This is a genomic window from Helicobacter himalayensis, assembly GCF_001602095.1.
GTDB classification, from domain to species: Bacteria; Campylobacterota; Campylobacteria; order Campylobacterales; family Helicobacteraceae; genus Helicobacter_F; species Helicobacter_F himalayensis.
Genome location: NZ_CP014991.1, coordinates 1,150,179 through 1,265,521 on the forward strand (window position 1 = coordinate 1,150,179; position 115,343 = coordinate 1,265,521).

106 protein-coding genes, 3 tRNA genes and 2 pseudogenes (2 of these 111 cut by a window edge) are annotated in these 115,343 nt (G+C 39.1%); 35 read left to right on the forward strand and 76 right to left on the reverse strand.

Translation table 11 applies throughout. The features are described from left to right. The 5 genes from A3217_RS05600 to secG all read right to left on the reverse strand — a co-directional run. Positions 1 to 741 carry the 5' portion of a sigma-54-dependent transcriptional regulator gene (locus tag A3217_RS05600; RefSeq protein ID WP_066388788.1) on the reverse strand. It extends 666 nt beyond the left edge of the window, so only the first 741 of its 1,407 coding nucleotides appear in the window; its start codon is at positions 739 to 741; its stop codon lies off the left edge, out of view. A gap of 200 nt (positions 742 to 941) precedes the next feature. Next, positions 942 to 1,472: a translation initiation factor IF-3 gene (gene infC, locus A3217_RS05605; protein ID WP_066388789.1), complete on the reverse strand. Its 531-nt coding sequence runs from the start codon at positions 1,470 to 1,472 to the stop codon at positions 942 to 944. Further along, positions 1,469 to 3,301, reverse strand: coding sequence for a threonine--tRNA ligase (gene thrS, locus A3217_RS05610; protein WP_066388791.1), 1,833 nt, complete (start codon positions 3,299 to 3,301; stop codon positions 1,469 to 1,471). The genes infC and thrS overlap by 4 nt, the downstream gene beginning before the upstream one ends. Before the next feature lie 6 nt (positions 3,302 to 3,307). Further along, positions 3,308 to 3,874, reverse strand: a complete 567-nt coding sequence (gene frr / locus A3217_RS05615; protein ID WP_066388793.1) for a ribosome recycling factor — start codon at positions 3,872 to 3,874, stop codon at positions 3,308 to 3,310. An 18-nt stretch (positions 3,875 to 3,892) separates the two neighbouring features. Then, on the reverse strand, positions 3,893 to 4,279 hold the full coding sequence (gene secG, locus A3217_RS05620) for a preprotein translocase subunit SecG (protein ID WP_066388795.1): 387 nt from the start codon (positions 4,277 to 4,279) through the stop codon (positions 3,893 to 3,895). A gap of 196 nt (positions 4,280 to 4,475) precedes the next feature. Between secG and A3217_RS05625 the strand changes: the two genes are divergently transcribed. Continuing rightward, positions 4,476 to 5,033, forward strand: a complete 558-nt coding sequence (locus A3217_RS05625; protein WP_066388796.1) for a hypothetical protein — start codon at positions 4,476 to 4,478, stop codon at positions 5,031 to 5,033. Here the strand turns inward: A3217_RS05625 and A3217_RS09370 are convergent. The 5 genes from A3217_RS09370 to pgsA all read right to left on the reverse strand — a co-directional run bounded on the left by A3217_RS09370 (position 5,002) and on the right by pgsA (position 8,310). Continuing rightward, complete coding sequence (locus tag A3217_RS09370) at positions 5,002 to 5,568, reverse strand: tRNA 2-selenouridine(34) synthase MnmH (protein ID WP_066388797.1); 567 nt, start codon at positions 5,566 to 5,568, stop codon at positions 5,002 to 5,004. The genes A3217_RS05625 and A3217_RS09370 overlap by 32 nt on opposite strands. 66 nt (positions 5,569 to 5,634) lie before the next feature. Beyond that, positions 5,635 to 6,006, reverse strand: coding sequence for a rhodanese-like domain-containing protein (locus tag A3217_RS09375; RefSeq protein ID WP_066388799.1), 372 nt, complete (start codon positions 6,004 to 6,006; stop codon positions 5,635 to 5,637). 27 nt (positions 6,007 to 6,033) lie between these two features. Beyond that, positions 6,034 to 6,543 (reverse strand): acyl-CoA thioesterase, encoded by a 510-nt coding sequence (locus tag A3217_RS05640; protein ID WP_066388800.1) that lies wholly within the window; start codon positions 6,541 to 6,543, stop codon positions 6,034 to 6,036. A 50-nt stretch (positions 6,544 to 6,593) separates the two neighbouring features. Further along, positions 6,594 to 7,763: an RIP metalloprotease RseP gene (gene rseP / locus A3217_RS05645; protein WP_066388801.1), complete on the reverse strand. Its 1,170-nt coding sequence runs from the start codon at positions 7,761 to 7,763 to the stop codon at positions 6,594 to 6,596. Position 7,764: 1 nt separating this feature from the next. Next, a complete protein-coding gene (gene pgsA, locus A3217_RS05650; RefSeq protein ID WP_066388803.1) occupies positions 7,765 to 8,310 on the reverse strand; it encodes a CDP-diacylglycerol--glycerol-3-phosphate 3-phosphatidyltransferase in 546 nt (181 codons plus the stop codon). 166 nt (positions 8,311 to 8,476) lie between these two features. Here pgsA and A3217_RS05655 point away from each other — a divergent pair. Continuing rightward, positions 8,477 to 8,561 (forward strand) — tRNA-Leu (locus A3217_RS05655). Positions 8,562 to 8,828: 267 nt separating this feature from the next. Here the strand turns inward: A3217_RS05655 and A3217_RS05660 are convergent. Next, positions 8,829 to 10,586 (reverse strand): GmrSD restriction endonuclease domain-containing protein, encoded by a 1,758-nt coding sequence (locus A3217_RS05660; RefSeq protein WP_066388804.1) that lies wholly within the window; start codon positions 10,584 to 10,586, stop codon positions 8,829 to 8,831. A 126-nt stretch (positions 10,587 to 10,712) separates the two neighbouring features. Between A3217_RS05660 and A3217_RS05665 the strand changes: the two genes are divergently transcribed. From A3217_RS05665 to A3217_RS05675, 3 genes are all read left to right on the forward strand, one after another. After that, positions 10,713 to 11,771 (forward strand): alpha/beta hydrolase, encoded by a 1,059-nt coding sequence (locus A3217_RS05665; RefSeq protein WP_066388805.1) that lies wholly within the window; start codon positions 10,713 to 10,715, stop codon positions 11,769 to 11,771. A gap of 147 nt (positions 11,772 to 11,918) precedes the next feature. Beyond that, positions 11,919 to 15,689, forward strand: coding sequence for a type ISP restriction/modification enzyme (locus tag A3217_RS09380; RefSeq protein ID WP_231860294.1), 3,771 nt, complete (start codon positions 11,919 to 11,921; stop codon positions 15,687 to 15,689). 3 nt (positions 15,690 to 15,692) lie between these two features. Continuing rightward, positions 15,693 to 15,986, forward strand: a complete 294-nt coding sequence (locus tag A3217_RS05675; protein ID WP_066388807.1) for a type ISP restriction/modification enzyme — start codon at positions 15,693 to 15,695, stop codon at positions 15,984 to 15,986. Between the two features lie 13 nt (positions 15,987 to 15,999). On the opposite strand, the gene smpB is transcribed toward A3217_RS05675, so the two are convergent. Continuing rightward, on the reverse strand, positions 16,000 to 16,482 hold the full coding sequence (smpB, locus tag A3217_RS05680) for an SsrA-binding protein SmpB (protein ID WP_066389751.1): 483 nt from the start codon (positions 16,480 to 16,482) through the stop codon (positions 16,000 to 16,002). Between the two features lie 51 nt (positions 16,483 to 16,533). Next, positions 16,534 to 18,765 (reverse strand): phosphoribosylformylglycinamidine synthase subunit PurL, encoded by a 2,232-nt coding sequence (gene purL / locus A3217_RS05685; RefSeq protein WP_066388809.1) that lies wholly within the window; start codon positions 18,763 to 18,765, stop codon positions 16,534 to 16,536. A gap of 148 nt (positions 18,766 to 18,913) precedes the next feature. On the opposite strand from purL, the pseudogene A3217_RS09620 reads away from it, so the two are divergent. Both A3217_RS09620 and A3217_RS09390 read left to right on the forward strand, forming a co-directional pair. After that, positions 18,914 to 19,188: pseudogene (locus tag A3217_RS09620) on the forward strand (hypothetical protein). Between the two features lie 153 nt (positions 19,189 to 19,341). Then, the gene (locus tag A3217_RS09390) at positions 19,342 to 19,620 is read left to right on the forward strand and encodes a hypothetical protein (RefSeq protein ID WP_231860208.1); all 279 of its coding nucleotides are present in this window, start codon (positions 19,342 to 19,344) and stop codon (positions 19,618 to 19,620) included. 1,026 nt (positions 19,621 to 20,646) lie between these two features. On the opposite strand, the gene A3217_RS05705 is transcribed toward A3217_RS09390, so the two are convergent. Further along, on the reverse strand, positions 20,647 to 20,895 hold the full coding sequence (locus tag A3217_RS05705) for a hypothetical protein (RefSeq protein WP_066388811.1): 249 nt from the start codon (positions 20,893 to 20,895) through the stop codon (positions 20,647 to 20,649). A 47-nt stretch (positions 20,896 to 20,942) separates the two neighbouring features. On the opposite strand from A3217_RS05705, the gene A3217_RS09035 reads away from it, so the two are divergent. Further along, a complete protein-coding gene (locus tag A3217_RS09035) occupies positions 20,943 to 21,131 on the forward strand; it encodes a hypothetical protein (protein WP_231860209.1) in 189 nt (62 codons plus the stop codon). Between the two features lie 584 nt (positions 21,132 to 21,715). On the opposite strand, the gene A3217_RS05715 is transcribed toward A3217_RS09035, so the two are convergent. The 7 genes from A3217_RS05715 to A3217_RS05745 all read right to left on the reverse strand — a co-directional run bounded on the left by A3217_RS05715 (position 21,716) and on the right by A3217_RS05745 (position 29,411). Continuing rightward, positions 21,716 to 21,803: transfer RNA gene (locus tag A3217_RS05715), tRNA-Ser, on the reverse strand. A gap of 62 nt (positions 21,804 to 21,865) precedes the next feature. Further along, complete coding sequence (locus A3217_RS05720) at positions 21,866 to 23,452, reverse strand: phospholipase D family protein (RefSeq protein WP_066388814.1); 1,587 nt, start codon at positions 23,450 to 23,452, stop codon at positions 21,866 to 21,868. 30 nt (positions 23,453 to 23,482) lie between these two features. Continuing rightward, entirely contained in the window at positions 23,483 to 24,793 is a 1,311-nt protein-coding gene (locus A3217_RS05725) for a glycosyltransferase family 2 protein (protein WP_066388815.1), read from the reverse strand. Beyond that, a complete protein-coding gene (locus A3217_RS05730) occupies positions 24,780 to 25,700 on the reverse strand; it encodes a glycosyltransferase family 2 protein (RefSeq protein WP_066388816.1) in 921 nt (306 codons plus the stop codon). Before A3217_RS05730 ends, A3217_RS05725 begins: the two co-directional genes overlap by 14 nt. A 1-nt stretch (position 25,701) precedes the next feature. Continuing rightward, the gene (locus A3217_RS05735; RefSeq protein ID WP_066388817.1) at positions 25,702 to 27,342 is read right to left on the reverse strand and encodes a glycosyltransferase family 2 protein; all 1,641 of its coding nucleotides are present in this window, start codon (positions 27,340 to 27,342) and stop codon (positions 25,702 to 25,704) included. A gap of 139 nt (positions 27,343 to 27,481) precedes the next feature. Next, complete coding sequence (gene wecB / locus A3217_RS05740; protein ID WP_066388820.1) at positions 27,482 to 28,480, reverse strand: non-hydrolyzing UDP-N-acetylglucosamine 2-epimerase; 999 nt, start codon at positions 28,478 to 28,480, stop codon at positions 27,482 to 27,484. A gap of 79 nt (positions 28,481 to 28,559) precedes the next feature. Then, on the reverse strand, positions 28,560 to 29,411 hold the full coding sequence (locus tag A3217_RS05745) for an alpha-1,2-fucosyltransferase (RefSeq protein WP_066388822.1): 852 nt from the start codon (positions 29,409 to 29,411) through the stop codon (positions 28,560 to 28,562). Between the two features lie 127 nt (positions 29,412 to 29,538). Between A3217_RS05745 and A3217_RS05750 the strand changes: the two genes are divergently transcribed. Together A3217_RS05750 and proB are read left to right on the forward strand one after the other, a co-directional pair. After that, complete coding sequence (locus A3217_RS05750; RefSeq protein WP_066388824.1) at positions 29,539 to 30,642, forward strand: GDP-L-fucose synthase family protein; 1,104 nt, start codon at positions 29,539 to 29,541, stop codon at positions 30,640 to 30,642. Continuing rightward, positions 30,639 to 31,415, forward strand: coding sequence for a glutamate 5-kinase (gene proB / locus A3217_RS05755; RefSeq protein ID WP_066388826.1), 777 nt, complete (start codon positions 30,639 to 30,641; stop codon positions 31,413 to 31,415). Before A3217_RS05750 ends, proB begins: the two co-directional genes overlap by 4 nt. A gap of 21 nt (positions 31,416 to 31,436) precedes the next feature. On the opposite strand, the gene A3217_RS05760 is transcribed toward proB, so the two are convergent. From A3217_RS05760 to A3217_RS05845, 18 genes are all read right to left on the reverse strand, one after another. Next, a complete protein-coding gene (locus A3217_RS05760; RefSeq protein ID WP_066388831.1) occupies positions 31,437 to 32,423 on the reverse strand; it encodes a PI-PLC domain-containing protein in 987 nt (328 codons plus the stop codon). Then, a complete protein-coding gene (locus tag A3217_RS05765; protein WP_066388832.1) occupies positions 32,420 to 33,421 on the reverse strand; it encodes a sulfatase-like hydrolase/transferase in 1,002 nt (333 codons plus the stop codon). The genes A3217_RS05760 and A3217_RS05765 overlap by 4 nt, the downstream gene beginning before the upstream one ends. After that, positions 33,378 to 34,352 carry a hypothetical protein gene (locus A3217_RS05770; protein ID WP_066388833.1) on the reverse strand — a complete coding sequence of 325 codons (975 nt, stop codon included), beginning with the start codon at positions 34,350 to 34,352 and terminating at the stop codon, positions 33,378 to 33,380. The genes A3217_RS05765 and A3217_RS05770 overlap by 44 nt, the downstream gene beginning before the upstream one ends. Positions 34,353 to 34,428: 76 nt before the next feature. Beyond that, positions 34,429 to 35,613 carry a succinyl-diaminopimelate desuccinylase gene (dapE, locus tag A3217_RS05775; protein WP_066388834.1) on the reverse strand — a complete coding sequence of 395 codons (1,185 nt, stop codon included), beginning with the start codon at positions 35,611 to 35,613 and terminating at the stop codon, positions 34,429 to 34,431. Beyond that, the gene (locus A3217_RS09395; protein ID WP_231860210.1) at positions 35,613 to 35,897 is read right to left on the reverse strand and encodes a hypothetical protein; all 285 of its coding nucleotides are present in this window, start codon (positions 35,895 to 35,897) and stop codon (positions 35,613 to 35,615) included. The genes dapE and A3217_RS09395 overlap by 1 nt, the downstream gene beginning before the upstream one ends. Before the next feature lie 132 nt (positions 35,898 to 36,029). After that, positions 36,030 to 38,156 carry a heavy metal translocating P-type ATPase gene (locus tag A3217_RS05785; protein ID WP_066388835.1) on the reverse strand — a complete coding sequence of 709 codons (2,127 nt, stop codon included), beginning with the start codon at positions 38,154 to 38,156 and terminating at the stop codon, positions 36,030 to 36,032. A gap of 29 nt (positions 38,157 to 38,185) precedes the next feature. Further along, a complete protein-coding gene (locus tag A3217_RS09400; RefSeq protein ID WP_231860211.1) occupies positions 38,186 to 38,581 on the reverse strand; it encodes a YtxH domain-containing protein in 396 nt (131 codons plus the stop codon). A gap of 19 nt (positions 38,582 to 38,600) precedes the next feature. Continuing rightward, entirely contained in the window at positions 38,601 to 38,930 is a 330-nt protein-coding gene (locus A3217_RS05795; RefSeq protein WP_066388837.1) for a magnetosome protein MamC family protein, read from the reverse strand. 9 nt (positions 38,931 to 38,939) lie between these two features. Beyond that, complete coding sequence (locus A3217_RS05800) at positions 38,940 to 39,284, reverse strand: hypothetical protein (protein ID WP_066388839.1); 345 nt, start codon at positions 39,282 to 39,284, stop codon at positions 38,940 to 38,942. A 10-nt stretch (positions 39,285 to 39,294) separates the two neighbouring features. Further along, positions 39,295 to 40,080 (reverse strand): hypothetical protein, encoded by a 786-nt coding sequence (locus A3217_RS05805; RefSeq protein WP_066388841.1) that lies wholly within the window; start codon positions 40,078 to 40,080, stop codon positions 39,295 to 39,297. 2 nt (positions 40,081 to 40,082) lie between these two features. Then, positions 40,083 to 40,478, reverse strand: coding sequence for a hypothetical protein (locus A3217_RS05810; RefSeq protein WP_066388843.1), 396 nt, complete (start codon positions 40,476 to 40,478; stop codon positions 40,083 to 40,085). Between the two features lie 115 nt (positions 40,479 to 40,593). Then, a complete protein-coding gene (locus A3217_RS05815; RefSeq protein WP_066388845.1) occupies positions 40,594 to 41,667 on the reverse strand; it encodes a tetratricopeptide repeat protein in 1,074 nt (357 codons plus the stop codon). 71 nt (positions 41,668 to 41,738) lie between these two features. Further along, positions 41,739 to 42,587 carry a hypothetical protein gene (locus A3217_RS05820; RefSeq protein WP_066388849.1) on the reverse strand — a complete coding sequence of 283 codons (849 nt, stop codon included), beginning with the start codon at positions 42,585 to 42,587 and terminating at the stop codon, positions 41,739 to 41,741. A 28-nt stretch (positions 42,588 to 42,615) separates the two neighbouring features. Then, positions 42,616 to 43,782, reverse strand: a complete 1,167-nt coding sequence (locus A3217_RS05825) for an N-acetylmuramoyl-L-alanine amidase (protein WP_231860212.1) — start codon at positions 43,780 to 43,782, stop codon at positions 42,616 to 42,618. A gap of 20 nt (positions 43,783 to 43,802) precedes the next feature. Further along, on the reverse strand, positions 43,803 to 44,894 hold the full coding sequence (locus tag A3217_RS05830) for a nitronate monooxygenase (protein WP_197456922.1): 1,092 nt from the start codon (positions 44,892 to 44,894) through the stop codon (positions 43,803 to 43,805). Between the two features lie 55 nt (positions 44,895 to 44,949). Continuing rightward, the gene (tyrS, locus tag A3217_RS05835; protein ID WP_066388852.1) at positions 44,950 to 46,191 is read right to left on the reverse strand and encodes a tyrosine--tRNA ligase; all 1,242 of its coding nucleotides are present in this window, start codon (positions 46,189 to 46,191) and stop codon (positions 44,950 to 44,952) included. An 11-nt stretch (positions 46,192 to 46,202) separates the two neighbouring features. Further along, positions 46,203 to 48,371 carry a RelA/SpoT family protein gene (locus tag A3217_RS05840; protein WP_066388853.1) on the reverse strand — a complete coding sequence of 723 codons (2,169 nt, stop codon included), beginning with the start codon at positions 48,369 to 48,371 and terminating at the stop codon, positions 46,203 to 46,205. Between the two features lie 45 nt (positions 48,372 to 48,416). Beyond that, positions 48,417 to 48,638: a DNA-directed RNA polymerase subunit omega gene (locus A3217_RS05845; protein ID WP_066388854.1), complete on the reverse strand. Its 222-nt coding sequence runs from the start codon at positions 48,636 to 48,638 to the stop codon at positions 48,417 to 48,419. A gap of 209 nt (positions 48,639 to 48,847) precedes the next feature. Between A3217_RS05845 and A3217_RS05850 the strand changes: the two genes are divergently transcribed. Next, positions 48,848 to 50,296 (forward strand): YdgA family protein, encoded by a 1,449-nt coding sequence (locus A3217_RS05850; RefSeq protein ID WP_066388855.1) that lies wholly within the window; start codon positions 48,848 to 48,850, stop codon positions 50,294 to 50,296. A gap of 246 nt (positions 50,297 to 50,542) precedes the next feature. Here A3217_RS05850 and cheP read toward each other — a convergent pair whose 3' ends face one another. The 4 genes from cheP to A3217_RS05870 all read right to left on the reverse strand — a co-directional run bounded on the left by cheP (position 50,543) and on the right by A3217_RS05870 (position 54,812). Further along, positions 50,543 to 51,397: a cheVAW transcriptional regulator CheP gene (gene cheP, locus A3217_RS05855; RefSeq protein WP_066388856.1), complete on the reverse strand. Its 855-nt coding sequence runs from the start codon at positions 51,395 to 51,397 to the stop codon at positions 50,543 to 50,545. 93 nt (positions 51,398 to 51,490) lie between these two features. Further along, positions 51,491 to 52,702 (reverse strand): ABC transporter permease, encoded by a 1,212-nt coding sequence (locus A3217_RS05860; RefSeq protein WP_066388857.1) that lies wholly within the window; start codon positions 52,700 to 52,702, stop codon positions 51,491 to 51,493. Beyond that, a complete protein-coding gene (locus A3217_RS05865) occupies positions 52,699 to 53,826 on the reverse strand; it encodes an ABC transporter permease (protein WP_066388858.1) in 1,128 nt (375 codons plus the stop codon). The genes A3217_RS05860 and A3217_RS05865 overlap by 4 nt, the downstream gene beginning before the upstream one ends. Further along, positions 53,826 to 54,812 (reverse strand): HlyD family secretion protein, encoded by a 987-nt coding sequence (locus A3217_RS05870; protein ID WP_066388859.1) that lies wholly within the window; start codon positions 54,810 to 54,812, stop codon positions 53,826 to 53,828. Before A3217_RS05870 ends, A3217_RS05865 begins: the two co-directional genes overlap by 1 nt. Positions 54,813 to 55,254: 442 nt before the next feature. Here A3217_RS05870 and A3217_RS05875 point away from each other — a divergent pair, with 442 nt between their 5' ends. The 9 genes from A3217_RS05875 to A3217_RS09205 all read left to right on the forward strand — a co-directional run bounded on the left by A3217_RS05875 (position 55,255) and on the right by A3217_RS09205 (position 66,301). After that, the gene (locus A3217_RS05875) at positions 55,255 to 55,677 is read left to right on the forward strand and encodes a DMT family transporter (protein ID WP_066388863.1); all 423 of its coding nucleotides are present in this window, start codon (positions 55,255 to 55,257) and stop codon (positions 55,675 to 55,677) included. Further along, positions 55,674 to 55,988, forward strand: coding sequence for a DMT family transporter (locus tag A3217_RS05880; protein ID WP_066388865.1), 315 nt, complete (start codon positions 55,674 to 55,676; stop codon positions 55,986 to 55,988). The genes A3217_RS05875 and A3217_RS05880 overlap by 4 nt, the downstream gene beginning before the upstream one ends. A 147-nt stretch (positions 55,989 to 56,135) precedes the next feature. Beyond that, a complete protein-coding gene (locus A3217_RS05885) occupies positions 56,136 to 58,106 on the forward strand; it encodes a DUF1561 family protein (protein ID WP_066388866.1) in 1,971 nt (656 codons plus the stop codon). 69 nt (positions 58,107 to 58,175) lie between these two features. Beyond that, a complete protein-coding gene (locus A3217_RS05890) occupies positions 58,176 to 59,102 on the forward strand; it encodes a DNA-methyltransferase (protein WP_066388868.1) in 927 nt (308 codons plus the stop codon). Further along, the gene (gene dcm / locus A3217_RS05895) at positions 59,102 to 60,055 is read left to right on the forward strand and encodes a DNA (cytosine-5-)-methyltransferase (protein ID WP_066388870.1); all 954 of its coding nucleotides are present in this window, start codon (positions 59,102 to 59,104) and stop codon (positions 60,053 to 60,055) included. The genes A3217_RS05890 and dcm overlap by 1 nt, the downstream gene beginning before the upstream one ends. Continuing rightward, entirely contained in the window at positions 60,052 to 60,534 is a 483-nt protein-coding gene (locus A3217_RS09405) for a hypothetical protein (protein WP_231860213.1), read from the forward strand. The genes dcm and A3217_RS09405 overlap by 4 nt, the downstream gene beginning before the upstream one ends. Further along, positions 60,497 to 61,189 (forward strand): phospholipase D-like domain-containing protein, encoded by a 693-nt coding sequence (locus A3217_RS09410; RefSeq protein WP_231860214.1) that lies wholly within the window; start codon positions 60,497 to 60,499, stop codon positions 61,187 to 61,189. Before A3217_RS09405 ends, A3217_RS09410 begins: the two co-directional genes overlap by 38 nt. A 40-nt stretch (positions 61,190 to 61,229) precedes the next feature. Continuing rightward, positions 61,230 to 62,243: a DNA adenine methylase gene (locus tag A3217_RS05905; RefSeq protein WP_066388872.1), complete on the forward strand. Its 1,014-nt coding sequence runs from the start codon at positions 61,230 to 61,232 to the stop codon at positions 62,241 to 62,243. A 383-nt stretch (positions 62,244 to 62,626) separates the two neighbouring features. Beyond that, the gene (locus A3217_RS09205; protein WP_066388874.1) at positions 62,627 to 66,301 is read left to right on the forward strand and encodes a type IIG restriction enzyme/methyltransferase; all 3,675 of its coding nucleotides are present in this window, start codon (positions 62,627 to 62,629) and stop codon (positions 66,299 to 66,301) included. 10 nt (positions 66,302 to 66,311) lie between these two features. Here the strand turns inward: A3217_RS09205 and A3217_RS05915 are convergent, their stop codons facing one another. Together A3217_RS05915 and A3217_RS05920 are read right to left on the reverse strand one after the other, a co-directional pair. Next, positions 66,312 to 66,863 (reverse strand): ImmA/IrrE family metallo-endopeptidase, encoded by a 552-nt coding sequence (locus A3217_RS05915; RefSeq protein WP_066388875.1) that lies wholly within the window; start codon positions 66,861 to 66,863, stop codon positions 66,312 to 66,314. Continuing rightward, entirely contained in the window at positions 66,860 to 67,204 is a 345-nt protein-coding gene (locus A3217_RS05920; RefSeq protein WP_066388876.1) for a hypothetical protein, read from the reverse strand. Before A3217_RS05920 ends, A3217_RS05915 begins: the two co-directional genes overlap by 4 nt. Before the next feature lie 299 nt (positions 67,205 to 67,503). On the opposite strand from A3217_RS05920, the gene A3217_RS09045 reads away from it, so the two are divergent. Continuing rightward, positions 67,504 to 67,671, forward strand: a complete 168-nt coding sequence (locus A3217_RS09045; RefSeq protein WP_156471867.1) for a hypothetical protein — start codon at positions 67,504 to 67,506, stop codon at positions 67,669 to 67,671. Positions 67,672 to 67,958: 287 nt separating this feature from the next. Here A3217_RS09045 and A3217_RS09685 read toward each other — a convergent pair whose 3' ends face one another. The 9 genes and pseudogenes from A3217_RS09685 to A3217_RS05965 form a co-directional block, all read right to left on the reverse strand. Beyond that, entirely contained in the window at positions 67,959 to 68,171 is a 213-nt protein-coding gene (locus tag A3217_RS09685; RefSeq protein WP_417935359.1) for an HNH endonuclease family protein, read from the reverse strand. A 43-nt stretch (positions 68,172 to 68,214) separates the two neighbouring features. Further along, a complete protein-coding gene (locus A3217_RS05935; protein ID WP_066388881.1) occupies positions 68,215 to 69,456 on the reverse strand; it encodes a hypothetical protein in 1,242 nt (413 codons plus the stop codon). Continuing rightward, positions 69,453 to 70,238 carry a DNA-methyltransferase gene (locus A3217_RS05940; protein WP_066388885.1) on the reverse strand — a complete coding sequence of 262 codons (786 nt, stop codon included), beginning with the start codon at positions 70,236 to 70,238 and terminating at the stop codon, positions 69,453 to 69,455. The genes A3217_RS05935 and A3217_RS05940 overlap by 4 nt, the downstream gene beginning before the upstream one ends. Then, on the reverse strand, positions 70,238 to 71,035 hold the full coding sequence (locus tag A3217_RS05945) for a DNA-methyltransferase (RefSeq protein ID WP_066389757.1): 798 nt from the start codon (positions 71,033 to 71,035) through the stop codon (positions 70,238 to 70,240). Before A3217_RS05945 ends, A3217_RS05940 begins: the two co-directional genes overlap by 1 nt. 217 nt (positions 71,036 to 71,252) lie before the next feature. Continuing rightward, positions 71,253 to 72,266 carry a DNA adenine methylase gene (locus A3217_RS05950; RefSeq protein WP_066388886.1) on the reverse strand — a complete coding sequence of 338 codons (1,014 nt, stop codon included), beginning with the start codon at positions 72,264 to 72,266 and terminating at the stop codon, positions 71,253 to 71,255. A gap of 6 nt (positions 72,267 to 72,272) precedes the next feature. Further along, on the reverse strand, positions 72,273 to 72,944 hold the full coding sequence (locus tag A3217_RS05955) for a restriction endonuclease (RefSeq protein WP_066388888.1): 672 nt from the start codon (positions 72,942 to 72,944) through the stop codon (positions 72,273 to 72,275). 100 nt (positions 72,945 to 73,044) lie between these two features. Further along, positions 73,045 to 73,349, reverse strand: a pseudogene (locus tag A3217_RS09690) (DUF262 domain-containing protein). Between the two features lie 94 nt (positions 73,350 to 73,443). Next, positions 73,444 to 74,583: a vWA domain-containing protein gene (locus A3217_RS05960; RefSeq protein WP_066388890.1), complete on the reverse strand. Its 1,140-nt coding sequence runs from the start codon at positions 74,581 to 74,583 to the stop codon at positions 73,444 to 73,446. 105 nt (positions 74,584 to 74,688) lie between these two features. After that, positions 74,689 to 75,093, reverse strand: a complete 405-nt coding sequence (locus tag A3217_RS05965; protein WP_066388891.1) for a YbgC/FadM family acyl-CoA thioesterase — start codon at positions 75,091 to 75,093, stop codon at positions 74,689 to 74,691. An 83-nt stretch (positions 75,094 to 75,176) separates the two neighbouring features. Between A3217_RS05965 and A3217_RS05970 the strand changes: the two genes are divergently transcribed. After that, positions 75,177 to 76,337 (forward strand): aminotransferase class V-fold PLP-dependent enzyme, encoded by a 1,161-nt coding sequence (locus A3217_RS05970; protein ID WP_066388892.1) that lies wholly within the window; start codon positions 75,177 to 75,179, stop codon positions 76,335 to 76,337. Positions 76,338 to 77,240: 903 nt separating this feature from the next. On the opposite strand, the gene ppsA is transcribed toward A3217_RS05970, so the two are convergent. Both ppsA and A3217_RS05980 read right to left on the reverse strand, forming a co-directional pair. Then, complete coding sequence (gene ppsA / locus A3217_RS05975) at positions 77,241 to 79,667, reverse strand: pyruvate, water dikinase (RefSeq protein WP_066388893.1); 2,427 nt, start codon at positions 79,665 to 79,667, stop codon at positions 77,241 to 77,243. Positions 79,668 to 79,882: 215 nt separating this feature from the next. Beyond that, the gene (locus tag A3217_RS05980; RefSeq protein ID WP_066388895.1) at positions 79,883 to 81,148 is read right to left on the reverse strand and encodes an Opr family porin; all 1,266 of its coding nucleotides are present in this window, start codon (positions 81,146 to 81,148) and stop codon (positions 79,883 to 79,885) included. Positions 81,149 to 81,312: 164 nt separating this feature from the next. On the opposite strand from A3217_RS05980, the gene A3217_RS05985 reads away from it, so the two are divergent. After that, positions 81,313 to 81,777 carry a tRNA (cytidine(34)-2'-O)-methyltransferase gene (locus A3217_RS05985; RefSeq protein ID WP_066388897.1) on the forward strand — a complete coding sequence of 155 codons (465 nt, stop codon included), beginning with the start codon at positions 81,313 to 81,315 and terminating at the stop codon, positions 81,775 to 81,777. A gap of 11 nt (positions 81,778 to 81,788) precedes the next feature. Here the strand turns inward: A3217_RS05985 and A3217_RS05990 are convergent, their stop codons facing one another. From A3217_RS05990 to A3217_RS06060, 15 genes are all read right to left on the reverse strand, one after another. After that, positions 81,789 to 84,140, reverse strand: a complete 2,352-nt coding sequence (locus A3217_RS05990; protein WP_066388901.1) for a DUF7494 domain-containing protein — start codon at positions 84,138 to 84,140, stop codon at positions 81,789 to 81,791. A 30-nt stretch (positions 84,141 to 84,170) separates the two neighbouring features. After that, on the reverse strand, positions 84,171 to 85,658 hold the full coding sequence (locus tag A3217_RS05995) for an NADH-quinone oxidoreductase subunit N (protein ID WP_066388902.1): 1,488 nt from the start codon (positions 85,656 to 85,658) through the stop codon (positions 84,171 to 84,173). Continuing rightward, entirely contained in the window at positions 85,659 to 87,158 is a 1,500-nt protein-coding gene (locus tag A3217_RS06000) for an NADH-quinone oxidoreductase subunit M (protein ID WP_066388903.1), read from the reverse strand. Continuing rightward, on the reverse strand, positions 87,158 to 89,041 hold the full coding sequence (gene nuoL / locus A3217_RS06005) for an NADH-quinone oxidoreductase subunit L (RefSeq protein ID WP_066389759.1): 1,884 nt from the start codon (positions 89,039 to 89,041) through the stop codon (positions 87,158 to 87,160). Before nuoL ends, A3217_RS06000 begins: the two co-directional genes overlap by 1 nt. A gap of 74 nt (positions 89,042 to 89,115) precedes the next feature. Further along, complete coding sequence (gene nuoK / locus A3217_RS06010; protein WP_066388905.1) at positions 89,116 to 89,421, reverse strand: NADH-quinone oxidoreductase subunit NuoK; 306 nt, start codon at positions 89,419 to 89,421, stop codon at positions 89,116 to 89,118. A gap of 3 nt (positions 89,422 to 89,424) precedes the next feature. Beyond that, entirely contained in the window at positions 89,425 to 89,988 is a 564-nt protein-coding gene (locus A3217_RS06015; RefSeq protein ID WP_066388907.1) for an NADH-quinone oxidoreductase subunit J, read from the reverse strand. Then, positions 89,981 to 90,631: an NADH-quinone oxidoreductase subunit NuoI gene (gene nuoI / locus A3217_RS06020; RefSeq protein WP_066388909.1), complete on the reverse strand. Its 651-nt coding sequence runs from the start codon at positions 90,629 to 90,631 to the stop codon at positions 89,981 to 89,983. The genes A3217_RS06015 and nuoI overlap by 8 nt, the downstream gene beginning before the upstream one ends. An 8-nt stretch (positions 90,632 to 90,639) precedes the next feature. Continuing rightward, a complete protein-coding gene (nuoH, locus tag A3217_RS06025; protein ID WP_066388910.1) occupies positions 90,640 to 91,626 on the reverse strand; it encodes an NADH-quinone oxidoreductase subunit NuoH in 987 nt (328 codons plus the stop codon). Then, positions 91,623 to 94,028, reverse strand: a complete 2,406-nt coding sequence (locus A3217_RS06030; protein ID WP_066388911.1) for an NADH-quinone oxidoreductase subunit G — start codon at positions 94,026 to 94,028, stop codon at positions 91,623 to 91,625. Before A3217_RS06030 ends, nuoH begins: the two co-directional genes overlap by 4 nt. Before the next feature lie 8 nt (positions 94,029 to 94,036). Further along, positions 94,037 to 94,834, reverse strand: a complete 798-nt coding sequence (locus A3217_RS06035; RefSeq protein WP_066388912.1) for a hypothetical protein — start codon at positions 94,832 to 94,834, stop codon at positions 94,037 to 94,039. Next, the gene (locus A3217_RS06040; protein WP_066388913.1) at positions 94,831 to 95,103 is read right to left on the reverse strand and encodes an NADH-ubiquinone oxidoreductase subunit E family protein; all 273 of its coding nucleotides are present in this window, start codon (positions 95,101 to 95,103) and stop codon (positions 94,831 to 94,833) included. Before A3217_RS06040 ends, A3217_RS06035 begins: the two co-directional genes overlap by 4 nt. A 10-nt stretch (positions 95,104 to 95,113) precedes the next feature. After that, on the reverse strand, positions 95,114 to 96,343 hold the full coding sequence (nuoD, locus tag A3217_RS06045) for an NADH dehydrogenase (quinone) subunit D (RefSeq protein ID WP_066388914.1): 1,230 nt from the start codon (positions 96,341 to 96,343) through the stop codon (positions 95,114 to 95,116). Positions 96,344 to 96,345: 2 nt separating this feature from the next. Then, positions 96,346 to 97,152 (reverse strand): NADH-quinone oxidoreductase subunit C, encoded by an 807-nt coding sequence (locus tag A3217_RS06050; RefSeq protein ID WP_066388915.1) that lies wholly within the window; start codon positions 97,150 to 97,152, stop codon positions 96,346 to 96,348. A 27-nt stretch (positions 97,153 to 97,179) separates the two neighbouring features. Continuing rightward, entirely contained in the window at positions 97,180 to 97,686 is a 507-nt protein-coding gene (locus A3217_RS06055) for a NuoB/complex I 20 kDa subunit family protein (RefSeq protein ID WP_066388917.1), read from the reverse strand. Beyond that, positions 97,668 to 98,072, reverse strand: a complete 405-nt coding sequence (locus A3217_RS06060) for an NAD(P)H-quinone oxidoreductase subunit 3 (protein ID WP_066388918.1) — start codon at positions 98,070 to 98,072, stop codon at positions 97,668 to 97,670. Before A3217_RS06060 ends, A3217_RS06055 begins: the two co-directional genes overlap by 19 nt. A gap of 434 nt (positions 98,073 to 98,506) precedes the next feature. On the opposite strand from A3217_RS06060, the gene A3217_RS06065 reads away from it, so the two are divergent. The 9 genes from A3217_RS06065 (at position 98,507) to A3217_RS06105 (ending at position 109,633) form a co-directional block, all read left to right on the forward strand. Then, positions 98,507 to 100,663, forward strand: coding sequence for a TonB-dependent receptor domain-containing protein (locus tag A3217_RS06065; protein ID WP_066388919.1), 2,157 nt, complete (start codon positions 98,507 to 98,509; stop codon positions 100,661 to 100,663). Positions 100,664 to 100,849: 186 nt separating this feature from the next. After that, positions 100,850 to 102,946 carry an RNA degradosome polyphosphate kinase gene (locus A3217_RS06070; RefSeq protein ID WP_066388921.1) on the forward strand — a complete coding sequence of 699 codons (2,097 nt, stop codon included), beginning with the start codon at positions 100,850 to 100,852 and terminating at the stop codon, positions 102,944 to 102,946. A gap of 110 nt (positions 102,947 to 103,056) precedes the next feature. Next, on the forward strand, positions 103,057 to 104,166 hold the full coding sequence (gmd, locus tag A3217_RS06075; RefSeq protein ID WP_066388923.1) for a GDP-mannose 4,6-dehydratase: 1,110 nt from the start codon (positions 103,057 to 103,059) through the stop codon (positions 104,164 to 104,166). A 309-nt stretch (positions 104,167 to 104,475) separates the two neighbouring features. Continuing rightward, positions 104,476 to 106,161, forward strand: a complete 1,686-nt coding sequence (locus tag A3217_RS06080) for a hypothetical protein (protein ID WP_066388925.1) — start codon at positions 104,476 to 104,478, stop codon at positions 106,159 to 106,161. Positions 106,162 to 106,293: 132 nt separating this feature from the next. Next, positions 106,294 to 107,727 carry a D-glycero-beta-D-manno-heptose-7-phosphate kinase gene (gene rfaE1 / locus A3217_RS06085; RefSeq protein ID WP_066388926.1) on the forward strand — a complete coding sequence of 478 codons (1,434 nt, stop codon included), beginning with the start codon at positions 106,294 to 106,296 and terminating at the stop codon, positions 107,725 to 107,727. After that, positions 107,724 to 108,293 carry a D-sedoheptulose 7-phosphate isomerase gene (gmhA, locus tag A3217_RS06090; protein WP_066388927.1) on the forward strand — a complete coding sequence of 190 codons (570 nt, stop codon included), beginning with the start codon at positions 107,724 to 107,726 and terminating at the stop codon, positions 108,291 to 108,293. The genes rfaE1 and gmhA overlap by 4 nt, the downstream gene beginning before the upstream one ends. Beyond that, the gene (locus tag A3217_RS06095) at positions 108,294 to 108,776 is read left to right on the forward strand and encodes a hypothetical protein (RefSeq protein ID WP_066388928.1); all 483 of its coding nucleotides are present in this window, start codon (positions 108,294 to 108,296) and stop codon (positions 108,774 to 108,776) included. 94 nt (positions 108,777 to 108,870) lie between these two features. Beyond that, positions 108,871 to 109,272, forward strand: coding sequence for a class I SAM-dependent methyltransferase (locus A3217_RS06100; protein WP_066388929.1), 402 nt, complete (start codon positions 108,871 to 108,873; stop codon positions 109,270 to 109,272). Beyond that, a complete protein-coding gene (locus A3217_RS06105; RefSeq protein ID WP_066388932.1) occupies positions 109,232 to 109,633 on the forward strand; it encodes an FkbM family methyltransferase in 402 nt (133 codons plus the stop codon). The genes A3217_RS06100 and A3217_RS06105 overlap by 41 nt, the downstream gene beginning before the upstream one ends. A gap of 20 nt (positions 109,634 to 109,653) precedes the next feature. Here the strand turns inward: A3217_RS06105 and recR are convergent, their stop codons facing one another. Next, a complete protein-coding gene (recR, locus tag A3217_RS06110; protein ID WP_066388934.1) occupies positions 109,654 to 110,250 on the reverse strand; it encodes a recombination mediator RecR in 597 nt (198 codons plus the stop codon). A gap of 230 nt (positions 110,251 to 110,480) precedes the next feature. Here recR and A3217_RS06115 point away from each other — a divergent pair. Then, positions 110,481 to 110,556 (forward strand) — tRNA-Ala (locus A3217_RS06115). Between the two features lie 235 nt (positions 110,557 to 110,791). On the opposite strand, the gene A3217_RS06120 is transcribed toward A3217_RS06115, so the two are convergent. The 4 genes from A3217_RS06120 to A3217_RS06135 are packed head-to-tail and all read right to left on the reverse strand — an operon-like array spanning position 110,792 to position 114,016. Then, on the reverse strand, positions 110,792 to 111,736 hold the full coding sequence (locus tag A3217_RS06120) for a thiamine pyrophosphate-dependent enzyme (protein WP_066388935.1): 945 nt from the start codon (positions 111,734 to 111,736) through the stop codon (positions 110,792 to 110,794). Between the two features lie 42 nt (positions 111,737 to 111,778). After that, on the reverse strand, positions 111,779 to 112,996 hold the full coding sequence (locus tag A3217_RS06125) for a 2-oxoacid:ferredoxin oxidoreductase subunit alpha (protein ID WP_066388936.1): 1,218 nt from the start codon (positions 112,994 to 112,996) through the stop codon (positions 111,779 to 111,781). 9 nt (positions 112,997 to 113,005) lie between these two features. Continuing rightward, positions 113,006 to 113,413: a 4Fe-4S dicluster-binding protein gene (locus A3217_RS06130; protein ID WP_066388937.1), complete on the reverse strand. Its 408-nt coding sequence runs from the start codon at positions 113,411 to 113,413 to the stop codon at positions 113,006 to 113,008. A gap of 42 nt (positions 113,414 to 113,455) precedes the next feature. Then, positions 113,456 to 114,016, reverse strand: coding sequence for a pyruvate flavodoxin oxidoreductase subunit gamma (locus tag A3217_RS06135; RefSeq protein ID WP_066388938.1), 561 nt, complete (start codon positions 114,014 to 114,016; stop codon positions 113,456 to 113,458). Positions 114,017 to 114,227: 211 nt separating this feature from the next. Between A3217_RS06135 and A3217_RS06140 the strand changes: the two genes are divergently transcribed. Both A3217_RS06140 and A3217_RS06145 read left to right on the forward strand, forming a co-directional pair. Beyond that, positions 114,228 to 114,941, forward strand: coding sequence for a hypothetical protein (locus A3217_RS06140; protein ID WP_066388940.1), 714 nt, complete (start codon positions 114,228 to 114,230; stop codon positions 114,939 to 114,941). 27 nt (positions 114,942 to 114,968) lie between these two features. Further along, positions 114,969 to 115,343 carry the 5' portion of a CCA tRNA nucleotidyltransferase gene (locus A3217_RS06145; protein WP_066388941.1) on the forward strand. 978 nt of this gene lie beyond the right edge of the window, so 375 of the gene's 1,353 nt are visible here — the first part of the coding sequence; its start codon is at positions 114,969 to 114,971; the stop codon falls past the right edge of the window.

A 115,343-nucleotide genomic window follows, 5' to 3' on the forward strand; every position in this document is an offset into this window, starting at 1 on the left:
TGAAGCTGTGGCGTCTGTAAATGCGCCTTTTTCGTAGCCAAAAAGTTCAGATTCTAGCAAATGTTCGGGGATTGCCGCCATATTTAACGCAATAAAAGGCTTTTGAGCGCGCGGAGAATGCTGGTGAATAAAGTTTGCAAAGACATCTTTACCCACCCCACTTTGTCCCATCAAAAACACGCTCGCATCAGTTGGCGCAACTTTTTTTGCGATTTTTAACACCTCTTGCAAGGCTGGGGAAGTGGGCGCACTTTTGCCTTTAGATTCTGCAGAATCTAGCTGGGTGGCGACATTTACAGAGTTGAAATCATTTGGTTGATTTGCTTGCTTTTTAACAGAATCTGCACGCGAGGTTTGAATCTTTGCGCGGACATTCTGCTCTTTTTGTATGCGCTCAAGCGTGCTTACAAGCTCTTCAAAATCAAAGCCCTTAATCAAAAAATCCTTCACGCCTAAGCGTATCGCGCCGATGGCATTTTGCACGGAAGCATTCCCGGTGATAACGATTGTTTTATACTCGTAGCGCATTTGGTTTTGTAACTCGCGCAAAAACTCTAAACCGTCCATTTTAGGCATATTAATATCAGTAATAATCACATCAAAAGGTTGAGAATCTTGCAGGGCTTTGAGCGCCTCGATGGCATTTTTAAAGCCGATGGCTTCATATTGTGGATAGCTTTTAAAGCCTAACTCAAGGGCTTTGCGGTAGTTTATATCATCTTCGACATAGCAGATTCTCATAGTATCTTATTCCTTTTTGGATTATATCATCTCGCGGAAAAATCCCGCTTCGCCTCCGCTCCCTGCTTCTTTTTTTATCACTCACAAGAGCAGAGTTCTTGCGAGCTTTGCTTTAGCTTTAGCTTTATTGCACTTCGCGCGCACTCGGTATTTTTTAGTTGCTTAGAATCTTGGAATTCTCTAATATTAAAAATTTCAATCTACTTTGTCGTGGCTTTTTTAGGCACATAAAGCACGTTTAAATAGCGCCCCTCTAACTTTGGCTCTTTTTCAGCTACGGCGACTTCTTCAAGCATTGGCGCAACTTTACGCAGTGTATCCATACCCGCATCAGGGATACTAAGCTCGCGCTGTTTCAAAAACACCTTGAAACGCACATGCTTGCCATTTTTCAAAAATTCAATCGCGTGCTTGACTTTATAATTAATATCATTTTGCGCAATTTGGGTGGAAAGTTTGATTTCTTTAATCTCGATTTGCTTTTGCTTTTTCTTTGCTTCTTTTTGGCGCTTTTCTTGGTGATAGCGGAATTTGCCATAGTCCATAATCTTACATACCGGCGGCTTGGCATTTGGCGAGATAAGCACCAAGTCCAAATCCTTTTGCACAGCTAGTTCAAGCGCTTCTCTTGAGCTTATCACGCCAAAAACTTCACCATTATCACCCACGCAACGCACTTCTTTAAGGTTTATCTCCTCATTTAACAACACTTCGTCTTTATTTTCTTTCAAAAGCTGACCTCACTTAATTTGATTTGTAACATTTGTATAAACTCCTCCTCACTTAGGCTGTATTGCTCGCGCTTTGTCCTATCGCGCACCGCGAGAATCTTGCTTGTAACTTCTTGCTCGCCGATGACAATAATGAGCGGAATATGCTGTTTTTCTGCAGTGCGGATTCTCTTTGAAAGCGTTTCGTTTTTGTCTAAAATTTCCACATAAGCGCCACTTTGCGCGCTAATGCGCTGGCGCAAGCTCTTTGCATATGCGCTCTGAGCCTCACCGATAGGGATAAGGCATATCTGCGTAGGCGCGATGAAAAGCGGAAACTCGCCAGCAAAATGCTCTGTCAAAATTGCAATAAAACGCTCAAAACTCCCCAAAATCGCGCGATGTATCATAATGGGCGTTTGAGGCTGATTATGTTCATCTGTGTAGCTTAATTCAAAACGTTCAGGCAGATTCATATCAATTTGTATCGTGCCACACTGCCATTTGCGCTTGAGCGCATCTGTTATTTTTATATCAATCTTTGGTCCATAAAATGCGCCACCGCCTTCATCGACTTTGTAGGCGATATTGTTTTCCTTTAGCGCGCTTTTGAGCGCATTTGTCGCACTTTCCCAAATTTCATCACTCCCAATTGATTTCTGTGGGCGGGTGGAAAGCTCCATTTCATAGCTGAAATTAAACGCCTCCATAATGCTTTTTGTAAAATCAATGATTTGGTTAATCTCGTTTTTGATCTGCTCTGGCGTGCAAAAAATATGCGCATCATCTTGGGTAAATTCCCTCACGCGCAAAAGCCCGTGCAACACACCACTTTTTTCGTGTCGATGCACCACGCCATATTCATAAAAGCGCAAAGGCAACTCGCGGTAGCTTCGTGGCGAGCTTTGATAGACCTTGATATGCCCAACACAATTCATAGGTTTAATGCCATATTCCACTTCATCAATGGTTGTAAAATACATATTTTCCTTATAGTTTGCGTAATGCCCACTTTTTTTCCACACTTCACTTTTGAGAATCTCAGGTCCGCGCACGGGCTCATACTCGCGCTTAATAAGGGCTTTGGTAAGTAAAGATTCTATATTTCTACGTAGCCTCGCACCCTTTGGCAGCCATAAAGGTAGCCCTGCGCCGATTTCCTCATCAAAGCTAAAAAGCCCCATACTCACAGCCAATTTCCTATGATCACGCTTTTTAGCTTCTTGTATTTGGATAAGATAATCATTAAGCGATTGCTTATCGGCAAAGGCGATGCCATAGATTCTCTGCAACATTTGAGCTTTTTCGTCCCCACCAAGATACGCCCCAGCGATTTTGGTAAGCTTAAAATGCTCTAAAAAGCGCGTATTTGGCAAATGTGGTCCTCGGCATAAATCTTCAAAATCACCTTGCGTATAAAAGCTAAAGGTATCGCCTTCAATTCTGCTCATCACCGCGAGTTTAAGCGCGTCATTTGCAAACTTTTGCTCGGCGTTTTTTCGCGTGGTAGAGTATTTGGCTATCTCATAGCCACACTTTGCAATTTCTTTCATTTTAGATTCTATCTTTGGAAAGTCATCTTCACTAATTTTCTCACTCGTTTGAAAATCATAATAAAAGCCTTCTTCTACCACCGGTCCAACAAAAAATTGCGCGTCTTTGTAAAGTGCTTTGATTGCTTGAGCGAGCAAATGCGCGCAAGAATGGCGGAGGATAAAAAGCGCGGATTCTGAATTATCAAAATAAATCGGCTCACTATTTGACGCGTTTTCTAAGCTATTTTCCTGCAAAGTCTGTAAATCATAAATCTTGCCATCAATCTTTTTCCCAATAAGTTCATTTTTACTCATAGATTCTTAAACCTTTAAAATCTCATCTTCTTTTGCCTTGAGTGCGTCATCGATCTTTTTCACGAAATCATCTGTGTGCTTTTGAACATTCTCATGCGCCTTTTTGCAAGCATCCTCTGTGATGGTCTTTGCTTTTTCAAGTTTTTTTAGCGCGTTATTAGAATCTTGCCTAATATTTCGCACCGCTACGCGCCCTTTTTCTGCCATAGCTTTGGCTTCTTTGGCGATTTCTACGCGTTGCTCTTTTGTCATTGGTGGGAAGTTTAGACGGATAGATTCTCCATCGTTATTTGGTGTCGCGCCGATATTTGCTTCCTGCAAAGCGCGCTCAATTGCCTTTAATAAACCCTTATCCCACGGCGTTATGACAAGCGTTGAAGCATCTTGCACGACAATAGAGCTCATTTGTGAAAGCGGTGTTGGCGTCTCGTAATAATCCGCTTTAATAGAATCCACGCGCGCGGTGGATACACGCCCGCTACGCAACGCGCTAAAGTCTTTTTTTAGCGCATTAAGCGACTTTTCCATACTCTCTTGTGTGCGTTTAAGAATCTGCGAAATTTCATCACTCATACAACTTCCTTTGAAAAATTATTGTGGCTGCGCTTGCGTGCTAGCGCTATTTAGGGCGTCATCTGCGGGTGTATTTTCAGCTGGCACTAAAGGAGAATCCGGCATTGCAAAAGGGTTTTCAGCCGGTGTTACTTGTAAGCCGTTTTGTGCGCCACTTTGAATAGAATCCGTAAGACTTGTTTGTTTGTTGTAAAGGTAGCCAAGCGCAATGGTATTTACCAAAAAAAGCAAGCCTAAAAATATAGTGGCTTTTGCCAAAAATCCCGCAGGACCTTTCGCGCCAAACATACTTTCATTACTTCCACTATACGCACCAAGTCCGAGGCTTGAGCTTTTTTGCAAAAGCACCATAATGGTGATTAAAAACACTAAAACAATCTGAACTATAAGCAAAATAAACGCCATAAATTTCTCCGCTAAAAAAATTAAGAAGCGCGATTATAGCAAAAGAAATGTTAAATCCAGCCAAAAAATTTAAGAGAAACTTTACGCCTTAAATCCTTAAAACTTGCGCCTTTAAAGATTTAAGAATTAATTTCATAATTGCTTCACAAACATTTGCCACAATACGCTTTTGATTTCAAAAAGCAAGGAATCTGCGATGAAAAAATTCAAATTCGACAAGCAACTTTGGATGAAAATCCATCTCTACTTAAGCATATTTTTCTTTCCTGTGGCGCTTATCTATGTGCTTACAGGTGCTCTGTATATCTTGGAAATACGCGAGAATGCCGATGCTACAACGCACACCATCACGCTAGATTCTCTCCCTCAAAAAGGGCAAGAGCGGGAATTCATCCTCAATCTCTTGGAGACGCATAGTCTCAAAACCCCAAGTAACACGCAAGTGCGTATGATGAAAGGCACACCAACAATGGGAAATATCAAATACAGCGTAAGCATCACCAAAGATAAAGATGGCACAAATATCCTACGCACGACAGATAGGGGCTTGTATGGAATCTTGCTTTTGATGCACAAGGCGAAGGGCAAATTTTATTTTGATATTATCGCGGTGGCTTTTGCAATTAGTATGATTATTTTTTATCTCTCCGGGCTTATTATGACTTCATTTTGCAAAAAATATCAAAAAAGTGCGCTTTGGACTTTTGTAGCTGGACTTGGGATTACTGCGCTGGCGGTATATTTGAGCATTTAACCATAACTTCTTTTATTTGCTTCAATGCAAAATCTAAATCACTAGAATCCACCTCATACGCGTGAGATTCTATGCGATAGACTTTGTCATAATAGCGCGTGATGAGAATCTCTGCCACGCATTCTAAATCCCCTCTTTCATATGCACTCTTTGCTTGAAGCCAAAAATCCTTCCGCATAAAAGGTGCGATTTTCTGCATTGCTTGATTGAAAAACACAGAATCTATGGCACTATAAACTTTCGCAATGCGCTTGATACGTAGCTCAAGTGGCGCGCTTACAAGGATTTTCACGCCATTTTGATAGGCATTATACAGCGCATTTGGTAGCACGAGCGCGCCTAGCTTTTTACTCTCCCCTTCAACCAACACCTGCATATTTTTTAGCTCTTTTAATCGTGTAAAAAGGAGATTTTCAAACATTCCCACACTTGGTTGCATGCCTAAAATCCCCCCAAAGCTTGAGCCTAAATGTTTAGCAAAAGATTCTATATCAAGGGAATTTTTAAAGCGCGCAATAAGCTCACTTTTCCACAACCCGTGGGACCGATAAGCGTAAAAAATGACATTTTAGGGGGCTTTGCTAGAGTGCTTAAAACCTCGTTACGATAGGCTTTGTATCCGTTTTTCAAACGCAATGTACGAAAGCCAATATTTTGTAAAATGCTCTGCAATGAAAGGCTGCGCATACCGCCACGCGCGCAGTGGATTCCGATGATTTTTGCGGGGGGTTATCTGTAGAGATTCTAGCTGCGGCAAGAATCTAGCGATATTTTCACAAATAAGGCTCGCACCTAACATTTTTGCGCTAAAGGGATTTTGCTTATACAACGTGCCAATTCTATGACGTTGCACATCATTCAAAACCGCGAGATTGAGCGCATTTGGGATATGAGAAAGCGCATACTCGCTAGGGGAGCGCACATCGATGATAATATCAGATTCTGCTAAAAACTCCTGCGCGCTAACTAGCATACAAAATCTACAACTCTTAGTAAAACTTTAGCGCAAATCCTGCTGTGTTGCATTATTTTGTATAGTTTGGAAATTCCGCACATTTTCCTTTCGCGTGCCTTTGCGTTGCAATGCGGCTTCATAGCGGCGGATTTCCATAGGCGTTTTTGGCGTAAATGGCGGAATTGGCTTTTTCTCGCCGGTTTTTGTATCAATGGCTACCATCGTAAAATAGCAAGTATTGCAATGCGTAACAAAGCGATTCTTAATATCCTCGCTAATGACTTTTATCCCAACCTCGCAACTTGTCTTGCCGACATAATTCACGCTCGCAAGAAAAATCATAAGCGAACCGATAGGGATAGGGTGTTTAAAGATAAGATTATCCACACTCAAAGTCACCACGCCGTGCCCACAATAGCGCGTGGCGCAAGTGTAGGCGACTTGGTCAAGCAATTTCATCAATTCTCCCCCATGCACCACACCGCTAAAATTCGCCAAATTCGGACTTGCAAGAATACTCATCGTGAGCGATCTTGTGTCAAATACATCTTCCATAACTCACCTCTTTTGCTATTAAAATAAGTATCAATTATGCACTTGATAGGTTAATAAAGAAGCCTTGTCATATCATTAAAAAGCCCCAAAAGCATAATCGCAACAATAAACGCCAACCCCAACAAGCTAAGAAGTCGCAAAATGCGCTCGTTTGGCTCTTTGCGCGTTAGCATTTCATACAACACAAAAAGAATCTGTCCGCCATCAAGGAGGGGGATTGGCAAAAGATTAATAAGCCCAAGATTGATTGAAAGAAGTGCGCAAAAGCCAAAAAACACCACCAAATCGCTTTGAGCGATATGGCTAAGTGTGCCTGTCATACCCACCACGCCACTCACTTCACGCACGCTCACCACGCCACTTGCAAGCTTTGCAATACTTTGGGCTATGAAATGCGTAGATTCTAAAGTCTTGCGCCATGCGATTTGCAAGGATTGCAAAAGTGAGAAATCAAGCACTTCTGCTTTTTGCGTGGCGTAGATTCCGATGAATGCTTGCGTTTGTGGTTCTTTAAACATGTTTTGCCCTTGCCTGAAAAATGGTGTGATAAAAAGTTCTATTGTTTGAGAATCTACATTGCTAGATTCTATATTTTCAGAATCTCGTTGAATGAGGAATTTTAACGCACTTAAAGAGCTATGCTTTTGCAATGCGTTGCTAATATCCTGCCATAAAAAAATATTTTCATTTTCAATTTTTATAATCCTATCGCCGGTTAAGATTCCGGCTTTTTGTGCTGGTGAATCTTCTTGCAAACCCCCAACCACAGGTGCTAAACCAACTGCACCATTAAAGCAGATTCCAAAATAGAGCAAAAATCCAAGCAAAAGATTAAAAACAGGACCGCCAAGCAGCACCAAAAGTCGCACAATAGGCGATTTGCTTTCATAAGAATCTAAACTTTGTGTGTGTGGGGATTTTGAAATATGTTTGGCTTCTGAAGTGGATTCCAAAGCGCGCGGAGTTTCTAAGGTTTGCGAAAATTGCGAAGTTCGAGAATCCGCGCTATATTCCAAACCCTTTAGCTTCACATAGCCACCAAGCGGAATGAGTGAGAGCGCATACTGCGTGCCTTTGTGGGTGAAGGTGCAAAGCTTTTTACCAAAACCAATGCTAAACACCTCAACGCCAATCCCACACAAACGCGCGATGAGAAAATGCCCCAACTCGTGGAATAGCACAAGAAAGCAAAGCGCGATGAGCGCGAGAGCTAGCCCCAAGCTAGTCCTTTAGCGTTTTGTAGTATTTTATCGTGTATTCAACGCCAGAATACAACGTTAAAAATGTCGCAAACCACAGCAAAACCTCGCCACCGGGGAAAAAATCCGCTAATAAAAAGGCAATTGCAGCAATTTGCGCACCGGTTTTGTATTTGCCAGCTTGCGAGGCGGCGACGCTTTTCCCACTGCTCGCCACCACCACGCGCAAACCTGTGATAAAAAATTCCCTGCTTAAAATCAAAAATACCGCCCACGCATTTGCTCTCTCTAGCACAAGCAATGCAATAAAGGCTGAGAGAATAAGCATTTTGTCCGCTAATGGGTCAAAAACCTCACCAAAAAGGGACTTGAAGTTGTATTCTCGCGCGATATAGCCATCAAAAAAATCTGTCAAACTCGCAATACAAAAAATAAGACAGGCAAAATAATTCACCCACGAAAAATCCATATATACAGGGAAAATCAGCTCATAATGCAACACAAAAAAAAGTAGCAAAATCGCTAACATAATACGAGAAATGCTTAGAATATTAGGCACATAGCGCAAACAAAATCCTTAAGAATGAAATTAGACAAAATGTTTGGATTATAGCTCAAAATTGTATCTTTTGTGCAACTAATTTTTGGAGCAAGATAAATGGAAATTAAGGCAATTTTAACCTTAAATTTGTATAATTGTGCCTTTTTATGACGTTGATTTATAAAGTAGTTATGCGGAAGTGGCGAAACTGGCAGACGCACTAGACTTAGGATCTAGCGCCGCAAGGCATGGAGGTTCAAGTCCTCTCTTCCGCACCACTTTCTACACTAGATTTAGTATCCTCTTGCAAAATCCTTAAGCTTCACTTTTATTTGAAAATCTCAACCTTTCATCTTGCAACATCTCTAAAATTAGCTTTTGCCCACCGCTTCATTGTTGTAAAACCTCGCATTGCTTTCTAAACAATGCTATTCTTATAAAAAAGTCTAGCTAAGAATAATCTCAAGGATTCTTTTTTTAAGGAAGTGGTGGAAAGAGAGGATAGAGGCTTTTCTTAGAAAAGCCTCAAAACTAAAGAATTTTTCTTATAAAAATTCTTTGAAAAACTCTTCTTTAGCCCATTGTGTGAATTTCTCATTTTCTTGTTTTATATTTTCTTTATTGAAAGATAAGAAATCCTCTCTGTTTGCAAATTGCCTATTGTAAAAAATGCTAGATTCTTTATAAATCTCTTGTTTTTTGGCTAATCCAGCATCTTTGCACTTAGCATTTAAGTTGTTTTCTAAAATAAGTAAATTGCCAAATGTATCTTTAAGCCCGCTAAATTCATCGCTAGATTCAAATTTATAGTCCCTTAAAGAGCCATTTGCTACCGCATTTTGTGGGATTATATGCTCAATGCTCATATCATATACTTTTTTATTCTCTAAGATGTCTTTAAAATCCCCTACACTCAAATTCTCTGAATGATAGGTTAAAAATAAATAATGAAAATATTTTCCCCAAGTAAAATTATTCAAAGCAATCTTATTTAGAAACTCATTAATGTCTCCAAAGTTACCTTTTCTACATTTTTTGCACATTTCAATTATCTCTTTCTTAAATGTTTCTTTACTTTCTGCATATTCGTAGAGTTTGTAAGCAGAAGAATCATTTGTGGAATCTAGACCATAAAAGCATATTTGAGCCTTAGCAAAAAGCCTTAAGCACTCATCATCTAAAATATTATTGATTTTTAATCTCACTAAAGATGCATAAAAGAAAGGATTGATTCTTAAGATATAAAGCAATTTGAAAGCTTCTATGCTGTTTTCTGCCATTTTAGCAATTTCTAAAAATGCTTTAAAAAAATCACGCAAATCTTTTGAGTAGGTATCAAGCCAATCGCGTAAATCTCGCAAGATTTGTTCTTTATTTGTTTCACTTTCTTGCAAACCTTTGATTTTACTTTTTAATACATCTTTGAGTTTTGTATAAGCCTCTTTAGCACCATAGCTGTAATGTCCTATGCCTTCTTGCCCTAATGCGTGATAATTGAAGATTCTAGATTCCACTTCCTTGTTAAAATCCTTATCTCCTAAAGACGAGGCAACATGGCATTTTCTTATCTCTGTGATGATTTTAAAAATCTCTCCAAAACGTTCATTAATGACTTTATCAAGTGTGGCATTGCAATATTTATTAGAATATAAAATAAGCAAGGATTTGAGTTTGTCTAAAATTAAAAGTGGCACGCCTCTATCATTGACGGTTTGAAACATTCTAATTGCCCTACCAGAATCTTTTTCTTCTAAGCGCATAAGCACCATTTTATCAAGCACATCTAAAAGTGTTTTTGCCCTCTCTGATTCTAACCCACCTACTTTTGCCCAAATTGCATTAAAAACTTCATAAAGGTTTTTTTGCCCATCAGTTTTTGCCTCTTTTTTTAACCCAGAATTTACTTCTCCTTCTTCTGCTTGTTTTAAAATCTTGCTAAAAAATTCTCTATTTTGCTCAATCACTCTTAGTCTAGGCTTGTCATCATCGTCTAAAAATTTGTTTATGTCGCGCTTGGGGTTCTGCTTCTTATAATTTAGCGCATAGCGCAACATAAAAAGTGTAGTGCTTCTCTGCTGACCATCAATAATATCATACACGCTAGAATCTATAAGATTTTTCGCAATAACAATCGTGCCTAGAAAATGTCCCATTTCATCACTTTGGGCTTGTTCTGCCTCTAATAAATCTTCCCATAAATCCTCTAAATTTTTCGCTCTCCAAGCATAATCTCGCTGATAGTTTGGAATCTCAAAAATTCCATTATTAAAAACATCTGCAACTTTGCTTTGACCTTGACTCATATTCTCTTTCTCCCTTTATGCGAACTTCTTGCATTGTACTCAAAAAAAACAAATCAAACCCTTGACAAACACTAAGTGTCAAGCTTTATAATTACATTTTCAAACATCAAAGCTAAAGGAGACAAAATGAAAAAAGTTTGTAGTAAGTATTCTATGCCTATTTGTTTTAAACTTTTAGGCTTGATTTTTGCATTATTTTTAGGAGGATGTGATATGACACAAGCAAACAAAACAAACAATTGGGACAAAGTTTTCACACAAAGTCAAGAAGTAGAAGTGCAAAAAGTGCATTTTAAAAACCGCTATGGAATCACCCTTGTTGGTGATTTGTATATGCCTAAAGATGTAGAATCTAGCAAACTCCCCGCAGTGGCTATTAGCGGACCATTTGGTGCGGTTAAAGAGCAAGCAAGCGGATTGTATGCTCAAACTCTCGCACAAAAGGGCTTTATCACACTTGCCTTTGACCCTTCTTACACAGGAGAAAGCGGTGGAGAACCTCGCAATGTCGCCTCCCCTGATATCAACACAGAAGATTTCAGCGCGGCAGTGGATTATCTTAGCAATTTTGCAAATGTAGATTCTGATAGGATTGGAATCTTAGGCATTTGCGGATTTGGCGGATTCGCACTTAATGCTGCGGCGATAGATACGCGTATTAAGGCAAGCGTTGCCTCCACGATGTATGACATGACGCGCGTGAATGCAAGGGGCTATTTTGATTCCATAGATGTAAAGGCGCGTTATGAACTCAAGCAAAATTTAAACGCGCAACGCACATTGGACTTTAAAAATGCTAGCTATGCGCCTGCTGGTGGATTGCCAGATAAACTCACAGGCGATGAGCCGCAATTTGTGAAAGATTATTTTGATTATTACAAAACCCAGAGAGGATTTCACGAACGCTCGATAAATTCTAATGGCGCTTGGAATCTCACTTCATCTTTATCGCTTATTAATATGCCTATTTTGGCATATAGTGATGAAATACAAAGCGCGGTGCTTGTAATCCACGGAGATAAAGCCCATAGCAAATATTTTAGTGAAGATGCGTTTAAAAAATTAAAAGGTGATAATAAAGAATTATTGATTATTGAAGACGCAAGTCATGTGGATTTATATGATAATATACAAAAGATTCCATTTGACAAAATTGCCCAATTTTTTAACCAATATTTAAAATAAAAAGTTGAACGCAATTTAGCTAAATTTAAGGGGGGGGGGCTAAGATTTTAGCGGTAAAACACTTGTCCCCTTTTGCACAATTAAACATCAAAGAAACTCAAACTTTGATCCCAAAGCAAGCCCAAATTTAACTCAATGTAAGGATTTATAATGAAAACCTACCTTCAAGATATAAAAGACCTTAGCCCACAAGATAAAGAGCATTCAAGAAGAACGCAGTTAGAAAATTTTCTAAATCGTCTTAAAGACAAGCTCGCACAAAATAACAAAGAGCTTTTAAATTTACACGTTGCACACGAGCCAAACAACGACAAAGAAGGCAGAGGCGCGCCAGACTTTCTTATCCAAAATCAAGGCTTGGTGGTTGGCTATATTGAAAACAAACGCGTAAATGCAGACCTTGATTCTTTATTACAAAGCCCACAAATTGAAAAATACTTATCTTTAAGTGATAATCTTATGCTAACAGATTATTTGCGCTTTTGCATTGTGCGCAAAAGTGAAAAAGGCAAGGCGCAGATTATAAAAAGTGTGCGAATTTGTGAATTTGATGCGCTTAAAAGTATTGCCAAAAGCTCTGCGGGGGGGGGGCAAATCCTAGAAGCAAAGACAGAGGAATTACAAGAATTATTTAAACTCTTTTTTAGCCATAGTCCAAAGCCCATAAACACAGCCCTAGAATTTGCCAATTCCCTAGCTTTAAGGACGCGCATTTTAAAAGATGAGCTTTTAGCAAACAAAGACAATGAACCAATTTTAAACGTTTATAATGATTTTAAAAACTCCCTTTATAAAGAGCTTGAATTTGAGATTTTTGCCGATAGTTTTGCTCAAACCCTAACTTACAGCCTTTTCTTAGCAAGGCTTAATAATGATAGCAATAAAGAAATCGACCTTTATAACGCCAAAAAATTCATACCCAAAAACTTCCCTTTAATCCGCGCTATGAGTGGCTTTTTGGAGGAATTAGAGGATTTGGATTCTATAAAATGGCTCTTAAAAGAAATACTAAACATCATCTCTCACATAAACATAACAAGCATTATCTTAGACCTAAACAAAGCCATTCAAAAGGATTTATTAGGAAATTATTTTCACAAAGACCCGTATTTGCACTTTTATGAAACTTTTCTTTCTCAATACGACCCAAAAATGCGTGAGATTCGCGGCGTGTATTATACCCCCGCACCTGTGGTAAGCTTTATCATCAATGCCATAGATTCCACTTTGAAAACTCATTTTGCCCTAAAAGAAGGCTTAAGTGATGCAGTAAAAAAGGATTCTAATATCACGCTTTTAGACTTTGCCACAGGCACGGGGACATTTTTGCTAGAAGCCTTCCGCAAAGCCTTAGAATCTATCCGCAAAAATAACATAAGATACGAGCCTAAAGCCCTACTTTCCAAATTCTTTGGCTTTGAGTTTTTAATCTCTCCTTACACCATAGCACATCTTAAACTTTCTCAAAGTTTCAAAGAAGAATTTAACGCGTCTTTAGAGGGCAAAGAAGAAAGATTAGGCATTTACCTAACCAACACGCTTTATTATAAAGATGCCAAACAAGAGCAAGCAGAAAAATCAAATCTTTTTGTAGGCAACCCAGAACTCCTCAAAGAAGCCCTTGAAGCACAAAACACCAAAGAAAAGCCTATCCTAATCATCACAGGAAACCCACCTTATAGCGGAGCTAGTGCAAACAAAGGCTTATTTGAGGATAATGTGCGCATAACTTATGGCTTAGAGCCAAGTGAGGCAAATTTAAGCAAAGAGGAGCAAGAAAACATTAGGCTTTATTTACAAAACCCTAAAAATGCAACTTACAAAAATAGTTTTAAAGCAATTTTAGAGCGCAAAAAGCTTAAAAATGAGAAAAATCCCAAATGGCTACTTGATGATTATGTGAAGTTTATCTGCTTTGCAGAATCTAAAATCAAAGCCCAGCATAGCGGAATCTTTGCCTTTATCTCAAATAATAGCTTTTTAGACAATCCCACTTTTCGCGGTATGCGCTATTCACTCTTAAAAACCTTCGATGCAATCTACATCTTAGACCTACATGGCAACGTGAGGAAAAAGGAGACCACTCCAAGCGGAGAGATAGACCAAAATGTTTTTGATATAATGCAAGGTGTTTCTATCAATATCTTTGTAAAAAATAAAAATTCGTCTTTGGGTGTGCAATGCGATAAGATTCAGGATTTTTCACAAGGCACGGACGCCAAGTCCGCTAACCTTGCAAAAAATCCTGAAAACTTACACAGCCACACCGCAAATACTAGAATTTGTGATTCTAACCCCTTCCCTTGTCATTCTGAACCTGCTTTAGCAGGTGAAGAATCCCAACCTATTACTTCCCCCTCCTGTGCGGAGGGGGCTAGGGGGTGGGTAGAATCCCAAAACCTCGCGCAAATTTACCACTATGACCTCCAAGGCAAAAGGGGCGATAAATACGATTTTCTTTTATCAAACACTTTAGATTCTATAAAGTGGAACAAACTAAAGCCAAAAGCTCCCTTTTATCTCTTTATCCCACAAAATGAGGATTTAAGGGCAGAGTATGAAAAAGGCTGGAGTGTGAAGGATATATTTAGGGTGTCAAATACGGGTATTGTTACAAAAAGGGATAATCTTTGTATCCAAAAAACTAAAGAAAAAGTTTGGGAAGCTATGCAAGACATTTTAAATTTAGAAAAAAATGAGTTTTACGCAAAATATAAACTACCCGCAGATGTAAGAGATTGGCGTTATGAATGGGCTAAAGAAGATGTATTGAATAATAATAGTAAAGATAAAATACAAAAAATAGCTTATCGTCCTTTTGATACAAGATATATTTTTTATAGTGGAAAATCAAGGGGATTCGTCGGGTGGCCTGTTCCTATTGTTTCGGAGCATTTTTTACAAGGTGGGAATTGCGCTATTAGCATTCCTAGACAACTTAAAGACACAAATAAAGAATGGAATCATTGTATGCCAACTCAAAATATTACCGACCAAGCTTTAAGTTCTGGAGGTAATGGACCAAATACCATAATGCCCCTTTATCTCAAAAACACAGAATCCACCAGCACAAAAAAGGGCAAAAAAGATTGTCATTCTGAGGCGTTAGCCGAAGAATCCCACAGCAATAAGAGATATTTCGCGCCCACTCAATATGACAATGTAGAGTGGGTAGAAAATTTCACACAAGAATTTAGAGAATTTATAGATTCCAAATACCAATGGGAGCAAAGCGATTACGACAAGTATCCGCACTTTTTTAAAATAAATTCTAAGATTTTGAGTGAGAAATGTGGGTTGCAAGAAAAATCACAAGAGAGTTGCCCACAAGGTAATGACCGCAGTGATTTTTCACAGCTCCCGCATTTATCGCCAAAAGCTGAATTTATCCTTACGCCTGAGGCGATTTTAGGCTACATCTACGCCGTGCTTTTCCACAAAACTTACCGCGAAAAATACATTGATTTTCTTAAAATTGATTTTCCAAAGATTCCATTTGTGGAATCTAAAGAGAAGTTTTTAGCCCTAAGCGCGCTAGGAGAAGAGCTTATAGCTGTGCATTTAATGCAAGATGGACAAATAAGAGAGAGAGAGAGAGAGAGAGAGAGAACAGAAAATGATGAGAATGGATTGCAATATAGGGTTGGTGGTTTCAAGGAGAACGATTATTTACGGGGGCTGGAAGTCGGTATTTATAAGCAACACAATAGCGGAACTAGGATTATTGGGCGACAACAGGGGCGGAGGGAGTATATTCCCTCTCTATCTCTACCAAAAGGCTTAAATATGGGCTTAGTGTGTGATAGAGGATGCAAACTGCAAGAGGTGAATAATATTTTCATCACCCAAAACATCATTGATTTGCATTTAGTAGGCAGTGGAAGCTATGTTTTCCCGCTTTATCTTTATAAGGAGTAAAAAATGAGCGAAGCAATCGGAGAGGCTTTGTTTAAAGATGCTAATAACAGAAATCTAAGCATAACAAAGCCCAAGTATAACGAGCAAGACCAAAGACTTTTTATAAACGAATCCTTATATTTTGATAAGGTAGAAAAGGAAGTATGGGAGTATAAAATCGGCGGTTATCAGGTTTTAGACAAATACTTAAAAAGCCATAAAGGAGAAAAAATAGATTTTGAGCATTTTCAAAAAGTAATCCAAAGTTTGCATAAAAGCTTGGAGTTAGAATCAAAAATTAGTAAAATAAGGTTATAACAAACCCTAGATACTATCTTTTCATTGCCTCCTTAAGGCTTAGTTGCGCGTCTTTGAGCTGTTGCTTTTTCTTAAGGCTCTCGCGTTTGTCATAGAGTTTTTTACCCTTCACAAGCGCGATTTGGACTTTTAATTTATTTTTATGATTAAAATACAAGCTCAAAGGCACAATGCTTAAGCCCTGCACAGAAACACTCCCAAGCAGTTTGGTGATTTGCTTTTTATGCAGTAGTAGCTTACGCACGCGCCTTTCATCGGGCTTAAAATGCGCGTTTGTCTGCTCCAGCGCGCCAAAATGCGTATTAAACAAAAATGCTTCTTCTTTCATAATCCGCACAAAACTATCCTTGAGATTTACCCGCCCAGCGCGCGCGGACTTCACCTCGCTCCCAAGTAGCACAAGCCCCGCCTCCAAACTCTCTAAAATTTCATAATCAAAAAAAGCCTTTTTATTTTTCGCCACTTCCTTGAATGCGCGCTCTTTTGGCTTTTGCACGGATTTATTTGACTTTTTTGCGCTTGTTTTAGAATCTTTCAACACCAAATCCTACAAATCCCGCTCTAACACTTCTTCAAAGCTTTCAAAATAAAGCTTTCTAGCGCGTGCAAAATCTAGCTTAAGAGAATCTATGCAGATTCCCTCTCCTTCCACAACGCCAATTTGACGCGCTTGCAAGCCTTGTACGTGCGCAGATTCTATAAGCTTAGCCACATTTTGAAAATCTACCTCCACCACCACACAGCTCGGCGTCTGCGCAAAAAGCATAAAAGTATCCACAAAGCCACTTTTGACATTAATACCTTTATTCCCTAGCAATGCCATTTTTGTTAATGCGATAGCTAGCCCGCCTTGCCCAAGATTTTTAGCACAGAGAATCTTTCTAGATTCTATATTTTCACAAAGAAAATCCCACAAGCGCGCTTCTTTGACTAAATCAATGCGCGGAACTTCGCCATAAATCTTACCCTCACCTAGCTTTTGCGCTAAACTCGCGCTAAAGTTTGGCTCAATCTCGCCAAGCAACACAAGCGTGCTTCCATCATTTTGCAACGCACTGCCTATGGTTTTTGCGCTATTTTCTATCACGCCTACACCCACAATGCTAGGTGTGGGGTAAATATCCTTGCCATCGCTTTGATTATGCAAGCTCACATTTCCACTTACAACGGGCGTATTGAGAATCTTGCACGCCTCTTTTATGCCCTCGCAAGATTCTTTAAACTCCCACATAACCTCAGCATTATTTGGCGAACCGAAGTTAAGACAATCACTAATCGCACGCGCACGCGCTCCACGCGTAGCGCAGTCGCGCCCCACATACGCCACGCTTAGCTTTGCGCCCTCTCTTGGATTAAGATAGCTTGCGCGCACATCGCAATACACGCTCATCGCAATGCCAGCCCCACTCTCTTTTATGCGTATCACACTTGCATCACCCTGCCCCGGACCTATGATAGTGTTTGTCTGCACGCTTGAGTCATACTGAGCATACACCCATTTTTTATCGCTGATTTCAGGTGAGCCTAGTAGCTTTTCAAACATTTCTTGCGAACTTAACGTAGTTTTTAGCGTTTGGGCGGGTGCAGATTCTCGATTTACCTCTTTTAGCTCTCTATCTAGAATCGGCGCATTTGAGCTAAGCTCAGCAATAGGCAAACGCGCGCATAGCTCATTATGCCAATACAGCTCCATAAGTCCGCTATTAGTTACCTCGCCAATCACCGCGCAATCCACTTCCCACTTTGCAAAAATCTCCAACACCTTTGCCTCATAGCCTTTTTTCGCACAAATCAGCATACGTTCTTGCGATTCGCTAAGCATAAGCTCATAAGGATTCATTCCAGATTCTCGCATCGGCACTTTATCAAGGTCTAAGCGCATACCAGCACCACTTTTGCCCGCCATTTCAAAGCTTGAGCTTGTAAGCCCAGCTGCGCCCATATCCTGAATCCCCACAATATAATCTTTCTTAAACAGCTCCAAACACGCCTCTAAAAGGAGCTTTTCTGCAAATGGGTCGCCCACTTGCACCGCGCTTTTTAAGCCTTTGGAATCTGAAGTGAAACTATCGCTACTCATCACCGCCCCGCCTAAGCCATCGCGCCCGGTTTTTGAGCCGACATAAATGACAGGATTCCCGACACCTTCGGCTTTTGCATAGAAAATTTCCTCTTTTTTGGCCAATCCCAAGCAAAAAGCATTGACTAAAATATTGCCGTTATAGCAGGATTCAAAGCTCATTTCCCCGCCAATTGTCGGCACGCCCATACAATTACCATACCCACCGATTCCTTCCACCACACCGCGCAAAAGATAGCGATGCTTTTTGCCAACCTTGCCAGAATCTGCCACATCACCAAAGCGGATAGAATTAAGACTTGCCACCGGACGCGCACCCATCGTAAAAATATCGCGCATAATCCCGCCAACACCTGTTGCAGCACCTGCGTGTGGCTCGATGAAGCTCGGGTGGTTGTGAGATTCTATTTTAAACACCGCGACATTTGTGCCATCAATATCTATCACACCCGCATTCTCCCCCGGTCCCTGCACTACCCAAGGCGCGCTTGTGGGGAATCCATTGAGATATTTTTTACTTGATTTGTAGCTGCAATGCTCACTCCACATAGCTGAAATCACACCTAGCTCGATGAGATTTGGCGCGCGATGAAGCAACGCAATAATGCGCGCGTAATCTTTCTTGTCTAATTTATGAGAATCTAAGACCGCCTGCAAGTCCTTATTTTCGTTCAGCGGGGTTATGAGTGTCTTAAGCATACAAAAACCTTTGGTGTAAATTTAAGGCGCAATTGTAACATAAGCTCCCAAAGAATAACACAGAATCTGGGGAAACTTTAAAGAAACATAAAGAGGATTGTTGAGATTAATATAGCTTGAGAGATATGATTTCAATAAAAATAGCAAAATCTTAAGAGAAAACAAATATAACTTAGATGAAATGTATCGGCTCATTGATGAAATAGCCAAAGAATCTGGACTCATAAAAATAGATAAACATACCTACCATTGCAAAGGCGATGAGAAAGATTTGGCGTGTTTGGGGATATTTGTATTACAACATTGGTTGAATATGATTGGTTTACTCTTAATGTCAAAGAATGGCAATGGATAAGTGAAAAAGAGGGAAATAGTGATTTGATTGCCAAAAATAAAGCAAGAAATTTAGGTGTTTGGCAATGAGTCTCTCTCGTAAGGCTATAAATTTTGACTTATCCACAAACGAACTTAAAAAGCATTTTAATAGCACCGCAAAGCTTATAGTCAAATCAAGACATTTATGCTTGAAAATGGCTTTGAATATAGACAATATTCGGCTATGTTTCTAAAGAGACAATGGACGAAAAGCAAATAAATCTACTTGTAAAAAGGCTTTCTCGCAAATTCTCTTGGCTTTCAAGCTGTATGCAACACTTTGATGTAACAGATATAGGCGAACAACACGATTTAACACATTTACTTACAAGCAAGGCTTCACAAAAAGATAAGTATCTCACAAAACAAATAAATATTATTGCAGTGTCTAAAAAAGCAATAAGCCTAACAAACTCACAAACAAGAAAGATAAAAACAGGGATAGAGGACGCTAGAACAATTCCACGAAAAAGCTTGTAAATTATTCTGCATTTTATATCAAAACAGCTACAACAGATGATACACTATTTAAGGAAAAGGAATTAATCTCATAAAAGAGATGAAAACAAGCTTATTAGAGTATTTCAGTGAAAGCAAAGATGTTTCATTCAGTTTTAGAGAAGATTTAATACCTAAAAATAAGAACATAAGAAGCATGTTTATTCAGACAGGGATTTTTCAAATTTTGTGTAATAGACCTGTCCAACAAAAAAAAGAATGTAAAAATGTATTTTTTAAGATTCTATTAATGACAGCATTAATGAAAGAACTATTCGGAAAAACTATGCCAGAAATGCGGAGCATATAAGGAGAGAAACGGCGAGGATTTTGAAAAAAATCTCTCTCAATGGATTAAAAATAAACAAGAGATTTTAATCAAGGTTGATAACCTTGAATTACTATTTTCTGATTCTTTTGTGGATGTAAGTTTTTGTAAGTTAATACGCCAAGACAGAAAATCATTTGATAAATACATTAAAATAGGTGATAAAAACAGAGAATGAAAAAGATTTACTTGCTACCATTAAAGAAGTTTTAGACAGAGGTTAAACTATGGATTTTGTAGTAAATTTGGGCTGTCTCTTGGTGGAATTATTGGCGGTTGATTAATGGCTCATTGATTATAAAAGAGTTCAAAAAAGAAAATCATAAACAAAAAATTATAGATAAGTTAGAAAACTTAAACAAAGACATAATGTTTGCATATAAAGAAAAAGATTCCAGCAAGAGAAAAGATAAACTTCAAACTTAAGTGTTAGAATCGCAGACATATCTTTCGGCTCTTTTACTTCCATTCCAATCTCAAGCTTTTTAAGAATCTCTTTATATCTTTCTTTTGTGATTAGATTGATAGCGTCAAGGATTTCTTTATCTAAATGCTAGTTTCTCTGAATGCCTCTTTTAGATTCTGATTGTTTTCCTCAATCTCCCATTGTAATGCTATTAGGCATTAATTGTATCTTTATTAACATCTCTGCTCGATAAAGCTTCCATTAAGGCGTATTCCTATTCTTTCTTGTTGGTTTTACCAAAGAACATTTCATCTATTAATGCTAATAACAAAGGCATTTTTACCTTATTTGGCTGGATTTCTCCTTGTTTATTTCTCATATCACATACACTAGCTATTTCCTCTCTCAATGTATTTTCTCTATCTATCTTGAGTATATCAAGCCCAGTTCTGTGATTATAAAGATTTTTAAGCTTTAATAGAAGTTCTTTTGCCTCCTGTTTTTGTTCTTGTGTTAATTTCATCTTAATTCTCCTTGATTAAGGATTGTCTAGTTCTGAGTTAGTTGGATATGCAGATGAATACCCCGCTGGTTTTATTGAAAATTTCAAAACATGGCAAAGAATCAAATGGAAATTTGAGCTTAAGAGAAACTCACAGCAAGCCTTTCACGAATGCAGATATTGAAGCTATTAAAAAGGCAAATGAAGCAAAAGCTGCAAAAAGAGCAAGGATACAGCAGTCGCAAGAGCAGATATAAAATCGCAATTAATTATATTAAAACTTCTTATTGGGCTTTTGCCCTTATTTAATCGCCTTAGAGCTTTGCTTAATGCATCTCTATGGATATATCCCTCTTTGCTGATAGCAGGAAATACAAAAGGACTTTCTAATACACCAAAGTCTGCTTTTTGTAGCTCTAGGATTTTTGAAGCATAAGAACTAAGAGCAATAGTAAATAGCTCTCGCATTTTCATTTCTTTTGCTGGGTGGTAGCAAATACCTCTCGCAAAGGGTTTGTGTAGCATAAATAGTAGTGCGGATTGCCCTTTTTGCATTTTTGAGCAATAAAAGCTTCATAGAGATTTTTAAATAGATACTTTTACGTATCTAGCTCCCCACCACTTTCAACAATCTTTAATTTCCCTATCGCTTCTTTTCTAGCTTCAACTACGCTATAAATACTTTGTCTAAATCGCTTGAGAAAGTAATAAGCCCCCTTAAAGTTCCAAATCAAAAAAACAAACGAAAACAAATGAGGTAGCCAAACAAAAAGATAAGAGCCTTAAATTGCGGTATTTAGGAGTTATTCGAAAACAAATGAAAATGAAAGAAAAACAATTGTGGCAGAGAGGAAGGGATTCGAACCCTCGAAAGCTTGCACTTTACACGCGTTCCAGGCGTGCTCCTTCAACCGCTCGGACACCTCTCTTTAAAACTTACAACCTTAAGCAAAAAGCCATTATATAAACTTTTAACTTCAAAAAACTTTAGCTAGATTTGATCTTCAGGCAAAATCTTTGAAATAAAGCTCGCAGCTTTAAGCAAAAAGTTTGCGTTTGGCTCGCTTGTGTGGATTTCAAACACGCCATCTTTATTATAACCCTTCCAATAGGTCTTCTTATTGAAGCTCCACACGCGCCAAGAATCCGCCATTTGCTCCTGTATATCACGCTTTGTCTTTTGCGCAAACTCTACACTATCAAACACCACGACAGATTCTGTATTGAGACTTCTTGAGCGCTCATCAAGATTGAAACTTCCTATCCAAGTAATGCGCTCATCAAACACAATGCTTTTACTATGCAAAGACGCGCCGGCACTTGAATTGAGCTTAGAACGCAAGCCGACATTTTTCTTTTTGCCCTCATATTGATACTCATACACCGCCACACCTGCCCTTGCCAAATGGTCTCTGTAACGCTCCCACGCGCCATACACCACAAGAGAATCTGTCGAAGCAAGTGAGTTTGTGAGCACATTTAGTCGGATACCGCGATTTTTAAGCTCTTCTAAGCCCTTTGTCATATGCTTGCCCGGCACGAAATACGCCGCTGCGACATAAATCTCATTAGTGGTGCGTAAAAAAATCTCGCGCAACGCATTAGAAATCGGGTGTTCAATATTTGGATTTTCAACCTTAAGTGGAGAATCCGCTAAAAACTTCGCGTCCCCCCACGCAAGTGTAAATTCTTTATTTTTGTAGCGTGTCAAAAATTCATTCAACACCTCCTCATATCGTGTATGTTTATCAGAGTAGGTTTTAAACTTTGCAACTGCCTTGTCAATGTCTTTTTGATAGCTTTTCATAGTGCGCTTGCTAGGAAGAAGATACGCCGGGATTGAGCGCTCATATTGCCAATAGAGCAAGAAATTTTCACTCGCTTCTTTTGCTACTTTTCCTAGAAAAATCGCATCTGTGTCGGCAAAATTTGTCTTTGCGTTGTTGTCGAAATAATTATCCGCCACATTGCGCCCACCGATGATAAGTGCAAGCTCATCAACGACAAAAATCTTATTGTGCATACGATGATTGATTCTATTGAAATCATAAATCATCTCTGGGTAGCGCAGGATTCTGGAGCGATTTTTGTAAGGATTGAAAATTTTTACCTCGATATTTGGGTGAGAATCAAGAGTGATAATATCCGAAAAATCAGAATCTAGCCCATTGTCATCAATGAGCATTCTCACCTTCACACCGCGATTTGCCGCTTTCCATAGCTCATACATAAAGACTTTTGAGGAAACCTCATCTTTGTAAATATAACTTTGCAAATAAATGCTTTTTTGCGCTATGCGCGTGAGGGCTGTGCGGTGCAAAAGTGCTTGCGTGCCATCAGTAATGAGCATCGCGCCACTTTTATTTTTATTTTCCTCTAGCTCTTTGGCATACACTTGCCCGATGAGCGTTTCTTGCTGGTGAAAAGGCTTGATATTTATGCTTTTTGCGATTTTACTTTTATCGACATCTTTGATATTGACGACCACAGAAGAACAGCCCGCATAGACAAATAAGCACAGCACGAAAACAATAAAAATATTTGTGGTGCTAAAAAGATATTGGCTTATAAATGTCATTCTCTATCCCTATAAAATTTTGCAATATTTTTAGAACAAATAGCGTAGATTCCCGATAAATTTCAGCTTTTTTGGCTGGCGGTGCAAATCTTTGAAAAACCATAGCAAAACATGGAATCTTGGCAAATTGAAGGTCTTAAGAATCTGTTTAATCCCTAAAGGATCATTTTTAAGCGAGGTTTTAAAAATTTGCAAATGAGACAAAATCGTAAGTTCAAAAAAGCGTTTGTGTTCTTGCGTGATTTTTTGGATAGGTTTGGCTTGTGTAGATTTTGTAAATTCCAAATGTTTTACATCTCCTAATGCAAAACAGTCTGCGTAAAAATTCCAAATGTTTAACGCCACAATGCAATAACAATAAGCTTTAAAATAAGTGCGTAAGGCTCTGTAATTGTCAAAATAAGGCTCGATCGCTTGGAGGGTTGGCGGGAGGGTTGGCGGGAGGGTTAAATTTTGTGATGAAGTTATAGAATTTGGACGCGAGCGGTAAATATAACCTTCTGTGTTGATATAACCCACTTTTTTTGCAAGACAAAAGAGCAATGTGCCAAAGTCGTGGTCTTCGTGGTAGATTCCATTTGTGAAGCGCAGATTGTAACGATTAAGAATCTCAGAGCGAAAGCACCCCTGCCACACAAAATAAAAGTCATAAATGCGATTTTGAGTAAGCAATTGCGCGCCAAAGTCATAGCTATCTTTTTGTGCTTTTTTGAAAATCCCAAGTCGCTGGCGGTGCTTGAAAGTCTTGCCTCCTTCAAAATATTCAATCACATTATGCACGCAAATCTCTAAATGTGAAGCCTCCATCGCACGCACGCAAGATTCTATACAATCAAGTGAAAGGTAATCATCAGAATCCACAAAATGGATAATGCGCGGAGGTAATTCCTGTATGATTAAGTTGTTGATATTGCTAATATTTGCGCGGATAAAATTTGGCGCGATTGCTGTGAAATGCTTTTTTAGCGCACTTTGTGTAAGTGTTTTTGTGGGAGATGTGAAAGTATGCGTTTGCGTAAGGGAGCAAATAGATTCGCCTTGTTTATGAGGGGTTTCAATCATTGTGCGTAGAGGCGTGTGCTTGATAAATTCTAAGCCAATATTGCGCGCGTTTCCAAGTCCGAGATTTGAGGTGGAAACGATGAAAATTCTCTTATCTTTGCGCGCGTATTCTAATGCAATCTCAAGGCTAGAATCAAAACTGCCATCATTTACAAGCACGATATCAAGGTTTGTGTAGCTTTGATTTATCAGACTTTCCAAGCACTCGCGCAGATACAATTCCACATTATAAATAGGGACGATGATAGAGATTAAGGGATTTTTGTCATTCGCAGTCATTTAGCAACCTTTGAAGTTCTCTCTTACGCAACAATCGCTTGACTTTTTTCCGCACACTTGAATAAATATAGTAAAAAAATCCCTTTGTTTTGCGCGTATCATTTAACAATGAACATTGCAAATCATAAGTTATTATACGTGCATAGATTGTATGTTTTTGTTCTTTTGGTTGCAGCTTGGCGATTTGGGCAAGGACATATTTGTGGTCGCAAATGCTTTTTGCAAGCTTTTGCGTATCATTTCTTTGAGTAATAGAATCTAAATTTTCACAATAAAAATAAAGCACATTAGGAATATAAGCAGCATTTTTAGCGTGAAATAAAAAGAGCAAAAACATAAAAGCATCTTCAGCCATTGTGAGTTTTTGCATTGACTGAAGGGATTTGCAGACATTCTTATAAGTGGAAGCTTTGTAAGCTTTATTGCAAAGATTCCAATAGCCTTTGCCTTGTGAAAAAAGATAAGCACAAAAGCTATCAACCCTCCCTTGAAAGTTGCCCTTAAAAAGTGAATCTGTGTGAAATTCCCCGCCTTCTTGCTTGAAAAAATTAAAACCCAAAATATCAATTTCTTGCGAAGATTCTAAAAGCGTGGCATTAAGAATCTCACATATTGACAAATCCAAATAATCATCAGAATCTAAAAAGAGCAAATATTCCCCACTAGAGTGCAACGCGCCATTATTGCGACTTGCAAAAGTGCCTTGATTTTTTTCATTATGGATTATTTTAATCCGCGCATCTTTGCTGGCAAATTCTTTGGCAATCTCCATACTCTTATCTTGCCCACAATCATCTACAATGATGATTTCAATATCCCTAAAGCTCTGATTTATGCAAGATTCTAACGCTCTAGCAATGTAGTTTTGCACATTAAAAACAGGGAGAATAATTGAAATTCTTGCCATATTATTTTGTCTTTTTTTGATATTTTTTAATCCCTAAAAGTCGCTTTATCTTATGACGGATAGCCCTTTCAATGGATTTGAAAATATACCCTGCACCTTCCTTGCGAAATTGTGCTTTTATATAGAGTTTGCGGGCGTTTTTGTAGGCATTTTTATCAGAATCTTTAAGAATCTTAAATCCAAGTTCAAGGCATTCTTTCATTGCGTCGTTATAACGCTTGTGATTTTGTGAATCCATAAATAGAGCTACTTCATTTGAGCCAAATTTTAGCGAGCTTTCTGGCATCTCTCCCCAAAGGTGGAATTTCCCATAAGGTTGCGCCGGGACAAAGGTTTTAATCCCAATTTTTTGCAAAGCGAGCGAAAAGCCCATATCTTCCGCTGCAACTTTATATTTTTGTAAGCTTTGTGCGTGTGTGAAAAAACTCTCAAGCCATTGTTTTTTGAAAAACCAAGAATGCCCTACGAAATCAACCTCCGCACACCACTTGTTTGGATTCCTCCAACCAAGCATAAAAAAGTCTTCATAAGGGTAATTTTCCGGCTTTTGTAACACCACGCCTGTCGTCCCATAAAGCCCCTCTTGCTTTTGCATATGCGAAAAACAATTAGCCAAAAAGTCCCTACCCGGAATCGTATCATCATCAAACACACACACAAGTTCCGAGCTAGCCCTCCTTTGTGCGAATCTAAACCGCTCCCACACGCCTTTATTTTCTTTAGAAATTTCAATAACATCAAACTCTTTTTCTATCTCTTTTGGAATCTCAATGCCCTCAAACACCCCATCTTGATAGAGCAGAATCTCTTTTGGTCTTAGCGATTGATTTTGAATTGCTCGCAGTTGCTCTTTTAGTGCTTGTGGGCGTTTGTAGAGATTAAGCACAACGCTTACATCGAGCTCATTTTCATATATTGGTATTATGCAGTTTCTCTCTGCGTATTCGTTCCCCGGTATCATATAAGGGCGCAACGCCTCAGCCCCAGCACTTCCAGCCTCTCCGGATTTGAAGTAAAAATCAATCGATGAGCCAAAGTCAATGTAGCGGTTGTTTGGATTATGCAAAAAAAGATCGCAAATGATGATTTCAGATAATGGTCCTGCGGATACAACAAAAAGCAGATTTTCCCTCTTTCCAAAATCTTTCTTAATCTCGCTTAGCAATTTTTGCAAATCCTCTTTAAAAAACGCATTGCAATCATCGCTAATTTCATAATGTTTCAGAATATTAAGATTCCCTATTTTTTTGCCTTTTGCGCGGTGATTTGCGATGAGTACTGCGTCTTCACTTAGTTTGTCAAAATGCTCTTTAAAACGTCTATGGTTTAAATTAATAAAAATATTTGAAGAGCTTAGATTTTTAGATTTTATGCGTGTGCGATACCAATAAGTCGCCACTTCATCACAACATGGGCAAGAGATTGCATAAATAAACCTGTCATCAACGATATTTAGTGAATCTAAAAGCGCGTTAGCAAAGTCTTTATTGCCTTGGACTTCCCAACCCTCTTGCGCTTTTACATTATCACCCACCATAATCGCCCTCTCGCCATCAGCATAACGCGCGATGGTAAAATTCTCTTTTTTATAAAGCTTCTCAAAGATTCTGTCAAATTCTTTATCTAAATACAGAGTTTTCATTGCAAGTTACTTCCTTTCAAAAAATGTTTTAATAGCTAAAAAAATCCTTTGGCTTGCTTTGCCATCGCCATAGGGATTTTGCTTGTTTGTAGAAAAGGGATTTTGCAGATAGTAATCCACGCGCTTAGAAATAAGCCATTCATATTGCCCCCCCCCCCACAAGCTCGCTAAAGCCTGATTTTAGTCCAGCTATTCTTTCTGTGAAATTGCGCAAAACAAGCACCTTAACCTTAAAGCTCGGCGCTTCTTCTTGTATGCCTCCGCTATCGCTTAAGATCAAACTGCTATGTTTCATTACATTAATTAAGTCGATGTAATTAAGCGCATCGCATAAGATGATGTTTTGCTTGTTTTGCAGTGTTTGCAAGAGCGCTTCTTTGACATTTGGATTTGGGTGTAATGGCAGTATGAAAATAGCCTCTGTGTGCTTATTTGCAAGATTTAGTATGCACCTTGCCAAAGCCTTTATATTGCTATGATTTTCTCTTCTGTGGATTGTTACAAGCACAATTTTATCTTGCTTAAGCCTTAAGCCTAAACGTTGCAAACGTCTTGTAGAGTTTGCCAACTCGTTTTTATCAATGCAATGTATCGCATCAATGCCGGTATTTTTGGTGATAAAAATTGTATTTTTATCAATATTTTCTTTTGCGAGATTCCGAAAATCTTCTTTTGTGGGGCAAAAATGTAGATTTGCTAATTTACTAATCATTGCTCGCATAGCTTCTTCGGGGAATGGCTCATAGAGATTATGTGAGCGCAAGCCAGCTTCAATGTGAAAAATTGGCAACTTTTTATAAAACGCCACTAAAGCGCCACAATACGCGCTCATCGTATCGCCCTGCACGATTACAGCATCAAATTGCTGCTCGCTTAAAAGCGTATCAAGCTTGGCAAGAAGTCTTGCATTGAGCGAAGGCAGGCTTTGATTTTTTGTCATTACATTCAGATTGAAGTCCGCTTTGAGATTGAAAAATTGCAATGTTTGGTGACTTAGGTGTTTTTGCTGCTCTGTGTTACATAAAAAAACTTCCATATCACTTTTTTTGGCATCTTTTTGCACCTTGAAATACAGAAACAACGGAGCAAGTTTAATAGCCTCGGGTCTCGTGCCAAGGACAAAGAGAATCCTTTTCAATCAATGCCTTTTGTTGAAAATTTATAAAGTATTTTATCCGCGCATTGTATCAAAAAAAGCGGGAACTTTTTTGATTTATTCACATTGTTTTGACATCAAAACCATAATCCCAACCTTTTGGGGCAATGATGATTTTTTGCGGATTCTCATTAAGTGCCCCCCCCCATAATGAAAAAGTAGAATTAGCGATAATATTATGCTTACAAGCTCGCATAAGCTCCAAATCATAATGCGCCTTTTCCTGCGGATTATGATCCATAATAAAAAATCGTTCCGCACCTAATTCTTTCGCATTTTCCCTAAGCCAGAGACTATCATCTGAAAAAAAGAAAAAGCAGGGATTTTCCACGCGCTTGTGTATGTAGCTAATCGCACGCTTATAATACTCCAATTCACACAAATCACAACCAAGCGCGGCATAGTCTCCGCGTCTGATATGCACGCTCACCGCGTTGCAGGATTTGATTTGCGCTAAAACCTCTGTATTCTTGGAATCTAGCGCAACCTTAAGCGTTAGCTCCTTGCGCAAATCCTCTAAAATTGACGCAAAAAATTTTCCATTTTGAAAATAGCCCTCATAAAAGCCATTTTCCTTTGTTTGACGCAAGAGGGTTTCATCATAGATTCTAAAAGCATTGTCATCTTCTTTGATATGTTCGCAAAAATATTTTCTAAAATATTTTCTCAATGGCTTTGGAATGAGTGAGCCTTTCAGCGTGCAAAGTTTCATGTCCTTTGGCGTGGCGATTTTCAAGGCGATGTTGTAGTTTTTCAATAAAAATGGGCGCGGAAACTCCCCATTTTCAATTTTTGGCGTAAAACAGCTAATATCAAGTGATACTTCGCATTGAAACTTTTCTTGCAATGCGCGCGCAAAGGCGTATTGAAAGAGTTGATTCCCAAGTCCGCCTATAATTCTTACAACCTTCATTCCATTTCCTTAGGGCTTTTTTTGAAAGCGCGATTATAGCAAATTTCGCTATAATGCGCCGTTTTATTTTCGCGTTTTGGCGGGTTAAAGCGCATCAATACACATCAAACCACAAAGAGAGGAAAAAATGGAAAAAGATTCTAAGATTTTTGTCGCTGGACACAGGGGATTAGTTGGCTCTAGTGTAACTAGCGCACTGCAAGAGAGTGGCTTTACAAATATCATTACCAAAACGCGCGCCGAGCTTGATTTGCGCGATTTCAATGCGGTGGAGGAATTTTTCAAACACACCAATCCAGAATATATCTTTCTATGCGCCGCAAAAGTCGGTGGCATAGCCGCAAACAACCAATACAGGGCTGATTTCATTTATGAAAATCTTAGTATTCAAAACAATATTATTTTTAACGCGCACAAGCACAATGCAAAAAAACTCCTTTTTCTTGGTAGCTCGTGCATTTACCCAAAGAATGCGCCTCAGCCGATTAAAGAGGAGTATCTCCTCACAAGCGAGCTAGAATACACAAATGAACCCTACGCAATCGCCAAAATCGCGGGGCTTAAGATGTGTGAAAGTTTCGCATTGCAGTATGGGTGCAACTTTTTGAGCGTAATGCCGACAAACCTTTATGGCGATAATGATAATTTTGACCTCTACAACTCGCATGTTTTGCCTGCAATCTTGCGTAAAATCCACCTAGCAAAGCTCCTCTCAGAGGGCAAACTCAAGGAAGTAGAATCCGATATTGGTTTAAGCGGGGAAAAAGCGCAGGAATTTTTACAAAAGTTTGGCATAAGCGCGCAAAGTGTGCAAATCTGGGGCAGTGGGAATCCACGACGCGAGTTTTTACACGCTAAAGATTTGGCAAAGGCGTGCGTGTATGTGATGCAAAATATTGATTTTGCGGATATCGCTGAAGTGGATTCCAACACACAAGGGGGCGATAAAAACTCGCAAAGTACGCAAAAAGAGGTGCGCAACACGCATATAAATGTCGGCTTTGGCAGTGATATTAGTATCGCGGATTTAGCGCGCCTTATTCAAAAAATCGTGGGCTTTGAAGGCGTGCTTGTGTTTGATACGAGCAAGCCTGATGGGACTTTTGCAAAACTTATGGATTCTTCAAAACTCAATCGACTCGGCTGGAATCCAAGCATAAGCCTTGAAGAAGGCATTAAAGCGGTGTATCAGCATTACAAGCAAACCAAAGGAGACAAAGGAACAAAATGACTACAAATCCCCCAAAAAAGCGCGTGGTGCTTAAATTTGGCAGTTCAATCCTAAGTGATGGCAATGCGATAAATCAGGCGCAAATCCAAAATATCGCGCGTCTTGTTGTCGAGCTACGCGCGCGCTATGATGTTTTGTTAGTGAGTTCTGGGGCGGTGGCGAGTGGCTACACGCGCGTGAAAATCGATAAAAGTCTTATGCCAAACAAACAAGCTCTTGCGAGTATCGGACAACCTTTACTTATAGAATCTTATCGCAAGGAATTTGCGCCATTTGGCGTTGAAATCGCGCAGATTCTGCTTACCGGACATAACTTTGATTCTCGCAAGCAAACAAAATGCGCCAAAGACTGCGTAGAGACGCTTTTAGCGCACGGTGTTTTGCCTATTTTTAATGAAAATGATTCTACTGCTGTGCATGAGTTTATCGGCGATAATGACAGGCTAGGCGCGTTTGTGGCACATTATTTTGACGCGGAAATCTTAGCGATTTTGAGCGATATTGATGGCTATTTTGAAAGCAATCCAAAGAAAAATCCACATGCAAAAATTCTCCCAAAGATACAAAAAATAGAATCTAGCGCGCTTGAAGAGCTTGCTAGCCCAAATGCACATTTTGCCACTGGCGGGATTGTTACCAAGCTTCAAGCCGCACAATTTCTACTTGAACGTGGTAAAGCGATGTTTTTAGGCAATGGTAGCAAATTAGAGGTTGTGAAAGAATTTTTACTCAATGATAACCAAATCAGCGGAAGTTTGTTTAAGAGGGATTAAACTAGAATCCGCTTGCAAGGATTAATAAGTCCTGCACTTTGTTTTATCTCTTAAGCGACATTCTTTGCTTTCAATATCCCAATAATCTGTGTAAAACATTGTTGCACTTTTGCCAATATGCAAATCCATAAATGCACCTTCATTGCTTGAAAAAGCCATAATACAACCGCCATTTGCGATAAATTCTTGTGCAAGTTTTAGTGTTTGTTGGTCTTTCAATACTGAAGTATGCAAAGCTAGCATTGGGATTTTAAGTTCGTTTGCGAGTTGAAAATCTGCACTTGAAAGCATAGGATAGAGTATGCCATTCTTACGCGCCTTGTAGTAATTATCAAGCCCAAAGGCTTCAAGCAATATGCGCTCCTTTGGAATTGTTAGTTGTGTTGTTATAGCATCAAAGTCATTGAGTTTATCCGTTACCAAATAGCTTTGTGGATTGGCATTAAAAATTTCATTGATTGAATCTAAGTCAAGCGGGGTGAATTGATTAAAGATTTTTGCATTTTTGATGTAGTTTTTATCTGGGGCTTTGAGGGCTTCCTTGCTTTCTAAAAACTCCTTAGCTTTACCTGTGATTGCATAAAAATGTTTGTAATCATGCGCACCAAAAATATCCCCCTCACTATCTAGCATTAGATCCAACTCCACAAACTTAAATCCATTTGCAAGCGTGTGAAGCAAGGCTTCTTTTGAGTTTGTGTAGGCATAATATTTTTCTTCGTTGCTAGATTCTATTTTTTCTACAATGCCCCCTCCAGCGTGCGCTATAAAGCCGTATGCGGGGTCATTTGCTATGCTTTTGTTAATGAGTGGATTGAAAGGACATTTTTCGTTTTTGAGTATTAGACTCGCAGCTTCAAAGAGGTTTTCTCTATCAATTTTATATTTCTTTAGAGGAGTAATTACCCCCCCCCCTATAAACTTAAGCGTTGCAAGCACCATAAGCACTACAAGCACAATGATAGAAATACCCACAAGGGCTTTCTTTTTAAAAATTAGCTTTTTCATTTTGTCTCCTTTTGTATGTGTTTAGTAGGATTTGGCTTCCAGAGGGAATTATAAAAGCGCGAGCTTTGATTAAGCAATTTGTTAAACTCTTCTCTTCCAAGCTCTTCTAAAAGCGTCTTACCTTTGAGTGGATTGCGTCCAAGCCCAAAGGCTTCAACCTCTAGTCCGATAGAATCTAAGATAAGCACACTCATATCAAAATGGCTCATTTGGCGATTTTTGAGAAGCTCTGGCTGTAAATTTGTGCTAAAGCTAGGATTGATAAAAGTATTAAAAACCGCGCGTTTAGTGTCTTTTGGGAAAAAGTTTTGCTTCATACTTAGATGATCGCCTAGCACAACAATAGTGGTATCTTTATAAAAATCTTGTTGTTGCACCCACTCAATAAATTCCGAAATAAGCAAATCAGCGCATAAAATAGAATTTTCGTAGGGTGATTTATCATCGAATACTTTGCAATTTTGCTTATCTATAAAACCTTCAGGATGGTGCGTATCTATGGTTGTCAGATAGAGGGCAAAATGTGCATTTTCTTGTGGTGCTTTTGCATTATAGTGTTTCTTTTGCCATTCTTGCAAAAAGAGCTTTCCCTCATTTAAGACTAACACATCTTTAATTCCCCAAAAACCATTTTTTGTTTGGGGGTCAATGTTGTGTGTTTTGAGATACTGCGCATCAAAATACTCACTCCCTTTAAGTGCTATAAAATGCGAGCCAAAAAACTGCCTCATTCCAGAAAATTCTCTATCACTGCCTTGTAAAGCTTGCTGTGTGTAATTCAAAGAATGCAGTATGTCGCCTAAACAGGTAGCAGAATCTAAGAAGTATTCGCGAGAAAAGGAATTGCCGCCTATTGGGAGTCTTAGCGGAACAGCACACATATAAGAGGTGAGCCCTGCAATCGTCCAGCCCGTGCCCGCAACTTGTTGTATGCCTCCAAATGTTTGCGTGGAGCTAAAGTTTATATGTTGCGCTGCAAGGGTTGAAAGATTTGGCAAAAGCTCGCCAAAAGGTGCATATCCCCCCCCCCCCGCTCACTGCGCTTTTTAAGCTAAAAGTAGATTCTAAAGATTCCACAAAAATAACAATGAGATTTTTAGGCTGGGAGTTGATTTTGAGTGCGAAAGGTTTGTAATAGTTTTCATAAAATAAGGAATAATCTTGCTGAAAGAGTGCTTTAAACGCGCCAAACTTTTTATTCACAAGATTGAGAGATACCAAAACAAGCGCGATAACGCCACCATACTGCACACTCAAGATAAAAGCGCGCGAATATCGCTTGAAATAAGCGTATGATTTGTTTATAAAATTTCTTAGTGCGACATAGAATCTTGGCAAAAAATGCTTTATAGCGGTATAGAACTTTGGGATTGCTTCTTTACAATAATGATAAATTGGCACGCTAAAAATAAGCACGCTAAGCAATACACTAGGAAAAAAGACGCGTTTTACAAAGCTAGCAAATAGCGCAATTTCTGGGAGTTTGAGCTCAAAGAGGAATTTATCAAGTGTGGTTGGTGCATATAATGTGTAGATTCTATAAATCCAAAAGCTCAAAAACACTATAAAACAGAGTGTAAAAGTAAAGAAAAATGGTGTGCAGGATTTAAGGGTGTGAAAGATTTTCGTATGCTTAAGAATCTTGCGCAAAAATAATTTTAAGGCTTTCAATGCAAGCGGGCTAAAGCTAAGAATCGCACTTAAAATAATACTAGGAAATATCACATGCTCTCTAAAACTTAAAAGAAATTTAGGATCAACATCATCAATTGGGAATTGCAGGTGAAAAAGAATCTGCAAAAATGTCACTTCTCCATAAGTGGTGCTTATCCAAGTGCTAGAAAAAAGCAGGAAAAACCCACCAAAAAAGAGCGCAAAAAGTATGAGGGGGCTAACAAAGCGCAAAAAAGAAAAAAAATTACTAGACATTAAATAACCCTTGCTTGAAAATTTCAAAAAGCATGATACTAAGTAAAAAAACCTTAAGATTCTCTTTGCGTGATTTTTATCTACAAGCGTAGCCTACAAAATCCTCCAAAAACTTCAGAAAAATTTCTTGCAAAATTCTCACATCGCTTGTCTTTACGCGTTCATTTACGGCGTGGATTGTGTCATTTGGCACGCCCACTTCCACCACACTAATTGCACGCGCACCAAAAAAGCGTGCATCGCTTGTCCCGCCTGCTGTGCTTAAAAGTGCCTCTTTGCCACACACTCTTTTAATGCTTTTTTGCATACGAGAAATAAGCGGATTTCCCCTTTGTGTGAGAAATGGCAACGAGCTTTGACGCAATTGCAAATCAAATTCCAAACCCTCACACACTTTCCTAACATAAGATTCCACGCTCTCTAGCGAAGTCTGCGGGGAATTACGCACATTGAAAAGAATTTTCATTTCATTTGGCGTAACATTTGTAACCTCTAGCCCACCGCGAATATCGGTAATCACGAGCTTGCTTGGCTCAAAATCACCATCGCCATTATCCAAATTCACCCCCGCTAGTTTCCCTAGTCTCGCACCCAAAAGCTCCACAGGATTCACACATTGTGCAGGATAGGCGACGTGCCCTTGCTTGCCAAAGATTTTTAGCACACCATTGATACTTCCGCGCCTGCCGATTTTGATACTATCGCCACTTGTCTCGCTCGCACTTGGTTCAGCCACCACCACCATATCAGGCATTAAGCCTTTTTCCGCAAGCAATGGCAGCATATATTGCGTGCCGTAAGTACCTTCTCCCTCTTCATCGCTTGTAAGAAGTAGAGAGATTCTCAAATGTTTTTGTGCATCTTTGTTACGCTCTAAAAACTCCAAAATCGCGCATATAAAAGCACTCACACCACCTTTCATATCCTGTGCGCCACGTCCATAAACAATGCCATTGCTTTTCACTCCAGCAAAAGGCTCATATTCCCAACCCTCTCCGGGTGGTACGACATCAATATGCCCGGCAAAGCAAATGTGAGGTGGCTTAGATTCTGCAAAATCCCAAAAATTCTTGCTATATGCAAAAAGATTTTTCACGCCTCTAGATTCTTGCTCTAGAAAGTCAAAATTGTTATTCAAAAGATCTTTTATAAGCTCATAGATTCCGCATTCTTTGGGCGTTATACTAGGATAAGTAATGAGTTTTTGCAAAAGAGAAATGCAATCAAACTTGCAATCAGGCTTTGATACTAAATGGGACATTATTTTTTCTCATATAAGCTATGATGCCAAATACTAAAGCCAACGAGCGCCACGCCACTAAGCAAATGGATAGTTTTCGCGCTATTATTTTTCATAAAAAACGCGCTCCCCACGCAAGTAAGCAAGCTCACGCTCATACCAAGCTTTGCGATTTCGCGTTTAGAATCTAGTGCTTGCAATAATTTTTTTGCGCTTTTTTGCGCACTTTCCCTTTCTAAAGTGTGCGTTTTGACTTTTTGCAAAGATACTTTTTGTGGGTTTTTAAGCGTTTTTGTGCGCGGCATAGAATCTCCTTATAAACTCAATCTAGTGTTTCTTGGCTTTTTTACGCATTTTGACAAAAACTTTGCGACTTTTTGCGCTAGTCTTATAGAGCAGATACACGCAACCAACGAGCGCTAAAGGCATAAGTGGCATTATTTTTTCTTTAAATTAACGCCCTGCAAGGCATTAAGAAGTAGGATAATTGTCGTGCCATTATGTAAAAAAGCGGTTTGTATCGGGGAGAGTTTCCCAAAAGTCGCAAGGGCTAAAATCGCGCTATTAACAACGACGGTGATTTTGAAATTATTTCGCACTTTTGAGAGACATTGCATTGCATAAATTTTTGCATCAGCCACAGATTCTATATCATCGCGCAAAAGCACTACATCAGCACTCGCCTTTGCAATATCCGCACCTTTATGCATACCTATGCCGCTATCAGCTTTTATGAGTGCGGGCGCGTCATTGATACCATCACCCACAAAGGCGACTTTTCTGCCCTCACTCATAATGGATTCTAGAATCTCAGCCTTTTGTGTCGGCAACAATCTCGCGTAATACCTATCAATCCCAAGCTCACGCGCAATCTCGCTTGCCTTAGAATCTTCATCGCCTGTCAGCATAATAATTTCCTTCACACCGCTTTTTCTTAAGCGCGCAATGGCAGTTTTTGCATTGTGGCGCAAGGTATCTTTAAGCAAAATAAGCCCCAGCAATTTTCCATCATAAGCGATAAAAAGTGGCGTGTGCCCGGAGCGCAAAAGCTCGTTAATGCGCTCATTATGCGCGCGCATATCAATGCCCTCATCATCTTCTAAAAAATGGCGATTGCCAATAAGCACTTCTTTGCCATTAATCTGGCTTTTCACGCCGTGCGCGACAATGAAAGTTACTTCATCGTGGTGAATGTGATTAAACTCCTTTTGCTTTGCAGCCTTTACCACCGCTTCAGCCACAGGGTGAAAATAATGCTCCTCAATGCTAGCAGAGAGATTTAAAATATCCTCTTCCTGCCAAGAAAGATTGAAAGAATGCACAGCGATAACCTCAAGCTCGCCTTTTGTCAATGTGCCGGTTTTATCAAATACAAAGACTTCGGCTTCATTGAGCGATTCTAGACTTTTTGCGCCTTTGATGATGATACCATTTTTCCCCGCACTTGAAATGGTGGATTTAAACGCCACAGGCGTGGCAAGCTTAAGCGCACAGGAATAATCAGCCTGTAACACAGATGCCACGCGCGTCAAATCTTGACTAAAAATATAAGAAGTAATCGCAAGTCCAAGCGTTACAGGCACGAGGCTATCAGCCATTTTTGACGCACTAAGCTGGATTGAGCTTTTTTGCACGAGCGTTTCTTGTATGTAGTTTTTGATACGCGCAGTAGCGGTTTGCTCTCCTACGCCCTCAGCCCAAATTTTGATTCTACCTTCCTGCACGATTGTGCCAGAAAGCACTCTATCTCCGCGCGCGCGTTTTATTGGCGTGGCTTCGCCCGTCATTGAGATTTGATTAACTAGCGCTTCGCCCGCGATAATATGCCCATCAATAAGTATGCTATCTCCCGCACCCACGACAATAACATCGCCAATTTTCAGATTCTCACTTGGAGTTAGGACAAGCTCGCTCTTGCCATTTATCTGCTTTTCCACCCACGCTTCAGAATCTTGAGGCTTACTAAGCTCTTTTAACAAATCATCGCTTTTATACATTGTCATTTCTTCGATGTATTCGCCAAGACTTAGCATAAAGTTTGTTGAATTTGCCGTGCGATAATCCCTGCGATAAAGTGAAATCGCAATCGCCATAGCTTCAAGCACGCGCGAGGTTACGCCTTCGCTTAGCACTTCTTTGGCGCCACTTGTGAGGATTGGCGTAGAAGCGATAAGTGAGAAAAAACCTTTTAGGACGCTTGATTGCATAAAAGGCTCTAAAAGCAACGCAGTGAGCGAGCGCGTCACTTCACTTGAGCTTGGGATTTCACTTCTTAGCGCAATATAGCTTTGCTCACTTCCTTTTTTTGCCGATGCAATAAGGAGATTTTGTAAAGTTTTAAAAAGAGATTCTGTGATAACTTTAAGCACGCGTTCCCCGCCGCTGTAAGTGATGATGATGTTATGCAAAATATCATTGACACGCACACTTTGGATATTTGGGATTTTTTCAATTTCCACGCGCAAAGGTAAGGATTGTATCGCACTTCCTTTTGGCAAAAAATAAGAAAATCGCGCGCGATTTGGGCTTGTATGAATAAGTTTTAATTGTAAGTTTTTAGACATTGCGTGAGTTTAAAATTTACAAACTTCATTTATTCGTTAGAATCCACTTCAGCTTTTGCGTCCTCATAGCGCTCTTTGAGCTCTTCTATACCCATTTCAAAAAGGCTTGAAAGCTTTGCAAAACCTTTGAAAATTGCGCGTTGTGCATCCTCATTTGTAAGGATAAAAGTCGCCACCGCGCCAATAAGCGCACCTTTTAGAAAATCTTGCTGTGTGTTGCCACTATTAAAAAACGAGTTAAGAGTATTTGCAATGCCATTAGCAGTATTTGTGCTGTTTGAGGATTGTGTATTTGCACTGCTTGCGCTATTTGTGTCATTGTTGCTAACGTTGTTATGAATGTAGGGATTATTTTGCACAGAATTAAGGTTCTCTAAATTTGCATTATTTGCACTATTTGTATTATTCGCGTTGTTTATCGCCATTTTTACTCCTTTTGAGGTTTTATCTGCTGGTGATTTTTTGAGAATCTACACAAAAATTTCGTATCGCATAGCTTCCAGCCACACCAAGCGCAAGGTACGCGCCAGATTCTAAAAGATTGTTTAAAACGCCTTTTTGACTTCCAAGAGCATTTGCCACACCCACCGCACACGCTGTGATAAGCGCACCCTCCATGGCTGCTTTGAGCGTGTGTTGCAAAGCACTTTCAAGCAAAATTTCGCCATTTTTAAACTTTGTGTAATTATACACTCCAGAAATCATCAAGCTTGCTATGCCTCCACTTACCGCGTGTCCGGGGATTGAACGCGTAGCCCCTGTATCAAATATCATAACAAATCCTTAAGATTCTTTTGACGTATTTTGCGAGTCATTTTGCGCTAAAAAAGTTTGATTTTGAGAAATGCTTTCTTGTGGTTTTTTTGTGCTTCGTGTCGCTTGATTTTTAGGTTTTCTGCCACGACGTGATTTTACCTTCTCCACCGCTTCTTTAGCCACTGAAACACTAAAATCCAAATCCTCTTTTAGCTCTTTAGCATTTTTTCGTACTTTTTTTGCACCTTGTGAAAAATCCTCTCTTAAATCCTTTGTTTTCGCTTGCAAAGTTGTTGCAATTTTTTTGCGATTATTATATGCGATTATCGCGCCACCGCCAAGAATAAGCCCCGCTAGAAATGGTAATGCCATAAATTACTCCTTATTTTTTGTAGAAATTGCTTGCAATCATAACACAAAAACCTCCCAAGATGCCACCACTTATAAGAGAGAGGTTACATTTTTCTAAAAATTCCACAAGCTCTTGCTGTTGCAATTCTTTATTTTGCAACTTCATCACAATCTCTCTTGTGCGCGCTCCAAAGTCCATAAAACCTTGCAAATTTTGCTCCAAAAACTCTCTGTAATTTTGCGCGTTTAAAAAATCATTTGAGATTTTTTTTTGCTGTTTTTTATGTTCAAAAGAATCTACTAAAGATTTTTTCAAAATTGACAAATGATGCGTGTAGCTTAAAGCTTGCAGGCGAAAAAGGCTATCCTTTACCAATGGCAGACATTGGAATTTCAGCAAAAAATCACAGGTTTGAATCTGTGTAGTTTCTATGCCAAAAAGCAAAAAATATAATTCTTTAATTGCGAGAGAATCTGTATTTTTAAATTGTGTCGCAAGCTTTAAAAGTTCATCTGGCAAGGGATTCTCAAGTGCTAAATTTGTGTAATCAAAAGATTGTTCAAACGCATAAAATTCTTTTAATTCCTCTTCAATTTCCCCTAAAAGTGTATTTTCTTTTGAAATAATCCCCTTTAGACATTGTATAAAATCTTTTAAGATTTGAGAATCTTGCGCAGTGCGCGCAAAATCTGCAGATTCTAAAGGAGCATTAAGCAAATGCAGATGCAAATTTGCCTGCAAAGTTTTGTAAAACTCTAAACTTTTTTTACGCTCCAAAATGGCTAAGCGCAAAGGTCTTGATGCTTCTGAAAGCATTATTAAACTTCCTTTATGTCTTGTGAAAAATCATTGAGCTTTGCTGTGATTTCCTCTAAACGCTCTTTTTTTACCCAAGATTCCCACAAATTTGGCTCAAAAAGATTTGCGTCATAAGTGATTGTCGCGCTCCCAATAAGCGCATTTACCTTGATTTCTTTAATTGCTCTTAATCGCTTAAGTAGCGCGATAATCATCTCCTGCGTATCATTTGCCCGCATATCATTTGATTGAGAATCTGTTAAAAAATGTCTTAGGTTTGTGTTTTGCGCCCATACTTTTGCTTTGTCAAGGTTTTTAAGATTTGCGCGGATTCTAATCCTCCCGCGCAAATGATGGGCAATCACAAAAAAATCTGCAATTTGCGTGATTTCACTTAGTGGGATTTTTTGCACCATAAAATGCCTTTGTGTTGGGCTTAAAAGCTTTACGCTAAAGGCGCGATTATAGCGAATATCGTATTAAATTAGCTTAAATTCCTTATTGCCTTGGCTTTTCAAAGCTCTAGAAAAACTACATTCCAAAAATATCCCCCACAACGCCACCGCGGTTGAGTGTGCCGTAATTTTGCATAAGGCTAAAGTTGTTGCACGCCTCTTGCATTCCATAATCACACGCTAGCCCAAAAAACTCCACAGCGCGTGCCTTATCCTGTCGCACACCTAGCCCACCCTCATAAAGCACGCCGAGGTTATTGCAACTTTGCATGTGCCCGCTATCACACGCGATTGTAAAGTATTTTGCCGCATAGAAGTAGCTTTGATTTGCACCATCGCTCCCCGTCGCATACAAAAAGCCTAGATTCCCACAAGCCACAATATCGCCCTGCTCGCACGCGACATAGTTCATCTCCACAATCCCCATTGTGTCCTTATTCATACCAAAGACATTGTAGGTATTTGTCATAAGCCCTAAGTTATAGCAACCTAATTCACTTCCTAACGCACACGCAGTGCGATAAGCCTCTAACGCCTTTGCATAATCCTTTTTTGCGCCCACACCATTTGCATACGACCAACCAAGATTCGTGCAAGCAAGACTATCACCCCCAGCGCAAGCCACGCCATAGAGTTCGTGAGCTTGTGCTTTGTCCTGCGTTACACCATTGCCATTATCATACGCAAGCGCAAGATTTGCACACGCCACTGCATCGCCCCCAGCGCAAGCTTGTGTGTAAAATTTCACTGCCTTAGTTGGCTCAGGCACGCCATTACTCATACCATACATATAGATTAGCCCGCTCCCAAAGCAACCTGCGGCATTTCCAGCTTGGCAAGACTGCATGAAAAGATCAAGCGCCTTTGTATATTCACCCATTTTGGCAAAGGCAATGGCGGAATTAAGCGCGGCATTAGAATTTTGGATAATAGATTCAAAATCATCAAAGCTAGCGTCTTGTTTCTGCAAATCTTGCGGGGCGATTTGTGAAGCTTGTGCAAGAAGAGAATCTGTGCTAGGTTGGTTATCTTGAGATTGTGCTTCCGCGCTTGCACTTGGCACTTGTGAAATTGTTGCATCTGCAGAATTTTCAGGCTCCGCACACAAGAAACCAAGACAAACCAGCAATACTACAAAAACAAATTTCATTACATAATCTCCAAAACTTTATAAAAATCTAAAAAGCAAAAAAAATGCCATTTTTTGCCAAATCCCTTTGCCTATGTGCGCGTAATGTAACTATACGCCCACTCCACATACCACACCACAAACACAAAGGCATACAAAGTGTAGCGCACATTAAAATACTGATCCGAGCTTGCCAAAATATTTGAACAAAGCAATACAAACACTACGCCTAGACAAAGCAGGACAACATTACTCATACTATAAAAATTTAGCTTTGGTTTCTGTCGCCAAAGTGTGAATATAAGTATCACAAATCCCACAATGAAGCATAATAAATCCAAATAGTCATAAAAATTTGTCTTCAAATAAAATGGCTGCAATGCGCAAGCAAAAAGCGCCATCACAACGACATTTAAACTCGGCTTTAGCATTTCTAAAAGCGCGCCGATGGTGGTTTTAGTATTTGGTACGACACAAAAAAGGTGCAAACCTAATGGCAAAAAGATAAAAAATATATACACAAATCCACTTGTGAGAATCCGCGTTTTGTAGTCTAAAATACTTTCCACCATACCGCGATGATCAATGCTTGATTCAATCAAAAGTAGGCTTGTGATGTCCTGTTTATCCGGCATTGGGGCATTTGAAGTAAGCACGATAATATACACAAAACCAATACAAAAACACACAATCAACGCATGAAGGATAAACTCAAATTTCTTGCTCCCAAACACCAAAAACACAATGCTTAAAAGCGCACCACAAAAAAGAATAAAATTTGTCAGCCACACAAAAACCCCGTGCTCGCGGATAAAGATAAAAAATATATAAGAAAAAGTCTCTAAAAATCGCGAACCAAGTAGTGTAACGCTCACCCAGCAAAAAAGCGCAAAAAACAAACACGAGGAAATCACGCTCACAATATTATCTGTAATTTTCACTTCTTAATCCCTGCCATTAGTTTTTTCTCTAATTTTTATCCAAATAATCATCAATGCCATCAGCAATACCTTCAGCCAAAAGCTTTTGGTATTCTTTGGTTGTAAGAAGTTTGCCTTCGGTATTGTGCGAAACATAGCCTATCTCTATAAGGACAGAGGGCATAAGCGCGCCTGCTAGCACCCAAAATGGACCATCTCGCACACCACCATCAACGACATTTTTATATTTGCGACGCACAGATTCTCTCATACCTGCTTGTATGTCAATCGCAAGCTTGCTAGAGGCAATAAGGCGGTGATTATTGATGGTGTTAAGAAAAGTTTGTTTTGAAAAGTGATTCATCGTAGCAATATCACCAATATTCTCGGCTTCTGCGACTTTGAGCGCTTTTTCACTGCGATTGGTGGAGAGAAAGTAGGTTTCAATCCCACTAGGAGATTTCCTGCCAACAGGGATAGAGTTTGCGTGGATTGAGATAAATAAATCCACGCCCTTGTCATTGGCAAATTTCGTCCTATCAATAAGATCGATAAAAGTATCATTATTGCGCGTCATATAAACGATATAACCGCGCTTTTTAAGCTCTGTGTTGAGAATCTTTGCCACCTCTAAGACGATGGTTTTTTCACACACTTTGTTCGCGCCCATCGCACCACAATCCTTGCCGCCGTGTCCGGGATCTAAAGCAATTTTTTTCTTTGTGCTATTTTGTTTTGGTGGCGGTGTGGGTTTAGATTTTTGTTTAGGTTTTTCGCTTTGGGTGGTTGGCGGATTTGGCTTTACAAGCTTAGAATCTGCTAATTCCTGTCTAATGTAGAGATTTTGCTCTTGCTTTTGCAGGGTGTAGGTGTATTTTTCATTTGGCTTTATCACAAGGCGTAGGATTTCTTTTGTATTTTGCGCAACATTGATGATGGAGTTATTTTTAAAAACAAAACTTCGCTTTGGCACAACTAAAATCGCTTCAATATCAATAAACACGCGCCCATCTTTAAGTTTGCTTTCTTTAAACTTTAAATTCTGTGTATCTTGGTTAAAAACAATCTTAAGATGATTATCCCCAAAAGGGACGAGGGAAAGCACCTTATAAGGCGCAATTTGCGTTATCAGCGTGTCTGTAAGCGCAAAATATTGCAAAAAGAAAAAAAGGGCTAAGCTCGTGCGCAATATCTTGCTAAGTCGCCCATTTTCCAAATCACTCCTCCGCCACTTAATTATTCTTGCGTAAGCTCTGCGATGATTTCATTCACGCTTTGAATCTTATTGATTTTATAACCATTTGCACCAGTAAAAAATAAGCCATTTTGCATATCGCCCAAATGCCCTGCTCCTAGAGAATCTGCAATACAATAGCCCACTTTTTTAGCCTCCACACCACGATTACAAGGCGAGACGCAGTTGCTCACACAGCGTACTTTCGGGGCATTGCCTTCTTCTAAGCGCGCTAGCACACCCATTTTTATCGCGCGTGCAGGATAGCCCACAGGCGATTTGATAAGCGCAATGTCTTCTTCTTTCACCTTTAGCATAAGCTCCCTATACGCGGGCGCATCACACTCAAATGAACCTAAAAAGCGCGTCCCCATCTGCACGCCACTCGCACCTAGACTTAGCATTCGATTAATATCATCTCTATCCCAAATCCCGCCTGCTGCAATGATTGGAATCTCGCCCCATTGTCTTGCTTCTGCGACAACTTGGGGCAAAATAGATTCTAATTGAAACTCCGGCTTAAAACAATCTTCATAAGTAAAGCCCTGATGCCCACCGCTCAAAGGTCCTTCAACCACCACTGCATCTGGAATCCTGCAATAACGTTCTTTCCAACGCTTGCAAATAATACGCAACGCCTTAGCAGAAGAGACAATCGGCACAAGCGCGACTTCGGGGAATTTTTTGCTAAATTCTGGCATATTTGTTGGTAACCCCGCACCTGTGACGATAATATTTGCCCCTGCCTCGCACGCATCTCTCACCACGCGCCCATATTCATTTATCGCATAGAGGATATTTACGCCCAGTGGAGCGTTATTACAAATTTTTCTCGCATTTTTAATAATCTCGCCTAATGCTTGTTTAGAGTAAAAATTAATCGCCTCAAAAGGTTTTAAATTAACTATTCTTTCTACAAACTGCATTTTTTGATAATATCCCGTGCCAACGGCGCTTATAATTCCAAGCCCGCCTTCTTTTGAAACATTCCCAGCGAGTTTGTCCCAGCTTATTCCTACACCCATTCCACCTTGAAAGATAGGGTATTTAATCGTGTGTTTGCCTATTTTTAGAGGTTTTAACTGCATTATTATCCTTTTACTTCCTTAAGTTTCTTTCAATACCAAGTAACCCCATTTAGCAAACTTGCTATTTAACTAAAATCTGCGCAAAGCGCCGTTTTCCAACCTGCAAGATATATTCTCCGGGTTGCAATTTTAGGTTCTCATCGCTTATTTTTTGCTTATTTAGCTTGAGTGCACCTGCTTTAATCTCACGCCTTGCTTGAGATGTAGAAGCGCACAACCCGCAATCCAGCGCGACTTTGCAAATCCATTCATCTTTGGCAAAACTAAAACTTTGTATATCACTTGGAATCTCATTTTTAGTAAATACGCTATCAAATTCCTCTTTTGCCCTCTTGGCATCTTGTTGGCTATGGTATTTGGCGGTAAGCTCTAGGGCGAGATTTTCTTTTGCGGTTTTTGGGTGAAAAGCCCCAGATTCTACACGCACTTTTAAATCTTGCAATTCTTGCAAACTAATAGCCGAAAGCAATTCATAATACCGCCACATAAGATCATCTGAAATGCTTAGAATCTTCGCATACATCACATTTGGGGATTCTGTGATACCGATGTAATTATTGAGCGATTTACTCATTTTATGCACGCCATCTAATCCTTCTAAAAGTGGCATAGTAAGCACGCTCTGCTCTTTTTCCAACCCATAAGCGCGCTGCATTGTGCGCCCAACGAGTAAATTAAACTTCTGGTCATTCCCACCTAACTCGATATCACAATTAAGCGCGACAGAATCATAACCCTGCAAAAGCGGATAAAGAAATTCAATAATTGAAATGGGCTGATTGTTTTTATAACGTTTTGTAAAATCATCGCGCTCAAGCATTCTTGCTACGGAAAATTTTGAGCTAAGATTCACAAGTCCGCTTGCGCCAAGTGGCTCAATCCACGCGGAATTAAAGCAAATTTCTGTATGCATAGAATCTAAAATCTTAAAAACCTGCTCTTTATAAGTGCGCGCATTTTCTTGCACCTGCTCTTTGCTTAGAGGTTTTCTTGTCTCGCTTTTCCCACTAGGATCGCCAATTGTCGCGGTAAAATCACCGATAAGAAACTTCACATCTCCGCCAAATCGCTGAAAGGTCGCAAGTTTTTGCAAAAGCACAGAATGCCCTAAGTGCAAATCCGGCGCAGTCGGATCAAAGCCAGCCTTAACAATAAAGCGTTTGTTTTCTTTCACAAAGCGCGCCACCAAAAACTCGATATATTCCTCCCCGATAAATTCCGCACTCCCGCGTTTAATCTCACTCATCGCAGTCTTTAGATTCTCTAACTGCACGGAATCTAAGCCATTGATATATTCTTGCATTCTTGCTCCTTTCACTTAGAATACGCATCTTTGAGTGCGCTAAATTCTACGATGCTATAATTTTGCTCCAGCGCGTCTTTTAGCGGCTTTGTGTTGCTTGTGTCGCTTTCAATGCACACTTCACAAAGTGTGGAAAATGTGCTTCCCATTCTATCGTAGTTTAGGCGCACAATGCGATAATTGTATTTTTTGATAAGCAGTGAAAGCTCTGCAATCGCGCCTTTTTTATCCTCTAACGCAACGAGAATCTTATAATTATATTTTTGATTTTCTAGCCACTGCACGAATACCATTTGCGCGCCTTTGTCAATTTCAGCATTTGCGCGATTGCAGAGCTTATGATGGATTGCAATTTTTGCGCCGTTTTTAATCCCTAAAATCTCATCGCCATATTTTGGGTGACAGCAATAATCAAAAATCGCTTCACTAATTGAAAAATTACTAAATGCTACAATATTATCAAGCTTGATTTGGCGCACCTTAAAGCGATTGGGTTTAAAAATATTTAAAAAGCCTTTTTGGGATTCATAAAATTCTTTAATATAATTTTTCACATTGCGAAAGAAGCTCCTATCGCGCATAATTTTATATACTTCAGAATCCAGATTCTCTCTTTTTAGGTAATCCTCCACTTGCTGTGGCGTTTTTTCAAACATTGTCGCAAGAATATTTATCGCACTTTTTTTATCAATCTCTTTTATGCGTTGCTGGCATTGTAGTTTAAGATGATTTTTTGCTTTTGAAGTCTTGAGCGCATCGATATAGCTGCATTTTGGCTTTACCTCCTCATCTTGCTCGGCAGTGATAATGCGCACGATATCACTATTTTTAAGCGGTTGCAAAAGAGAGGCTTTTTGATGATTGACAAAAGCACTTTTTGCGCGACTACCCACATCCGTATGAATCGCATAAGCAAAATCTAGCACCACCGCCCCAAGTGGCAAGCTGTAAGTATCGCCCTTTGGTGAAAAGACGATAATATCTTCTTTGTAAAGGTCATTTTTTGCAAGCTCGTAAAATTCCTCAATTGAGTTGTTTTGATATTGCAAATTATTTACCCAGCTTAAATCTGGCTCTCTGCCCCCACTTTTGTATTTCCAATGCGCGGCAATTCCATATTGCGCAGATTTATGCATATCGATGGTGCGGATTTGCACTTCAAAAATGCTTGATTTATCAAAAATCGTTGTGTGGATTGTTTGGTAGCCATTTTCCTTAGGGATAGCAATATAATCTTTTAAGCGCGAAACCACAGGTTTAAGATTTAAATGCAAGATTCCAAGCACTTTGTAGCAATCAAGTGGCTCTTTTAAGATAATACGCACCGCGAGCAAATCAAGTATCTCATCAATTTCTACGCCTTTTCTTTGCATTTTGAGATAAATTGAGTAATGACGCTTAATACGATGTTCGATGCTAAAATCCTTTTCATTATAGCCATTGCTAAGCAATAAATGACGGATAGAATCAATAAAAGAATTAAGCTTTAGGCTAATTGTCTGATGATTTGCTTTTATATAATTTTCAATTTTTTCATACTCTTTGGGAAAGAGATAGTAAAAACTGTGCTCTTCTAGCTCGGCTTTAAGCGAGGAAATCCCAAGCCTATGCGCGATAGGCGCATACACGACAAGTGTTTCTTCTGAGATTCTTATTTGCTTATGATGGGGCAAGGCATCAAGGGTTAGCATATTGTGCATTCTGTCGCAGATTTTAATCACAAAAGCGCGAATATCTTTGATTGATGCAAGTAACATTTTACGAAAAGAAAGTGCTGACGCCACAAGCTTAATGTCAGAATCTTTTGAGGGATTTTTGCTAGATTCAAACTCTTCTTTGCGGATTTCTACAATTTTTGTCAGTGCATCGACCAAATGCGCACAATCCCAACCAAACTCATCACGCACATCTTCCAAACTACATTGCGTATCTTCAACCGAATCATGCAAAAGTGCCGCGCACAGCATAACCTCATCGCCACCATAAAACGCCACAATACACGCCACACAAATGGGATGTACGACATAGGGAATCCCACTTTTGCGAAACTGCCCTTGATGGTAGAAAATCGCTTTGTCAATGGCTTTTTGGATGTTTGGGGTGATTTTTGTGAGAGTTTGGAGATTGGTAATAGCATACTCGACACTATCAATCGCAGCTATTTGCGAAAAAAAATTCACCCTATCTCCATAGTTTAGATACAAACAAATAAAACCTTGCAAATGCTAACGCGCTGGGGCGTCTTGAATCTTTTCAAGAGTGATTTTACCCTCGGCGATTTCTAGCATTGCAATATCTGCAAGTTTGTCTTTTTTAATGTTTTTTTTGACCAACGGCTCAGCACCCAAACTAAGCTCTTTGATACGCGCAAAAAGGAGGTTTGAAAGCACATATCTATCATTATCAACTTTTGCAAGTGCGAGTGCAGCGACTTCTTCTGTTCTCATTGTGATTTCCTTAAATAATACCCTTGCGCTTTTGGGGTTAGGGTATCTTAGAGATTTTTAAAAAGCCTGCATTCTACAACAAAAAATATTTAAATTTTCTTATACTTAAACATCTTTGAAGCATAAAATTGCGATTTTAGCATTTCTCTAGGAAGCTTTTTAAAATTTAATGTAGAATGTGAGCCTTATTTTACATAAAGGATTTGGTTATGAAAAAACTTGTTTTTGGCGGAATTGTTGTAGTTGTGCTACTTGGGGCGTTTGTCATCTCTACCTTGTATGTAAATGCGCTCAATAAAAAAATATATGAGGATTTGGACGCAAACTCCGATGCCTATATCAGCATATTTAGCAAGGCTATGATAAAAGCCATGAGTGTTGATTCAACTTTACTTATGATGTTTGGAATAACAGATGAGGGGCAAGCTCACGCGGCGCTGGGGCTTGAGAATTATCTTAAAGAAAATATTTCTCTTTCTTTCTCACCTTATGAGAGCGGATTCTTGCGTTCAAACGCGAAAATCACTCTTTATTTCAAAAGTATTCATAGCACAGTGCAAGGCGATGTGGAATTTTACAATATGCCTTTTGGCAAGCGCGCAGAAATCACTCTTGCCAGCCCGGATCTCGATAAATTTAAAGATGGAATCTTTGCGAAAGTTAGCGTTTATAAGGGTTTTGACGATACTAAATTAGAGATTGCAGCCACAGATGTTGATGTTAAGGATGATGACAATGCACTTAAACTTCAAGGTGCGAAACTTAGCTATGATATAAATAATGGGCTTAAAATTTCAGAGGCAAAATTTGAACTCAAGCTTTTTGCTTATAGTTGGTTTCTTGGTAATGAAAGAGAATTTGCACTCATCAAAGGCGCAAAGTCCTATCAAAAATATAAAGAGCCTGTGGGTTTGGAGAATATTTTTGATTTGAGTAAGGAAATCGCTTCGGATTTTAAAGGCTCAGTTGAGCGCATTGAAGCAAAATTTGATGACACGGAGTTTAAGGCTGAAAATTGGGATTTCAAAGGCGAGGTAACATTGGCACTTGCGAAAAGACTTGTTTCTGGCAATGTGACTAGTGGGTTGAACAAATTTACAATAACAGACACTTATCGTTATCGTGATGAAAAGCAAATGGAGATATTAAACCTTGCAGATATGAAGCTGGAGCTTGATTTTATAAAGAATCTTGACGCCATACCTAATACTAAACCTGATGAGATACAACGCACGGAATTTGTGCTAAAGAGCGCACAACTGCTTTTTGATGACAAAAAGATAGAGCTCACAAGCAATTTGTCTTTTGCTGAAGTTCCCATACATGAAGAATTTTACTACGGATCTACGCAAGAGGACATCAAGTATAATTTGAATGTTTCAAGCAAATACGGCGTACGTGAGCTACTAGAAAGATATGTTAAAGAAGGCTTGTTGGATACAAATAACGAGATATTTGTCATTGGCGATGAGATTTTCAAAAAAGATGAAAAAAGTGGCAAACACACACTTACCTTGGCACTTGAAGCAAAGACATTAATGCATAATCCACATATACTCATCAATGGCGAAGATATCTGCAAAACGAGCTTTGGCGCAGAATTAGCACTATGCTTTGGTAGCATTGATGACACAAGCGATGATGAAGATGATGAATGACGAGTATGATAAACGCTAATGGCTGGGCTTTAAGCCCTGTCTAGCGGATTTTGTATTCTTTTGTGTTGCGTGAATTTTGCTTGCACTTTTGTTCTAACTTATTTTGCTTTCACATTCTCATTAATAAGGCTTAAGGGGATTTTTTAGCATTGCTTGCTTTTTGAAGATTCTAAAGATTCTATCGTGTGTTAGCAGTTTTAAAAATCCACTAACTCTCACAAATTAGCGGATTCTATAATGTTAGTCTTAGGCTAGCGGGGTGTTGAGATTCGCTTTCATTTCTGGTGGTAATTTTTCCTCAAAACTAGCAACTGAGAAATTAATGCCTTGCTCTTGTGCCTCGCTTAGAAGCTCTCGCGCCTTATGCATATTTTCCACACTTCCACCTTGATAAGGTTCAAAAAGGCAATTTATCACAGCCAAGGCATATGCACCTTTTTTGGCATTATCGTGCGCTGAGTGCGGAGAAGTCATATACGAGACGCACTCGATAATAAACCTATCAAACTTCCAATGGTCAAGCAAAAACGCCAAAAAGCTTAAAGAATCTTCATCGCAAAATTCCTCCTCTATGAGGCTGATATTTTTGAAATTATTTTCTTTTAGCATTTGCAAAAACTCTTTATCTTTCCCCAATACACGCAAAGAGTTTGAAAATAAAATAACCCCGAGTCGCAATAACATTGCGCAGGGCACGAGCATTTGAGAAAGCTTTTTGTCCTCTTGTGAAAGCCAATCTGAAACAAAATTCGCCTCTTTAGCGCAAGCGCCCAAAAATTCATTAGTATCCAATCCATAAGGTGAAACATCGATTGTGAAAGAATTTTTCAAAGAATTTGCTATCGCTATATTTTTGACATTGTTAATGCCAAGCAGTGAAACGACTTGCTGGATTGTAGCGATTTCACGAGAGAATCCATAAAAAGGAGAGTTTGCAAGACGCAAAAGCTCCGCTGTCAAAAGCGGGTCTTCTTGTATGATATTCACAACCTTTGAGACTTCAACATCCGCACCTGCAGAATCCACATAATCACGGAGCTTAATGACAGTTGTCGGCAAGGGCGGAAGATTATCAATTGTTTTTAATAACACATCATTCATCGCAAATCCTCTCACTAGATAGAGTAAAGTGACATAATTATAATAAAAATTCCTTAGTGAAGCTTAAAATACTTAATGCTTTCAAGCAATTTGCTACATTTTTTTAAGAATCTCGCGCTTCTTTTTAAGCACTAAAACGCTTGCCACAAAGCACAGCACAAAAAGTCCAAGCAAAGCATAAAAATGCGGCATAATGCTTGAAAATTCCGCGCCCATTTGATTAAGACTGATAAAACCTCGTATCCCGTGATATGCTGGGATAAGCTCTGCTAAAAACTGCAAAAAACTAGGCAATAACTCGCTAGGCCAAATAAAGCCCATAATAAACACTAGCGGCATTGAAGAAATAAACACAATTTGAGTTGGGATACTTTCATCTTTTAAACACGTGCCTAATAGCGTCCCACACGCGCCACAACACAAAATAAACGCACCCGCAAAACACCAAAAATCACTTATGCTTGCATGGATATTCACGCCAAACAGCGGAAAAAACACCCCAAAATACAGCAAAAACCACACGCAGTAAATGCTACCAAAGGCGAAGATTCTAGCAGCCACAAGCTTTGGCAAAGGACTTTTAAGAAAATAGGGAATCTGCGCATTCAAGCTTTTTTGCTTATTGAGATTTGTAGATTCTGTCCCGCTGTTGGAATCTTGAGAATCTAGTAGTTTCCTATAATCGCGCGCTATGCGGTTTTGATATGCACCCAAAATCGCACTTCCGCCAATAAGCGTTTGATGCAAGATAAATACAAGCACCGCAGACAAGGCATAATTGATATAACCAAGGCTTGGGTTATACAGCGCGATGGCTTCATAAGAGATAATATTTGGCGTTAAAAGATTGCTATTTTTTTGCCTATAAAGTTGCTCGCTTAGAGAATCTAGCGCGTTTTTTACCCCCTCAATAATCGCGCCATAGATAAGAAAATATGACGCATTCCCCATATAGCTCACCACGCTTCCTACGCCCATTTGTGCGTTTGCTTCAAAACCTTTGGGGATAAAAAGAATACCTGAAGCTTCAAAATTTTCAACCAAGTTTTTTGCCTCTTCTAAACTTCCAACTTCCTGCAAAAGCGTGATTTGTGACGTAGCGCTAACTAGGAAAACAAGCTCATTTGAAAGCGTGCTTTTATCCTCATCGATGATGATGAGATTCTGCGCGGTGACATTATCGTTGAGATAAGGCATAGGATAGAGTATCCCATACACCATTGAACCCACAAATATCACAATCATCACAACGCGATTGCTGAAAATCGCCCTATATTCCGCAAACAATACTGAAAGAAAGCTCATTTTTTTCGCCTTAGTGCATATATCCCCGCACCTAGCGCGAAGAAAAGTAAAAAAATCATTAACTCTCCTAGAATCTTAAACGCACCTTCCAAACTTCCGCCATAATTTGCCTGCTGCACGAAAAGCTCCATAAAGCTAGAAATAGGCAAAAACTTACTCCATAGAAGTGCGGGAAGATTCATAGAATTTTGCGGATAGGTAATGCCAGCAAATGCAAGGCTTGGTGCGGTATAAACAGCGATGACACCGATACTTTTGCGCACATCTAAAAGAATGGATTGGATAAATACCACCACACCATTAACGCCAAAAAGCAAAAGTGCTAGCCCAACAATGAGAATCCCTAAACTCCCGCGTTGTTCATAACCGAGATTCTTTAAAAAAATTAGCATACAAATCCCCCAAAATAAAAACACAAGGGAATTAAAACAATAGCGAATACACAGGCTCTTGCTCGAGCTTGGGGGATTTCGCAAAAGCCCTATCATACCAAGCGCGCTTAGGATTTGTAACATACAAGGAAGCAGGAGCGTAAGGAGGAATTGCGCGTAGTTGTTGTTGGCATTATACAGCGGAATAATTTGTGAAAAAATCGGCATAGCCTTGCTTAGAGCAAGTTTCATATCTTGGTCGCTGATGAGATTCTTTGCCACCCATTGCGTGGCATTAAGCGTGCCAGAAACCTGTGCAAACGCAGCATTAAGTGATTTGCCAATAAGCACAAACTGCGCATTATAGTAAAATGCGAGCTTCGCACCACTGCCAAGATTTACATCGCGCTCAAAATTATGCGGAATAACAAGCAAGGCATAGACTTTTGCACTTGCCAAATCCTCTTTTGCTGCGCTGATAGAATCATATTCTTTTGTTATTTTCATCACAGGCGTGGCATTTGTCTTAAACACCACTTCTGCGCTCATCGCGCTTTTATCTAAATCCACCAAGCCTATGGGAATATTTCTAGGCAGAGAATTTACAAACACCGCATAAATAAACCACGCAATCAAAAGTGGCAATACAAAATACAGCAAAAATAGAATCTTGCGCCTATTTAAAAAGCGCCATAGCTGGAAAAGCTTCGTAAGATTCTTAGAATTTTTGAGATTTTCTAAAATTTGGTGCATTATTTTTTCTCAACACTCACAATCGCGCTCATACCGACTTTAAACTCGCCATTATTTTCTAGCGGCACCGCTTCAATCTCAAAACTTCGCAAATCATAGCCCTTAGAATTTGAAGTCGCCCTCCAAGTGGCAAAATCCCCTAGCACAGAGACATAACGCACTTTAAAATACTTCTCTTTTTGTAATGCTGGCAAAAAGGCACTAAACTCATCACCCACGTTAAAATAAGGCAAATATTCCTCACTCACAGCCAAGCGCAACCACACATCAGCCGTATCCACAAGCATCACAACAGGGAATCCAGTCGGGCTTAGCTCGCCCTCGCTTAGCAAAATATTTGACACCTCGCCATCATTTGGCGCATAGGCTTGAATATCCTTGATATACGCCTCAACCTCACTTAACTGCCCGCTAGCAGCGATTTCCTTTTGCTTTGCGGCTTCTTTGGTTTCCTTAGTCGCACCATCTAGGGCGATTTTATACTGCTGAAGGGCGGCATTCTCGCTATATTTAGCATTTTGAAAAGCAGTATAGGCTTCATCGCGCCTTTGCAAGCTCGCTACGCCATTTTTATACAAATCTTCAATGCGCTTGTAGGTGTTTTCTGTCAGCTCACGCATAGCTTTTGCGCTATTATACACATCGCGCGCAGAGATGATAGTCTCCACCCGCGCGCCTTTATGTGCTTCATCTGAAAGCGCCTTTGCAGCTTCATAGCCTGCTTTTGCCTGCGTAAGTTTAGCTTCTAATTCAGGGGATTCTATGGTGAAAATCAAATCGCCCTTTTTAACCTTATCACCCTTTTTGACAAGAACAGATTCTATGCGCCCAGCGATTTTTGAGCTTACTTTATACTCGCGTGCTTGGATTTGTGCCTGCAAAGTTTGTGGCTTTGGTGCATAAGCCTTATAAAAGCTCACTACTAGCCAAATTAGCACCAGCGCCAAAATCACCACCACAAAACCAATTTCAAACTGCTTTTTCATCTTGCAAATCCTTGTATTTTAAAAGTAGATTCTAGGCGTAATTGTAGCTTTGCTTACAAAAATCTGCAAGTAGAATCTACCTTTATATTCTAAGTCCTGCGCAAAAGCAAATCACAAAAGATTCCATACTTTCTAAAGGCTTTATGAAAGCGTAGATACTCTAACTCTAAGCGAGCAAAGATACACGCAAAAAGGGTTTATTTCCGCTGTGTTAAGGAAGAATGTGCAGAATATTAAAGACATAAGAATTGGCTATATCCGCAAATCACAGATTGAAGCAACACCTCACATAACCTATTTTTGCTAAATAAAATCTGTTTCACAAGATTCGATACTAAGGATGGATTAATGCTTTTCGCTCTAAATCTTTGAATTTACAAATGTGAGATTCTAGAATGCACGCTTTATAAATTAAAAATTACTTTGTGAATAAAGGAAAATGATGAAACAACTCAAACTTACCCCAAATCTTGCGTGGGGATTGGTGCTTTTTGGTGGTATTATAGAATGCTTTTGGGCAAGTGGGCTAAAGTATGCGGATAATTTCTTTTTCTATACGCTCACAGGTATTGGGATTCTCATCTCATTTTTTGCGATGATTGTAGCAGTTAGGGTGCTAGAAGTTGGTATCGCATATAGTGTGTTTGTAGGCATTGGGACGGCGGGAATTACAATCGCGGAGATTCTTATCTTTGGTGAGGAATTTTCTCTGCTTAAGGTTCTTTTTATTTTGCTCTTGCTTATTGGCGTGGTAGGGTTGAAGCTCTCTAGCAAGGAGGCACAATCTCAAGAAGAAAAACTCGCAGGAGACATTTCGCAGAATCTCGGGCTTGATGAAATGGTGGAAGTAGGACGGCGCAAATGAGTTGGGTGTATTTGTTATTGGCGGGGTGTATGGAAATTGTAGGCGTGATTACGATGAAAAAATACAGCATAACAGGGCGGAAAATCTTTTTGTTTGGCATTTTTGTGCAGTTTGTGCTAAGTCTCACTTTGCTTTCTCTTGCGATGAAGGGACTTGCTATGGCGACAGCCTATGCGATATGGACAGGCATTGGCGCAGCTGGTGGTGTGTTTGTGGGGATAGTGTTTTTCAAAGAGGACAAAAGTGTAAAAAAGCTCTTTTTTATCACGCTTATCATCGCTTCTGCTGTGGGTCTTAAGGCATTGTCATAGATTCTAAGTGATTTAGAAACTATGAGTTTTCTTGTGATTCTAAGCTATTCGCCTTACTTTATACTTTAATTGTTTTCTACTGCTTCTAACAAAATTTTAATTTCAACTGCTATAATCAAGTCATCTTAATGTATAAAAGGATACCTTGTGAGAAACCTCATTTCACGCTTATATACCCTTGTTTTTCTCTTTTTTAGTCTTTGTATATTCTCTTCTGCTTTTGCGCTTGAAAATGCTACAAATACCCAGCAAGTCCCCCAAAATCTTGCCAACAAGCCTAAAGACAGACCCATTGCCTTTAAAAGTAAGCCTGATTCACTCGTGCAATGCCTCACACCAATCTTTACGCATTCTGAAGGTTATGTAGGTGTAAGTGATTGCGACAAAGCAATAGACGCGCGCTATGATGTCTTTAGTCGCATAGCGTGGAAACTTCCTGATACTTGGGTATGTTTGAGCGCAGAAAATGAAGAATACATACAGGGCAAGAGACTCGTCTTAAGACCTTGTGTCATTGATGACAAAACGCAAAGTTTTACAATTAAAAATAATATGTTATACACCCCTGATTTGCGCTTTGTGGTGCAGATTAGCAATGGATTTCTCACTTTAGAAAAAAGCCAATCTCAATATACAGAATCTCATTTCACCCTCCATAATATGGAGCAATGGCTTGATACCATAGCCACGCCCCCTGCTTTAAGTCAAAAAAGCTTTATTGCGTGGAGTTTTATCACACAAGAGGGCTTTGATTTATACTACCTATACAATGATGCATCTATAAAAGATACGCCGCAAGATTTGTATTTCAACCCAGAAAATGGCTACATCGCGCAATACAACCCTGCAAATGCGGAAATGCTTTGCCTAACTTCCACACAAACTAAAAACCAAGATTGGAATTGGGTAAGCTGGCAAGCTTGTGATTTCCACGCTCCTAAAAATCCTACAAACCCAAAAACATGGAATCTTTTTATGCTTGCTGATAACAATCAAGCTATGCTTAAGGATTATTTGGGCAATTTTTTGCGCGTTACTAAATACGGAATTCATTGGGGTGTGCCATATAGTGCAAAGCCCGATTTCTTAGGCAAAGATACAGGAGAAGACCAAACTTCATATTTTAGATTCTCAAATGATTTGACAAATTACCAACGCTTTTTATATGGCAATCTCTCCGACTCCCTGCCCTCTTGTCCAGCAAATGGCACAGAGGCACAAAATGACTCTTTTGCAAATTTATTGCAAAACTCTAAGGTAGCACCTACGCAAGTTCAAAATCAAGTTGCAACCCTCCCGCCAAATTTCACTCTCAATGAAGCGTGGAGGAAACGCTTATGGCAGATTGTAACCACAACTGATGGGGTCTTGCTTCGCGCGGGGGATTGTGGGGTATGTCTGCTACAAAGCTATCAAATCATCGCGGAGCTAAATACTTACACAAGTGCACCGCTAGATTCTGGAGGTTTTTTCTTTGATACTGCTTTTGGGGTAAATCCTTTTTACTCCTTTAGAAGTCGCTACCCTGCCCTAGCTAGTGCCTTAGAGCCTTACCAAGCTACAAATATACCGCGTGGGCTTTCGCGCGAAGCAACCTTTGCCTATGCGCAACAAATGTATCGCTCTATCGCCTTAAGCCTTTTCCCCGGGCATTTTTGGCTAAGCTCTGATTTTGCCACATCAGATATACAAATACGTAGTGCTTTAAGGGATTTGTTTGAGCAACCCGTAGGCACAATGTGGGTTGTGCATATGTTCTTTATCTCACCTCAAGGTGTGCGAAGTGGTCATGCTATGCCTGCTTTACGCACGAGTGAGGGCGTGCAGTTTATTTCTACGAATTTACACAATGTTGATTATGCGAGTTTTACTCAAGATTTAGGATATTCTTTAGCGCGTAATTTAAGCGAGGCATTAAATATCATCACGCAAAATGGCGCATTACGCATTTATATGCTTTTTTCTCTGCAACTTAGAGAAGTGTATCACAACCCCCTTAGTGCGTTTGTCTCAAGCAATAATTGTAGCGGTGAGGGAGAGGATAGAAGAGGAAGTGGCGTTTTACCTATAAGCACTATGATTAATCAATGTGCAAGTGGCAGATGCCTCATACAATAAAGTTCTTAGTATCCAGCACAACATTATTAAAGTCTTTTAAACATTTACTAGAGTATTTAAGGGGGATGTATGACTGCAATAGAAAGTATGCAAAAAAAGGATTCTAATACAGAATCTACATTAAAATATAACATTTATAACCAAGATTGCATAAAGGGGCTTAAAACACTCCTAGATAATTCTGTTGATTGCATTATTACTGACCCACCTTATTTTATAGATGGTATGGGGAGCGAATGGAATGATATAAATCTAAAAAACAAAGCTTCAAAAAGTGGTGTGATTGGTGGGCTTCCTGTGGGTATGAAATTTGATAAGGCACAAGGAGAGAGATTGCAAGAATTTATGACCCCTCTAGCAAAAGAATTTTATAGAATCTTAAAGCCCGGGGCATTTTGTATTGTGTTCTCTCAAGCAAGGTTGTATCATAGAATGGCAATGAGTTTAGATTTAGCAGGGTTTGAAATAAGAGATATGTTAGCGTGGAAATATGAAGGACAAGCAAAGGCGTTTTCACAAACACACTTTATAAAAAAGGACAAAAGCTTAACACAAGAGCAAAAAGAATCTTTAATCAAAGAATTAGATGGATATAAAACACCTCAATTAAAGCCCCAAATTGAGCCAATGGTTATGGCACAAAAACCAAAAGATGGGACATTCGTGCAAAATTGGCAAAAGCATAAATTAGGTCTTATCAATACAAAAGAAAGTTTAGATGGCAAATTTCCTAGCAATGTGATGGAGGTTAGCAAACACACAAGAAAAAATGAAAGCGATACAAAAATAGAGCATTTAACGCCTAAACCCGTGCGCCTTATCTCGCATCTTATTAGGCTTTTTACACAAGAGGAGCAAATCGTGCTAGACCCCTTTATGGGAAGCGGTTCTCACGCTATTGCAGCTTTGCAAAATAATCGTAAGTTTATAGGATATGAGATTGAGCAAAAATATTTTGAAATTGCTAAAAAACGGATAGAAAAAGAAGTTTTGTAATGCAAGATAATTCAAAAATAACTTTCATTGACCTTTTTGCTGGTGTGGGTGGATTTCATCTAGCACTTAAGGGGAGTAAATGCCTATTTGCTAGTGAAATAGATTCTAATGCCCAAAAAACTTATCATTTAAATTTTTCTAAAACACCACTTTTTGGCGATATTACTTTAGATTCCACTCAAAATCAAATTCCACAAAATTTTGATATTTTATGTGCTGGATTTCCTTGTCAAGCTTTTTCTATCGCTGGATACCAAAAAGGCTTTGAGGATACAAGAGGCACACTATTTTTTGAAATTGCAAAAATCACACAAAAACACAAGCCAAAAGTGCTATTTTTAGAAAATGTAAAAAATCTTAAGAACCACGATAAAGGAAAAACTTTTGAAGTGATTAAATCAACTTTAGAGCAATTAGAATATTGTGTATATGATGAGGTTTTAAATTCTGCTACTCACGCAAATATTCCTCAAAACAGAGAACGTATTTTTATTGTAGCTTTTCATAAGCAAGTTAAGAATCATCATAAATTTACTTTTCCTAAACCGATTAAGCTTACAAAAACGATTTATTCCTGTCTTAATCCAAACGAGCAAGAAAATTTATTTTATTACACACCAAAAAGTCAATATTATGAGTGGCTAAAAAAGGAGGTTGTAAAAAAAGATACAATTTATCAGCTTCGTAGAATTTATGTGAGAGAAAACAAATCAAATCTTTGTCCTACATTAACCGCAAATATGGGAACAGGCGGACATAATGTGCCAATTATTAAAGATGACTTTGGAATCCGCAAATTGACACCTAGAGAATGTTTCAATTTTCAAGGATATCCCAAAAACTTTAAACTGCCAAATTTACCTAATTCTAAACTCTATATTCAAGCTGGAAATTCTATCACTTATCCTTTGGTTAAAAAAATAGCAAAAGAAATTTTAAAGATTTTGCAATGAAAAGTTTTTTCAAACTTGATAGAGAAAAAAGCTCAAATTATATAGAATCCTTACAGATTATTTCTAGCTTATCAAAACTATTTAGCGAGAATGATACACCTTTTTTGCACTATCGTGTAATGGAAAATCTCTTTTGCCAGTGTTTTGAAGCAGAAAATTTAAGTCGTTCTGATACTGCTTATGATGCAAAAATTGGAAATTTGGGCATTGGTTTAAAAACTTTTATTTGCAACAGCAATGCAAGTGTTGAAAAAATAGCAGAATTTAATAAGGATTCTCCATTCTTAAAAAGCAAAACAGATTCTAAAGAATTAGCAAAAACTTTAGCACAAATGAGAAACAATAGAATTCAGCTCGCAAATGATTTATATGGAATCACAAATTCAATCTACCATATTATCGCAAGGGATAGAAATAAACTTATATTTTTTGAAACAGATTATGAAAAAATCAATACAGATCAGTATAAAAGTATTTAAGGATACTAAAGCAAGTTTAAGCTTTTATGATGGCATTAATGAATACTATTTTAACCGCTCAAAGAGTGTTTTGCAAAGGAAATTTTATATCCCGCAAAATTTTTCTAGCATAGATATAAAAATTTTAGAAAATCCTTTTGAATTTTTGCTTTTATTTAAAGATAATCTTTTACAGGCAAATGCTATAAAGCCTAAAATTGCTGGTGTTGATTATGTTATTTTACCACTATATAGCATAAAAAATAAAGAAAAAATTGTGCCAGAAAAAAGTGGTTTAAATCAATGGAATGCTGGAGGAAGAAAAAGAAAATATGGGGAGCTTTATATCCCTATCCCCATAAAGATTCACCAACTTTATCCAAATTTTTTCCCTCCTCGTGATACACCTTTTATTTTGAAAACACCTCTTAATGAAAATTTGCAAGTAAAGCTTTGTCAAGATAATTCTAAGGCACTAATGAGCAATCCAAACGATGATTTAGCAAAATGGCTTTTAAAGAAAGTTCTAAGATTACAAGAGAAAGAGATAGTAACTTATGAGAAAATGCAAAATTTAGGTTTTGATTGTGTAATCATTGAGAAAAAAGATAATGCAATGTATAAAATTGACATTAGACCACTAGATAGTTATGAGAAATTTATCAATGGTTATTAGTATAAATGCTTGAAAATATCTCAAAAAAGGTGAGTAGCCTATGAGCTACATTGGCTCTAAATTTAAGCTTTTTAATTTTTTGCAAACACATATAGAATCCACACTCCAAAAAGCAAATGCAAAGCCCTTAAAAGATTCTATCTTTTGTGATATGTTTGCAGGCACTGGAGCGGTAGGAAGGCTTTTTAAAAACAAAGCAAAGCAAATTATTAGCAACGATAGAGAATATTATAGCTTTGTTTTAAATCAAAATTATATCGCTAATTGCCAAAAATTACCTCGAGCTAAGGAACTTTTAGAGATTTTAAACTGCGCTAAACAAACACCATTACAAAAGGGCAAAATCTATAAGCATTACGCGCTTGGTTCTGGTAGTGGGAGGCAGTATTTTAGCGATTATAATGCACAAAAAATTGACGCTGTGCGCTTAAAAATCACACAATGGAAAGAACAAAAATTTATTAATAAGCAAGAATATTATTTTCTCCTCTCCTCCCTTTTAGAATCCGCTGATAAAGTCGCAAACACAGCTTCAGTATATGGAGCGTTTTTAAAGCAACTTAAAAAAAGTGCCTTAAAGCCCCTTATTTTAACTCCAGCAGAATTTGAATGCAGCACAAATAAGCATTTAGTGCTTAATGAAGATGCAAACACACTTATTACTAAAATAAAGGGTGATATTCTCTATCTTGACCCGCCTTATAATGCACGCGAATATGGAGCGAATTATCATCTTTTAAACACCATAGTCCTTTATGATGACTTTATCCCAAAGGGCAAAACAGGCTTAAGAGAATACGAAAAATCCCCTTGGTGCAAGAGCACAAAAGTTGCAAATGCACTAGAAAATTTAATCAAAAATGCAAATTTTGAGTGGATTTTCCTAAGCTATAATGATGAAGGGCTTTTGAGTTTAGAGCAAATTAAAAGCATTTTTGAAAAATATGGCAAATACAGCTTTGCCACCCAAAAACACCAAAGATTTAAAGCAGATTCTAAAAGAATCCAAAAACAAGATTTTACAATAGAGTATTTGCATATTTTAAGAAAATAGCATTTTAGAAATTTTCAAAACACGAGTGATTTTATGCGTTTAAAATATATTGATACTATGTAAATATAAAGTGACTTTACAACAAAAGATTAGTAAAATACAATCAAAGTTTGCTAGGGATAAATTAATAAAGGCTAAAAATGCAAATTCATACGCTAAAAGCAAAAGATGTTTTAAATCCTTTTTATCTTAAAAAGCCCATTTTGCAAGAGGAGTTTAATAGCTTTGTCAAAGCCTTGCAAATTAAGCCTTAAAGTTTTGAGATTTTTTAGAATCTTAACATAAATAAATTTTAGCAATGACGGTGCTGGTATAATTTATGTATTCTGTGATAGAATCTATTTTTGTCTTTCTTTAATCTTCTAAAGTGATAAAGGCTCTAAATGACTTATGAACAATTTTCTTTAAAAGACTTAACAATGCAATGCCCCTCTCCCACACAAGAAGAGCTTGAAAGCTTTCAAAAAAGACTTGATGAGTATTTAAACAACCTTAAAACAGCAGAGGAAAATAAAGAAAGCGAGGAGCATATTAAGGGCATTTTGCGCGACTTTTTGCGCCAAGCTTTTGCATACAACTCAAACACAAAAGGCAGAATCGACCTAGCCATTTATGAGGATTCCTTGCCAAAAGTGATTCTTGAGGCGAAAATTCCAAATGCTCCTAAGAGTGAATTTGCAAGCAGGGATAATTCAAAAAGCCAAATCCCGCACACAGATGACTTAAAAATCCCGCATAACACAACAACTCCCACAAACAATCTAGGATGCACAGCCCTTTATGAATCCATACTTTATTATTTACGCGAATTTCATACATACAAAAACAACAACATTACTTTCATTATCTTAACCAATTTCTACGAGTTTTACCTCATAGACGCAAAGCAATACCTTCCCTTTAGCAAAGACAAAGATATTTTAAGAGCCTTTAAAAACTGCGAAAAGAAAGAGGGCAACGACACACGAACGCAAGCCTTTTATGACGCGCTTAAAGGTCTTTTACCAAATGTGGATTCCACGCTTAAATACACATATTTTCGCTTAGATTCCACGCTTTTAGAAGCTACAAATTCCACAAATCTCGCCCTTATTTTTCAAGCCCTAAGCCCAGCAGTGCTTTTAAAGCATAAAAGTTACATAGATGCAAATACACTAAATCAGGGCTTTTATAATGAGCTACTTTATATCTTAGGCTTAGAAGAAAGCACCCAAAATGGCAAAGTGCTAATCCTGCCTAGCGAGGTTAAAAACACCCTTTTAGACACGCTTTGTGAAAATTTAAGGCTTGATAAACAAAAGGATTTTGAAACTTGTTTTAGCTTGCTTATCACTTGGAATAACCGCCTTTTATTCCTAAGGCTTTCAGAATCTATGCTACTTAGTTTTAAGCACATTACTAAGCCATTTTTAAGTCTAGATTCTATCCCTAGCTTTAGCGCGTTAAACACACTCTTTTTTGAAGTCCTAGCAAAAACAGAGGAAGCAAGAGGCTCTATCCCGTCCGCATTTGCTAATATTCCTTATCTTAACTCAAGCTTATTTGACAAAACAGAGCTAGAAAAAGAGGGCAAAGAAATCAAGCTTTTAGATTCTAAACCCTTAGTCTTATATAAAGATTCCATTCTCTACAAAGACCAAAACCTAAAAACAAAGCTAAATCTTAAAAGCAAAGATTCTAAGTTGCCCCTTTTAGAATACCTTTTTGCATTCCTCCACGCTTATAATTTCACCACCACGCAAGAAAACATACAAGAGCACATCAAAACCAATTACGACAAACTCATTAACGCCGCTATTTTGGGGCTTGTTTTTGAAAAGCTAAATGGCTATAAAGAAGGCAGTTTTTATACGCCAAGTTTCATCACAAGTTATATGTGCAAGGAATCTTTAACAAAAGTCGTGTTAGAGAAATTCAATACCGCGAAAAATTGGGAGTGTGCAAACTTAGAAGAGCTAAAAATAAGCCTTGATAAATTCACCACAAACAAAGAATCCTACAAAGAAGCCAATGCGATTTTTGATTCTATTCGCATTTGTGACCCAGCTGTGGGAAGTGGGCATTTCCTAGTTTCTGCGCTTAATGAAATGGTGCTTTTAAAATTTGAGCTTGGGATTTTGTGCGATGAATCTCATCAAAGGCTTAAAGATATAAAACTAGAAATATTTTGTGATGAACTAGTCTTGCGGGATTCTACAAACGCGCTTTTCACCTACGCCCTCCCCGCGCACGAAGAGATAGAATCCCATAAAATTCAAAAAGCCCTTTTCCACACCAAGCGCAATTTAATAGAATCCTGCCTTTTTGGTGTGGATATTAATCCCAATTCTTGCGAGATTACCAAACTCCGCCTTTGGATAGAGCTACTCAAATACAGCTACTACAAAGACATTGCTAATAAACGCTTAGAAACCCTGCCAAATATTGATATAAATATTAAGTGTGGGAATAGCCTTGTGAGTTATTTTGATACGCAAACAAGTCTTTCACACTATCCAAACATCAAAGAAAGGATAAACGAATACAAAAAAGCAGTAGCAAACTACAAGGAGGGATTTTACGCGGACAAAACGCAAATTGATAATCAAATCAAAACCCTACATCAAGCCTTTAAGACCTTTTGCTTAAAAGATAAGTTTAAAACACAAATCAAAGCCTTTGAAGCAAAATGTGATAAATATTCTTCCAAATACGGAAACTTCTTAGCAAAAGATGATAAGGATTTAATGTTTTATGTTGCTTCAAGAATGTTTATTGATACCTTTAATGAGCAAGAAGCACAAAAAGCATTTGATGAACTCAAAAAAGAATATGCAAATATCTTTAACCTAGAATCTAACAAGCCTTTTGAATGGCGTTTTGCATTCCCTGAAGTGCTAGATGCTAATGGCGACTTTCTAGGCTTTGATTTAATCATAGGCAATCCGCCTTATGGTGTGGATTTAAGCAAAGACGAAAGAGAAATGTATAAAAAAACTTATAGCACTTCACAGACCAATACTGCCGCTTTGTTTATGTATCTTAGCGATAGGATTTTAAAGGCTGGAGGCATTAATACCCTAATCGTCCCAAAATCCTTAAACTATGTCGCTAAATGGGCTGATGTAAGAGAGTTTATCAAGCCTGATATGTATCTACTAGTAGATTGTGGCAAGGCGTGGGATTATGTGCTTTTAGAAATGGTGATTTTTGCTAGGGCTAAGGGAATAACAATAGAACACTATTGCACGCACTTTTTGGTAGATGGCACAAAGCAAGAAATAAATATTGAATCTAGACGAAAAAACCCATTCAAACTTTCTACTTATGAATCTGAATGGATTAAAATTGATAAATCACTTATTGGTTTGTTTGGCTTCTTCCCTAGTAATCTCAGCAAAGAGGAGTTAAGACTAGGTGTTAAAGTGCGTAAAAATATCAAAACAAATCTTTTAGAAATGGCGCAATGTTTTCGAGGTGGGAGTTTTCAAAAAGATGTAAAAGCGAATTCCATTGGTGAAACTTATAAGGTATTAGGAGGAAAAGAAATTCAAAGATGCTTTATAAAGGGCATTAAAGGATTTGTATCTAAACAAACAAAAATAGGCAGTAAAGCAAATATACAAAATAATAGTGTTTTACTGCAACGCATTATTGCACATATTGAGAATCCAACTCCTCATATTAAGTTTATGGCAACAATTGCAAATAATAAAAATTACAAAATCGTTAATACAATCTTTCAAATCATTTGCAATGATAATGTTCCAAATAAATATATTTTAGGAATTTTCCATTCAAAATTCATAAATTGGTATTGTTATCGTTTTTGTTTCGCTAAAGCTATTCGTTCTATGGATTTTTCAAATGAAATAGCAGACAAAATCCCTATCCCAAAAATCACAAAAACAAATCAAAAAATCGTTAATGAAATCATCGCTTTGGTTGATGAAATTTTAGATTCTAAAGCCAAAGACCCCGCCCTTAACACGCACGAGTTAGAATCCCAAATTGATTTTCTAGTCTATCAACTCTACAATTTAACTAACAAGGAAATAGAATTGATAGAAAATAAATAATAATGTAAGTCTAAAAAGGATACCTGTAATCTTTGTCAATCAAGCCTATGTTTTGAAGTCTATGAAATACCGCTTGTTTTGAAACTTCAAATTTTGTAGCTATCAGCACAATAGCGTCTTTAGCACTTAAATTAGGATTGCTTTGCCTTCTTTCTTCAATAAAATCTTCTACCGCCTTTAAAGGCATAAGAAGTTGTGCGGCAAATCTATTTGCTTTTGTTTCAGCACCACCATAAGCATTGCTACGATACAATGTTTCATATTTGTCAATAATAGGACTATCAATTTGTGGCAAAATATCATTTGCTAAATGCCCTAGCTCGTGAGCAAGGGTAAATCGTTGTCTTACTTCGCTTTTGATTGGGTTTATCCAAATTTCTGGCTCATTATTTTTATCTACACTAATTTGCCCCTCTGTATCAAGTTTATCATAATCAAGTGTTGTTTTAACATTAAGATTTAATTTTCTTGCAATATCAAAAGGATTAAAAGGAGGCTCACTCATCTCAAGCATTTCTAAAATCTCATAAGGGGATTTATTCTTTATCTCTGTCCAATTCATTTTAAACCTCCTATATTTGATTTTTCTTGTTTTTCTTCTGCAACTTTGCTGATTTTGTTGCTTATATGCTTATCTACCATTTTTTCAAATTCTTGCTTGAAATTCTTATTTTCTAAAACTTTATTGATAAAATCATTCCTTATTTGTTCATTATCGGCGATTTTATCCAAAATATTGCGGGTAGTTTCTTCAATCAGTCTTTTCTTATCTCTATTGTAATAAATAGTTAAACCTATTGTTACCACAGCAATAATAAGAGCCGAAGTAACAATAATAAGATTTGCCCAAGTCATATAAGAACTTGCTAAAGCAATAACATCTCCATTTGGATAATTTTGCATTCACGACCCTTTATTTTCTAAATTTTATAGCAAAAAAATCTAAATATCTACTTAAACTATGAAAATCTATTCAAGTTTAGCTAATGTAACATTTCTATGACAAAAACAGTTAAAAAGCTCCACACTACTATTCTCACCAAGAACAAAGCGAAGTATCTCACAAAAATTCCCTTTGTCATACCGAATATTCCTTTTGTCATTCTGAGCGGAGCGAAGAATCTAAAGAATCTCATAAAGATATTTCGGCTTTTTCAAAGCCTCAATATGACAAAGCAGAAGCGCAACACGACAAAACACCTTTGACAAGCAAACTAGAATCTACTAAGAAAGCATATTTCGCCAAAAATATCAAGGGTAAAAATACTTTTCAAAAGGTAGAAATAACACAAGAACAAGGTATTTTTATGAAAACTTTTGATGAGCCTATTAATTCACAAAACGAAAATCAAGGATTGATTTTTGAATAGGTTATGCAAAGCAAAAGGGAAAATGCAATTTAGAATCTAGGCAAACAAGCATTTAAGCTATTTGCAAAAAGGTTTTATCAAAAAGCAAGAGAGCTTTTGGAAGCAAAATATAGATTCCTTACAATTTCTCAAGGAAAAGAAATTTATCCTCACCTTAAAGGATACTAACTATATCCCAAATATTGAAAAAATCTTGCATGAGCTTTTCACTTCTCTTTTCTATGCTAGACTCATTCCATGTTTTTGTATCAAATAATTCTCGTGTAATACGCAAATCAGCACAATTTTTAATGCAATTTTTGCGAGTGCCATCTCCTAAGCTTAATCTGCCAAGTGGCATTTTTGATTGTGCTATTTAAAGAGCCTTTTAGAAGTGTCATATTACCTATTTGATAAATCAAATCCTCTGCGTGACTTTCATCTTTTACAAATGCTTTCCAATGTTTCTCCCAAGATTGTGGCATAAGATGCTCTAAACTCCATTGATAAGAAAGTTCTATGCTATCTTGCTTTTAGTCTATGAATTTGCATTTTTAGCCTTTATTAATTTATCCCTAGCAAACTTTGATTGTATTTGATTAATCTCTGCTGTAATTCTACCTTGTATTTAATATTGTCTGTATATTTCAACAAGATTTCATCGCCTATGAAATTATCAAGCACAGCGTCAAAATCTTTAAAACTTAATCTTATTGCCTTTTTAGCACTTTTATCAAGGCTAAAGATTCTATGAGATTTTGCGTCAATGTAAATTAAATTTTGCCAATTATCAATAGCTTTTAGAGCGTCAATATCTTTTGCATAATAAAATGGCACGATATGGTGCAGTTCAAAGCATAAATCTTTTTGCACTTCGTGTTGTCTAAAGTATTCTTCCTTAATAAGAATGCTTCGTTTAAATGTGATATCTTCGCCATTAATATGTGCTTTAAGCAGTAATCTTTGTTTTGTTCTGTCGTATTCAAACAAAGACATTAAATCAAGGCTATCAAACATGCTTTGCGTTTCGTTTCTCCAATTATGGAAGTCTCGCTTATCTGTTTTATTGCCTTTAAAATTTGAAGGACTGCAAAATTCACTTACGACATCTTCTACAACTTTGGCTCTTGCCTTTAAACTTCTAAATTCGTTAATAAATTCTACAATTTTATCTTTTGTTAATATATCAGGCTGATATTCCTTGCCAAGATAGGTTACAAAAAACATCATTTCACTAACGCTTATGTGTTTTGGTTGAAGTGAGTTTAAAATATCTAAAATATCTTGCACCACTCCATCAAAGACGAAATCCAAAGCAATACCTAAATGTTTCTGTTCCTCAAAAATATCTCTTGAGTTGATAAAATCTAAGCCTCTTTGCGTGATTTTTACATATCTATATTGATATTTTCTGCTTATATCACATAATTCTTTTTTTGTATTAAATCTATCAATCAAACCCATTCTTTGCAGATTTACAAAAATAATTTTTCGCATTCCCATATCAGTAATGCTTTTGCCTAGATTTAGTAAATCCTTATTAACCTTACTTAAATATTCGCAAAATCTTTGTTCCTCATCGCTATAAATATAATTATCGTGTATATCACCTTGCGTGTGTAACAAAAAATCATTATTAGGCAAATGCTTTAACACGATTTTAATATAGTCTAAATCCCAGCGATAATGCTGTAATTTATGTGTGCCTCTATAATCATCTCTAAGCACTCTATGATAAAGAAATTTTAAGCAATCTAGCGCAGGATTTATGCCTATTAGTTTATTTTTAAAATCTTCTTGCGTCATTTTATTTCCTTGATTTTTAGGCTAGAATCCACATATTCCTTATTTAACTCACAGCCCACACTATTCCTGCCCAACTCTCTAGCCAATATGCTTGTAGTGCCACTTCCTGCAAATAAATCTAACACCAAATCCCCCTCTTTGCTACTTGCTTTAATTATTCGCTCTATCATTTCTTTTGGCTTTGGTGTGGGGTGGTTAAGCTTTTGTGTTTTGCCATTTAGCTTTTGCCTATGCCTCTGGCTCACAATCTCCCACACATCAGGGCAGAGTTTGCCTTTTTCATTTGGATACCAACGCTTACCATTCTTTAAGATTCCATTTTTTCTAGCGTGAGCTATTCTTTGGGTGGATTTATAAGGTATCCTTATAGAATCGCAATCAAAGTAATAATCCTTAGAATCCATTGTGTAAAACAAAATGGATTCTTGATTATTTACAAACTTCTTTTTTGTGTAACTCAAGCCGTCTTTTTTATACCAAGTAATAAAGTTTTGGAATACTGCCTTGCCCTGCAAATAATGCAAAAATAAAGCACAATGATAAGGTGTGTTAAAAATATAAAAACTACCACTTTTTTTCATTTTTTGCAACATTAAATCAATCCAAGCAAAACTAAAATCTAAAAATTCTTGTTCGCTTTTAAAACTATCCCAATCCGCTATTTTAAGATTATAAGGCGGGTCAATAATTGCTAAATCTATGCTTTTATTCTCTAAGGATTGTAAAAAGTCAAAGCAATCTTGTATATAAATTGTATTGAGTTGCAAGGCGGTAGCTTTCATCAAAACGGGTTCGCTTGTAGCTTAGATTCTATCACGCTTTTATAATGTGCATAGAGTTCATAACCTATATAATTTCTTTTAAGCTCTTTAGCAACTTTCAATGTTGTCCCACTTCCAGCAAATGGGTCTAGCACTACATCGCCTACGAAAGAATAAAGCCTAATCAAGCGATAAGGAATCGCTTCTGGCATAATGGCTGAATGCTTACCAAAAGCACTATCGCTTTTGTTTGGAATGGGGATATTCCAAATTTGTTTCGTGTATTCTATCCACTCTTTTTGTGTAAGTTTGCTTTGTTCTTTTATCTCTTGTGAAATCTTGTTGTTTGGTTTGCCATCTTTGACATAAATACTTATAAATTCGCTAGTGTTTTGTGCATAAAAATTGCGCGGATAAGGATAACTTCCAAACATTAATGATTTTGTTGTATTGGTGCGATTCCAAATATACAAATCAAGCAAGAATAGTGGAGTATTGTATAAAATGCTATGTTGAATATCGCTTTGCAAATCAAAAATATGGCGATTGTAATGCGTGTTTAGTTGCTTTTTAAGCATAGGCATTAAAGGCACATTAATGCAGAGTTTGCCATTTGGCTTTAGCACTCTATGGCATTCCCTCCAAACTTGCAATAAGCCATTGATATATTCTTTATAGTTATCAAGTGCTCCCAAATCTTCCCTATTAGATTCTGAATGTTGCGTGTTTTGATAGCCATTTTTTGCATAATCTTTAATATTAAAATAAGGCGGAGAAGTAATGATTAAATCCACGCTAGAATCTTGTAATTCTTGCATTGTGGTGCTAGATTTGTAAAAGACTTGATTGATTGGATTTGTTAGCATAATTTTGCTTTTAGTCTATGAATTTGCATTTTTAGCCTTTATTAATTTATCCCTAGCAAACTTTGATTGTATTTTACTAATCTTTTGTTGTAAAGTCACTTTATATTTACATAGTATCAATATATTTTAAACGCATAAAATCACTCGTGTTTTGAAAATTTCTAAAATGCTATTTTCTTAAAATATGCAAATACTCTATTGTAAAATCTTGTTTTTGGATTCTTTTAGAATCTGCTTTAAATCTTTGGTGTTTTTGGGTGGCAAAGCTGTATTTGCCATATTTTTCAAAAATGCTTTTAATTTGCTCTAAACTCAAAAGCCCTTCATCATTATAGCTTAGGAAAATCCACTCAAAATTTGCATTTTTGATTAAATTTTCTAGTGCATTTGCAACTTTTGTGCTCTTGCACCAAGGGGATTTTTCGTATTCTCTTAAGCCTGTTTTGCCCTTTGGGATAAAGTCATCATAAAGGACTATGGTGTTTAAAAGATGATAATTCGCTCCATATTCGCGTGCATTATAAGGCGGGTCAAGATAGAGAATATCACCCTTTATTTTAGTAATAAGTGTGTTTGCATCTTCATTAAGCACTAAATGCTTATTTGTGCTGCATTCAAATTCTGCTGGAGTTAAAATAAGGGGCTTTAAGGCACTTTTTTTAAGTTGCTTTAAAAACGCTCCATATACTGAAGCTGTGTTTGCGACTTTATCAGCGGATTCTAAAAGGGAGGAGAGGAGAAAATAATATTCTTGCTTATTAATAAATTTTTGTTCTTTCCATTGTGTGATTTTTAAGCGCACAGCGTCAATTTTTTGTGCATTATAATCGCTAAAATACTGCCTCCCACTACCAGAACCAAGCGCGTAATGCTTATAGATTTTGCCCTTTTGTAATGGTGTTTGTTTAGCGCAGTTTAAAATCTCTAAAAGTTCCTTAGCTCGAGGTAATTTTTGGCAATTAGCGATATAATTTTGATTTAAAACAAAGCTATAATATTCTCTATCGTTGCTAATAATTTGCTTTGCTTTGTTTTTAAAAAGCCTTCCTACCGCTCCAGTGCCTGCAAACATATCACAAAAGATAGAATCTTTTAAGGGCTTTGCATTTGCTTTTTGGAGTGTGGATTCTATATGTGTTTGCAAAAAATTAAAAAGCTTAAATTTAGAGCCAATGTAGTTCATAATCACTCAATCTTCATAGAGCTTTTGGGTGATAAAATCAGTGGCTTGTTTTGCAATTCTTTTTATACTCTCTTTTCTATACATCACAGGGTCGTATTGGTAGCAACCCACGCAACCAAGCTCTTTTGTATAATTCTCATCACCTTTATAAAACGCATAGGGATTGCCTTTGATATTTTTAGCATTCCAACGTTTATTTGTTTCTTTGCATACTTTACAAATTTGCCTTTTTATATCATTTGCTGCTTTGCATAGAGGTTGAAAATCCTCTAGCTTTTGCGTTTTTGTGCTTGATAATCTCATGTTGCTTTTGCGCCCATCTTTATGGTCTATTTCTATTTTAGTATTTTCGCTTTTGCCACAAATTCCTAACATCACGCATTTTTGATTTTTATAAAAATCTTTAATATCCTTTCTTATATTTTGATTAAAGGAATCTTGCGTATTAAACCCCTTTAATCTTATCGCATCAATGCTATTTCCCGCACTCTTAGTTTTATCAAATTCTATAATGTATTTTTTAGCTAAACTACTACTTGCACGACACCAACTTCCGCCATTACCAAGTCTTAAGTCCTTATACTCTCCTACAAACTCACTCACGCTTACCCACCTTGAAATGCCATTTTCATCGGGTTTAGCTAGCTCTAAAAAGATTTGCGTTTTTGATTTCCTCACCTTAAAGCCTTTCAAAATTTGAAAATTATAACACGTTACAAAGTATTTTATTGTTTTTATGGGCGTCATAAAATGAAGCAAATTAATTTAGCAACTACATTTAGCGGAATTGTTTATCATCTTCATCTAGCTTGTCATACAAAGATTTTACAAGGATAGAAAAAGTAGTTAGTCTTTGTTGTCCATCAATCAAGCTTCTTTTTGACCCCTCTCCTGCATTACTAGGGAGTTGCTTTAAGACAATTGAACCCAAAAATGCTCTCTTTTGTTCTCGTAGCTATCTTTTAAGTCCTCAAAAAGCTGCTCCCATTGCTCCTCTTTCCATACATACGCCCTTTGAAAAAAGGGAATTTCAATTAAAGTTTCTTGCGACATAAAGCCAAAATTATTTTCCTTTGCTTCCATTTTCCTCTCCTTCTCCCACAACTTTACTAGAAAATAAACCTTACAAAATAAGGCTAAAAGATTCTGCCACTGCTACAAATCTCAATAAGAAAACTCACCCCGGCGGATTATCATTAGGGTCATCTGGGTCATAAATTTTATTTGTTTTACTAGGGATAATTTCATTGTGGATTTCACTAGGTTCTACATCTTTGCCATCATTGCTTAGTGCTAAAAGCGTCTTTTTAAAATCATAAATACTCTTTGGTGCATAAAAGTTCCCCTCTGTTTCTTTAGAGAGATTTTCTAAAAATTCTAGTTTTTGCCCTAAAGAAAAAGTATGGATTTTCACCCAATTATCTTTAGAGCCTTTAGAATTCGCAACACTATTGTTGTTTAGGTTTTTAGTAAGCTTTAGCATTCTTTGTGCATTATGCGCATCATTTAGCCCACTATCAGTGATAAGATAAATCTCTTTTTTTAAGCCATTGTCTTTAGTAAAATGGCTCATTGCCTTAATCAAAGCATAATTTACCATTACACTTTGCGTGTTTGTAGTTTGCAAAGTTTTAGTTTCTTCTACAAAGTCTTGCGTATTAAACACATCATCAAAGTCTTTAACATCATTAAAGCTAAAGCTTACAAGCGTGATTTTTGCATACATATCTTCATCTTCTTTAAAAATATGCTTAGCTAAACTTGGTGCGATTTCTTTAAAAGCAAGAACATAATCTTTCATAGAATCCGCAACATTAATCACAATAGCCACTTCTTTAGTAGGCTTAGTGCGAAGCTTAAGATGAAAGCTATCGCTTTGCTTATCGTAATTGTTTAAGAAAAATTGCTGCTTATCACAAACACTTTGCACAACTAAATTATTATCTTTTAAAAAATACATAAATTGCCTATCTGGGCTTACATAAGCTTGTGCTTGTGCATCCCAAGCACCTCCATTTAGAATCTCTCCTGCAAAGCGGATATAGCGGAATTTATTAGAAATATTTTGTGCATTAAGCTTATCCTTATCTTTTACCCAAAGCACACTAGAATCAAAATGTGAGACTTTTTGCATTTGGCTACACTCAAAGCCATAGATTAAATTAGGTAATGTGCTTTTAATGAGATTTTCATCAACTTCTGGAACTTCTGGAATTGGGTCTTTAGCATAGCTTAAAGAAAGGAGTAGGGATAAAGCGCATAAGGCTTTAAGAATTTGATTGAGACAAGTGTGTTTTAAAAGTGTGAATTGATACATAATATCCTCCTTAAGGTGTTTATTAAGTGCATAAACCTTATCAAATAAAGACATTAAAAACAATAAAAGAGCCTAAATGAGAAAGCAAACATCGAAGATTCTATCTTAGTCTAGTGATTTGAGAACTTCCAAAAAACGTGGTGGGATTTTGAGCGGTTTTTGCAATACTGTATCGACAAATGCCAGCAGCGCTTCCATACTAAAGATAAGAATCTCCTCACTGCTCACATCTATCGCGCTGTGGATTCTATAAATTTGCTGCTCTATTAGCAAACTGCTTTGACGTATTTTTAGCACCTTTGAGCGCACCTCTAGCAAATCTCCAAGCCTCGCAGGTGTTACAAACTTCGCGTTAAGCGAGCTTAACACAAAACCACAATTCCCCTCAAAAGGCAAACTATTTTGGCTAAAAAATAGCTCGCTGCGCGCGCGCTCGCAGTATTTTATGTAGTTTGTGTGATAGACGATTTGCCCGCAGTCTGTATCTTCAAAATAGATGCGTATGCGCATTTGCGCCTCCTTAGGTTTTTGCGCGGCATTATAGCGCAAACTCGTGCTATAATCGCTGGCAATTTTTCACACAAAGGCATGCGATGATTTATCTTGATAATGCCGCGACAAGCTTTCCTAAACCTCCTTGCGTGACGCAAGCAGTGGTGGAATTTATGCAAAATATTGGTGCAAGTGCGGGCAGGGGCGCGTATAAAAGCGCGCAAAATTCTGGGAATCTACTTTTTAGTGTAAGGGAACGCTTAGCAAGGCTTTTGGGAAACAAGCAAAGCGCACAAAATATCTTTTTCACCTACAATACCACTTATGCGCTCAATCTCGTTCTGCACGGGATTTTAGAGCAAAATGACAATGTGCTAATAACCCAAATCGAGCATAATGCACTTATGCGTCCGCTCAAATTTTTGGAACACACAAAAGGAATTAAAATACGACAAATCCCAACCACCGCACAATGTGGGCTTAATCTCACGCAGGCAAAAGAGCTTTCAAAAGGCGTGAAACTCATCGCGTGCATTGGTGCAAACAATGTAACCGGTGCGATTATGCCATTAGATTCCCTCAAGGAAATTGCACAAGAATCTGGTGCGTTTTTGCTGATTGACGCAGCGCAGATTCTTGGCGTGAGTGCATTTGAAAATGATGGTGTGGATATTGTGTGTGGGAGTGCGCACAAAGGACTTTTAGCGCCTATGGGTTTGGGAATCTGTGCGTTAAGTCAAAGGGCGGGGCAATATTTAGAGCCTTTGATTCTAGGTGGCACAGGCAGTGCGAGTGAAAGCCTAGAGCAACCAAAGGTGCTTCCTGATAAGTTTGAAAGTGGCACGCAAAATATGCACGCAATCGCTGGGCTAGATTCCGCGCTGGTGTGGCTTGAAAATGTCGGGGTGGAAAAGATTTTTTTACACGAAAATACTATCCGTGCGTATTTTATAGAGGGATTAAGATGTATTGAAGGCGTTGGCGGGATTAAAATCTGCGAGATAGAATCTAACTATAAAAGCACGGGTGTGCTTTCTTTTACCTGCGCGGATATTGCTAAAATGGCGCATTTGCTTGACAAACACTATGGTATTTGCGTGCGCGCTGGCTTGCATTGTAACCCCTGCACACATAAGACAATAGACACACTCGCAACTTGTGGCACAATCCGCCTAAGCCCAAGCTATACCACAACTTTCACAGATGCCGAGCTCACCCTTAAAGCCATTGCTGAAATTGCTAAGATTCTTAAGACGCTATAAAAACCCTTAAAATAATTTGATACGAAAGCACTAGATTCGCACAAACACACGCCTCCCCCCCCCCAACTTAATAAAGAATGATTTTTGACAAAATAAACATTATTCCATATTCCAAAGATCGCAAAGATTTTTTAGGGGATTTAAAAGGGAAAATCCCCTTGTAAGACTCTGAAGTAATTAATTGAGCGTAGCAAAATTGTATTACAAAAAGCAGTCTCACCCTAATTAAAATATTTTATGTTAATGATTGATTGAGATTTGAATCGGGTAAAAGGCATTATTATGCTTCGCACTTTGCCTTTTGCATAAAGTGGATTTTGTAATTTATCTGCAACAAGCGGTTTTAGTCAAGGGCAGGCGTAGCCTATCCACGAGTGACACCCTTGACTAAAAAGATAAGCGCAGTTTCTTATACTGCTGGATTGAAAAAATGGGTGTTATTTGAGTGCTATGTAACAAGCAGTAAAGAAACACCCAAAACCAAATATTATTGTGCTAACCACTAGAATTTTCACCATTTACAGCCCTCCTAATCTCTTTGATTAATTTTTTAATGTTAGTTTGTAATATAACAACGAAAAATAAGCAATAGGATAAAAGGCAATTAAAGTCAATAGTGAAGTAAGTGCAAAATTTCGCTTGCGAGAATTGAGAATAGTCCTAGCAAATTTGCTAGGAAATAACACGCCAAAAAGAGATTTTTTTTGAAAACTTTATTTTTTTTGGGGGTTACTACGACTACCCCATAAGACTTTATTTGTCTTAAAACTTCACTTTCAATACAATCAGTATCCTTCAGTGTCCTTGCACGAGATACACACATTTTAGTAAGAAATATTCCTCCCAACACAAGGTAAGAATATCTCTCTATCTTTCTGCGTAAAGCTCCCTTAAATTACTTTTTTACTTTAAATTCTTTTCCAACTCCGCGACAAGTTGCCATGTTTTTACCACAGAATCTGGATTAAGTGAAATTGAACTAATACCCTCTTTTACGAGGAATTCTGTAATCTCTGGGTAATCGCTTGGGGCTTGTCCGCAGATTCCGCAATATTTATTGTGTCTTTTGCACGCAGCAATTGCTTGCTTGAACATCGCAAACATTGCCGGATTACGCTCATCAAAAATGTGGCTTACAAGTTGTCCGTCCCTATCTACGCCAAGAGTAAGTTGCGTAAGGTCGTTTGAGCCAATAGAATAGCCATCAAACATACTCAAAAACTCGTCAGCCAAAATCACATTCACAGGCAGTTCGCACATTACATAGATTTCTAGTCCGTTGCGCCCAGATTCTAATCCGTTGCGACGCATTATCTCAAGCACCTTTTTCCCCTCCTCTGGTGTGCGTAAAAATGGAATCATCACTTTCATATTTGTAAGCCCCATCTCATCGCGCACCATCGCTAGTGCCTCACATTCCCATTCAAACGCCGTGCGATAAAGGTCAGAATAATATCTGCTCGCCCCACGATAGCCTAGCATTGGGTTTTCCTCTTGTGGTTCATAGCCCGCACCTGCGACCATTCCACGATATTCATTTGATTTAAAGTCGCTTGTGCGCACAATCACAGGGTTTGGATAAAACGCCGAACAAATCATACCGATACCCTCGGCAATCTTTTTCACAAAGAAATCTTTCGGATTCTCATAGCCTGCCATAAGTTTTTCAATCTCTGTGCGCTCTTTGATTTCCTTGCCCTTGCCATTTTGTATATCAAGTAACGCGAGCGGGTGGGCTTTAATCTGATTTAGCACGATAAGCTCCATACGTGCTAACCCCACGCCATTATTTGGCAATTTTGAGAATCCAAAGGCTTTTTCTGGATTCCCAACATTCATGTAAATTTTGGTTTTTGTCTTGCCGAGATTCTCAAGCTCGAGTGCCTCGACTTCATAATCACAAATACCCGCATACACATAACCTTCTTCGCCCTCCGCGCAAGAGACGGTGACTTCCATACCGGTATAAAGCCTATCTGTTGCGCCCACCGCGCCCACAATCGCAGGCACGCCGATTTCACGCGCTACAATCGCCGCGTGGCACGTGCGCCCACCGCGATTTGTAATCACAGCTGCAGCTTTTTTCATCGCTGGTTCCCAATCTGGGTCAGTGTTATCGGTTACGAGAATCTCGCCTTCTTTAAAGGTATTCATATGCTCAATATCATTGATAATGCGCACTTTCCCCGCGCCAATCTTCCCACCAATCGCGCGCCCGGTGATAATCACTTCACGCTTTTCATCACTATTTTTGAACTTAAAGGTTTCTAGGCGATTGTGAGTTTCTTTCTTGATAGCTTGACTTTGCACGGTTTCTGGGCGCGCTTGCACGATGAAAATTTCCCCACTATCGCCATCTTTAGCCCATTCCATATCCATAGGGCGATATTCGCCCGCTTCTTTGGTATAGTGTTCTTCGATTTTCATCGCATAGCGCGCTAGCACGAGGATATCTTCATCAGTGATTGAGAAAGTGCGGAGTTCTTTTTGTGTGGTTTTGATATTTTTTGTAGGGTGTTCGCTACCGCGTGGCGCATAAACCATTTTTTGGTGTTTGTGTCCGAGCTGGCGCTTTATGATAGGGCGCTTGCCTTCTTTTAGTGTGGGTTTAAAGACGTAAAATTCATCAGGATTCACAGTTCCGCCCACGACATTTTCGCCAAGCCCCCAAGATGCGGTGATAAATACCGCGTCCTTAAAGCCTGTTTCTGTGTCAATACTAAACATAACGCCCGCGCTTCCCTTATCAGCGCGCACCATTTTTTGCACGCCTACAGAAAGTGCGACTTTAAAGTGGTCAAAGCCCCTTGAAGCGCGATAGCTCACCGCCCTATCGGTAAATAATGACGCAAGACAAGATTTGATATAGTGGATAAGTTCCGCCTTGCCTTTCACGCTTAAATATGTATCTTGCTGTCCAGCAAAGCTCGCATCGGGCAAATCCTCTGCGGTAGCCGAACTACGCACTGCCACATCGGCTTCTTTCATACCATATTCTTCGCTCAAAATTTTATATGCTTTAAAAATTTCTTCTCTCAAATCATCAGGGAAAGGCGTGCCAAAAATGAGTTCGCGGATTTTTTTAGAACGCGTTTTAAGCACATCGATTTCAGTTACATCTACGCCTTCAAGTAAATCTTGGATCTTTTGTCTAATCCCACCAGAATCTAGCAAATACCAATACGCATCACTTGTGATTGCAAAGCCATTTGGCACTTTTATGCCTTCACCTACTAGCTCTTGAAACATCTCTCCAATGCTTGCATTTTTACCGCCCACAATTGGGACATCTCTGTTATTAAGTTCTTTAAAAAACTTTATATACTTCATTGCGATTTGCTCCTAGGGTTGATTTGAAAGTCAATAGGGCAAATATTTTATTAAAACAAAGCTTAAATTTGTTTAATTACAGAATACATTTTAAGTTTTTGGTGTAGTTTTGGCTAGATTCTAAGATTTTTCATAGAATCTAAGGGGCGCAAAAGCCCTCGTGCAAGAAAAAACCTCTTTTCAAAACTTTCTTAACACTAAACCCTAAGAGCAACCTAAAATGCTAGTTTTAGTCCAAAATTTAGCGCAGTGGTGTGTGGATAGTAGAGTTTTTTGCCTGCGTGCGTATTTAAGAGATTAAACAAAAAGGAAGTGTGCTCGCTTAATCCAAATTCAAGCAATAAATTCACCTCATTTACCCTATCAAAGCCCCCTTGTGTGAATCCATAGGGCGTGCTAAAGCGCGTGCTTCCATACACAAGGGCAAGGGAGATTCTATCAATGCTGAAGTTGATTTTTCCAAAGCCTAAACTCGCGTCGCTTCCAAGCAAAAATGCCCTGCCACCCCACATAAAAAATGGGCTGACATTATTTCCTACGGCATTAAGACTGCCAATGCCATTTGCCCCACTCATAAGAAAACCCCCGCTTAACTCCAAGCCATTGCGCATATTGCCTATAAAATCTTTCACGCCAATATAAGCACGCGTGTCAAACACAAAACCATTTGCGCCAAGTGCGCGATTGTAATATGGACTATTGCTACCTTCAAAGCTCGTGGTAAAATGCGCGTTCGCACCAATATAGGAATTTGAGACTTCATAGCGGAACGCCGCCTTTGCGCCAACTGCATTAAAAATGCTGGGCGCAAAGATTCCATATCCTTTAAGTGAAAGAATATCATTAAAGGTGTATTTAATGCTCGCGTTTAAAAGCCCAAAATCATTGTATGGATTAACATTGATAAGTCCGCTCATTTTATTGTATTGCACATATCCGCTAGATTTTGCCCAAAACACTTCAATAAGCGTGTTTGCAAGCGATTTATTTCTTAGCCATACGCCATCAATGAGCCTATCTGCCCACTCACTTTTAGCAAAGATTCTCCCCACACGCAGGCTTGTGTCGCCATCAAAGTATTCCAAATAGGATTGTCCTAACATTGTAGGTGCGTAAAAATCCCTCGCAGAATCTCCTTTAAGCGTGCTAGAAGTCCTGCCCGGTGAGTTTATATCATCTCTCCATATTGAATTTTTATCCGCTTGATAAAAATCCGCGCTCGCACGAAAGCTAATCATAAAACGCCAGCTTTTATAAAAGCCCGAACGATACGCTAGTCCGATACTTCCCACGCCATAGCCATTATTACTTAAATCGCTCCCTAGTATCTCCGTGCCCCGCACATTTGTGCTAGAGCCATAAATCACTATATCGCCATTTGAAATGCCATTCTCTAATGCCTCATCAATGCTTTCATACGCTTGTAATGCGCTCAAACTCGCAAAAAATACCACGCTTAAGATTCTATAAAATTTACCCATCTAATTCCCTGTTTTTAAGATTTTTCAATTTTTCAATGATTGTCAATGTCGGCAAAGAATATGCTACAATCGGATTTTTTAAGTGAATTTGTAAAGTATATCTATGCCATCACAATGCTTTTACAACGCTTTACGCGCGCCATTTTTGGATAAAAGGAATTTCAATGCTACATATTGTCCTAGTAGAACCACAAATCCCGCAAAACACCGGCAATATCGGGCGGCTTTGCGTAGCGACAAATTCCATCTTGCACCTCATCAAGCCACTTGGTTTTAGCACAAGTCAAAAAGAGCTAAAACGCGCCGGGCTAGATTATTGGCAGAATCTCAAAGTCTATGAATGGGAAAATTTAGATTCTTTTTGGGAATCTTACCCGCCAAATAACGCGCATTTTTTCTTTAGCACCAAAGCACGCAAACTCCACTACGAAGCGCAATTTCAAAAAGAGTGCTTTTTATATTTTGGCAGAGAGGATAAGGGATTAGATTCTCAAATTCTTGCGCGTTTTGAAAATCAAATCTACAAGCTCCCTATGAGTGCGCTTGCACGCAGTATAAATCTTGCTACTTGCGTTGGCGCGGTGACTTATGAAGCCCTGCGTCAAAATGGAATCTACAAAGAATTTTAAGTCTTAAAAACCTACTGCACTAAATCTAGCGCCTGCGTGCAAAGGCTTTGCCAAGTTTTAGAATCTCCTTGAATTACCCTGCACTCTTCAAAGTTTTGCTTTGCGCTTGCATTATCATTAAGACTTCTAAGCACTGAACCTTTTAGATAAAGTGCCTGCGCGCGCGCATTTGGCGCAATCTCTTTTGCAAGCAGAGAATCTAAAAGCCTTAAAGATTGAGCAAAATCCCTTTCTCGCATAAAACTTTGTATAAGCGCAAAATCCACATATGGCGTGCCTTGCGTGGTGTTATGCAAATTTTGTAGGCGCAAAATATCATTTGCATACAATTGCAAAGTCGTCTCATCTTTGGAATCCTGCGCAAATTTCAATAATTCCAAATCAACATCAATCATTCTTATATCATCGCCCAAATTTTGATGCAAAAATGTCGCTATTTCACGCGCCTCGTTAGCATTTGCATTAAGCAAAAGATTTCTAAAAAGCACAAAGCCAATATCGTAATATTCCTGCATTTTCAAGCTTTGCGCGAGTGTGAGCGTATCACGCGAGGCAATGCTAGCGGGCTTGCTAAGCGCGAGTTTATCAAGGTTGAGTGATTCTAAATAGAGCAAATTAAGCCTTTTGCGCGTATCATTTTCCTCTTTTGCCAAACCTTCAATCACCTCTTGGGCTTGCTTATTAAGCGAGAGAGAATACAGACATTCAAAAATCTGCGCACGCTGTCTGCTATCAAAAACCTCTTTTGTGTAATGCGAAAAATTGCGCGCGATTGCTTGACAATCTTTATTTTCAATGGCTGCGTGTAAAATCTCAATATAGCTTTGCTGTGCGAGCGCGCTTGTGGTATCTGTGCTCAAAATCTCACTAAAACGCTTTTGCGAAAAGAGAATCTGATTTTTGAGCTCTTGGGCTTTTTGCGCGGTTTCTGTATTTGGGTATGTTTGTATAAGATAATCATAACGCTTGATTTTTTCCTCTGGCGCGTCATTTACGCCGATTTCAAAAAGCAATTTATCATCGCGCTCTTTAATCTCCTCTGCTCTTGGACGATGGGCAAATTCCTCCAAAAAGCGCGTGTTAATCATATGTGCTTTTTCAAAATCACCGCTATTTTGATAACTTAAAGATGCCTTATTGAGTAAATCCTCTTTGAGATTCGCACGCTCATCACCAAGCGCATTATGGAGATTTTCACTAATTTGCGCCGCGCTTTCCCACATTTCATTTTCCATTAGCAAATTGGCAAAAGCCACGCTTTTATCAACATTTTGCCCAAAATATGCAGGATTTGCTTTTAATAGCGTATCAATGAGTGCCTTTGCCTCGTTTTTTTGGGCAGTTTGCAAATAAAAATCACTCCACTCTAGCGCAACTTCACTCGCAGAATCTAAATCCTTTGCCTCTTGGTAGCTTTGCGCAAAATAGCGCATTGCATCAGAAGATTCTGAAACGCCATAATAACCTTTAGCAATCTGCATTTTTGCCAACGGCGCGAAGCGCGACTGCGGATACTCGCTAATAAGTCTGTCATAAAAATACTTCGCCTCTGAGCTAAAGCGAATATGCATATAAGCATTTCCGATATAATACAGCACTTCAGGAACATTAATATCAGTAGGATAGCGCTTCACCCACTTTAAGCCCATTTCAATAACGCTATCAGCATTATCTCCAGAATCCAAAATCTGCAATGCTTTCAAGCGAAAAAACAATAAATCCTTGACAAAAATACTCTTTGGGAACGCATACAGCGTCTCATCGATAGTTTTTATCGCCTCGACATAAAGCCCATTCCTCATCAAATCCTGCACATTTAAATAATAAGAAAAATCCTGCCCTTCTTCAAACATAAGCGGTGCTCTATCGACATCAAGCTCGCTTACAAAATCTTCGCTCTCGTGCGTGATGGCAATTGGGAAATTAAGCCCCTTGCTTTGTGCGCGCGAAAAGAAAGGTATCGTATCTTGAAACCCCACAATCTGCCACGATTTTGACTTCCTAGGGCGCTCTTTTGGGATTGGTGTATCGGTTTTTAAATCAATGAAAGTATTAAAAAGTTTTGCAGAAAAATTTGGCTCGATATAAAAATAGAATTTGCCCTCATTCACGCGATTCCAAAATTTAAAAAAAATCGTGTTAGTGGGTGAAAAGCTCGCAAGCGGAGGTTTATTAATCACGCAAACAATGCGCATAACCACACCTTGCGCGTTACTTAATTCTTGGCACTCAAAAGGTTCATTATGCTGGAGATTCAGCACGGAGAAGTTTTGGGAATTTTCTTTGCCATAGTTAATGCTCACTTCAAGTGCGCAAAGCGCACTGCATAAAACCCAAAACACAAGCAACCCGCATAGTTTCATAAGCTTAGCACCTTAAAAATTAAGCAAAAATTAAATAAAAATCTCCAAAAAGCTAAGCAACTTTTGAGCCAACACGCAAGAAATAACGACAAAAATCGCGCAAACGCTCACCACAAATAATGGCATAAAGCTTGTGTCAAATTCCGCTGTTTGTGCTTCTTGTTGGGAATCTAGCGAATTAGAATCTAGCAATTTAGAATCTGATAGCAAAAACATCGCCACAATCACACGCAAATAATAATACGCTGCAATCGCGCTATTTAACGCCATAATAAGTGCTAAAAATACATAATCAGAATCAATGGCTGCTTGCATCACATACATTTTGCCCCAAAATACGCTTAAAGGCGGGATTCCAATAAGTGTAAGCAAAAAAAGCGCAAAAAGACACGCAAGCTTTGGTGCGCGCCTGCCTAAACCAACAAAGCGCGACAAGGTGCAATCTGGGGAATCCAAGCGCAAAATCCACAGCATACCAAATGCGCCAATATTCGCAAACACAAACATAAACCAATACAAAAAGAATCCCTCCAATGCCTGAACGCTATTGACAAAAATCATTGCAAGCAAAAAGCTTGCGTGCGTGATAGAACTATACGCAAGCATTCTTTTGACATCTTTTTGCGTGAGTGCTAAGAGATTTGGCAAAGTCATAGAAAGCACGACAAGCACGAAAATAATCGCGCTTATGTAGCTATTTTGTGGCGCTATGGTGCGCTCAAGCACGAGAAAACGCGAAAATACACTCCACGCAAGGACAAATGCCCCAATCTTTGGCGCAATAGACAAGAATCCCGCGACAAGCGGATTTGCGCCCTCATACGCATCAGGCGTCCAAGTGTGGAATGGAAACATTGAGATTTTCACCCCAATACCACAAAACATACAAATAAAGCCAATGGCTAGAGGAAGCGAGAGAGAATCTATACTAAAAATCTCACGCAAATCTAGGCTTGCAGCATCTAAATACAAAAATGCCACACCAAAAACAAAAAATCCCGTGCTAAATGCGCCAAAAACAAAATACTTGATTGCGCCCTCTAAATTCCCCCTGCAACCGCCTAAGGCAATAAGCCCATAAGAGCAAAGCGAGGCGATTTCAAGTCCTAGCAAAATTAAGACTAAATGGCTTGAGCTTACTAAGATTTGCAAACCAAACACACAACTTAATATTAATGCGTAAAATTCCCCGCTTTTGTAGCTTTGAGGTAACTTTGGACTAATAGATAAAAGGATAAATCCAAACGCGCTTAATAAAATCAAAAACTGCGCAAGGAAGGAAAAACTATCAAATATCACCATATCAAAAAAACCGGTTTCTCCATCGTAATTTCTCAAAAAAAAGCAAAAAACACAGCTTATAATCACACTAAGTGCGCTTAAAAATCCAAGTATTTTTGGGTGCTTATTATGCGTAAATGCGCCAAGCATAAGCACAAAAAGCGCGCCAAAAAGAGAGCAAAGTGGGGGCAAAATCAGCTCAAAAGCCAATGCTGGCATAAATATAGAATCTAGCATTTACTCTCCTATAAAAAATTCATTATGCGACTCAAGCTTTGCGTGCATCACATCAAGCAAAATATTGCTCGCATTGCTAATGGGCTCTAAGATGGGCTTGGGGTAGATTCCAAGTGCGATGATAAGCACGATTAAAGGCAGGAGGCTGAAAAATTCGCGTTTATTCATATCTAACAGATTCTTGTTTTTTTCATTTTTTAGCGCACCTAAAAACACCTTCCCAAAGCTACTTAGCATATACACCGCGCCCAAAATAATACTAAAACCCGCGATAAAGGCAATAAGTGGGCTTACTTGAAAATACCCATAAAGACTTAAAAACTCACCAACAAAGCCAATGCTTAAGGGTAACCCCACACTTGCAACAAGCGCGATGGCAAAAAATATCCCTATTTTTGGTGTGACATTCATCAATCCGCCAAACTCGCTTATAAGCTTTGTATGGCGACGCTCATAAAGCATACCCACAAGCATAAAAAGCGCCGCACTCACAATCCCGTGTCCTAGCATAAAAAATACCGAACCAGAAATCCCCTCACTATTAAGCGCGAAAGTCCCTAGCACAATCACGCCCATATGCGAAATCGAACTATACGCAATAACCTGCTTTAAATCCTTTTGCGCATACGCTAACATCGCGCCATAAATAATCATACATAAGCACAAAATCGCCACGATATTTGCATAATCCATACACGCCACAGGGAAAAGCGGGAGTGAGATTCTTACAAAGGCATAAGTTCCCATTTTTAAAAGCACGCTTGCAAGGATAACAGAGCCAATTGTCGGGGCTTGCCCGTGCGCGTAGGGCAGCCAAGTGTGGAAAGGAAACATCGGCACTTTGACTGCGATACCGATGAAAAACGCCCAAAAAAGCCATTTTTGAGAATCTACATTGAGATTAAGCAAATACCAATCTACAAGACTAAAACTCCAAAATCCGCTGTGTGCGTGGAATTCATAAGCATAATACAGAATTCCAACAAGCATAATAAGAGACGCACCAAAGGTGTAAAGAAAGAATTTCACTGACGCGTAGATTCTCTTTTCACTCCCCCAAACTCCGATAATATAAAGCATCGGCACGAGGGAAAGTTCCCAAAAAATGTAAAATAAAATCATATCAAGCGCGCAAAAAAGCCCAATCACAATAGTTTGCAGGCTTAAGATACAAATGACAAATTGCTTCAAACGCGATTCATTGCGCAAAAATAAAATCCCCACAAAGCCAATAAGCGCACTTAAAAGCACCAAAAATAGCGAGATTCCATCAATGCCAACAAAATATGAAATCCCAAGAGAGGGGATAAGCTCAAATTTTTCAACAAAAGGATAGCCGCTAAAATTTGTCTCAAACTTCACATACAAGACAATGCACGCCACAAGCTCCAAGCCACTTGCAACAAGCCCAAAAAGGCGCGCTTTTGTATCGTTCAAAAAGACACACGCAATCGCGCAAAGTGCGGGAAAAAAGATAAGAAAGCTAAGTAAATGCTCCATTACAATCCTTTTGCAACAAAGTAGCCAAATGCCATCAAAGCAAACAAGCAAAGTGCGCCAAACACCATAAGACACATACTTTGACTAAGATTCCCACTTTGCAGAGGTTTTTGATTAAAGCCCATTTTTTGCAAGCCTTTAGCTATAAAATCCACGATAAAATCAATCACTTTTAGCTCGACTTTTTCCCACAAAAATGCGCTTAGTTTCGCGTAGGGCTTGATGATACACACTTCGTAAAGCTTAGGGATATAGTATTGATTTTCCAAGATTTTGTGTAAAAAGTTCGTGTGAATCTTAGCGCCATTTTTATACATAAAAATGGCAAGAATAATCCCAAGCGCGCTTATGCTAAGAGTTAGTGCGATAAGGCTTGCGTGATTTAGCGGGGCGTTTTTGGAATCTTGCAAAAATTGCGGAAACATAGAATCCACAAAACCCATAAACCAGCCCTCAAAAAATCCTGCAACCACTGCTAAAATTCCAAGCGGAAGCATTGCAAGCAGCATAAAGCGCGGGGCTTCGTGCAAATGAAAATGATGTGTGCTCGGTGCAAAAAAGACAAGCATAAGCAATCTAAAGCTATAAAACGCCGTGCAAAATGCGCCAAGCAAAAGCATAAGCCAAAGCCCATAATGTTGCGTGTAGAAAGCGGATTCTAAAATCAAATCTTTTGAAAAATAACCCGCAAAGGGGTAGATTCCACAAAGCGCGAGAGAGGCAATTGTCATAAATGTGGCGGTAATCTTTAGCTTTTTGCTAAAACCACCCATTTTGGTGATATTAAGCTCATCATTTGCCGCGTGCATAACATTTCCCGCGCCCAAAAAGAGCAAGGCTTTGAAAAATGCGTGCGCACAAAGGTGAAAAAGCGCTAACGCATACGCTCCAAGTCCGCAAGCTACGAACATATAACCAAGTTGAGAAAGCGTAGAATACGCGATAATGCGCTTTAAGTCCTTATTTACTAGCGCCATACTTGCGGCAAATAACGCCACAAATGCCCCAAGCAACGCAATAAAACTATTCACTTCTATAATGCTTTCATACAAGCCACTTAAACGCAAAAGCAAATACACGCCAGCAGTCACCATCGTCGCAGCGTGGATTAGCGCTGAAACAGGCGTAGGTCCCTCCATCGCATCAGCTAGCCAAGTATGCAATGGGAACTGCGCACTTTTGCCCATCGCACCGACAAAAAGCAGCGCACAAATCCAAGTGAGAATCCCCTCATCAACTTCCCCATATCGCAAGGTTTCAAAAATATCATAATAGCTTACAGAATGAAACTCCATTGCGATGAGGAAGATTCCAAGTAGCATTGCTAAATCCGCGATTCTATTCATCACAAAGGCTTCAATAGAGGCGAAATTCGCACTTTTGCGCTCATAATAAAAGCCAATAAGCAAATACGAGCACAGCCCCACGCCTTCCCAGCCGATAAAAAGCCCCAAAAGATTATCACTCATCACCAAAAACAGCATACAAAATACAAACGCGCTTAAAAATGCAAAAAAGCGATTAAAGCCCCTATCCTCCCACATATAGCCGATAGCATATATATGCACGCAAAGTGAGACAAAGCTCACAACGCCCATCATAGCAAGACTTAACGGATTAATCGCAAAATCAAGCCTACTCCAAAAATCCCCCGCCACAATCCAATCAAAAAGCGCAAACCTAAATTCATTAGACAAAAAATAAGGGAGATTAAGTGCTAAAAATATGCAGGCAAGCAAGCTTAATGCAAGCAACACGCAAGGCACAAGCGCGCTTATAAGCCTTCTTTTTTGCAAGCTAAAAACCCCAGCCCACAGCGCCCCAGCTAAAGGCGCAAATAACACGAAAAGCCCAAGAAGTCCGCTTACATCATTTCTGCTCATATCACCATAAAAAAGACTCATCACATTCCAAAGCGGCTCTCGTGGCGCTCCTCCTATAATTTCATACAGCATATTTATCCTTTTAGCGTGTTTAGAGAATCTAACTCAAGGCTTTTGTATTTTTTCCACCACGCAACCACTAATCCTAAGCCCACAGCCACCTCTGCTGCGGCAATTGCGATGACAAAAAAGGCAAAAATCTGCCCGCTCATATCACCTAAATAATAGCCCACGCTCACAAGCGCAAGATTCCCAGCATTTAGCATAATCTCTGTGGCAAAAAACAGCATTAAAATATTCCTGCGTCGCATAAGCCCATACAGCCCGATACAAAAGAGAATCGTGCTCAAAACAAGATAATGTTGCAAGGTGATTGTCATTGCCTACTCCTTTTGGGAATCTACGCGCGCAGATTCTGTATCGCTAGATTTTTTAGTCTCTTTCATAATGAGCACAATGCCTATCACCATCGCCACCAAAAGCAACACTGCAGCCACTTCAAAGGCGATGAGATATTTTGTAAAAATAAGATAGCCAAAGATTTGGATATTATTAAGCCCACTTTGTGCTTCTTGCAGTTCCATACCGCGCGCATTTTCAAATATAAACGCATTTTCAGAATCCAGACACCCAACAAGCGCGCTTAAAAGCACCACAAAAGCAAGGCTTAAAATCCCAGCAAAAATACCTTTAGATTCTTTCAAATTTTTAGAAAGGTTAAAAAACATCATACCAAAGGCATATAGCGCCACCACAGCACCACTATACACGATAATCTGCACCACACCCAAAAACTCCGCGTGCATTAAAAAGAAAAACGCGCTTAAAGCCACCATACCGCAAGCCAGCGCACTTAGTGCATAAAGCACATTTGCGCTTCTCACCGCGATAAAAAACATCGCACACACAAGCGCACCAAAGAGATAAAAAACGATAGCTTCAAACATAAGATTCTCCTTGTGTTGGTTGTGGCTCACTTTGCGGGGTTTGTGCAGATTCTGCGGGAGGAAAAGTCGTATTTTCCACAAGTGGCGTAAAGCCTAAGCACTCATCGCAATCCACGCTCACGCTTCCATAGCCCTCATACTCTTGCTTTGGTGCGCTAGATTCTAACAGGTATTCTTTCACGTTATAATGCGCGCGCGCAAATGAGGCGTTTTCTGTCCGCTCTGTATGCACAATAGCGAGCTCTGGGCACACCTCCGCGCAAAGTCCGCAATAAATGCAACGACCAAGATTTATGCTGTAATCTATAATGCCTTTGCGCCCATTCTCATCAATATTTGTAAGTATGCGTATGCAATTGCTCGTGCAAATTTTTTCACACAATCCACAGCCAATACAACGTTCATTTTCAGATTCTAGCAATCTTTGCAATCTATGCACAGCACGATAGCGGGGCGAGGTTGGCATAATCTCTAAAGGATATTGAATCGTTACTTTTTTGCCAAAAAATTGCTTTAAGGTAAGCATAAGTCCTTTTAACAAATCAAGCCCAAAAGTGATTTTCACTGCGCGAAAAACGCGTGCCAAAAAGCTTTGTGGCAACTTCGGGTTGTAATCAATATAAAAATATTCTTTTTTCATCATTCCTGCCTTTAGAGAAGTAGCACAATGCCTGTGATTAGGATATTTAGCAATGCCAAAGGAAGCATCACTTTCCAACACGCCTTAAAAAGTTGGTCTGGGCGCATATGTGGGAACGTCGCCCTCACCCACATAAATAGAAAGATGAAAAATACCACTTTTAAAAGTATCGCAATGCCTCCGGGGATAAAGCCCAAATCATTGAATCCACCAAAAAAGATAAGCGCAAACACAAAGCACATCGCAATCATACTCGCATACTCACCGATAAAAAACATACCCCATTTAAGTCCGCTGTATTCCGTGCAGTAGCCTGCTACAATCTCTGCTTCGTGTTCGAGCAAATCAAAAGGCGTGCGGTTAAGCTCGATAAATGCCGCACAGGCAAAAAGCACAAAAGCAAGCGGTTGCTTAAAAACAAGCCATTGACTAAAGCTTCCTTGATAAGCGTTAATATCAATGAGTGAAAGCGAGCCTACAAGCATAAGCGGTGCGAGCAAGCTAAGTCCCATAATCATCTCAAAGCTAAGAAACTGCAATGCCGCGCGCGCACCGCCTAATAACGCGTATTTGCTATGCGAGCTAAGCCCTGCTAAAATAGGTGCATAAATCCCGCACGCACTCGCACTTAGCACAAATAAGATTCCCACATTAATATCCGCGATAATTGGGCGGATAGTCATTCCAAAAAGCTCAAATTCTGGGAAAAATGGAATCGCCGCCATTGCCACAAATGCGCTCACCGCAGCAATTATCGGGGCTATCATAAAAATAAGGCGATTTGCTTTTAGCGGAATAATATCCTCTTTTGCAAAAAGCTTAATCCCATCAGCCACCACTTGCAAAAGCCCAAAAGGTCCGACATAATGCGGTCCCAAACGACATTGAAAAAAACCTAAAATCTTACGCTCTAAATAAGTCCCAAAGCCCGCAAGTGCTGAAAAAATTAATAGCACAATGAGGATTTTAATAAATGTTTCAATAATAAAATAACTCATACATTTCCTTTAGAATCGGGGTTAGATTTTCTCAATTCACACTCCAAATGCACATATAAGCTTCCTTTGAAAATCTCAAGCGCATTTTCTAGCAGTGGTGAAATAACAAAAAATTCCCCTTCTAAATCATAGTCAATATACGCATTTGCGCTAATTGTAGCACCTTGAGAATCTTTCAAAGTTAAAGGCGCGCCAGATTCTATATTGTGAGCATCTGCAAATTCTTTTGATATATAAACGCCAACTTTATTTTGCAAATTTTTGCTTGCACGTGCGGTGATTTCATTAAAATGCGAGGGCGAGTGGCACAAAAGCGCGTTTGTGGATTCTGTAATTTGTGTGCGGGTGCTAAAATGCAGATGTGAAATTTTTAAGACATTTAAAAATTCCTTTTCTAAATGTATCCCGCGCGCGGGGCTTCCGTCATTCCTGTAATAATTTGGTAAATCCTGCAAATTACCAACATTTACAAAGCCCGCATTAAGCTCTTTTAAATATGGTGTGTAATCGCTCAAAAACGCGCTATTTTGGGAATCTAGCGCATACGCAATATCACTCAAATCAAAACCATCATAAGGCAGACTCGGGCGCAATGGCAAAAGATTGAAAGAAAGATTAATCACACTTCCTTCAATCTGTGTGTGCGCTGGCAGGGCAAAATCTGGCGCGTCAAAAGCACTCTTTGCAAAGCCTTTTGATGCAGATTCTGCAATAGCACCAGAATCTAAAATATCAGAATCTAAAGTGTTAGAATCTAGCACATACTGCGCGCTCACACCCTGCAAACTGCGCGCACGCACGCCAACAAGCGCGCTTTGTGGTGTGATTTCCTCGCAGTCATCTAAATGCAAGATTCCAAGCATACCAAGCGCATTGCCAAAAGGCGGAATACAGAGAATTTCAAAGCCAAATTCCTTGCTTAGCGCACTTAGATTCTGTGCGATTTCTTGCGCATTTGCGTCCTTATACGATTCTTCCCCGACCAAAATCACACCTTTAATAAAGCGCGTGTTTTCAAAAAGATTCTTATTAAAAAAGCTCGCTTCATTTGGCTCAACTTCCGCACTTTGCTTTAATCGCGCTGCAATTTGCTCCAAAGTCTCTAAGAGTGCATTTGGCGTGTAAGTCTCAACCAACACATTTCTATGCAAGCGCGTCAAAATCTTTGATTTTATCGGGTGGAAAGAGGCAAACGCAAAACCTTTATTAAATTTTATCAATTTGTTAATTTTATAGCGCAAAGTGGGCGCGCTAGATTCTAGTCTCACACCGATACTTAACGCACAGCTAGCATTTTCTAAGGATTGCAAATTCGCAAGCTTTGCACCATTTGTTTGTAAAACCCTTAAAAACGCACCAAAGTCCTGCGCGCTTTTGTTATAAAGCTTCAAGCGAAAATGCTTTTGTAAAATATGCAAAATTGCTAACTCTTCATTACTACAAGTATCGCCAACAATCACGCCTTGTGCGTTTTTGAAGGCTTGCAAGGCATCTTTTATATCGCCTTTTTTATGGCTTTGCTCATCATTTGCAAAGCGCCCACTCCCGCATATTGGCTCAAACTCAAAGTCATTGCTAATGCGATAGATTTTTTGCGTGCCTTTTAAATTATGATGTCGTGACTCCGCGATGATAAGACAGCCCATAGCGCAATGCGTGCAAGTTGTATAGGTTTTGCGAAGTTCCCACGCATTCGCGCTGTATTTAAAATCACTCACAATAAGCGCGCCCACCGGACACACACTCGCGCATTCAGCGCAATCATAGCAAGGCGTTTGACCCACAAAGCCAATCACGCCTTTTTGCTTGCGATTCCACACGCTAAGCGCATCTTTTGGCATTCTCTCTTTCCACAGCGCGCTATCTAGCGGGGTGAAATCCGCCTTTTGCGCTTTTAAATTTGCCTCGCCTAGATTATCCTTGCAGGTGGTTACGCAACGCTCACACATAATGCAAAGATTTGGGTCATACGCCACTTTTGCCCAAGAATCACGCGCTTTTGGGGAATCTGCTAGAAAAAACTCTTGCGCGCGGATATCAAATTTAAGCGTGTAGTTTTGCAACTCACACTCGCCACTTTTATCGCACACACCGCATTGCAAGGGGTGATTGACATCATAAGCTTGCAAAATCGCCCTGCGCTCATTATTGATTTCATCGGTGTGAGTGAGAATCTGCATACCCTCTTTCACCTTTGCCGAGCAGGCATACGCGCGCTTGCCATCAACTTCCACCATACAAAGCTTACAGGCAAGCGTTGGTGAGCATTTACTCACATAGCAAATCGCTGGAATCTCAATCCCCTCACGACGTGATACTTGCAGAATTGTCTCATTCTCAGCGCAGGTAATCTCCTTGCCGTCAATGTGGATTCTAAGCTTTTGTGTTGTTTGCTCTTGCATTGTGCGCCTTATGTTAGTTTGGTAAGTGAGAGAATCTTTTTATACGGATAGCCCAAAAGCTGGGGTGTGCCAAGCAGGGCGATTGTGCCTTTAAGATTTTCTTTAAAAATAATTTTTAGCTTTGTATCTTTTGCGTCCTCTAGGCACAAATTGATTTTATTGTTATTTTGGATTTTATACATCATACTAAAACTGCGCGGGGCGTAGAGTTTGTCCGCTTCAAAAATATCAGTGCTAAGATACACAAATGCGCCATTGTTTTCTGGGAGAGAATATAACGCGTTAAAATCAAGCAAAAGCTCGCTAGAAAGCGTATTTGCACTAAATTCTTTGCTTAAATCCTGCATATAAAACACCACCTTGCGCTTTTTAGCAATAAACCCTAGCAAATGCGCGATAAACTCACTCTGTGCGTGCAAATACAAATCGCGCCCAAGCAAAATCGCAAGAGGCGTATCATCACTATCTGCATAGCGGTTTAAAAACTCGATTTCCTCCTCGGCAATGTTGCTTTCACTCGCCAAATAACCAATATCAAGATTCCTAAATGCAACAGGCAAAAGGTCTTGCGCTAAAAGCGCCACACATAAGAGCGCGCTCACACCGTATTCCGTGCCTATCTCATAGCGAAAATTTTGCATATTGCAAAAAAGTGGGTGCAACACAATGCCATCTTCTTTGAGAATCTCACTTGCAAGCGGTGCGAAAAGTCCAAAGCTAAGAGCGCGCGTATATTTTTCACGGCTAAAATTATCTAGTGGCATAACATTAGCATTTTGCGCAATCAATGAAAGAAAGTTATTCATTTTACCACCTCACAGGATTGCGCATTTTGTATTAAGCTTACATTTTGCACCTTTCGCACAATCAAAGTCCAATCCCTTTCATTAAAACGGATTGAGTTTAGAATCTGCGCACCACACTCCTGCGCGCTTAGACTTGCTTTGTGCGTGTTTTCAAACACATCTACTTCAAAGAGGAAAAAGCTCACCTCGCCAATCTCGCTTTGGGCAAGCAACTCTTGCAAGCGCGGTAAAAAGTCATTATGCAAATGGCGCAAATCAAATCGCTTCATTTTATCTCCCCTATCTATCTACTTCGCCAAAAATCATATTCAAACTCCCAATAATCGTCACCACATCAGCCAAATAATGCCCCACAAGCAAATCCTGCAAAACTCCCGTGTGATAAAAACACGGAGCGCGCACTTTCAACCTATACGGATAAGGCGCACCTTGAGAGTTGATAAAAAAGCCAAGCTCACCACGTGGAGATTCTGTGGGGACATAAACTTCGCCAATAGGTGGGCGCATACCTTGCGTGATAAGCACAAAATGCTGCATAAGCGAGTAATTTTTACTCATAATATCTTCTTTTGGGGCGGAAATATAGCGCGCATCTTGCGCCATTATGGTTGCTTTGCTTGATTTATAAATTTCAATTGCCCCTCTTATGAGCTTTGCAGATTCTCTAATTTCTTCCATATAAAGACGATAGCGCGCGTAGCAATCCTTAGAATCTGCCATCGGCACACGAAAATCTAGCTTATCATAAATCCCATAAGGCTCACTTTTCCTAATATCCACTTCTACGCCGCTTCCGCGCGCCACAATGCCACTTAAACCCCAAGCTTTCACAAGATTTTCATCAATCACGCCGACATTCTCCAACCTCGCGCGCCAGATTCTGTTATTATCAAGCAAGCCCTCGATAAGCTCAATTGTCTTTGGCATAGAATCTAGAAAATGCAACATTTTAGGAATAAAATCTTTTGGCAAATCAAGTGGCACACCGCCGATTCTCATCGCATTATGCGTAAGTCTCGCACCGCAATAATCCTCCATCAAATCAAGCCCATATTCACGCTCTTTAAACGCATACAAAAAGATAGAAAGTGCGCCAACATCCATTCCATGCACGCCGATAAAAAAGATATGCGAGATAATGCGTGAAAGCTCAAGCAAAATTATGCGTATAGCCTCCGCACGCAGTGGCACTTCAACGCCAATGAGCCTCTCTACACTAAGTGCAAAGGCGTAGTTATTATTCACTGCTGCGATATAATCAAGCCTATCAGTTGTGGGCATAAATTCATTATAAATCATATTTTCCGCAAGCTTCTCCACGCCCCTATGTAAATAACCAATATCAGGCGTGGCTTTTACTACGCGCTCATTATCAAGCTCTAAAATAAGGCGCAATTGCCCGTGCGCGCTGGGGTGCTGGGGACCAAAATTGACAATAAGTTGAGAATCTTCCCTTTCAAAAAAGATATTCTCAAAGCTGGGATTAAGCCGTGTATAAACTTGAGCCATATTTAACGCCTTTTATCCAAATGTTTTGGTGTCTTAGAGAAATTTTTCAAAAATAGCGGGCGGGAAGATTCTTGATATGGGAATCTATGTAGATTCTCATTTTGCAAATCGCTTATTGTTTGAATGCCTTGCGCGCTAGATTCTAAGCCAATTTGCTCGAAATTGAGCGTATCGCCCCTATCAATGCGCGCGCTATCTCTCTGTTCTGCCCCGATAATCTCGCGATATTGCCTGCCAAAGATTCTATCCACTTCATACCACGCGGCATTTTCATCGCCTTTGAGCGGATAGGATTTTTGCAATGGGTAACCCACCCAATCCTCTGGCATTAAGATTCTACGCAAATCCTTATGTCCATTAAAAACAATCCCAAACATATCATAGCACTCGCGTTCCGCCCAATCTGCGCTACGATATAGGTTAAAAAGCGAATCTATGCTTGCACCACTTTTAAGCGTTGTTTTAATTTTCAAGCGTGAGATTTTACGCCCATTATTTTCATAACGCAATGTAAGATAAAATAGCTCAAACTCCCCACGTGAAGCCAAAAAGTCGATAGCACTCATTTCTGTAAGCACTTCAAAGCCAAGATTTTTTAACCGCGTAAAAAGCTCTAAAATATCTTGGGAATCCACCCACAAAGTATCAAGCCCCGCTTCATTATAAGAATCTTTTACAAGCCCACCTAGCTCTTTTAGCAATTCCTTTTGGCGCAATTCCTCGTGTGGCAAGCTTTGAGCGACATCAAAGCGGTTGGTGTAATACGCGCTTTTTTGCTTGTTTTGAGAATCAAAGTTGTTTTTTATCATCGCCTTTTCCTCTTTTTGTTTGGATTCTCACACTATGCGTGAGACTTTGCGCGCGTAGGCTGGCTTTGAGCGGATATATTGCTGCAAAAGCAAAACGGCATATTGCAATGTCTCTGGACGCGGCGCACAGCCGGGCAGGTAAATATCTACGGGGATAATCCTATCCACTCCCTGCACGGTTGCATAGGTATTAAACATACCGCCGGTGTTCGCACAGCTCCCCATAGAAATAACCCACCTAGGTTCTGGCATTTGGTCATAAAGTCGGCGCACAAATTCCGCGTGCTTTTTAGTAACCGTGCCTGCGATAATCATCAAATCACTCTGCCGCGGTGAGGCGCGAAAAATCGTCCCAAATCTATCCAAATCATATCTCGCACCACCTGCTGCCATCATCTCAATCGCACAGCACGCCAAACCATAAGTCATACCCCACAACGAGTTGCTCCGCCCCCAATTGAGAATCTTATCCACCGTGGTGAGCACAAGTGGTAAGCCACTATTTTGCAAATAATTTATTTTGTGTTCTGCCATTTGAGCGCTCCTTTTTTCCACGCATATACAAAGCCAAGCACAAGCAATGCGACAAAGCTTAGCATTTCAAACGCGATAAATCCCCCAAGCCCTAAAGATTTAAACAGCTTAAAATCAATCGCCCACGGAATCATAAAAATCACTTCAATATCAAACAAAATAAACAACAGCGCGAGGAGAAAAAAATGCGCTGAAATTGTGTTTTTCTGCATATTTGGTAACACACCACTTTCATAAGGGGAAAGCTTGAGCTTTTCCCTGTCTTTTTTAGCAAGTGCGCGCGAAATAATCCTCTGTAAATACAACGTCCCGCTAAACGCCACAACAGCTACAATCAGTAACAGCAACACCCCAAGATATGGATAAGCAAAGGTTGAATGAGTCATTTCACAAGCCTTATTAAATGAATTTGCACCCACAAAACATCGTGCGCACAAAAAAAAGTGCAATTATAACCCTCAAAGAATTAGAATAGGTTTAGATTCCAAAAAATCACACAAACAAAATATCTTAAGTAAAATGTGCCAAAAAATCCAAGAAAATAACAAAAAATATGAAAAAATCCCCATCTTGTTTGGTGATTTCACCAAAAGTAACATTTTTACATTATCTTTATAATTTTGATTTTCTTTCGCATTTTAGGGAAGTTGAAGCAAAAAATTATTTCATAATTTAATAAGATTCCAATGAAATTCATCATTTGCTTCATAAAAATTGCATTTTTAGTTGGAATTTAAGAAAAAACTAAAAAAACAAAAACTAAACTTCTGTTCGATTATTTTTAATAATCATTACTAACTTAATTTATAAAGGAACAAAAATGCCGCAAAATAAAAATGCAATTCTTGCAATAGGGCTAAGCCTCCTGCTTTCACCACTTATTGCTGAAGAAAATCAATACTCAGAATCTGATAAAATCAAGCAAACTGTGCGCTTACAAAAAGCAGTAGTTACCGCAGCTTCTGGAAGTGAAAAGAATGTCGTTGATGCGCCAGCAAGCGTTACGATTATTGGCAAAGAGGAATTAGAATCTAAGCCTTATCGTGATTTAGGCGAGGCACTCAAAGAAGTGCCGGGGGTAAGCTTGGAAGGTACAAGCAATAAGCTTGGGCAAAGTGCCATCAGCATTCGTGGTATGCCCGCTGGCTACACACTTTTCCTAATTGATGGCTTGAGGCAAAATCCTAGCGGTGATGTCGCTACTGCAAATCTTGGCGTGGGCGTGTATAACTCATTTTTGCCACCTTTGAGCGCGATTGAACGCATTGAGGTTATTCGAGGTCCTATGAGCACTCTGTATGGGAGTGATGCGATTGGCGGGGTAGTAAATGTTATCACAAAACCCATTTCTAAAGAATGGAGCGGAAGCGTGCAAAGCCAAGTTATCGTCCCTGAATCTAAGACTTTTGGGAATAGTTATCAAAACTCACTTTATATCACAGGTCCATTAGCAGAAAAACTAGGGCTTACTATTAGAGCGCGTCAAATCACACGCGAAGCAAGCGAACGACCAACTAATGATAGAGGGCAACCTGTAAATAGCTTTTTTGGCACACAATATGTTTCCTACAATGTCGGTGCGCGCCTTTCCTATCTACCAAATGAAAAAAATCAAATCTATGCAGATATTGACTATACAAAATCCACTTACGACAATCAAACAGGACAAATCGGCACACTTAACGTTGATACAAGTGGTAGAGGTGGATATGAACCTTGGGTGGGAATGAATAAGTTTATGGGCGCGCTTGTGCATAAGGGTGAGTATGACTTTGGGACATGGAAAACAAGCTTGCAATATTTCAATACGCAAAACACTGGACGCCTTGTCGCTGGAAAAACCGATTCGCCAAATCTAGGCAAAAATCGCAATATTGCTTCAAATGATATTATTTTTGATTCTCGTATGCTCTTGCCATTAGGAGATAGCAATCTTTTAAATCTTGGCGTAGAATACCGCAATGAAAGCTATCATGACTTAGCCGCAACTCCTGCAAGACATTATCGCAATACCTTTGCGCTTTTTGCAGAAGATGAGTGGAGGATTTTCTCACCACTTAGCTTCACTTTTGGCGCGCGCTACAATTATAATGATAAATTTGGCTCAAATATCAGTCCGCGCGCGTATTTAGTATATGAAATAATGGATAATTGGAGTATTAAAGGAGGAGTCGCCACAGGCTATAAAGCACCTTATGCGAACCAACTTATTGACGCGGTCTATGGCTATGGTTCTCAAGGCACACTCGCATTTTTAGGGAATCCAGACCTAAAAGCAGAAAGCTCGATAAGCTATGAAATTGGCACAGTGTATGATGGGGATTTCTTTGATTTTTCTTTCACGCTTTTCCGCTCAAACTTCAAAGACAAAATAGAATCTAGAAGTGTTGCTAAGACAAATGGGCAAGCAAATTTTAGCCAAACTTGCAACACCTATGGAGGAACAAACAACAATTGCAGACTTGCCTACAACGCAGATTCTGCATATTCTCAAGGGATTGAAGCAACCTTTGGGATAAAGCCACTCTATGGCGTGGGCTTTGATGTAAGCTATACTTATATAGATTCTGAAATCACTTCAGGCGCAAATAAGGGCAATCCACTTACAACCACCGCAAAAAATAGCGTTATAGGCAAACTAAGTTATTCTTATAAAGATTTTGGCGCGTATTTGCAGGCGCAGTTCAAACAAGGCATTGTCAATACTAGCGCGATTGGCAATGATGCAACAGCACAAAGTTTGCGAAACCTTTTTGGTGGAATCTACTACAAACCCTCCACAATCCTTAATCTCGGACTTTCTTATAAGCTCACAAAAAATATCCGCTTAAATGGAGGAATCTACAATTTGCTTAATACAAATTTTGCAGATTTTAGGACTTACATGAACAACTCGAACATTTCAAGTGTGAATTATTATGGTCCTGTGATACAAGAAGGACGCAGATATTGGCTTACTATTGCACTTGATTTTTAAATAGAATCTAGACTTAAAGTCTAGTTTGCTAACCATAATGCCATTTATGGTTAGCTTAAATCATCACTTTTAAGCCTTTTACCATTTTAAAACCCCGCCCACAACTCCCCGCATTTTTTGCCACAGACGCTAAAAATTTAGCTACAATTAAGGCTTAAGTAGAAAATTAATTTTTAAGGAGCAAGTGTGCATATACAAGATTCTAGAATGTATTTTAATCGCGAACTTTCGTGGCTGAGGTTTAATACCCGCGTGCTAGATGAGGCGAAAAATCCGCATATTTTGCTTTTAGATGCACTAAAATTTGTGGCGATTTATGGGACAAATTTAGATGAATTCTATATGATACGCGTAGCAGGGCTTAAGCGATTGTATGCAAGTGGGATTACAGAGGTTGGTGCGGATAAATTAACGCCTTTGCAGCAACTAAGTGCTATCCGCAAATACTTACACACCGAGCAACACAGCCTTGAAAATATATTTTCAAACATCAAAACGCAACTTGCAAAAGAGAATCTCTACATTAAGCAGGTCAGCGAATTAAACGCGGATGAAAAAAAGACGCTTAAAGAGTATTTTACAAACTACCTTTATCCTGTGATTGTGCCGGTATTGGTGGATTCTACGCACCCTTTTCCACACTTAAATAACCTTTCTTTTGCCATTGCACTCAAATTCAAAAGTGCCGAGGGGCAGTTTAAATACGGAATGATTAGAATCCCACGCATTTTGCCACGATTTTTTGAAATAGAATCTGGCGTGTTTATCCCGTTAGAAGAGATTGTGGGCGAGTTCGCACAGGAGTTTTTCCAAAGCTATGAGATTGTGAGCTATACGCCATTTCGCGTAACACGCAATGCGGATATGGAGATAGAGGAAGAAGAGGCAGATGATTTTTTCCAAATTATGAGTGAGGGTATTAAAACGCGCAGGAAAGGCGAGATTGTGCGCTTAGAAATTGGTGAAAACGACAAAGATTTACTTGAATTTGTCAATGCAAATATCAAGGTAGATTCTCAAGATATTTACACTTTTAAGATTCCATATCTCATTAATTTAAGCGGATTGTGGCAGATTGTCGGAAGCAAGGCATATGCACATCTTTGCAGTGCGCCTTATAATCCAAAAATCCTCCCGCCACTTGATAGCAATACGAATATTTTTGCCACACTTGATAGCGCTGATGCACTGCTTTTCCACCCGTATGAAAGCTTTGATTCTGTGGTGAATTTTATCCAAACAGCGGCTAAAGATCCTGATGTGCTAAGTATCCGAATGACACTCTATCGCGTGGGCAAAAACTCGCCAATCGTGCAAGCACTCATCGAAGCTGCTGAAAACAATAAGCAAGTAACTGCGCTTGTGGAACTAAAGGCGCGCTTTGATGAGGAAAATAATTTGCACTGGGCAAAACGTCTAGAAGCCGCGGGTGCGCATGTGATTTATGGAATCTCTGGGCTTAAAGTGCATGCAAAAATTGCGCTTGTGATTAAAAAAGTCGGTAGCACATTGAAAAAATATGTGCATCTTAGCACAGGGAACTACAATCCGGGCACGGCAAAAATTTACACTGATCTTTCTTTGCTCACTTCAGATAAAGACTTCGCAAATGACGCTATCAAGCTTTTCCACGCACTTTCAACCGGTAGCGCACATAAGACAATGCTCCAAAAGCTAAAAATCGCGCCAACACAGATAAAATCCGAGCTTTTAAGCCTCATTGAAGGCGAGACAAATAAGGGAGAGGCTGGGTGTATCATTATGAAAGCAAATGCGTTTGTAGATATTGACATTATCCAAGCGCTGTATCGCGCATCGCAGGCGGGTGTGAAGGTTAATTTGATTGTGCGCGGGATTTGCTGTTTGCGTCCGGGCGTGAAAGGCGTGAGTGAAAATATCCGCGTGTTTTCAATCATCGGTAAATACCTTGAACACGCGAGAATCTACTATTTTAAAAACGCACAAACGCCTATTTACTTCGCTTCCGCGGACATTATGCCTAGAAATTTAGAGCGCAGGATTGAGATTCTCACACCTTCTTTGAGTGAAGAAACAAATCAAAAACTGCTTGAAATCCTCACAATCCAGCTCAAAGATAATACGCAAATACACGAATTACAAAGCAATGGTGAGTATAAAAAGCTTGTCGCAGGCGCGAATGAAAAGCCTCTAAGCTCACAAGATATGTTTGAAGAGATGGTGAGTATGCTTTATAACGCAGCGAAAAAAAGTCAAGTCACAAAAGCTAAAAAGCTTGTAAAACGTATGATGGGTGAAAGCTAGTAGCGCGTTTGGGGTGCAGCTTGGATTCTAGGCGCGTGAAATCTTGCATTTTAAGCCAAACTTAATTACAATACGCGCCTTTTGGAAATTCGTTTAAAAAGGCTTGAGAAATGAAAACTGCTTTAATCACAGGTATCACAGGGCAAGATGGCGCGTATTTGGCAGAATTTTTGCTAAAAAAAGGCTATGAAGTGCATGGCATCAAGCGCAGAAGCTCACTTTTTAACACTGACAGGATAGATCATCTCTATCAAGATCCGCATATCGCTGGGCGCAACTTTTTCCTGCATTATGGCGATTTAACAGATTCTATGAATCTTACGCGTCTGATTGCTGATGTGCAACCAGATGAAATTTATAATCTCGCAGCGATGAGCCATGTGGCAGTTTCTTTTGAAACGCCAGAATACACCGCAAACGCCGATGGCATAGGCACTTTAAGGATCTTGGAAGCTGTGCGCTTGCTTGGCTTAACCCAAAAAAGCAGAATTTATCAAGCCTCCACAAGTGAGCTTTATGGTTTGGTGCAAGAAATCCCGCAAAGCGAAAAAACACCTTTCTACCCACGCTCTCCTTATGCTTGCGCAAAGCTCTATGCGTATTGGATAACCATAAACTACCGCGAGGCGTATGATATTTTCGCAAGCAATGGAATCCTTTTCAACCACGAAAGCCCCATACGCGGTGAAACTTTCGTAACGCGTAAAATCACGCGCGCAGCGGCAAAAATCGCGCTTGGTTTGCAAGATAAGCTCTATCTTGGGAATCTTAGCGCAAAGCGCGACTGGGGGCACGCGAAAGATTATGTGCGTATGATGTGGCTTATTTTGCAAGCACAAAAGGCTGAGGATTGGGTGATTGCCACAGGTGTGACGACCGAAGTGCGTGAATTTGTCAAAATGGCGTTTAATGAAGTGGGGATAGAGCTGGAATTTCGCGGTGAAGGTGTGAATGAAAAAGGCTATGTAAAAGCGTGTCGTGGGGAGTTTAAGCTAGAAATTGACAAGGAAGTTGTAAGCGTAGATCCGCGCTATTTCCGTCCAACAGAGGTGGATTTACTCATTGGCGATGCGACAAAAGCGCGTGAGAAGCTAGGCTGGATTCCAGAATATGACTTAAACGCGCTTGTAAAAGATATGATGCAAAGCGATTTAAAACTTATGCAAAAAGACAAATACTTGCGCGATGGCGGTTATGAGACTTTCAGCTATTTTGAATAAGAAAATCCAAAATCACAAAGCAAGGTGGCAATCTGCAAATCTAAACAACAAGGACGCGCCAGATACGAACGCGTTAGCGGAGGCGAAGCGGGATTCACTCCCGCTGAGACGATACTATTAATGAAATAGAATCTCAAAATTTAGCATTAAACCTAATTAATCAAGGACATATTATGAAACCACAAAATTTACATTTTCCTCATAATGCCACTAAGCTAAGTGGGGGGGGGGGGGATAAAGAAACTTCTCTCTAATTCTACACCTTCTTATTTTATTTTCCTTTTTATTCTGTTTGTTTATTGTATGGGTATGATCTGCTATTCGCGTTATACCTTTAATCACGATGATATTTGGATGTGGCTTAACATCTATGAATCCCAACCTATTTTTAATGGTTATAGACCTAGTGACGGACGATTTTTCCCTCTTGCTTCTTTAGACTTAAATCTTATTGCAATATTTTCACACAGCCCTTATGTATTTTTTGCTTTTAATGCACTCATTGTCTTTAGCGTTGGGATTTTACTTTGGAGTATTTTAGAACTTATCTTGGGAGAGAAATTTTATACTTTACGCGTGCTTTTACTTTTGTGTATTCTTTTGCACCCGGGCTTTGTAACGATAATGCTGGGTATCTGCTTCCCTGAACGTCTGCAGGTATTTTTTCTTGCTCTTTTTGTTATCTCAAGTATAAAGTTCTATCGCTATAACTCCACTTCTAGTGCGATTATTGGTCTTATAAGTGCTAATATTGCACTTTATTACAAAGAACCCACTTTTCTTATCATTGGTAGTTTTGCTCTACTTATGCTTCTAGATTCTAAAAATCCCAAACAACGCGATAGAACTTTAGATTCCCAACAACCAAAAAAAGTTAAGCATGAACGCGTTAGCGGAGGCGAAGCGGGATTCACTCCCGCTGAGACAATATTAAAAGGAATGGATTCTATAAAACACAAAAGAAACTCTTGTTGGTATTATGCTACATTACTCTTAAGTGTATTTGTTTTCCTTATTTTATATTTCGCACTTATTACCCCGCACATAGAAAAAGCCTATACACGCGGGGTATTTTTTAGTGCTTATGAGGAGATACTTTACATACTTAAAGGGCTTTTTAGCTTTATAATCACTGATAGCTTTTTGTTGCTTTTGCTACCAACTTTACTTCTATATAGAATCTTTAGCTTCGTATTTAAAAAAGATAGAAAACATATCTTTTGGGATAGCTTGCTTTTAGGAGGTTTTTTGTATCTGTGTGCGTTTATCAAACTACATCTTTTTGATACTTACTACCTTATACCTATTTATTTTATAACTCTTGGAGCAATGCTTTATTTTCTCCTTTCTTTAAACCTCATAAAACACACAATCTTTAAGGGCATACTCATACTCTGCGCACTTCTTATATGTATAAATACCATACCTATGGGGATATACACCTATATATCTCTTAAAACTGAAGGGGTAAAATTTCACGAAACTTTAGCTTTTGTCGCGGGAAAAGCTAAAGAAAAAGCAAGTGCTAATCAAATACTTACGCTTTATTTTGATGGCAATGGAAGAGGTGATGAAAATTACACAACTTGGTACTGGGGCTATTTTGCATGCTATTTAAAAATACTCTATGGAACATCACATTTTGATATTAAGACAAAAGATGAAAATCCACCCACATTATGGCGCAAAATACACCAACAACGCTATCCCAAACTTAGTATCTATAATGATGATAATGTCACCACACCACAAAGTGGAGACCTCATTATTCTGAATAGTAGCACGATAATCAATGCAAACAACCATTATACAGATAAGCTTGCGCAAAAATATCACTTGATTTACACGAGCAAAGCCTTTTCAATACCCTATATTGGATTAAAACCATTACTTAAAACAATATTCAAACAATCTCAAACTATCCAAAATGCTGCAGAACATAACCAAAATACATTCAAACTGCCACTTAGAGATTATATTTTTGAGGTATATTAAGCATTGATATTCTCTGATTGACGGCTTAAGCTCTTGCGCCTAGCAATAATTGTTTAAGAGATTCAGCTACTTTAAATAAGAAAAATGCTTAACTTCAAAAACCGATACAATAAACAAAATCAAAGGTTATCAATGTTTGATTTAGAAAACAAAAGCCCGAGAATCCTTGTAGTTGGTGATTTGATGATTGATCACTACATTTGGGGAGATTGCAACAGAATCTCCCCCGAAGCACCCGTGCAAGTCGTCAATGTAAAGAGTGAAAGCAACCGATTTGGTGGCTCGTGCAATGTCGTAAATAATCTCATCGCACTTGGAGCAAAAGTAAGCGTTTGTGGCGTAGTGGGCGAAGATAGTGATGGAATATGGCTTGTGGAAACGTTAGAATCTCTAGGCGTTGGGATTGAGCATATTTTCATCGATCCCTCTCGCCCCACGACTAAAAAATCGCGCGTGGTGATTTCAAATCAGCAAGTCTTGCGCGTAGATAGAGAATCTAGCACGCCGGTAGATTCTACACTACTAAAAAAAGTGCGCGAGGATTTGGATTTTCTGCTTAGTGGCGTTGATTGTGTGATAATTTCAGATTATGACAAAGGCTTATTAAATTACGATTTCACCCAACATATCATTAGCCTTGCACGCAGTGAAAATAAGCCCGTGCTGTGCGATCCTAAGGGTGTGGATTATTCTAAATATCGTGGTGCGACGCTTCTAACGCCTAACAAAAAAGAAGCTAGCCTCGCGACAAATATCCCAATTGTCGATGATGAAAGCCTCTTGCAAGCAGGAAGCGCACTCAAAAAAATGTGCGAACTCTCCATTTCGCTTATTACGCTAAGTGAAGATGGTATAGGCATTATCGACAAAAGCCTTACAAAAATCCCAACCTACGCGCAAGAAGTCTATGATGTCACAGGTGCGGGCGATACCGTCATCGCGGCACTTGGTTTTGCGCTAAGTAGCGGGTTAGATATTTACAAAGCAAGTGAGTTTGCTAATGTCGCTGCAGCAGTGGTGGTAGGCAAAGTCGGAAGCGCGAGTGCCACGCATATAGAAATCGAGCGCTACTTGCACTCACACCAAAACAAAGAATCAAACAAGGTTTTTAACAAAGAGCAAGTCAAATGCGCGCTGGATTCTCTAAAAAGCACAAATAAAGAATCTAAAATCGTTTTCACCAATGGCTGTTTTGATATTCTACACCGCGGACATATACAATATCTGCGCCAAGCGCGAGCACTGGGCGATGTGCTAATAGTCGGGCTTAATAGCGATGCGTCGGTCTCCGCCCTTAAAGGTGCAGATCGCCCAATTAATCCGCAAGATGACCGCGCCTTTTTGCTTGCAAATCTAGAATGTGTGGATTTTGTAGTGATTTTTGATGAAGAGACACCAAAAGAGCTTATTAGATTCCTAGCTCCAGATATTTTAGTAAAAGGCGCAGATTATGAAGGTAAAGAGCTTGCTGGGAGCGAATATGTAAAGGAAGTAAAACTGCTTCCATTTGTGGAGGGCAAATCCAGCACAAAAATCATTGAAAAAATCAAAGGAGCAAACAAATGAAAAACTTTATCCAAGCGGAATTCTTAAACCATATCGATGTCAGCACAAACTCGCTTAAGCGTATGTTAGATTCCATAGAATCTAGCGCAAATCTCCTCAAAGAATGTCTCAAAAATGGCAATAAGATTCTTATCTGTGGAAATGGCGGGAGCGCAGCAGATTCTCAACATTTCGCCGCGGAACTCACAGGTAGATATAAAAAAGAGCGCAAAGCACTCCCAGCAATCGCGCTAAGCGTGGATACTTCCGCACTCACTGCCATAGGAAACGACTACGGCTATGAATTTACTTTCTCGCGCCAAGTCCAAGCCCTCGCGCACAAAGGCGATATTGTCTTTGGAATCTCCACAAGCGGGAATTCTAAAAATGTCATCAACGCTTTCAATGTTGCCAAATCGCTAGGGTGCAAAATCATCGGCTTAAGCGGGCGCGATGGTGGAGCGATGGACAAACTCTGCGATGTTAATATGATCGTCCCAAGCGAAGATACCGCGAGAATCCAAGAAGTGCATATTTTGGCAATCCACATTTTATGCGACATTATCGAGCGCGAGGCAATGGAATAATTGTTTGAGAAAACCATAAGTGCACTTGAAAAATTTAAAGACACTTCAAATCACATAGCACAGCTTTTGCAGACCGAAGGCGTGAGTGCGCAGTTTGCAGAGATTAAAAGCAAAGATGGGCTAAATTCTGTTTCTCTGCCAAATGGTGCAATGTTAGAATGCTTTGCGCATCTTAAATCGCTTCCTTACAAAACTTTCGAGCGTTTTGGCGCACCACAATTGCATTTTTGCAACTGCGCGGAATTGACAAAATTGCTAGATTCTCAAAATTCCCATCTTTTGTTGCGTCGCGCAAACACAAATGCCTTTGAATTTAGCGTGTATCAAGGTGGTACAACCACAGGCTATTTTAGAGATTATCCCCTGCCACTTTGCACCCAATGTATAGAAATCGCCAAAACCCTCCCCGCCTTTGCCCCATATGCAAAGGATTCTAAAGAGTTTGAAAAATATTTGTTTCTTTTTATGAATGGTAAAAAATAAACCACTCAAGGCAGCTTCGCTGTAAGTTCAGAATCTAAAAAGTTTGTTTTTGCTAGAATCGCGGGTTTTCATATACCAAAAAAAGGAGAACTCAATGAATCTCAAAAATACCCTCAAAGCTTTCACGCCAAATTTTCTTTTGCAAGCTTATCGCTTTATAAAACACACCTACTTTCCCCAACGCGCATTTAGCACACCCTCATACTCACAAAATGGCGAAGATATTTTGCTTAATCATCTTTTTTGCAAGGAATCGAATGGTTTTTATGTCGATGTCGGGGCGCACCATCCATTGAGATTCTCAAACACCTATATTTTGTATAAACGCGGTTGGAGGGGGATAAATATTGATGCGATGCCCGGTAGTATGCGTGCATTTGAAAATTTTAGAAAAAGAGATATAAATATTGAATGCGGTGTAGGAGGCGTTAATACAGAAAGTGTTGATGTAGAAAATGCTACAAGGGGGGGGGGAATTAGAGTTTTATGTGTTTGAAGAAGGCGCATACAATACCTTTGATGCGAATCTAGCAAAACAATATCAGAATTACTCAAAACTCATAAAACAAGTTATTGTTCCTATTTTACCACTTCACACAATCCTAGATACCCATCTTCCTAAAAATCAGCAGATTAGTTTTTTTAGCATTGATTGCGAGGGTCTTGACTTGCAAGTTTTACGCTCGAATAATTTTGAAAAATATCGCCCAAAGATTATCGTAGTAGAGATAGGTTCAAAGAATCTAGAGGATATTTTGCATTGTGAAACCACGCAATTTTTGCAATCTCAAGGCTATGAATTGTTTCAAAAGCTTCATATTAGTATTTTTTACAAAGATACAAAAGCAAAACTTTAAATCGTATTTGAGGCTATTTTCTACACCTTCACCCTTGAAAAAAATGCGCGTGAAAGTGAGAGCTGGTCAATAGAATCTAGCCCAATACCCGTTGGCACGCCTTGAGCAATTTTGCTAAACTTTAGCTTGCATGGCAAATCCTCTAACTTATCCTCCACAAAAAGCATCACCGCTTCATTTGCCAAAGTTGGCGAAAGCGCGAAAATCACCTCCTCTATGCACTCCTCCACCACGCGCTTTTTAAGAATACTAAAATCAATATCTTTCATCTCTAAATGGGAATTTAGCACAAAATAGCGTCCGCTAAACTCATTCATCGCCTCAAGCGTAAAAATATCCTTTTGATGCGCGACAATGCAAAGCTCGCCATTTGCGCGTTCAGAATCTAAACAAATCTCGCAAATCTCACCCTCGCTAAGTGCAAAACATTTCTGACACAAACGCACATTATGCGCGCTCTCTTCAAGCGCATGCGCGAGCTTGAGCGCCAAAAACTTGTTTTCCATACTCAAAGAAAGAGCGATTTTTTGCGCACTTTTTTTTCCAAGAGAAGGGATTTGTTCCAAAGATTCCAAAAGCAAGTAATAAGATTTCAAGCCCATTTTGTAGGTATTCATTCTGTCTCCAAACTTCCTCTATTTTACAGAAATGCCAAAGCTTTTAGCTCCGTCTCATTTATGTATGCGCGCGTATTTTACCTTGTTTTAGCTATTTAAAGATTCTAGTATTTGCTAAAGGCTTCAGCGCGATGTAATAATTTTTGGCGTGGGTATTTTTAAGGCTCTTTAAGCTCGTAATAGTTATAATGCATGCCCCTGTGCCTAAGGTGCAAGGTTTATAAAGGTTTGGGGTGTTAGCTCAGTTGGTAGAGCGCAACGCTGGCAGCGTTGAGGTCAGGGGTTCGACCCCCCTACATTCCACCACAAATCCTAACTTCTTACATCCTTAGTTTCTGTTCTCCATAATTCCAATATATAAATTTAGGCTTTCTCATCTTTTATCCTTAAGATTTTAGTCAATGCAACAGCGCAATTTTATAGATTTTAATTTTAATTCATAAGATATTTTGGCACTTGTGATTTTTAGCAGATTGAAAAATTTTGCAGAATTTTATTAAGATTCCATAGCGATTTTACCCACTATGGAATCAAGGCTTGGTTAGATTCCTGCCTCTTCGCGACGTTGGAGATATTCCCATCGTGCATCAACATCTTTTTGAAATTGCTCAATGATATGCTCATTTTCAGGCTTGAAAAGATGCTTAAAGCGTCCTTGCGCACCTAGATAATCTCGCACAGGCACGATATTTTTTGGGCGATAAGTGATATTGACTTTCACACCATCGATAATTTCAAAAAGTGGAAACACAAGAGAATCTACTGCCAAATCACTCACCTCAATGGTTTTGTTAGAATCAAAGCGCCATTCAGTCGTGCATGCACTCATCGCGTTGATGAAAGTCGGTCCCTCTGTTTCTAGTGCAGTTTTGATTTTTTTATTCATATCTTTCCATTTATTTGGTGCTACTTGCGCAACATATGGGCTTCCATGTGCCGCCATAATCATAAGCAAATCTTTCTTTTTCTCCTTTTTCCCATAGCTCACACTTCCCGCTGGCGTGGTAGAAGTGCTTGAGCCAATGGGCGTAGAGCCACTGCGTTGCCCACCTGTGTTAGCATAGACTTCATTATCAAGGCAAATGTAAGTCATATCGTGCCCGCGCTCAAAGCACCCGCTAATCCATTGAAAGCCAATATCATAAGTCGCGCCATCACCGCCAAATGCCACGAATTTAGGCTTCTCGCCTTTGTAGCGTCCTTTTCTCGCAAGGGCTTTATACATAGATTCTGCACCTGCCACAGCTGTTGAGCCATTTTCAAACCCTATGTGAATCCAAGGCACGTCCCAGCTTGTGTAAGGATACACCGCGGTTGAAACCTCCAAACAACCCGTAGAGTTCCCTAACACAATTGGTCCTTCAGCTGCATTTAGCACTTCACGCACAATCATTCCGTGCGCACAGCCCGGACACAAAAGATGTGCGCCCTCAAATTTTTCAGCAGATTTTGAAAATTGCTTGAGATTCTTAAATTCTTTTACCATTTCCTCTCCTTATGTTGTTTTGCTTTTTAACTCAAATAGAATCTAGCAAAAGCTAAGTTTTGGACCACGAAGCCCGATAAATTGCTGTGTAGCGTGCGTGAGCTTACCAGCCTTTGCGTTAGAATCTAGCTCAGTGTAGATATCTTGCAAATGCGCCTGCGTCAAATCGCGCCCACCCAAACCATAAATATAATTTGATGCAATCGCCTTTCCACCCGCGCCATACATTGCGCTTACACATTCATTAAATAGCATTCCCATTGCACCTGCTGGCAAACTCCTATCTAAAAACGCCACAGCCTTAAGGTTTTTCAGCACCTCACCTATTTCTTTATAAGGGAATGGACGTAAAGTGCGCAATGAAACTACACCCGCTTTAATACCCCTTTTGCGGGCGTTTTTTGCTGCCATACGCGCAGATTCCACACTTGTGCCAAGTGCGAAAATCGCCACTTCCGCATCTTGCATATCATATGTTTCAACAAGCTTATATTCCCTACCTGTAAGCTTTTTAAATTCTGCAAAAACTTCTTCTATCACACTAGTAGCCTGCATAATGGCATTGTGCAATTGTGATTTATGCTCGAAATGCCAATCTTCCTCAGTTTGCGCGCCATAGGTGATAGGTTTTGAAAAATCAAGCATCGCATTTTTAACTTTATACTCACCGATAAATTTATACGCCACTTCATCACTTAGTGGGCGCACACTCTGCGCGGTGTGTGAGCAGATAAAGCCATCTTGATTGACAATCACAGGCACGCGCACGCGCAAATCCTCAGCAATTTTAAATGCCATAAGGTTAAAATCATACGCTTCTTGCGGATTATAAGTACAGAGATTTATCCAGCCTGTATCGCGACTTAGATACATATCAGAATGATCGCCATTTACATTGAGTGGGCTTGCAAGCGCGCGATTTACGAGGTTTAGCACAATTGGCAAGCGCATACCAGAAGCTTGATACAGCACCTCCACCATAAAGGCAAAGCCCTGCGAACTTGTCGCAGTAGCCACGCGCCCACCAGCCGCAGCAGCACCCACACACGCACTCATCGCAGCGTGCTCGGATTCCACCATAACAAATTCCCCTTCAATGTAGCCATTTCCTGCAAAACTGCCATAATTTTGCACGATAGGTGTTGAAGGCGTAATGGGATAGGCAGCGACCACATCAATTTGTGCTTGACGCATTGCGTGGCTTGCAGCCATATTGCCATCCCACACTTCGATTTCGTGAAGTTCAAAAACTTTTGGCATAGTTCCCCCTTATTGTTGTTTATTTTTTTCTTGTTTTTTTGGCCAATTTGCAAGCGCAGATTCATTACTTTGATGATCGCTAAACATAAGCAAAGACTTCGGATTTGTGGGGCAAACTTCCACGCACACACCACAGCCTTTACAATGAGTATAATCCACTCCTGCAAGCTTTTCATCACGTGCTAAAATCGCAGAATCTGGACAATATACCCAGCAATTAAAGCAGTTAATGCACACTTCGCTATTATGCACGGGCTTATCCACGCGCCAATGCGCCACACTCGCAGTATAAGAGCTATCATTGCGATAAGCGCGCTTGTCGTTGTGCTCCTCAACCTGCGTTTGCGCATTCGCATCAAAAGGGAACAATGCCGAGCCAATCTCTAATTCGTCCCACCCTCTGTTGTCTTTTATCATCTTTTTCTCCTTAAATTGTGTTCTTAAAAACGCTAGATTCTCCTAATGCACTTCATTATAAGCGCGTCTAATAGCATTGACATTACCATCAATGACTTTTTGCGGAAGTTTTTTTCCTAGAATCTTCGTAAAAGCTTGCAAGAAAAATTCTAAATCAAGCAACCCAGAAACCTTCATCAAAGCCCCAAGCATAGGTGCATTTGGAATAGGTTTGCCAAGCTCTTGAAGCGAAATTTGAATACAATCTAAAACATACACTTCCTTGCCTGCTAAATCTGGTTTTTTAGCGATAAGCTCCTCTTTGCTTAAATGCGTGGTGATGATGTATTTAGTCTCTGGCTTTTCATTCGCACAAATATCAGTGATGAAAGTAAGCCCGGGGTCAATCACCAACACATAATCGGGATTCATAAACTTCTCGTGGTTTAGGATTGGTTCAGAATCTATGCGATTATATGCGCTCATCGCCGCACCCCTTTTTGCCGAACCATAAAAAGCAAACGCCTGCACTTCCTTACCCGTGCCTGCAATCACATCTGCTAAGCCTTTAGCGCCTGTCACAGCACCTTGTCCAGCGCGTGAATGCCATCGTATCTCTAGCATTATTCCTCCTTTGAAGTTGTTACTCTCTCATGAAACACAAGGCATTATAAGTATAAAAGCCTAATAAGCTAACAAGAATCTTAAAGATTTAAAGAATTTCTTAACCCTTTGATGAGTTTGAAACACAAAGCCATCTATTTCAATGTGAAGTTGCCTCATTCATAAGGGTAAAAATATTATAATCCCGCAAAAATGTAAGGAAACTACTTTAATGAAGCGAGTTGTTTTATTTGGTTGTTTTATGTTGCTTTTCACCTATGGGGAAAGCACCTCACATCACTCTTATAAAAGCAATACACCACAAGAAATAGTCCCTAAAGAGCTTGAAATACTAACGGAAAAAAACTGCCGAGGCACGCTTTTAGGTGGCTTTTCTTGCATTGATGAAAAAAACGAAAGCAATGGAGATATTTTTTCGCAAATTAGCAATTTTGCTAATATTCTTGGCTTTGAATATGGCGTGTCAAATGCAGAGGCAATAAAGCGACATTTTGGCTTTGATGTGGGGCTTTTATCCATAGGCTCGATTGGCAAAGCGCATCGGCAGTATTTTGGCGCAAAATTCCGCTACGAGCTAGACTATGGCAAGGATTCAGAATCCATACATCACTATGGCGCGGAAGTGTTTTATCACCCAAGCTTTTTGAACTTTAGAGGCTATCAAGTTTTAAGCGCGTATGTGGGCTATGGCGCGCGCAGAGGCGCTGGGCGCAATGGCACATATCTTGATGGTGGTGTGCTTGTGCTACCGACTTCTCCGGTGTTTTTAGCCCTTACCTTACGCACGAATTTTCTCCCAAATCACGCGCCCACAAATAGCATTATGCTTTCAATCCGTATGCCTTTGGGTATTTTCACCACACCTTTTGCAATCCCCCTTGCAAGCGGAATGAGCACTGCGCATATTGGCGCTAAAAGGCGTTAGATTCTTAAAAATTAAAAGGATTATATTTTGACAAAAAATCCACCTAGCAATAATCCACACAATCCGCGTTTGATAAAGCTTAAGCGCACTCCACAAATCCCACGTAATACAGAAAAAATCCTCCATACCTTGCGCTTGCACGGCTTTAGCGCGTTTGTGATTGGCGGGTGCGTGCGTGATTGTCTCTTGCATAAGCGTCCAAAAGATTGGGATATTGCCACAAACGCCACGCCCAAACAAATTTGCAAGATTTTTGCTAATCACAGGGATTTTTTTAGCCTAGAAATTGGTGCGCAATTTGGTTGCATTGGACTTGTGGAAAAAAAAAGCAAAAAAATGATTGAGGTTACGACTTTCCGCTTTGAGCGAGAGTATCAGGGATTCCGCAAGCCACAAGATGTG

Excerpts from the sequence above, each read along its gene's own strand:
- A3217_RS06140 (WP_066388940.1), top strand. The coding sequence starts at position 114,228 with ATGAAGCGAGTTGTTTTATTTGGTTGTTTTATGTTGCTTTTCACCTAT.
- A3217_RS05750 (WP_066388824.1), top strand. The coding sequence starts at position 29,539 with ATGGAAAAAGATTCTAAGATTTTTGTCGCTGGACACAGGGGATTAGTT.
- A3217_RS05705 (WP_066388811.1), bottom strand. The coding sequence starts at position 20,895 with ATGAAATTAACACAAGAACAAAAACAGGAGGCAAAAGAACTTCTATTA.
- A3217_RS06060 (WP_066388918.1), bottom strand. The coding sequence starts at position 98,072 with ATGACTCATTCAACCTTTGCTTATCCATATCTTGGGGTGTTGCTGTTA.
- dcm (WP_066388870.1), top strand. The coding sequence starts at position 59,102 with ATGCAAGATAATTCAAAAATAACTTTCATTGACCTTTTTGCTGGTGTG.
- A3217_RS05875 (WP_066388863.1), top strand. The coding sequence starts at position 55,255 with ATGAAACAACTCAAACTTACCCCAAATCTTGCGTGGGGATTGGTGCTT.
- A3217_RS05625 (WP_066388796.1), top strand. The coding sequence starts at position 4,476 with ATGAAAAAATTCAAATTCGACAAGCAACTTTGGATGAAAATCCATCTC.
- A3217_RS05720 (WP_066388814.1), bottom strand. The coding sequence starts at position 23,452 with ATGACATTTATAAGCCAATATCTTTTTAGCACCACAAATATTTTTATT.
- A3217_RS06035 (WP_066388912.1), bottom strand. The coding sequence starts at position 94,834 with ATGAATAACTTTCTTTCATTGATTGCGCAAAATGCTAATGTTATGCCA.
- A3217_RS05865 (WP_066388858.1), bottom strand. The coding sequence starts at position 53,826 with ATGCACCAAATTTTAGAAAATCTCAAAAATTCTAAGAATCTTACGAAG.
- A3217_RS05810 (WP_066388843.1), bottom strand. The coding sequence starts at position 40,478 with ATGGTGCAAAAAATCCCACTAAGTGAAATCACGCAAATTGCAGATTTT.
- A3217_RS09410 (WP_231860214.1), top strand. The coding sequence starts at position 60,497 with ATGAAAAAATCAATACAGATCAGTATAAAAGTATTTAAGGATACTAAA.
- A3217_RS05950 (WP_066388886.1), bottom strand. The coding sequence starts at position 72,266 with ATGAACTACATTGGCTCTAAATTTAAGCTTTTTAATTTTTTGCAAACA.
- A3217_RS06135 (WP_066388938.1), bottom strand. The coding sequence starts at position 114,016 with ATGCTAGAGATACGATGGCATTCACGCGCTGGACAAGGTGCTGTGACA.
- A3217_RS06030 (WP_066388911.1), bottom strand. The coding sequence starts at position 94,028 with ATGCAAGAGCAAACAACACAAAAGCTTAGAATCCACATTGACGGCAAG.
- nuoI (WP_066388909.1), bottom strand. The coding sequence starts at position 90,631 with ATGATGAAAAAAGAATATTTTTATATTGATTACAACCCGAAGTTGCCA.
- A3217_RS05915 (WP_066388875.1), bottom strand. The coding sequence starts at position 66,863 with ATGAATTGGACAGAGATAAAGAATAAATCCCCTTATGAGATTTTAGAA.
- A3217_RS05785 (WP_066388835.1), bottom strand. The coding sequence starts at position 38,156 with ATGTCTAAAAACTTACAATTAAAACTTATTCATACAAGCCCAAATCGC.
- A3217_RS06065 (WP_066388919.1), top strand. The coding sequence starts at position 98,507 with ATGCCGCAAAATAAAAATGCAATTCTTGCAATAGGGCTAAGCCTCCTG.
- A3217_RS05890 (WP_066388868.1), top strand. The coding sequence starts at position 58,176 with ATGACTGCAATAGAAAGTATGCAAAAAAAGGATTCTAATACAGAATCT.
- gmhA (WP_066388927.1), top strand. The coding sequence starts at position 107,724 with ATGAAAAACTTTATCCAAGCGGAATTCTTAAACCATATCGATGTCAGC.
- A3217_RS05795 (WP_066388837.1), bottom strand. The coding sequence starts at position 38,930 with ATGATATTTGATACAGGGGCTACGCGTTCAATCCCCGGACACGCGGTA.
- A3217_RS06105 (WP_066388932.1), top strand. The coding sequence starts at position 109,232 with ATGCTACAAGGGGGGGGGGAATTAGAGTTTTATGTGTTTGAAGAAGGC.
- A3217_RS06130 (WP_066388937.1), bottom strand. The coding sequence starts at position 113,413 with ATGATAAAAGACAACAGAGGGTGGGACGAATTAGAGATTGGCTCGGCA.
- A3217_RS05970 (WP_066388892.1), top strand. The coding sequence starts at position 75,177 with ATGATTTATCTTGATAATGCCGCGACAAGCTTTCCTAAACCTCCTTGC.
- purL (WP_066388809.1), bottom strand. The coding sequence starts at position 18,765 with ATGCTTAAGACACTCATAACCCCGCTGAACGAAAATAAGGACTTGCAG.
- A3217_RS05965 (WP_066388891.1), bottom strand. The coding sequence starts at position 75,093 with ATGCGCATACGCATCTATTTTGAAGATACAGACTGCGGGCAAATCGTC.
- A3217_RS05935 (WP_066388881.1), bottom strand. The coding sequence starts at position 69,456 with ATGACGCAAGAAGATTTTAAAAATAAACTAATAGGCATAAATCCTGCG.
- cheP (WP_066388856.1), bottom strand. The coding sequence starts at position 51,397 with ATGAATGATGTGTTATTAAAAACAATTGATAATCTTCCGCCCTTGCCG.
- ppsA (WP_066388893.1), bottom strand. The coding sequence starts at position 79,667 with ATGAAGTATATAAAGTTTTTTAAAGAACTTAATAACAGAGATGTCCCA.
- A3217_RS09400 (WP_231860211.1), bottom strand. The coding sequence starts at position 38,581 with ATGGCGATAAACAACGCGAATAATACAAATAGTGCAAATAATGCAAAT.
- A3217_RS09375 (WP_066388799.1), bottom strand. The coding sequence starts at position 6,006 with ATGCTAGTTAGCGCGCAGGAGTTTTTAGCAGAATCTGATATTATCATC.
- A3217_RS09035 (WP_231860209.1), top strand. The coding sequence starts at position 20,943 with ATGCAGATGAATACCCCGCTGGTTTTATTGAAAATTTCAAAACATGGC.
- proB (WP_066388826.1), top strand. The coding sequence starts at position 30,639 with ATGACTACAAATCCCCCAAAAAAGCGCGTGGTGCTTAAATTTGGCAGT.
- A3217_RS05805 (WP_066388841.1), bottom strand. The coding sequence starts at position 40,080 with ATGCTTTCAGAAGCATCAAGACCTTTGCGCTTAGCCATTTTGGAGCGT.
- A3217_RS05745 (WP_066388822.1), bottom strand. The coding sequence starts at position 29,411 with ATGAAGGTTGTAAGAATTATAGGCGGACTTGGGAATCAACTCTTTCAA.
- A3217_RS06040 (WP_066388913.1), bottom strand. The coding sequence starts at position 95,103 with ATGAAGCGATTTGATTTGCGCCATTTGCATAATGACTTTTTACCGCGC.
- A3217_RS06015 (WP_066388907.1), bottom strand. The coding sequence starts at position 89,988 with ATGTTTGAAGCTATCGTTTTTTATCTCTTTGGTGCGCTTGTGTGTGCG.
- A3217_RS05940 (WP_066388885.1), bottom strand. The coding sequence starts at position 70,238 with ATGAAAGCTACCGCCTTGCAACTCAATACAATTTATATACAAGATTGC.
- recR (WP_066388934.1), bottom strand. The coding sequence starts at position 110,250 with ATGAATACCTACAAAATGGGCTTGAAATCTTATTACTTGCTTTTGGAA.
- A3217_RS05870 (WP_066388859.1), bottom strand. The coding sequence starts at position 54,812 with ATGAAAAAGCAGTTTGAAATTGGTTTTGTGGTGGTGATTTTGGCGCTG.
- A3217_RS06080 (WP_066388925.1), top strand. The coding sequence starts at position 104,476 with ATGATCTGCTATTCGCGTTATACCTTTAATCACGATGATATTTGGATG.
- nuoK (WP_066388905.1), bottom strand. The coding sequence starts at position 89,421 with ATGACAATCACCTTGCAACATTATCTTGTTTTGAGCACGATTCTCTTT.
- A3217_RS05760 (WP_066388831.1), bottom strand. The coding sequence starts at position 32,423 with ATGAAAAAGCTAATTTTTAAAAAGAAAGCCCTTGTGGGTATTTCTATC.
- A3217_RS05735 (WP_066388817.1), bottom strand. The coding sequence starts at position 27,342 with ATGAAAACTCTGTATTTAGATAAAGAATTTGACAGAATCTTTGAGAAG.
- A3217_RS05995 (WP_066388902.1), bottom strand. The coding sequence starts at position 85,658 with ATGCTAGATTCTATATTTATGCCAGCATTGGCTTTTGAGCTGATTTTG.
- A3217_RS06120 (WP_066388935.1), bottom strand. The coding sequence starts at position 111,736 with ATGGTAAAAGAATTTAAGAATCTCAAGCAATTTTCAAAATCTGCTGAA.
- A3217_RS05850 (WP_066388855.1), top strand. The coding sequence starts at position 48,848 with ATGAAAAAACTTGTTTTTGGCGGAATTGTTGTAGTTGTGCTACTTGGG.
- A3217_RS05960 (WP_066388890.1), bottom strand. The coding sequence starts at position 74,583 with ATGTATCAATTCACACTTTTAAAACACACTTGTCTCAATCAAATTCTT.
- A3217_RS05675 (WP_066388807.1), top strand. The coding sequence starts at position 15,693 with ATGAGCGAAGCAATCGGAGAGGCTTTGTTTAAAGATGCTAATAACAGA.
- nuoH (WP_066388910.1), bottom strand. The coding sequence starts at position 91,626 with ATGAGTTATTTTATTATTGAAACATTTATTAAAATCCTCATTGTGCTA.
- A3217_RS05660 (WP_066388804.1), bottom strand. The coding sequence starts at position 10,586 with ATGAGTCAAGGTCAAAGCAAAGTTGCAGATGTTTTTAATAATGGAATT.
- nuoL (WP_066389759.1), bottom strand. The coding sequence starts at position 89,041 with ATGAGCAGAAATGATGTAAGCGGACTTCTTGGGCTTTTCGTGTTATTT.
- A3217_RS05905 (WP_066388872.1), top strand. The coding sequence starts at position 61,230 with ATGAGCTACATTGGCTCTAAATTTAAGCTTTTTAATTTTTTGCAAACA.
- A3217_RS09205 (WP_066388874.1), top strand. The coding sequence starts at position 62,627 with ATGACTTATGAACAATTTTCTTTAAAAGACTTAACAATGCAATGCCCC.
- A3217_RS09405 (WP_231860213.1), top strand. The coding sequence starts at position 60,052 with ATGAAAAGTTTTTTCAAACTTGATAGAGAAAAAAGCTCAAATTATATA.
- A3217_RS05990 (WP_066388901.1), bottom strand. The coding sequence starts at position 84,140 with ATGAAACTATGCGGGTTGCTTGTGTTTTGGGTTTTATGCAGTGCGCTT.
- A3217_RS06055 (WP_066388917.1), bottom strand. The coding sequence starts at position 97,686 with ATGGCAGAACACAAAATAAATTATTTGCAAAATAGTGGCTTACCACTT.
- secG (WP_066388795.1), bottom strand. The coding sequence starts at position 4,279 with ATGGCGTTTATTTTGCTTATAGTTCAGATTGTTTTAGTGTTTTTAATC.
- A3217_RS09390 (WP_231860208.1), top strand. The coding sequence starts at position 19,342 with ATGGACGAAAAGCAAATAAATCTACTTGTAAAAAGGCTTTCTCGCAAA.
- thrS (WP_066388791.1), bottom strand. The coding sequence starts at position 3,301 with ATGAGTAAAAATGAACTTATTGGGAAAAAGATTGATGGCAAGATTTAT.
- frr (WP_066388793.1), bottom strand. The coding sequence starts at position 3,874 with ATGAGTGATGAAATTTCGCAGATTCTTAAACGCACACAAGAGAGTATG.
- nuoD (WP_066388914.1), bottom strand. The coding sequence starts at position 96,343 with ATGGCTCAAGTTTATACACGGCTTAATCCCAGCTTTGAGAATATCTTT.
- rfaE1 (WP_066388926.1), top strand. The coding sequence starts at position 106,294 with ATGTTTGATTTAGAAAACAAAAGCCCGAGAATCCTTGTAGTTGGTGAT.
- A3217_RS05845 (WP_066388854.1), bottom strand. The coding sequence starts at position 48,638 with ATGAGAACAGAAGAAGTCGCTGCACTCGCACTTGCAAAAGTTGATAAT.
- tyrS (WP_066388852.1), bottom strand. The coding sequence starts at position 46,191 with ATGCAAGAATATATCAATGGCTTAGATTCCGTGCAGTTAGAGAATCTA.
- A3217_RS05665 (WP_066388805.1), top strand. The coding sequence starts at position 10,713 with ATGAAAAAAGTTTGTAGTAAGTATTCTATGCCTATTTGTTTTAAACTT.
- A3217_RS06050 (WP_066388915.1), bottom strand. The coding sequence starts at position 97,152 with ATGATAAAAAACAACTTTGATTCTCAAAACAAGCAAAAAAGCGCGTAT.
- A3217_RS06000 (WP_066388903.1), bottom strand. The coding sequence starts at position 87,158 with ATGGAGCATTTACTTAGCTTTCTTATCTTTTTTCCCGCACTTTGCGCG.
- A3217_RS05980 (WP_066388895.1), bottom strand. The coding sequence starts at position 81,148 with ATGGGTAAATTTTATAGAATCTTAAGCGTGGTATTTTTTGCGAGTTTG.
- A3217_RS05985 (WP_066388897.1), top strand. The coding sequence starts at position 81,313 with ATGCTACATATTGTCCTAGTAGAACCACAAATCCCGCAAAACACCGGC.
- A3217_RS05800 (WP_066388839.1), bottom strand. The coding sequence starts at position 39,284 with ATGGCATTACCATTTCTAGCGGGGCTTATTCTTGGCGGTGGCGCGATA.
- A3217_RS05880 (WP_066388865.1), top strand. The coding sequence starts at position 55,674 with ATGAGTTGGGTGTATTTGTTATTGGCGGGGTGTATGGAAATTGTAGGC.
- A3217_RS06125 (WP_066388936.1), bottom strand. The coding sequence starts at position 112,996 with ATGCCAAAAGTTTTTGAACTTCACGAAATCGAAGTGTGGGATGGCAAT.
- A3217_RS05730 (WP_066388816.1), bottom strand. The coding sequence starts at position 25,700 with ATGGCAAGAATTTCAATTATTCTCCCTGTTTTTAATGTGCAAAACTAC.
- A3217_RS05860 (WP_066388857.1), bottom strand. The coding sequence starts at position 52,702 with ATGAGCTTTCTTTCAGTATTGTTTGCGGAATATAGGGCGATTTTCAGC.
- A3217_RS09395 (WP_231860210.1), bottom strand. The coding sequence starts at position 35,897 with ATGCCGCGCACAAAAACGCTTAAAAACCCACAAAAAGTATCTTTGCAA.
- A3217_RS05770 (WP_066388833.1), bottom strand. The coding sequence starts at position 34,352 with ATGTCTAGTAATTTTTTTTCTTTTTTGCGCTTTGTTAGCCCCCTCATA.
- A3217_RS05945 (WP_066389757.1), bottom strand. The coding sequence starts at position 71,035 with ATGCAAGAATTACAAGATTCTAGCGTGGATTTAATCATTACTTCTCCG.
- A3217_RS05725 (WP_066388815.1), bottom strand. The coding sequence starts at position 24,793 with ATGACTGCGAATGACAAAAATCCCTTAATCTCTATCATCGTCCCTATT.
- A3217_RS05640 (WP_066388800.1), bottom strand. The coding sequence starts at position 6,543 with ATGGAAGATGTATTTGACACAAGATCGCTCACGATGAGTATTCTTGCA.
- dapE (WP_066388834.1), bottom strand. The coding sequence starts at position 35,613 with ATGTCCCATTTAGTATCAAAGCCTGATTGCAAGTTTGATTGCATTTCT.
- A3217_RS06100 (WP_066388929.1), top strand. The coding sequence starts at position 108,871 with ATGAATCTCAAAAATACCCTCAAAGCTTTCACGCCAAATTTTCTTTTG.
- gmd (WP_066388923.1), top strand. The coding sequence starts at position 103,057 with ATGAAAACTGCTTTAATCACAGGTATCACAGGGCAAGATGGCGCGTAT.
- A3217_RS05815 (WP_066388845.1), bottom strand. The coding sequence starts at position 41,667 with ATGAAATTTGTTTTTGTAGTATTGCTGGTTTGTCTTGGTTTCTTGTGT.
- A3217_RS05920 (WP_066388876.1), bottom strand. The coding sequence starts at position 67,204 with ATGCAAAATTATCCAAATGGAGATGTTATTGCTTTAGCAAGTTCTTAT.